This window comes from Allobosea sp. Leaf344 (assembly GCF_001426225.1).
GTDB lineage: Bacteria > Pseudomonadota > Alphaproteobacteria > Rhizobiales > Beijerinckiaceae > Allobosea.
The window spans coordinates 34,090-144,419 of record NZ_LMRT01000001.1 but is presented as its reverse complement, the minus strand read 5'-3'; the positions used below and the strand labels follow the sequence as shown (position 1 = coordinate 144,419).

At 69.2% G+C, this 110,330-nt stretch carries 108 protein-coding genes and 1 tRNA gene (1 of these 109 running past the window's edge); 66 read left to right on the top strand and 43 right to left on the bottom strand.

Features of this window, described 5'->3' with window-relative positions:
- Positions 1-249, bottom strand: partial view of a PA0069 family radical SAM protein gene (locus ASG72_RS00680; RefSeq protein WP_082539973.1) — the start only. The gene continues 942 nt to the left of window position 1, outside the view; only the first 249 of its 1,191 coding nucleotides appear in the window; its start codon is at positions 247-249; its stop codon lies off the left edge, out of view.
- A gap of 120 nt (positions 250-369) precedes the next feature.
- Here ASG72_RS00680 and ASG72_RS00675 point away from each other — a divergent pair, with 120 nt between their 5' ends.
- Positions 370-855 (top strand): glycosyltransferase family A protein, encoded by a 486-nt coding sequence (locus ASG72_RS00675; RefSeq protein ID WP_056707557.1) that lies wholly within the window; start codon positions 370-372, stop codon positions 853-855.
- A gap of 15 nt (positions 856-870) precedes the next feature.
- On the opposite strand, the gene ASG72_RS00670 is transcribed toward ASG72_RS00675, so the two are convergent.
- The 4 genes from ASG72_RS00670 to ASG72_RS00655 form a co-directional block, all read right to left on the bottom strand.
- Positions 871-1,758, bottom strand: coding sequence for a neutral zinc metallopeptidase (locus tag ASG72_RS00670; protein ID WP_056707554.1), 888 nt, complete (start codon positions 1,756-1,758; stop codon positions 871-873).
- Positions 1,759-1,902: 144 nt separating this feature from the next.
- Positions 1,903-2,907 (bottom strand): cytochrome d ubiquinol oxidase subunit II, encoded by a 1,005-nt coding sequence (cydB, locus tag ASG72_RS00665; protein WP_056707551.1) that lies wholly within the window; start codon positions 2,905-2,907, stop codon positions 1,903-1,905.
- 11 nt (positions 2,908-2,918) lie between these two features.
- Positions 2,919-4,349 carry a cytochrome ubiquinol oxidase subunit I gene (locus ASG72_RS00660; RefSeq protein WP_056707548.1) on the bottom strand — a complete coding sequence of 477 codons (1,431 nt, stop codon included), beginning with the start codon at positions 4,347-4,349 and terminating at the stop codon, positions 2,919-2,921.
- Between the two features lie 167 nt (positions 4,350-4,516).
- A complete protein-coding gene (locus ASG72_RS00655; protein WP_056707545.1) occupies positions 4,517-5,338 on the bottom strand; it encodes a uracil-DNA glycosylase in 822 nt (273 codons plus the stop codon).
- 257 nt (positions 5,339-5,595) lie between these two features.
- Here ASG72_RS00655 and ASG72_RS00650 point away from each other — a divergent pair, with 257 nt between their 5' ends.
- The 3 genes from ASG72_RS00650 (at position 5,596) to ASG72_RS20495 (ending at position 10,216) form a co-directional block, all read left to right on the top strand.
- A complete protein-coding gene (locus tag ASG72_RS00650) occupies positions 5,596-7,275 on the top strand; it encodes an electron transfer flavoprotein-ubiquinone oxidoreductase (RefSeq protein WP_056707543.1) in 1,680 nt (559 codons plus the stop codon).
- A gap of 258 nt (positions 7,276-7,533) precedes the next feature.
- Complete coding sequence (locus tag ASG72_RS20500; RefSeq protein ID WP_056709822.1) at positions 7,534-9,315, top strand: tetratricopeptide repeat protein; 1,782 nt, start codon at positions 7,534-7,536, stop codon at positions 9,313-9,315.
- The gene (locus ASG72_RS20495; RefSeq protein WP_056707540.1) at positions 9,305-10,216 is read left to right on the top strand and encodes a 4-(cytidine 5'-diphospho)-2-C-methyl-D-erythritol kinase; all 912 of its coding nucleotides are present in this window, start codon (positions 9,305-9,307) and stop codon (positions 10,214-10,216) included. Before ASG72_RS20500 ends, ASG72_RS20495 begins: the two co-directional genes overlap by 11 nt.
- Positions 10,217-10,222: 6 nt before the next feature.
- Here the strand turns inward: ASG72_RS20495 and ASG72_RS00635 are convergent, their stop codons facing one another.
- Positions 10,223-10,717, bottom strand: coding sequence for a VOC family protein (locus ASG72_RS00635; RefSeq protein WP_056707536.1), 495 nt, complete (start codon positions 10,715-10,717; stop codon positions 10,223-10,225).
- 153 nt (positions 10,718-10,870) lie between these two features.
- Positions 10,871-11,887 carry a polyprenyl synthetase family protein gene (locus ASG72_RS00630; RefSeq protein WP_056707533.1) on the bottom strand — a complete coding sequence of 339 codons (1,017 nt, stop codon included), beginning with the start codon at positions 11,885-11,887 and terminating at the stop codon, positions 10,871-10,873.
- Between the two features lie 180 nt (positions 11,888-12,067).
- Between ASG72_RS00630 and ASG72_RS00625 the strand changes: the two genes are divergently transcribed.
- Together ASG72_RS00625 and ASG72_RS00620 are read left to right on the top strand one after the other, a co-directional pair.
- Positions 12,068-12,292 carry a DUF2007 domain-containing protein gene (locus ASG72_RS00625; protein WP_056709820.1) on the top strand — a complete coding sequence of 75 codons (225 nt, stop codon included), beginning with the start codon at positions 12,068-12,070 and terminating at the stop codon, positions 12,290-12,292.
- The gene (locus tag ASG72_RS00620) at positions 12,285-13,064 is read left to right on the top strand and encodes a methyltransferase (RefSeq protein WP_056707529.1); all 780 of its coding nucleotides are present in this window, start codon (positions 12,285-12,287) and stop codon (positions 13,062-13,064) included. Before ASG72_RS00625 ends, ASG72_RS00620 begins: the two co-directional genes overlap by 8 nt.
- On the opposite strand, the gene ASG72_RS00615 is transcribed toward ASG72_RS00620, so the two are convergent.
- Both ASG72_RS00615 and ASG72_RS00610 read right to left on the bottom strand, forming a co-directional pair.
- Positions 13,055-13,354: a hypothetical protein gene (locus ASG72_RS00615; protein ID WP_056707524.1), complete on the bottom strand. Its 300-nt coding sequence runs from the start codon at positions 13,352-13,354 to the stop codon at positions 13,055-13,057. The two genes, ASG72_RS00620 and ASG72_RS00615, sit on opposite strands and share 10 nt — an antisense overlap.
- A 137-nt stretch (positions 13,355-13,491) precedes the next feature.
- Complete coding sequence (locus tag ASG72_RS00610; RefSeq protein WP_056707521.1) at positions 13,492-13,776, bottom strand: hypothetical protein; 285 nt, start codon at positions 13,774-13,776, stop codon at positions 13,492-13,494.
- A gap of 261 nt (positions 13,777-14,037) precedes the next feature.
- On the opposite strand from ASG72_RS00610, the gene ASG72_RS00605 reads away from it, so the two are divergent.
- The 6 genes from ASG72_RS00605 to upp all read left to right on the top strand — a co-directional run bounded on the left by ASG72_RS00605 (position 14,038) and on the right by upp (position 20,876).
- On the top strand, positions 14,038-14,955 hold the full coding sequence (locus ASG72_RS00605) for a glycine--tRNA ligase subunit alpha (RefSeq protein ID WP_056707518.1): 918 nt from the start codon (positions 14,038-14,040) through the stop codon (positions 14,953-14,955).
- Positions 14,955-17,198 carry a glycine--tRNA ligase subunit beta gene (glyS, locus tag ASG72_RS00600; protein ID WP_056707516.1) on the top strand — a complete coding sequence of 748 codons (2,244 nt, stop codon included), beginning with the start codon at positions 14,955-14,957 and terminating at the stop codon, positions 17,196-17,198. The genes ASG72_RS00605 and glyS overlap by 1 nt, the downstream gene beginning before the upstream one ends.
- 193 nt (positions 17,199-17,391) lie before the next feature.
- Positions 17,392-17,553 carry a Thivi_2564 family membrane protein gene (locus ASG72_RS21070; protein ID WP_200939869.1) on the top strand — a complete coding sequence of 54 codons (162 nt, stop codon included), beginning with the start codon at positions 17,392-17,394 and terminating at the stop codon, positions 17,551-17,553.
- 146 nt (positions 17,554-17,699) lie between these two features.
- Complete coding sequence (locus ASG72_RS00595) at positions 17,700-18,962, top strand: GTP cyclohydrolase II (protein ID WP_056707512.1); 1,263 nt, start codon at positions 17,700-17,702, stop codon at positions 18,960-18,962.
- Positions 18,963-18,972: 10 nt separating this feature from the next.
- Positions 18,973-20,190 (top strand): DUF1688 family protein, encoded by a 1,218-nt coding sequence (locus ASG72_RS00590; RefSeq protein ID WP_056707510.1) that lies wholly within the window; start codon positions 18,973-18,975, stop codon positions 20,188-20,190.
- Positions 20,191-20,234: 44 nt separating this feature from the next.
- Positions 20,235-20,876: a uracil phosphoribosyltransferase gene (upp, locus tag ASG72_RS00585; protein ID WP_056709819.1), complete on the top strand. Its 642-nt coding sequence runs from the start codon at positions 20,235-20,237 to the stop codon at positions 20,874-20,876.
- 85 nt (positions 20,877-20,961) lie between these two features.
- Here upp and ASG72_RS00580 read toward each other — a convergent pair whose 3' ends face one another.
- The 7 genes from ASG72_RS00580 to ASG72_RS00550 all read right to left on the bottom strand — a co-directional run bounded on the left by ASG72_RS00580 (position 20,962) and on the right by ASG72_RS00550 (position 27,522).
- Positions 20,962-21,378 (bottom strand): DUF1236 domain-containing protein, encoded by a 417-nt coding sequence (locus tag ASG72_RS00580; protein ID WP_056707507.1) that lies wholly within the window; start codon positions 21,376-21,378, stop codon positions 20,962-20,964.
- 236 nt (positions 21,379-21,614) lie between these two features.
- Positions 21,615-22,589, bottom strand: a complete 975-nt coding sequence (locus tag ASG72_RS00575; protein WP_082539972.1) for a tripartite tricarboxylate transporter substrate-binding protein — start codon at positions 22,587-22,589, stop codon at positions 21,615-21,617.
- A gap of 62 nt (positions 22,590-22,651) precedes the next feature.
- On the bottom strand, positions 22,652-24,151 hold the full coding sequence (locus ASG72_RS00570) for a tripartite tricarboxylate transporter permease (protein WP_056707501.1): 1,500 nt from the start codon (positions 24,149-24,151) through the stop codon (positions 22,652-22,654).
- 4 nt (positions 24,152-24,155) lie between these two features.
- The gene (locus ASG72_RS00565) at positions 24,156-24,674 is read right to left on the bottom strand and encodes a tripartite tricarboxylate transporter TctB family protein (protein ID WP_082539971.1); all 519 of its coding nucleotides are present in this window, start codon (positions 24,672-24,674) and stop codon (positions 24,156-24,158) included.
- Positions 24,671-25,660: a LysR substrate-binding domain-containing protein gene (locus tag ASG72_RS00560; protein WP_056707494.1), complete on the bottom strand. Its 990-nt coding sequence runs from the start codon at positions 25,658-25,660 to the stop codon at positions 24,671-24,673. The genes ASG72_RS00565 and ASG72_RS00560 overlap by 4 nt, the downstream gene beginning before the upstream one ends.
- A 189-nt stretch (positions 25,661-25,849) precedes the next feature.
- Positions 25,850-26,740: a DMT family transporter gene (locus ASG72_RS00555; protein ID WP_056709817.1), complete on the bottom strand. Its 891-nt coding sequence runs from the start codon at positions 26,738-26,740 to the stop codon at positions 25,850-25,852.
- Between the two features lie 119 nt (positions 26,741-26,859).
- Positions 26,860-27,522: a glutathione S-transferase family protein gene (locus ASG72_RS00550; RefSeq protein WP_056707491.1), complete on the bottom strand. Its 663-nt coding sequence runs from the start codon at positions 27,520-27,522 to the stop codon at positions 26,860-26,862.
- 245 nt (positions 27,523-27,767) lie between these two features.
- Between ASG72_RS00550 and ASG72_RS00545 the strand changes: the two genes are divergently transcribed.
- Positions 27,768-28,073, top strand: a complete 306-nt coding sequence (locus tag ASG72_RS00545; protein WP_056707489.1) for a hypothetical protein — start codon at positions 27,768-27,770, stop codon at positions 28,071-28,073.
- A 116-nt stretch (positions 28,074-28,189) separates the two neighbouring features.
- Positions 28,190-28,552 (top strand): tudor domain-containing protein, encoded by a 363-nt coding sequence (locus ASG72_RS00540; RefSeq protein ID WP_056707486.1) that lies wholly within the window; start codon positions 28,190-28,192, stop codon positions 28,550-28,552.
- Positions 28,553-28,601: 49 nt separating this feature from the next.
- On the opposite strand, the gene ASG72_RS00535 is transcribed toward ASG72_RS00540, so the two are convergent.
- The gene (locus ASG72_RS00535; RefSeq protein ID WP_056707483.1) at positions 28,602-31,577 is read right to left on the bottom strand and encodes an ATP-binding protein; all 2,976 of its coding nucleotides are present in this window, start codon (positions 31,575-31,577) and stop codon (positions 28,602-28,604) included.
- 230 nt (positions 31,578-31,807) lie between these two features.
- On the opposite strand from ASG72_RS00535, the gene ASG72_RS00530 reads away from it, so the two are divergent.
- From ASG72_RS00530 to ASG72_RS00510, 5 genes are all read left to right on the top strand, one after another.
- A complete protein-coding gene (locus ASG72_RS00530) occupies positions 31,808-32,203 on the top strand; it encodes a phasin (RefSeq protein WP_056707480.1) in 396 nt (131 codons plus the stop codon).
- 129 nt (positions 32,204-32,332) lie between these two features.
- The gene (locus tag ASG72_RS21380) at positions 32,333-33,454 is read left to right on the top strand and encodes a hypothetical protein (RefSeq protein WP_056707477.1); all 1,122 of its coding nucleotides are present in this window, start codon (positions 32,333-32,335) and stop codon (positions 33,452-33,454) included.
- Between the two features lie 136 nt (positions 33,455-33,590).
- Positions 33,591-33,667 (top strand) — tRNA-His (locus ASG72_RS00520).
- 200 nt (positions 33,668-33,867) lie between these two features.
- Positions 33,868-34,296 (top strand): Hsp20 family protein, encoded by a 429-nt coding sequence (locus ASG72_RS00515; RefSeq protein ID WP_056707473.1) that lies wholly within the window; start codon positions 33,868-33,870, stop codon positions 34,294-34,296.
- Between the two features lie 96 nt (positions 34,297-34,392).
- A complete protein-coding gene (locus tag ASG72_RS00510; RefSeq protein ID WP_056707469.1) occupies positions 34,393-34,656 on the top strand; it encodes a DUF1150 domain-containing protein in 264 nt (87 codons plus the stop codon).
- Positions 34,657-34,662: 6 nt separating this feature from the next.
- Here the strand turns inward: ASG72_RS00510 and ASG72_RS00505 are convergent, their stop codons facing one another.
- Complete coding sequence (locus ASG72_RS00505; protein WP_056707465.1) at positions 34,663-35,439, bottom strand: alpha/beta hydrolase; 777 nt, start codon at positions 35,437-35,439, stop codon at positions 34,663-34,665.
- A gap of 109 nt (positions 35,440-35,548) precedes the next feature.
- Here ASG72_RS00505 and ASG72_RS00500 point away from each other — a divergent pair, with 109 nt between their 5' ends.
- The 5 genes from ASG72_RS00500 (at position 35,549) to rplT (ending at position 39,189) form a co-directional block, all read left to right on the top strand.
- Complete coding sequence (locus ASG72_RS00500; RefSeq protein WP_056707461.1) at positions 35,549-36,766, top strand: glycosyltransferase family 4 protein; 1,218 nt, start codon at positions 35,549-35,551, stop codon at positions 36,764-36,766.
- A 152-nt stretch (positions 36,767-36,918) separates the two neighbouring features.
- Complete coding sequence (infC, locus tag ASG72_RS00495) at positions 36,919-37,488, top strand: translation initiation factor IF-3 (RefSeq protein WP_056707458.1); 570 nt, start codon at positions 36,919-36,921, stop codon at positions 37,486-37,488.
- 106 nt (positions 37,489-37,594) lie between these two features.
- The gene (locus ASG72_RS00490) at positions 37,595-38,362 is read left to right on the top strand and encodes an aldolase (protein ID WP_082539968.1); all 768 of its coding nucleotides are present in this window, start codon (positions 37,595-37,597) and stop codon (positions 38,360-38,362) included.
- Between the two features lie 220 nt (positions 38,363-38,582).
- On the top strand, positions 38,583-38,783 hold the full coding sequence (gene rpmI / locus ASG72_RS00485) for a 50S ribosomal protein L35 (protein ID WP_056707453.1): 201 nt from the start codon (positions 38,583-38,585) through the stop codon (positions 38,781-38,783).
- Between the two features lie 28 nt (positions 38,784-38,811).
- Positions 38,812-39,189, top strand: coding sequence for a 50S ribosomal protein L20 (gene rplT, locus ASG72_RS00480; protein ID WP_056707450.1), 378 nt, complete (start codon positions 38,812-38,814; stop codon positions 39,187-39,189).
- A 91-nt stretch (positions 39,190-39,280) separates the two neighbouring features.
- Here rplT and ASG72_RS00475 read toward each other — a convergent pair whose 3' ends face one another.
- The 4 genes from ASG72_RS00475 to ASG72_RS00460 are packed head-to-tail and all read right to left on the bottom strand — an operon-like array spanning position 39,281 to position 41,601.
- Positions 39,281-40,033, bottom strand: coding sequence for a TIGR00730 family Rossman fold protein (locus ASG72_RS00475; protein ID WP_056707448.1), 753 nt, complete (start codon positions 40,031-40,033; stop codon positions 39,281-39,283).
- Positions 40,030-40,650, bottom strand: a complete 621-nt coding sequence (locus ASG72_RS00470; protein WP_082539967.1) for an SCO family protein — start codon at positions 40,648-40,650, stop codon at positions 40,030-40,032. Before ASG72_RS00470 ends, ASG72_RS00475 begins: the two co-directional genes overlap by 4 nt.
- A complete protein-coding gene (locus tag ASG72_RS00465) occupies positions 40,647-41,165 on the bottom strand; it encodes a hypothetical protein (RefSeq protein ID WP_056707445.1) in 519 nt (172 codons plus the stop codon). The genes ASG72_RS00470 and ASG72_RS00465 overlap by 4 nt, the downstream gene beginning before the upstream one ends.
- A 4-nt stretch (positions 41,166-41,169) precedes the next feature.
- Positions 41,170-41,601, bottom strand: coding sequence for a hypothetical protein (locus tag ASG72_RS00460; protein ID WP_156395736.1), 432 nt, complete (start codon positions 41,599-41,601; stop codon positions 41,170-41,172).
- Positions 41,602-41,738: 137 nt separating this feature from the next.
- Between ASG72_RS00460 and pheS the strand changes: the two genes are divergently transcribed.
- From pheS to ASG72_RS00430, 6 genes are all read left to right on the top strand, one after another.
- Positions 41,739-42,821, top strand: a complete 1,083-nt coding sequence (gene pheS / locus ASG72_RS00455) for a phenylalanine--tRNA ligase subunit alpha (RefSeq protein ID WP_056707440.1) — start codon at positions 41,739-41,741, stop codon at positions 42,819-42,821.
- The gene (locus ASG72_RS00450; protein WP_056707438.1) at positions 42,818-43,999 is read left to right on the top strand and encodes a ceramide glucosyltransferase; all 1,182 of its coding nucleotides are present in this window, start codon (positions 42,818-42,820) and stop codon (positions 43,997-43,999) included. Before pheS ends, ASG72_RS00450 begins: the two co-directional genes overlap by 4 nt.
- A gap of 200 nt (positions 44,000-44,199) precedes the next feature.
- Positions 44,200-46,623 (top strand): phenylalanine--tRNA ligase subunit beta, encoded by a 2,424-nt coding sequence (gene pheT, locus ASG72_RS00445; RefSeq protein WP_056707435.1) that lies wholly within the window; start codon positions 44,200-44,202, stop codon positions 46,621-46,623.
- A 176-nt stretch (positions 46,624-46,799) separates the two neighbouring features.
- Complete coding sequence (locus ASG72_RS00440; RefSeq protein ID WP_244488646.1) at positions 46,800-47,711, top strand: alpha/beta hydrolase; 912 nt, start codon at positions 46,800-46,802, stop codon at positions 47,709-47,711.
- Positions 47,708-48,787 carry a tartrate dehydrogenase gene (locus ASG72_RS00435; protein WP_056707432.1) on the top strand — a complete coding sequence of 360 codons (1,080 nt, stop codon included), beginning with the start codon at positions 47,708-47,710 and terminating at the stop codon, positions 48,785-48,787. Before ASG72_RS00440 ends, ASG72_RS00435 begins: the two co-directional genes overlap by 4 nt.
- Before the next feature lie 122 nt (positions 48,788-48,909).
- The gene (locus tag ASG72_RS00430; protein WP_056707429.1) at positions 48,910-49,653 is read left to right on the top strand and encodes a TerC family protein; all 744 of its coding nucleotides are present in this window, start codon (positions 48,910-48,912) and stop codon (positions 49,651-49,653) included.
- A gap of 9 nt (positions 49,654-49,662) precedes the next feature.
- Here ASG72_RS00430 and ASG72_RS00425 read toward each other — a convergent pair whose 3' ends face one another.
- Complete coding sequence (locus tag ASG72_RS00425) at positions 49,663-50,253, bottom strand: 4'-phosphopantetheinyl transferase superfamily protein (RefSeq protein WP_056707426.1); 591 nt, start codon at positions 50,251-50,253, stop codon at positions 49,663-49,665.
- 194 nt (positions 50,254-50,447) lie between these two features.
- Here ASG72_RS00425 and ASG72_RS00420 point away from each other — a divergent pair, with 194 nt between their 5' ends.
- The 3 genes from ASG72_RS00420 to ASG72_RS00410 all read left to right on the top strand — a co-directional run bounded on the left by ASG72_RS00420 (position 50,448) and on the right by ASG72_RS00410 (position 52,403).
- Positions 50,448-51,107, top strand: coding sequence for an AzlC family ABC transporter permease (locus ASG72_RS00420; RefSeq protein ID WP_244488645.1), 660 nt, complete (start codon positions 50,448-50,450; stop codon positions 51,105-51,107).
- Entirely contained in the window at positions 51,094-51,411 is a 318-nt protein-coding gene (locus ASG72_RS00415) for an AzlD domain-containing protein (RefSeq protein WP_162246172.1), read from the top strand. The genes ASG72_RS00420 and ASG72_RS00415 overlap by 14 nt, the downstream gene beginning before the upstream one ends.
- Positions 51,412-51,536: 125 nt before the next feature.
- Complete coding sequence (locus ASG72_RS00410; RefSeq protein ID WP_056707421.1) at positions 51,537-52,403, top strand: branched-chain amino acid aminotransferase; 867 nt, start codon at positions 51,537-51,539, stop codon at positions 52,401-52,403.
- A gap of 3 nt (positions 52,404-52,406) precedes the next feature.
- Here the strand turns inward: ASG72_RS00410 and murJ are convergent, their stop codons facing one another.
- The 3 genes from murJ to ASG72_RS00395 form a co-directional block, all read right to left on the bottom strand.
- The gene (gene murJ, locus ASG72_RS00405; RefSeq protein WP_056707418.1) at positions 52,407-53,933 is read right to left on the bottom strand and encodes a murein biosynthesis integral membrane protein MurJ; all 1,527 of its coding nucleotides are present in this window, start codon (positions 53,931-53,933) and stop codon (positions 52,407-52,409) included.
- Positions 53,934-54,014: 81 nt separating this feature from the next.
- Entirely contained in the window at positions 54,015-55,142 is a 1,128-nt protein-coding gene (locus ASG72_RS00400) for a GNAT family N-acetyltransferase (protein WP_056707416.1), read from the bottom strand.
- A 136-nt stretch (positions 55,143-55,278) separates the two neighbouring features.
- Positions 55,279-56,325 carry a glycosyltransferase family 2 protein gene (locus ASG72_RS00395; protein ID WP_244488644.1) on the bottom strand — a complete coding sequence of 349 codons (1,047 nt, stop codon included), beginning with the start codon at positions 56,323-56,325 and terminating at the stop codon, positions 55,279-55,281.
- 210 nt (positions 56,326-56,535) lie between these two features.
- Here ASG72_RS00395 and ASG72_RS00390 point away from each other — a divergent pair, with 210 nt between their 5' ends.
- Both ASG72_RS00390 and ASG72_RS00385 read left to right on the top strand, forming a co-directional pair.
- Entirely contained in the window at positions 56,536-57,393 is an 858-nt protein-coding gene (locus ASG72_RS00390; RefSeq protein WP_056707410.1) for a ChbG/HpnK family deacetylase, read from the top strand.
- A 113-nt stretch (positions 57,394-57,506) separates the two neighbouring features.
- The gene (locus ASG72_RS00385) at positions 57,507-59,213 is read left to right on the top strand and encodes a HAMP domain-containing methyl-accepting chemotaxis protein (RefSeq protein WP_056707408.1); all 1,707 of its coding nucleotides are present in this window, start codon (positions 57,507-57,509) and stop codon (positions 59,211-59,213) included.
- A gap of 93 nt (positions 59,214-59,306) precedes the next feature.
- Here the strand turns inward: ASG72_RS00385 and ASG72_RS00380 are convergent, their stop codons facing one another.
- Positions 59,307-59,906 carry a superoxide dismutase gene (locus ASG72_RS00380; RefSeq protein WP_056707406.1) on the bottom strand — a complete coding sequence of 200 codons (600 nt, stop codon included), beginning with the start codon at positions 59,904-59,906 and terminating at the stop codon, positions 59,307-59,309.
- Positions 59,907-60,277: 371 nt separating this feature from the next.
- Between ASG72_RS00380 and ASG72_RS00375 the strand changes: the two genes are divergently transcribed.
- A complete protein-coding gene (locus ASG72_RS00375; protein WP_056707404.1) occupies positions 60,278-61,708 on the top strand; it encodes a hypothetical protein in 1,431 nt (476 codons plus the stop codon).
- On the opposite strand, the gene ASG72_RS00370 is transcribed toward ASG72_RS00375, so the two are convergent.
- Positions 61,709-63,883 carry a S9 family peptidase gene (locus ASG72_RS00370; protein ID WP_082539966.1) on the bottom strand — a complete coding sequence of 725 codons (2,175 nt, stop codon included), beginning with the start codon at positions 63,881-63,883 and terminating at the stop codon, positions 61,709-61,711. It abuts the gene before it with no gap.
- Positions 63,884-64,241: 358 nt separating this feature from the next.
- On the opposite strand from ASG72_RS00370, the gene ASG72_RS00365 reads away from it, so the two are divergent.
- From ASG72_RS00365 to ASG72_RS00355, 3 genes are all read left to right on the top strand, one after another.
- A complete protein-coding gene (locus tag ASG72_RS00365; RefSeq protein WP_056707398.1) occupies positions 64,242-64,658 on the top strand; it encodes a MucR family transcriptional regulator in 417 nt (138 codons plus the stop codon).
- 236 nt (positions 64,659-64,894) lie between these two features.
- Positions 64,895-65,254, top strand: a complete 360-nt coding sequence (locus ASG72_RS00360; RefSeq protein WP_056707394.1) for a helix-turn-helix domain-containing protein — start codon at positions 64,895-64,897, stop codon at positions 65,252-65,254.
- Entirely contained in the window at positions 65,251-66,051 is an 801-nt protein-coding gene (locus ASG72_RS00355; protein WP_056707391.1) for a DUF6456 domain-containing protein, read from the top strand. The genes ASG72_RS00360 and ASG72_RS00355 overlap by 4 nt, the downstream gene beginning before the upstream one ends.
- 45 nt (positions 66,052-66,096) lie before the next feature.
- Here ASG72_RS00355 and ASG72_RS00350 read toward each other — a convergent pair whose 3' ends face one another.
- Together ASG72_RS00350 and ASG72_RS00345 are read right to left on the bottom strand one after the other, a co-directional pair.
- On the bottom strand, positions 66,097-66,522 hold the full coding sequence (locus tag ASG72_RS00350) for a SufE family protein (RefSeq protein WP_056707389.1): 426 nt from the start codon (positions 66,520-66,522) through the stop codon (positions 66,097-66,099).
- A 91-nt stretch (positions 66,523-66,613) separates the two neighbouring features.
- Positions 66,614-66,913 carry a hypothetical protein gene (locus tag ASG72_RS00345; RefSeq protein ID WP_056707385.1) on the bottom strand — a complete coding sequence of 100 codons (300 nt, stop codon included), beginning with the start codon at positions 66,911-66,913 and terminating at the stop codon, positions 66,614-66,616.
- 380 nt (positions 66,914-67,293) lie between these two features.
- Between ASG72_RS00345 and ASG72_RS00340 the strand changes: the two genes are divergently transcribed.
- The 3 genes from ASG72_RS00340 to ASG72_RS00330 are packed head-to-tail and all read left to right on the top strand — an operon-like array spanning position 67,294 to position 70,019.
- Positions 67,294-69,072 carry a HAMP domain-containing sensor histidine kinase gene (locus ASG72_RS00340; protein ID WP_056707381.1) on the top strand — a complete coding sequence of 593 codons (1,779 nt, stop codon included), beginning with the start codon at positions 67,294-67,296 and terminating at the stop codon, positions 69,070-69,072.
- Positions 69,073-69,088: 16 nt separating this feature from the next.
- Positions 69,089-69,661, top strand: a complete 573-nt coding sequence (locus tag ASG72_RS00335; protein ID WP_056707379.1) for a hypothetical protein — start codon at positions 69,089-69,091, stop codon at positions 69,659-69,661.
- 25 nt (positions 69,662-69,686) lie between these two features.
- A complete protein-coding gene (locus tag ASG72_RS00330) occupies positions 69,687-70,019 on the top strand; it encodes a DUF1491 family protein (RefSeq protein WP_056707375.1) in 333 nt (110 codons plus the stop codon).
- Positions 70,020-70,040: 21 nt separating this feature from the next.
- Here the strand turns inward: ASG72_RS00330 and ASG72_RS00325 are convergent, their stop codons facing one another.
- Complete coding sequence (locus ASG72_RS00325; RefSeq protein ID WP_056707373.1) at positions 70,041-71,177, bottom strand: DUF2336 domain-containing protein; 1,137 nt, start codon at positions 71,175-71,177, stop codon at positions 70,041-70,043.
- 177 nt (positions 71,178-71,354) lie between these two features.
- Between ASG72_RS00325 and ASG72_RS00320 the strand changes: the two genes are divergently transcribed.
- Together ASG72_RS00320 and ASG72_RS00315 are read left to right on the top strand one after the other, a co-directional pair.
- Complete coding sequence (locus ASG72_RS00320; RefSeq protein WP_056707370.1) at positions 71,355-71,567, top strand: hypothetical protein; 213 nt, start codon at positions 71,355-71,357, stop codon at positions 71,565-71,567.
- Positions 71,564-72,313 (top strand): hypothetical protein, encoded by a 750-nt coding sequence (locus ASG72_RS00315; protein ID WP_056707367.1) that lies wholly within the window; start codon positions 71,564-71,566, stop codon positions 72,311-72,313. The genes ASG72_RS00320 and ASG72_RS00315 overlap by 4 nt, the downstream gene beginning before the upstream one ends.
- Before the next feature lie 21 nt (positions 72,314-72,334).
- On the opposite strand, the gene ASG72_RS00310 is transcribed toward ASG72_RS00315, so the two are convergent.
- The 3 genes from ASG72_RS00310 to ASG72_RS00300 all read right to left on the bottom strand — a co-directional run bounded on the left by ASG72_RS00310 (position 72,335) and on the right by ASG72_RS00300 (position 75,854).
- A complete protein-coding gene (locus ASG72_RS00310) occupies positions 72,335-72,997 on the bottom strand; it encodes a hypothetical protein (RefSeq protein WP_082539965.1) in 663 nt (220 codons plus the stop codon).
- Between the two features lie 11 nt (positions 72,998-73,008).
- Complete coding sequence (locus ASG72_RS00305) at positions 73,009-73,584, bottom strand: DUF1214 domain-containing protein (protein WP_056707363.1); 576 nt, start codon at positions 73,582-73,584, stop codon at positions 73,009-73,011.
- A gap of 71 nt (positions 73,585-73,655) precedes the next feature.
- Positions 73,656-75,854 carry a PBP1A family penicillin-binding protein gene (locus tag ASG72_RS00300; RefSeq protein WP_244488643.1) on the bottom strand — a complete coding sequence of 733 codons (2,199 nt, stop codon included), beginning with the start codon at positions 75,852-75,854 and terminating at the stop codon, positions 73,656-73,658.
- A 278-nt stretch (positions 75,855-76,132) separates the two neighbouring features.
- Here ASG72_RS00300 and ASG72_RS00295 point away from each other — a divergent pair, with 278 nt between their 5' ends.
- The 6 genes from ASG72_RS00295 to ASG72_RS00270 all read left to right on the top strand — a co-directional run bounded on the left by ASG72_RS00295 (position 76,133) and on the right by ASG72_RS00270 (position 82,485).
- Positions 76,133-76,624, top strand: coding sequence for a YcgN family cysteine cluster protein (locus ASG72_RS00295; RefSeq protein ID WP_056709805.1), 492 nt, complete (start codon positions 76,133-76,135; stop codon positions 76,622-76,624).
- Positions 76,625-76,846: 222 nt separating this feature from the next.
- The gene (ppdK, locus tag ASG72_RS00290) at positions 76,847-79,531 is read left to right on the top strand and encodes a pyruvate, phosphate dikinase (RefSeq protein WP_056707355.1); all 2,685 of its coding nucleotides are present in this window, start codon (positions 76,847-76,849) and stop codon (positions 79,529-79,531) included.
- Between the two features lie 501 nt (positions 79,532-80,032).
- Positions 80,033-80,242, top strand: a complete 210-nt coding sequence (locus ASG72_RS00285) for a cold-shock protein (RefSeq protein ID WP_056707352.1) — start codon at positions 80,033-80,035, stop codon at positions 80,240-80,242.
- Between the two features lie 176 nt (positions 80,243-80,418).
- A complete protein-coding gene (locus ASG72_RS00280; protein WP_056707349.1) occupies positions 80,419-81,855 on the top strand; it encodes a DEAD/DEAH box helicase in 1,437 nt (478 codons plus the stop codon).
- Between the two features lie 81 nt (positions 81,856-81,936).
- The gene (gene infA / locus ASG72_RS00275; protein WP_056707346.1) at positions 81,937-82,209 is read left to right on the top strand and encodes a translation initiation factor IF-1; all 273 of its coding nucleotides are present in this window, start codon (positions 81,937-81,939) and stop codon (positions 82,207-82,209) included.
- Positions 82,210-82,212: 3 nt separating this feature from the next.
- Positions 82,213-82,485, top strand: coding sequence for a hypothetical protein (locus tag ASG72_RS00270; protein ID WP_056707343.1), 273 nt, complete (start codon positions 82,213-82,215; stop codon positions 82,483-82,485).
- Positions 82,486-82,566: 81 nt separating this feature from the next.
- On the opposite strand, the gene ASG72_RS00265 is transcribed toward ASG72_RS00270, so the two are convergent.
- Positions 82,567-83,172 (bottom strand): hypothetical protein, encoded by a 606-nt coding sequence (locus tag ASG72_RS00265; RefSeq protein ID WP_056707340.1) that lies wholly within the window; start codon positions 83,170-83,172, stop codon positions 82,567-82,569.
- A gap of 418 nt (positions 83,173-83,590) precedes the next feature.
- Between ASG72_RS00265 and efeU the strand changes: the two genes are divergently transcribed.
- The 4 genes from efeU to efeO all read left to right on the top strand — a co-directional run bounded on the left by efeU (position 83,591) and on the right by efeO (position 87,520).
- The gene (gene efeU / locus ASG72_RS00260; RefSeq protein ID WP_056709804.1) at positions 83,591-84,430 is read left to right on the top strand and encodes an iron uptake transporter permease EfeU; all 840 of its coding nucleotides are present in this window, start codon (positions 83,591-83,593) and stop codon (positions 84,428-84,430) included.
- A 91-nt stretch (positions 84,431-84,521) separates the two neighbouring features.
- Positions 84,522-85,388, top strand: coding sequence for a cupredoxin domain-containing protein (locus ASG72_RS21375; protein WP_162246171.1), 867 nt, complete (start codon positions 84,522-84,524; stop codon positions 85,386-85,388).
- Between the two features lie 2 nt (positions 85,389-85,390).
- Positions 85,391-86,677, top strand: coding sequence for an iron uptake transporter deferrochelatase/peroxidase subunit (gene efeB / locus ASG72_RS00250; protein WP_056707334.1), 1,287 nt, complete (start codon positions 85,391-85,393; stop codon positions 86,675-86,677).
- 3 nt (positions 86,678-86,680) lie between these two features.
- Entirely contained in the window at positions 86,681-87,520 is an 840-nt protein-coding gene (gene efeO / locus ASG72_RS00245) for an iron uptake system protein EfeO (protein ID WP_056707330.1), read from the top strand.
- Positions 87,521-87,652: 132 nt separating this feature from the next.
- Here the strand turns inward: efeO and ASG72_RS00240 are convergent, their stop codons facing one another.
- The gene (locus tag ASG72_RS00240; protein WP_056707326.1) at positions 87,653-88,888 is read right to left on the bottom strand and encodes a cell wall hydrolase; all 1,236 of its coding nucleotides are present in this window, start codon (positions 88,886-88,888) and stop codon (positions 87,653-87,655) included.
- Positions 88,889-89,227: 339 nt separating this feature from the next.
- Between ASG72_RS00240 and ASG72_RS00235 the strand changes: the two genes are divergently transcribed.
- Together ASG72_RS00235 and ASG72_RS00230 are read left to right on the top strand one after the other, a co-directional pair.
- A complete protein-coding gene (locus ASG72_RS00235) occupies positions 89,228-90,463 on the top strand; it encodes an MFS transporter (RefSeq protein WP_056707323.1) in 1,236 nt (411 codons plus the stop codon).
- Between the two features lie 84 nt (positions 90,464-90,547).
- Positions 90,548-91,534, top strand: coding sequence for an MDR family oxidoreductase (locus tag ASG72_RS00230; protein ID WP_056707320.1), 987 nt, complete (start codon positions 90,548-90,550; stop codon positions 91,532-91,534).
- A 70-nt stretch (positions 91,535-91,604) separates the two neighbouring features.
- Here the strand turns inward: ASG72_RS00230 and ASG72_RS00225 are convergent, their stop codons facing one another.
- A complete protein-coding gene (locus ASG72_RS00225) occupies positions 91,605-92,510 on the bottom strand; it encodes a LysR family transcriptional regulator (RefSeq protein ID WP_056707317.1) in 906 nt (301 codons plus the stop codon).
- A 78-nt stretch (positions 92,511-92,588) separates the two neighbouring features.
- Positions 92,589-93,566 carry an L-threonylcarbamoyladenylate synthase gene (locus tag ASG72_RS00220; RefSeq protein WP_056707314.1) on the bottom strand — a complete coding sequence of 326 codons (978 nt, stop codon included), beginning with the start codon at positions 93,564-93,566 and terminating at the stop codon, positions 92,589-92,591.
- Positions 93,567-93,735: 169 nt separating this feature from the next.
- Between ASG72_RS00220 and ASG72_RS00215 the strand changes: the two genes are divergently transcribed.
- The 5 genes from ASG72_RS00215 (at position 93,736) to ASG72_RS00195 (ending at position 98,856) form a co-directional block, all read left to right on the top strand.
- Positions 93,736-95,511: an acyl-CoA dehydrogenase gene (locus tag ASG72_RS00215; protein WP_056707311.1), complete on the top strand. Its 1,776-nt coding sequence runs from the start codon at positions 93,736-93,738 to the stop codon at positions 95,509-95,511.
- On the top strand, positions 95,508-96,359 hold the full coding sequence (locus ASG72_RS00210) for an SDR family NAD(P)-dependent oxidoreductase (RefSeq protein WP_082539963.1): 852 nt from the start codon (positions 95,508-95,510) through the stop codon (positions 96,357-96,359). Before ASG72_RS00215 ends, ASG72_RS00210 begins: the two co-directional genes overlap by 4 nt.
- Positions 96,360-96,376: 17 nt before the next feature.
- The gene (locus ASG72_RS00205; RefSeq protein ID WP_056707308.1) at positions 96,377-97,237 is read left to right on the top strand and encodes an NAD(P)-dependent oxidoreductase; all 861 of its coding nucleotides are present in this window, start codon (positions 96,377-96,379) and stop codon (positions 97,235-97,237) included.
- The gene (locus ASG72_RS00200; protein WP_244488642.1) at positions 97,234-97,755 is read left to right on the top strand and encodes a GNAT family N-acetyltransferase; all 522 of its coding nucleotides are present in this window, start codon (positions 97,234-97,236) and stop codon (positions 97,753-97,755) included. Before ASG72_RS00205 ends, ASG72_RS00200 begins: the two co-directional genes overlap by 4 nt.
- A gap of 111 nt (positions 97,756-97,866) precedes the next feature.
- Entirely contained in the window at positions 97,867-98,856 is a 990-nt protein-coding gene (locus tag ASG72_RS00195) for a magnesium transporter CorA family protein (protein ID WP_056707304.1), read from the top strand.
- A 6-nt stretch (positions 98,857-98,862) separates the two neighbouring features.
- Here the strand turns inward: ASG72_RS00195 and ASG72_RS00190 are convergent, their stop codons facing one another.
- From ASG72_RS00190 to mscL, 3 genes are all read right to left on the bottom strand, one after another.
- A complete protein-coding gene (locus tag ASG72_RS00190; protein ID WP_056707301.1) occupies positions 98,863-99,921 on the bottom strand; it encodes an AbrB family transcriptional regulator in 1,059 nt (352 codons plus the stop codon).
- Between the two features lie 172 nt (positions 99,922-100,093).
- The gene (locus ASG72_RS00185) at positions 100,094-101,284 is read right to left on the bottom strand and encodes a pyridoxal phosphate-dependent aminotransferase (protein WP_082540099.1); all 1,191 of its coding nucleotides are present in this window, start codon (positions 101,282-101,284) and stop codon (positions 100,094-100,096) included.
- A 115-nt stretch (positions 101,285-101,399) separates the two neighbouring features.
- Entirely contained in the window at positions 101,400-101,819 is a 420-nt protein-coding gene (gene mscL / locus ASG72_RS00180) for a large conductance mechanosensitive channel protein MscL (protein ID WP_056707298.1), read from the bottom strand.
- Between the two features lie 182 nt (positions 101,820-102,001).
- On the opposite strand from mscL, the gene ASG72_RS00175 reads away from it, so the two are divergent.
- Positions 102,002-105,571 (top strand): NahK/ErcS family hybrid sensor histidine kinase/response regulator, encoded by a 3,570-nt coding sequence (locus tag ASG72_RS00175; RefSeq protein WP_056707296.1) that lies wholly within the window; start codon positions 102,002-102,004, stop codon positions 105,569-105,571.
- Positions 105,572-105,595: 24 nt separating this feature from the next.
- On the opposite strand, the gene ASG72_RS00170 is transcribed toward ASG72_RS00175, so the two are convergent.
- Entirely contained in the window at positions 105,596-106,156 is a 561-nt protein-coding gene (locus ASG72_RS00170; protein ID WP_056707293.1) for a thioesterase family protein, read from the bottom strand.
- Positions 106,157-106,257: 101 nt separating this feature from the next.
- Here ASG72_RS00170 and ASG72_RS00165 point away from each other — a divergent pair, with 101 nt between their 5' ends.
- The 4 genes from ASG72_RS00165 (at position 106,258) to ASG72_RS00150 (ending at position 108,732) form a co-directional block, all read left to right on the top strand.
- Positions 106,258-106,770 carry a tyrosine phosphatase family protein gene (locus tag ASG72_RS00165; protein ID WP_056707292.1) on the top strand — a complete coding sequence of 171 codons (513 nt, stop codon included), beginning with the start codon at positions 106,258-106,260 and terminating at the stop codon, positions 106,768-106,770.
- A gap of 137 nt (positions 106,771-106,907) precedes the next feature.
- Positions 106,908-107,372, top strand: a complete 465-nt coding sequence (locus ASG72_RS00160) for an Lrp/AsnC family transcriptional regulator (protein WP_200939868.1) — start codon at positions 106,908-106,910, stop codon at positions 107,370-107,372.
- Positions 107,373-107,434: 62 nt separating this feature from the next.
- The gene (locus ASG72_RS00155) at positions 107,435-107,692 is read left to right on the top strand and encodes an exodeoxyribonuclease VII small subunit (RefSeq protein ID WP_056707289.1); all 258 of its coding nucleotides are present in this window, start codon (positions 107,435-107,437) and stop codon (positions 107,690-107,692) included.
- Between the two features lie 116 nt (positions 107,693-107,808).
- Positions 107,809-108,732, top strand: coding sequence for a pirin family protein (locus ASG72_RS00150; protein ID WP_056707284.1), 924 nt, complete (start codon positions 107,809-107,811; stop codon positions 108,730-108,732).
- A 29-nt stretch (positions 108,733-108,761) separates the two neighbouring features.
- Here ASG72_RS00150 and ASG72_RS00145 read toward each other — a convergent pair whose 3' ends face one another.
- A complete protein-coding gene (locus ASG72_RS00145) occupies positions 108,762-109,982 on the bottom strand; it encodes an MFS transporter (RefSeq protein WP_056707282.1) in 1,221 nt (406 codons plus the stop codon).
- Between the last annotated feature and the right edge of the window lie 348 nt (positions 109,983-110,330).

Below are 110,330 nucleotides of genomic sequence, written 5' to 3'. Positions count from 1 at the left end.
CTTGAAGGCCGGCAGCTCGCCGAGCGATCCCCAGCCATCGTCTTCGCTGATCCGCTGCTCGCTCTCGTAGCGGCCGCCGGGATTGATCGTCGCCCCGCGCCCGCGCCGGCGCTCCGCATCGATCCGGTTGCCGGCATAGGCGAGCGGATCGGCCGGCGCGATGCGAGCGGAGACGGAAGCCGGCAGCGGGTCGCTCCGTCGCAGGGGCTGCGCCGGGACGGCGCGCGATGAGGGTCGGGCCTGGTGCATGACGTGGATCGTCCTGGAGGCGATGAATCGGCGCAGTCAGCGCAATCAATGTGAACATAAAGAGAACGGAACGCAAGAGCCGGCATTGCGGCATGTTGCGCTGCGGCATAGAAACCAGTGATGCTCGCCGCCATCATCCGCTCCAACCACTCGGCCAGCGCCCTGGCGGCGACGTTTTCCGTGCTGATTCCAGCGGTCGCCGAAGGTTTTCTCGGCCATGCCGTCGTGGTGGCGGCCAGCCCGGATCCCGAGAGCGAGCGGCTGGCCGACGCCACCGGCGCGGTCCATCTCGTCGCCGCGGGGCGGGAGGCCTGGCAGCTGGGCGCGGAGCAGGCGCGGGGCGACTGGCTCATCCTGCTCGATGCCGGCGACGTGCCTCAGGCGCATTGGGCCCAGGCTGTCGAGCGCCACCTCATGCTGGCGCCGGAGCGGCCGGCCCTGATCGCGCGGCGCGACCTGCTGGGGTCCCTGCGGGAGCGCGCCGCCCTGCTGCTGCAGGGCCGCCAGCTCGCGGCCGGGCTGGTGCTGCCGAGGCGCCAGGCGCGGGCCGGCACGCTCGAAACCGGCCCGCGGCGGCTCGACTGCCGCAGGGAGCGGGAGCTCTGAGCGCGCGCGCCAGACTCAGACCTGGCTCGGCTTGAAAGTGTCGCAGCTCTGCATCGAACCGGTGCGGAAGCCGGTGTTGAACCAGCGGGTGCGCTGGGCGGAGGAGCCATGGGTGAAGGAATCCGGCACCACCTGCCCGCGTGACGCCTTCTGCAGCATGTCGTCGCCGATGGCGGCGGCGGTCCGCATCGCCTCCTCGACATCGCCCGTCTCGATGCGTCCCATCGCCTGGATGTTGTGAGCCCAGACGCCGGCGAAGCAATCGGCCTGCAGCTCGACGCGGACCGAAATGGCGTTGGCCTCCCGCGGCGAGGAGCGCTCGCGCAGCTGGTTCGCCTTCGGCAGGATGCCGATCAGGTTCTGGATATGGTGCCCCACCTCGTGGCCGATGACATAGGCATAGGCGAAATCGCCGCCGCCGCCGAGCTTGCGCTGCATCTCCTGGAAGAAGGAGAGGTCGAGATAGACGCGCTTGTCGGGCGGGCAGTAGAACGGGCCCATCGCCGCCTGGGCGGTGCCGCAGCCGGAGCGGTCGACGCCGGAGAACAGCACGAGGCGCGGCGGCTCGTAGCGCCGGTTGGCCTGCTGCGGCAGAACCTTCGACCAGATATCCTCGTTTTGCGCCAGCACGGCCGAGACGAAGCGGCCCATCTCGTCCTGGGGCGGCCCGGAGGAGCGCCGTGTCTCCTGCGTCGGCGGGCTGCGCCCACCGATGCCGCCGATCAGCTCGGCCCCGCCGATCAGCAGGCGCGGATCGATGCCGAGCGCCCAGCCCACGAGGCCGAGCACCACCATCGTCCCGATCCCCAGCCCGCCGCGCCCGCCGGGCAGGCCGGCGAATTCGCCTCCGCCGCCGCGCCGGTCCTCCAGATATTCGGACTGGCGATAATCATCCCACTTCATGGCCGGCCTTCCTGAATCCGTAGCGTCGCAATCTCTGCGAGCCCAACGCGGAACTCAAGCCGAAGGGGGCAGGGCCCATTGCAAAAAATCGCGCGCCGGCCGGGGGCGGCCCGCATCGCGCCGGAGAGACGGCTGCACCTGCCCTCAGTGATAGCCGCTATCGGCCTTCACCTTGCCGCGGAAGGTCCAGTAGACGAAGGCGGTGTAGAACAGGATCATCGGCAGCAGGAAGATCACCCCCAGCGCCACGAAGATCTGCGAGGAGGGCGCCGCCGCGACGTCCCAGATCGTCAGGCTCGGCGGCACCAGATACGGAAAATTCGAGATCGCCAGCCCGAGGAAGCAGAGCACGAAGATCGCGATCGTGAAGGCGAATGGGGTGAATTCATGCCGGCCGTGCAGCCGCTTCCAGACCATGAAGCCGCAGAAGGCGGTCAGCAGCGGGAACGGCCAGAGGAAGGCGAGGTTGCGCAGCGTGAACCAGCGCGCGGCAATGCGCTCATGCTCGAACGGCGTCCATAGCGACACCACGGCGGCGAAGAACATCAGCCCGAGCAGCAGCGATTTCGCCTGGGTCCTCGCCCGCTCGGCCACCGGCCCCTCGGTCTTGTAGACCAGCCAGGTCGCGCCCAGCAGCGCATAGCCCAGCACCACGCCGAGCCCGCACATCAGCGTGAACGGCGTCAGCCAGTCGAACGGCCCGCCGGCGAATTGCCGGTCGACCACCGTGATGCCCTGGATCAACCCGCCCAGGATCAGCCCCTGCGAGAAGGCGGCCAGGGTCGAGCCGAGCCAGAAGGCGAGGTCCCAGACCGCGTGGCGTGGCTTGGCGACCCAGCGGAACTCGAAGGCGACGCCCCGGAAGATCAGCGCCAGCAGCATCAGCGTCACCGGCAGATAGAAGGCCGGCATGATGATCGCGTAGGCGGTGGGGAAGGCGACCCAGAGCCCGCCCCCGCCGAGCACCAGCCAGGTCTCGTTGCCGTCCCAGAAGGGGGCGACCGAGTTCATCATCTGGTCGCGCTCGCCCTCGTCCTTGGTGGTCGGGAAGAGGATGGCGATGCCGAGATCGAACCCGTCCAGCACGACATAGAGAATGACCGCGGTGCCGATCAGGCCGGCCCAGATCACCGGGAGGTACCATTCCATGGCGTATGTCCTCAGGTCGCGGGCTGGATCTTGTCGTCGCCGGGATGTCCGTCGCCGAACAGGTCGGAGGCCGGCGCCTGCGCCGCCTTGAGCGGCCGCTGCGACGGCTGCTCCGGCGGGTCCTGCGTCGTGATCGCATCCGGTCCCTTGTCGATCAGGCGGTTGATCAGCAGGATGCCGGCCGAGAACACCACGCAATAGACGCAGACGAACAGGGCCAGCGAGATCGCGACCTGGGCGGTGGTGATCGGCGAGATCGCATCCTTCGAGCGCAGTACGCCCGTGGCGATCCAGGGCTGGCGTCCGACCTCGGTGACGAACCATCCGGCGAGGATCGCCATGAAGCCCAGCGGCCAGGTGTATTGCGCGACGAAGAGCCAGCGCCGCTCCTCGAAGACGCGGCCCTTCCACCAGAGATAGGCGCCGAGCCAGCCGAAGGCGATCATGAAGAAGCCGATGCCGACCATGATCCTGAAGCCGAAGAACGGGATCTTGACCGGCGGCCGGTCGGCGACGGCGAAATCGTTCAGGCTGGGGAACAGCGCGTCCATGCTGCCATGGGTGACCAGGCTGGCGAGGCCGGGAATGGCGATTTCGAAGCGGTTGACGCCCTTCTCCTCGTCCGGCCAGGCGAACAGCACCAGCGGCGCGGGCTTCGACGAATCCCAATGCGCCTCGATCGCCGCGAGCTTGGCCGGCTGGTATTTCGCCGTGTCCTCGCCATGGCGGTGGCCGATCACGGCCTGGGCCGGGGCGGTGATCGCGATCATCAGGATCGCCATGCGCACCATGGTCCGCGCGGATTCGGTGCGGTGGCCGGCCAGCAGATGGCGCGCGCCCGTCGCCAGCACCACGAAGGCGGTGGTGAGATAGGCCGCCGTCATCATGTGCATGTAGCGCAGCGGGAAGGTCGGGTTGAAGATGATCTGCATCCAGTCGAGCGGGTAGGCGATGCCGTCGCGCACCTCGTGCCCGGCCGGGAACTGCATCCAGCTGTTGGCGGAGAGGATCCAGAAGCCGGAGAGCGCCGTGCCGCCGGCGACGATGACGGCGGAGAGGAAATGCAGCCAGGCGGGCACCCGCTTCCAGCCGAACAGCATCACGCCGAGGAAGGAGGCTTCCAGGAAGAAGGCGGTGAGCACCTCATAGCCGATCAGCGGCCCCAGCACATTGCCGACCGCGACGGAGAACCGGCTCCAATTCGTCCCGAACTGGTAGGAGAGCACGATGCCCGAGACCACGCCCATGGCGAAGGAGACGGCGAAGATCTTCGTCCAGAACCGCGCCAGCACATGGTATTTCGGGTTTTCCGTCTTCAGCCAGAGACCGAGCAGCGTCGCGATATAGGCCGAGAGCCCGATGGTGAAGGCCGGAAACACGATGTGGAAGGAGATCGTGAAGGCGAACTGGATCCGCGAGAGCAGGAAGGCGTCGATCGTCATCACAGGTCTCCGGCGGTCCGTGCGTGGCGAAGTCTCGGCGCTCGCCCGGGCCCCCTCCAACGACCCGGCGGGACCCGGCGAGCGGCGTAGGCCGCTTCGCCGGAGCATAGCGCCGAGCCAGCCTGCCTCACCGGTCCATGGTGTCGCAACGGGAAAATCCGCGCCGCCTAGCCCTGCTGCGCGTCGAGCGCGGCGCGCAGGGCCCGCAGATCGCGCCAGGCCAGGCGCTTCTGCACCGGCTGGCGCAGGAGATAGGCCGGGTGCAGCATCGCCAGAGCGCGGATGCGGCGCCGGCCCGTGTCGTAATCCACCCATTTCCCGCGCGAGGCGAGGATGCCGGTCAGGCCGAGCAGCCCCTGCGCCGAGGGCCCGCCGACGCAGACCAGCAGGTCGGGATCGGCGAGTTCGATCTGGCGCTGGATGAAGGGCAGGCAGATCGCCACCTCCTGCGGCGTCGGCGTCCGGTTGCCCGGCGGCCGCCACGGCAGGAGATTGGCGACATAGACATGCTCCTGCCGCGTCAGCCCGATCGAGGCCAGCATCCTGTCGAGCAGCTGGCCCGATCGGCCGACGAAGGGCAGGCCTTGCCGATCCTCGTCGGCACCCGGCGCTTCGCCGACCAGCATGACGCGGCCGGCCGGGTTCCCGTCCGAGAACACCAGCGATTTGGCGGTGACCTTGAGCGCGCAGCCTTCGAACTGCGCCAGCGCGGCGCGCAGCTCCTCGAGCGTCGAAGCCGCCTGGGCCAGGGCGCGGGCGCTGAGCGCAGCATCATCCGGCGCCGTCGCCGCCGCCGCGATCGGCCGGGCGGCCGGCGCGGGGCCGGCGCCCTGCTGCCTCGCCGGGGCTCGCGCGCGCTGCGCCTCCGGCTGCGCCGGTGCGGGAGTGGAGAAGTGATTGTGCGGCGTTTCGTCGAGCGCCTCGGTCACGCCCATTTCGGCGTACCAGGCGACAAGCTCGTGAGCGCTGGGCGCGGCCATGGAGATCATGCCGCGATCCCTATCACGCGCCGGGACGGTTCCGCGAGCCCGATGCGGTTGCAAAATGGAACGTCTGCTTCAATAGAGAGGTTCCAGATTGCAGGCCCAGCCATCCGGCAGCGGAGACCGGCCGGAAACCCGACCCGAGCGCGTCGAAACAGGGCGTGCGGGATGGGCCGGACCGCCCTTCGGCTTGGCAGGATCGAGATAGTTCATATATAAACTGATTGGCAAGGCTGGCGTCGCAGGCTGTTCGGAGGCAGGACATGAATCTCGAAGAAGCGCAGAGCGCCCCGCGCGAAAGCATGGATTACGACGTCGTCATCGTCGGCGCCGGTCCTGCGGGGCTCGCTGCGGCGATCCGGCTGAAGCAGCTCGACGAGACGCTCTCGGTGGTGGTGCTGGAGAAGGGCGCGGAGGTCGGCGCCCATATCCTCTCCGGCGCGGTCATCGATCCCGGCGGGCTCGACGCCCTGCTGCCGGGCTGGCGCGAGGACGAGGCGCGGCCGCTGACGACGGAGGTGTCGGAGGACGTCTTCTACTTCCTGACCGAGCCCAACGGCATCCGCCTGCCCAATTTCGGCATGCCGAAGCTGATGAACAATCACGGGAATTTCGTCGGCTCGCTGGGTCTGGTGACGCGCTACATGGCGGCGCAGGCCGAGGCGCTGGGCGTCGAGATCTATCCGGGCTTCGCCGCCGCCGAACTGCTCTTCGACGAGCAGGGCGCGGTTCTCGGCGTCGCCACCGGCGACATGGGCATCGCCAAAAACGGCGAGGTCAGCGAGCGCTATACCCGCGGAATGGAGCTGCGCGGGCGCTATACCCTGCTGGCCGAGGGCGTTCGCGGCTCGCTCGCCAAGATCGCGATCCGCCGTTTCGCGCTGGACGAGGGCCGCGAGCCGCAGAAATACGGCATCGGCCTGAAGGAAATCTGGCAGGTCAAGCCGGAGAAGTTCCGCAAGGGGCTGGTCCAGCACTCCTTCGGCTGGCCGCTCGACGGCAAGACCGGCGGTGGCTCCTTCCTCTATCATTTCGACGATCACCTGGTCTCGGTCGGCTTCGTCGTGCATCTCAACTACGAGAACCCGACGCTGTCGCCCTTCGACGAGTTCCAGCGCTTCAAGACGCATCCGATGATCCGCGACGTCTTCGAGGGCGGCAAGCGGCTCTCCTACGGCTCGCGCGCGATCACCGAGGGCGGCTGGCAATCCGTGCCGAAGCTGACCTTCCCAGGCGGCGCGCTGATCGGATGCGCGGCCGGCTTCGTCAACGTGCCGCGCATCAAGGGCAGCCACAACGCCATCCATTCCGGCATGCTGGCGGCGGAGAAGCTGGTGCCCGCGCTGGCCGCCGGCCGTGCCCATGACGAGGTCGTCGAGATCGAGACGAGCTGGCGCGACAGCGCCATCGGCGCCGATCTGAAGCCGGTGCGCAACGTCAAGCCGCTCTGGTCCAAATTCGGCACCATGCTGGGCATCACGCTAGGCGGAATGGATATGTGGCTGAACCAGCTCTTCGGCTGGTCGCCCTTCGGCACCATGGCGCATGGCAAGCCGGATTACGCCACGCTGAAGCCGCTCAGCGAGGTCACGCCGATCACCTATCCCAAGCCGGACGGCAAGCTGAGCTTCGACAAGCTCTCCTCGGTCTTCCTCTCCTCGACCAATCACGAGGAGGACCAGCCGGCGCATCTCAAGCTCACCGACCCGTCCATCCCGATCGAGCGCAATTTGCCGATCTGGGGCGAGCCGGCGCGGCTCTATTGCCCGGCGGGCGTCTATGAGGTGGTCTACAGGGATGCAGAGGCCAGGACCGAGCCGCGCTTCGTGATCAACGCGCAGAACTGCGTCCACTGCAAGACCTGCGACATCAAGGACCCCTCGCAGAACATCACCTGGACGGTGCCGGAGGGCGGCGGCGGCCCGGGCTATTCGAACATGTGATCCGAAGCCCGCGGCGGGCCCGATTCGGGCGCCGCCGCGGGCTTTTCCCCGCCGGGGCGCGAGACGAGCCGCGCCGCATCGCTGCCGGCGCGGCCGAAAAACGCCGCACTGCCCGCTCTTTGGACCGTCGCGGCCGGACAACGCCTTGCCCGTGCGCCCGGAAACCGCCATCTTGCCGGCCTAGTGAAAATCGGTTCCGGCTGCGTCGCGGAAGAGGGCCTCAGGGGCCCGGGCGATGTGCCGAAGGAGAATGGCAGCGTGACGTTTGCAACACAGGGCCGTGGTCGCAGCACGGCGATCGCCGTTGCGCTCCTGCTTTCGCTCCAGGCCGGCGCCGCCGCCCAGAGCGCGGCAGCGACGCGCGCTCAGGAGCAGATCGAGCCCGCCGACAGCCTCGAGGGCAATTATCTCGCGGCCATCGTCGCCGGCGCCTCGCGCGATCTCGGCGCGGCCTCCGTCTATCTGCGCGAGGCGATCAAGGGCGACCCGCAGAACAACGACCTGCTGGAGCGCGGCTTCGTCGCCTTCCTCGCCGATGGCGCGATGAACGATGCCTTCCGCGCCGCCGACAAGCTCGTGCAGCGCGACCCCAGCAACGGGCTGGCGCAGCTCGCGATCGGCATCCGCGCGATCAAGCAGAAGAGCTACCAGACCGCCCGCAACCATCTGCAGCGCGGCGGCCGCGGCCGGGCCGCCGACATCACCGCGACGCTGCTCTCCGCCTGGGCCTATGCCGGCGCGGGCCAGACCAACCGCGCCATGGAGATGCTCGACCGGCTGAAGGGCGAGCCCTCCTACAATCTCTTCCGCGACTATCATGCCGGGCTGATCCTCGATCTCGGCGGCCGCAAGGCCGATGCGCGGGCCAGGCTGAAGGGCGCCTATGAATCGGAGAAGACGACGCTGCGCCTCGTCGATCTCTGGGCGCGCTTCCAGGCGCGCAGCGGCGAATGGGAGGCCGCGGCCGAGACCTACAACGCCTTCGACCGGCTGTTGCCGAACCATCCGATCATTCGCGACGGGCTGAGCCGCGTCGCCGAAAAGGCGCCGATCCCGCGCCCCGTCGCCAATGCCCAGCAGGGCGCGGCCGAGGTGCTCTATGGCCTCGCCAGCGCCGGCAACCGCCAGGGCGACGAGGCCGCCGCGCTGCTTTATCTGCGCATGGCGCTCTATCTCGACCCGAGCCATGACCTCGCCGTCCTGACGCTCGGCGACATTCTGGAGCGGGCCAAGCAGCCCGAGGATGCGGTCGCGGTCTACGAGACCATGCCGGCCGGCTCGCCGCTGCGCGCCAATGCCGAGATCCAGGCCGGCCTCGCTCTGGAGACGCTGGGCCGCTCCGCCGAAGCCGTGAAGCATCTGGAGAAGGTCATCGCCGACCGGCCCGAGGATGTCGACGCGCTCTCGGCGCTCGGCAATGTCTACCGCTCGCGCAAGATGTTCGCGGAAGCGGCGGCGAGCTACGACAAGGCGATCGCCAAGCTCGCCTCGCCCGGCCGCGCCAATTGGGACCTGTTCTATTTCCGCGGCATCGCGCGGGAGCGCACCAAGCGCTGGACGGAGGCCGAGGCGGATCTGCGCAAGGCGCTGGAGCTGATGCCGGAGCCGCTCGGCCGCGAGCGCGCTTTGGTGCTGAACTATCTCGGCTACTCCCTGGTCGACCAGAATCTGAAGCTGGAAGAGGGGCTCGCAATGCTGCGCCGCGCGGTCGAGCTGCGCCCGCGCGACGGCTACATCACGGATTCGCTGGGCTGGGCCTATTACCGCCTCGGCCGCTATGACGACGCGCTGCGCGAGCTCGAGCGGGCGATGGAGCTGCGCCCCTCGGACCCCGTGATCAACGACCATCTCGGCGATGTCTATTGGCGGGTCGGGCGCAAGCTTGAGGCCGGGTTCCAGTGGAACTACGCCCGCGATCTCGGGCCTGAGCCCGAGGATCTCGAGAAGATCAAGCGCAAGATCGAGCGCGGCCTCGACGAGCCGCCCTCCGCCAACGCGATCGAGCCGAAGCCGCCCGAGCCCCATAAGGATGGCGGCTGATCCCGGCGCGGCGCTGGCGACCCGCGCCCGCGCCAAGGTCAATCTGACTCTCGACGTCCTGGGCCGGCGCGCCGACGGCTATCACGAGCTGCACAGCCTCGTCGCCTTCGCGGCGACGGGCGATCTGTTGACGCTGGTGCCGGAACAGCACCTATCCCTGACGATCGACGGCCCGGAGGCCGCGGGTCTCGCTCCCGGCCGCGACAATCTCGTGCTGCGCGCGGCGCTGGCGCTGGCGGCGGAGACGGGTCCGCTGCGCTGGGGCGCGTTCCACTTGGTCAAGCGGCTGCCGGTCGCATCCGGCATCGGCGGCGGGTCCGCCGACGCCGCAGCCGCGCTGCGCCTGCTGGCGCGGGCCAACGCCATCGCTTCGGACGATCCGGCCCTGCTGCGCGTCGCAGCCGCAATCGGCGCCGATGTCTCGGTCTGCCTCGCCTCCCGCGCACGGCTGATGGCCGGCATCGGCGAGCGGCTCGGACCGCCCTTGCGCCTCCCGCCGCTCTTCGCGCTTCTGGTCAATCCGCACGTCCCGGTCGAGACCGCCGCCGTGTTCCGCGCGCTGGGTCTGCAACCCGGCCAAGCCGTGGAGGCTGGACCGGCTGGCCTGGGCCACGCCGCCGCGGCATCGGCTGCGGCCGAGGCGCCGACAGCTGCGGAGCTGCTGCGGCGGCTGGCCGACAGCGGCAACGCGCTCGAAGCGCCGGCGATGCGGGTCGCGCCGGTCATCGCCAGCGTGCTGTCGCAGCTGCGCGCGCTGCCGGAATGCCGGCTCGCCCGCATGTCGGGGTCGGGCGCCACCTGTTTCGCGCTCTTCGACGATTGCCGGGCCAGCGCCGCGGCCGGGCGCGCCCTGAAGAGCCTCCGGCCGGATTGGTGGATCAAGCCGACGCTGCTGCGCTGAGGGTCCTCAGCCGCGGCGGGCGGCCTCGATGGCCGCCACGTCGATCTTCGTCATCGTCATCATCGCCAGGAAGGCGCGCTTGGCCTCGTCACCGCCGGCGGCCAGCGCCTCGGTGAGCGTGCGCGGCGTGATCTGCCATGACAGGCCCCAGCGGTCCCGGCACCAGCCGCAGGCGCTGGCGGCGCCGCCATTGCCGATGATCGCGTCCCAATAGCGGTCGGTCTCCGCCTGATCATCGGTGGCGATCTGGAAGGAGAAGGCCTCGCTGTGCTTGAACATCGGCCCGCCGTTCAGCCCGAGGCAGGGGATGCCGAGAACGGTGAATTCGACGGTCAGCACATCGCCGGCCTTGCCGGATGGAAAATCCGCGGGCGCGCGATGGACGGCGCGGACGGCGCTGTCGGGAAAGGTCGCGGCATAGAACTGCGCCGCGGCTTCGGCCTCGCCGTCATACCAGAGGCAGATCGTGTTCTTGGGGGTGGCGTTCGCAGATGGCGTCATGGCTTCGTCCCTCGCATGGCCGGCCGGTCCAGTCTCCCCCGGCCGCTCCCTGAAGACGCGCGGCAGCCGCGGCGCCCGACATGGCGGCGGGAATTTTTCCGGCCGGAACGAGGATCGCGCTCGGCCCGCTGCGCGAAGCTGGCCGCTTCCGGCTCAGTGCGCCCGCGCCACGCAGAAATCGACCGCTTCGTTCAGCGCGTCCTTCATCGCCGAGGCGGGGAACAGTCCCAGCGCATCCTTGGCCATCTTGGCGTAATGCTCCGCCCGCTCGATCGTGTCGTCCAGCGCCTTGTGCCGGCGCATGATGACGCGTGCCTCCTCGAAATCCCCGTCCTCGATCTCGCCATCCTGCAGCGTCCGGCGCCAGAAAGCGCGCTCCGCCTCGCTGCCGCGGCGGAAGGACAGCACCACCGGCAAAGTGATCTTGCCCTCGCGGAAATCATCGCCGGTATTCTTGCCGAGCTTCGAATCGACCCCGCCATAATCCAGCGCATCGTCGATCAGCTGGAAGGCGATGCCGAGATTGAGGCCATAGCTGCGGCAGGCCGCGGCATGGGCTTTCGAGGAATTGGCGATCACCGGCCCGACCTCGCAGGCGGCTGCGAAGAGCTCGGCCGTCTTGCCGCGGATCACGGAGAGATACTCGTCCTCCGTGGTTTCGGTATTCTTAGCGAAGGCGAGCTGCATCACCTCGCCCTCGGCGATCACGGTGGCCGCCGTGGACAGGATGTCGAGCGCGCGCAGCGAACCGACCTCGACCATCATGCGAAAGGCCTGGCCGAGCAGGAAATCCCCGACCAGCACGCTGGCCTCGTTGCCCCAGAGCATGCGGGCCGCCAGCTTGCCGCGGCGCATGTCGCTCTCGTCCACGACATCGTCATGCAGCAGCGTCGCCGTGTGCATGAACTCGACCGAGGCCGCCAGTTTGACATGGCCGTCGCCGTGATAGTCGCAGAGGGTCGCCGTCGCCAGGGTCAGCATCGGCCGCAGCCGCTTGCCGCCCGAGGAGATCAGATGGTTGGCGACCTCCGGGATCATCGCCACTTCGGAGCCGGTCCGGGACAGGATCATGGCGTTGACCCGCTCCATATCGGCGCCGGTCAGCCCGACCAGCGGCTCGATCCGCGCCTGACCGGTTTCCTTCTCCTCGAAAGGCACGACGACGCCCATTCCATCACTCCAGCGGCCTGTGACGTTTTGCGGCCGCATGCCGGCCATGTCACGGCGAACAGCCTTGCCACAATCGTCGCATGGGTGGCCAGCCCCCGCAAACGTCACCTGACGCCGCATGGGCGGGGAAATCGGGACTGTCCGCTTGCGTCGGATGCGCTCTTGCCGCTCCATGGCGCCATGCATGAACTCGTCCGCACCAACGACATCGTCCTGCTCGGCGCCATCGAGGCACTGCTGGCCTCGGCCAATGTCGGTTGTCTCATCGCCGACCAGCATATCAGCGCGCTGGAGGGCATGATCGGGGCGTTTCCGCGCCGCCTGCTGGTGCGCGAGGCGGACCGCATGCGCGCCCGAGCTCTGCTGAGGGAAGCCGGATTCGGCGCCGAATTGCGCGATGAGTGAGTATCCGGCCGGTAGCGCCTTGGGCGAGATCGGCAAGGATCGCCTGCTCGACGGCAGGCTCGTCCTGTCCCAGCCCAAGAAGGGCCATCGGGCCGGAACCGACGCGATTCTGCTCGCGGCCAGCCTGCCGGAGCTGGGGGAGGGGCCGCTGCTGGATCTCGGCGCCGGCGTCGGCACCGTCGGGCTCGCTGCCGCCCTGCTGCAGCCGAGGCTGCGCGTGACCCTGCTGGAGCGCGATCCCGATCTCGCGGCGCTGGCGCATCGCAATGCCGCGGCCAATGGCTGGGCCGATCGGGTGAGCGTGATCGCCGCCGATCTCCATGCCCGGCCGGCGCAGCTCGCCGCCTCCGGCCTCACCGGCGGCGGCTTCGCCTGCGTCGCGATGAACCCGCCCTTCTATGCGCCTGGCGAGACCCGCGCCTCGCCCGTGCCGAACCGGCGCGCGGCCCATGTCGCGGAGCCTGATCTGGCCGGCTGGTTCCGCGTCGCCCGCCGCGCGCTGCGGCCCGGCGGCAGCCTGGCGCTGATCCACCGGGCCGATGCGCTGCCCATGGTGCTGGCGGGGCTGGCGACCGGGTTCGGCGGCGTCACGCTGCGGCCGGTGCACGCCCATCCCGGCGAGCCGGCGATCCGCATCCTCGTCGGCGCCGTCCTGAACAGCAGAAGGCCGGCAGCGATCCTGCCGGCCTTCATGCTCCATGATGCGGCGGGCGGGCGCTCGGAGGAGAACGAAGCCCTGCATCGCGGCTATCTGCGCCTGGCTCACCAGTAATAGGGGCGCGGCCCGTAATAGGGACGCGGGCGATAATAGCGCGGCGGCCCGTAGAAGCGCGGCGGCCCGTAATAGCGACGCGGGCCGTAATAGGGGCGCGGCCCGTAGAAGCGGGGCGGCGGCCCATAGAAGCGCGGCGGCGGGCCGTAATAGAACTGCGCCTGCTCGACGAGCCCGGCGGGGGCCTCGACGGCGGGAGCGCCGGCACCGACCGGTGCGGCCGTGGCGGGGGCGGCGGCCAGCGCCAGGCCGGCAGCCGTCGACAGGCTCAGAACGATGTTGCGGAACATGAACCGGGTCCTCCTTGTGGCGTCGACCGCGTCGCGGTCATGCGTCAGAATTCGAACGGGAGTATGGCGGATTAAAGCTGAACGGAGCTGGTCCGCGCCGTTCAGCCATCTTTCATCCTGGCCGGCCGCGCTGCCGCTCAGCGGCAGACGCGCACCGGGCGGATCACCCAGCGATAGCCGTTCCAGACGCGGCGATCGACGAAATAGCAGCGCGGGCGATAGACCGGGCGGCCATAATAGCGGCGCGGGCCGTAATAGCGGCGGGGGCCGTAATATTGCACCTGCTCGACCAGGCCGCCGCTCTGCTCCATCTGCAGCGGCATGGGCGCGACCGGCGCGGCGCTGGCAGGGGCGCTGCCGAGAGCGGCTCCGGCGAGCGTGAACGCGCCGAAGAGCGTGGCGACGATACGGGATGACGGCATGTCGGGGTCTCCTGATGAACGGACCGCCTCTCCGCGTCGAGCGCTCGCCCCCGAACGCCGCGGATCGCGCGGTTGGCTGAAAACTACGCCTGCACAAATGAACGAAACCTGTCTGGCGGCGGTTCCGGGGCGGCTCCGGGCGCGCGTCGCGCTTGACCGGGCCGCATGGCACCCCCTAATCACGCCCGATCTCCGAAGCGCAAAGGCCCGACACCAGTGGCAAATCCTGCTCCCCATCCCGCGACCGGCCTGACCGCGGCGATGGATCCGACCCGGTCATTCCAGGGGCTGCTCCTCACCTTGCAGCGCTTCTGGGCCGAGCGCGGCTGCGTCGTGCTGCAGCCCTACGACATGGAGGTCGGCGCCGGCACCTTCCACCCCGCCACCACGCTGCGGGCGCTGGGTCCGCGGCCCTGGAAGGCGGCCTATGTCCAGCCCTCGCGCCGGCCCAAGGACGGGCGCTACGGCGAGAACCCGAACCGGCTGCAGCATTACTACCAGTTCCAGGTCATCCTGAAGCCGTCCCCGCCGGATCTGCAGCAGCTCTATCTGGATTCGCTGCAGGCGATCGGCGTCGATCTGGCGCTGCACGACGTGCGCTTCGTCGAGGATGATTGGGAAAGCCCGACGCTCGGCGCCTGGGGGCTCGGCTGGGAATGCTGGTGCGACGGCATGGAGGTCAGCCAGTTCACCTATTTCCAGCAGGTGGCCGGCGTCGAATGCGCCCCGGTCGCGGGCGAGCTGACCTATGGGCTCGAGCGGCTGGCGATGTATGTCCAGGGCGTCGAGAACGTCTACGACCTCAATTTCAACGGGGGTGAGGGCGAAGACCGCATCTCCTATGGCGACGTCTTCCTGCAGGCCGAGCAGGAGTTCTCGCGCCATAATTTCGAACATGCCGATACCGAGATGCTGTTCCGCCATTTCACCGATGCGGAGCGCGAATGCCAGGCGCTGCTGGCGGCGGGCGAGGCGGAAGCGGGGTCGAACGATCCGCGTCACAGGCTGGCTCTGCCCGCCTATGACCAGTGCATCAAGGCCAGCCACATGTTCAACCTGCTCGATGCGCGCGGGGTGATCTCCGTCACCGAGCGCCAGAGCTACATCCTGCGCGTCAGGGATCTCGCCAAGGCCTGCGGCGCCGCCTGGCTCAGGACGGCGGGCGGGGGATTCAACTGATGCCCGATCTGCTTCTCGAACTCTTCTCCGAAGAGATTCCCGCCCGCATGCAGCGCAAGGCGGCCGATGATCTGAAAAAGCTCGTCACCGACGCGCTGGTCGAGCGTGGCCTGCTCTATGAGGGCGCCAAGGCCTTCGCCACGCCGCGGCGGCTCGCCCTGCATGTCGCGGGGCTCCCGGTGCGCGGCCGCGATATCCGCGAGGAGCGCAAGGGCCCCCGGGTCGGCGCGCCCGACGCCGCGATCCAGGGCTTCCTGAAGGCGGCCGGGCTTTCATCGCTGGACCAGGCGACCATCGTCAGCGACCCCAAGAAGGGCGATACCTACGTCGCCATCGTCGAGAAGCCGGGGCAGGAGACGGTCGCGGCGATCGCCGAGATCGTGCCCGCGGTGATCCGCAGCTTCCCCTGGCCGAAATCGATGCGCTGGGGCAGGGCCTCGGCCGCCGGCGCCAGCCTGCGCTGGGTCCGCCCGCTGCATGCGATCCTCTGCACCTTCGGCGCCGAGACCGAGGAGCCCGAGGTGGTGCCGTTCGAGGTCGACGGCATCGTCTCCGGCAACGTCACCTATGGCCATCGCTTCCACGCGCCGGGCGCGATCACCGTGCGGCGCTTCGACGATTATGTCGCGTCGCTGGAACGGGCCAGGGTGGTGCTGGATGCCGACCGCCGCAAGGAGATCATCCTGGCCGATGCACGCAATCTCGCCTTCGCCCAGGGTCTCGAACTGGTCGAGGACGAGGCGCTGCTGGAGGAGGTGGCGGGGCTGGTCGAATGGCCGGTGGTGCTGATGGGCGCCTTCGAGGAGCGTTTCCTCGCCATCCCCGGCGAGGCGATCCGCGCCACGATCCGGGCGAACCAGAAATGCTTCGTCCTGAGGCAGTCGGCCATGGGCGATCGGCAGTCGGGTGAGGCGTCGACTGCCGACTCCCCGCTGCCGACTGCCCCTCTGTCCAACCGCTTCCTGCTGACCTCGAACCTGATGGCGAGCGATGGCGGGGCGGCGATCATCGCCGGCAATGAGCGCGTGGTGCGCGCCCGCCTCTCCGACGCGGCCTATTTCTTCGCGACCGACAAGGGCAGCCTGCCGGATCTGGAGACTCTCCAGCCGAGCGCGGACCGGCTCGGGCTCGATCTCAAGAAGCCGCTCGACCAGCGCATGGCCAAGCTGGACCGGCTCGGCGTGGTCTTCCACGCGAAACTGGGAACGCAGGGCGAGCGGGTGCGGCGCATCGCGGCGCTGGCGCGCGATCTCGCTCCGGTCGTCGGGGCCGATCCGGAGCTGGCCGAACGCGCGGCGAAGCTCGCCAAGGCCGATCTGCCGACCGAGATGGTCGGCGAATTCCCCGAGCTCCAGGGCCTGATGGGCCGCAACTATGCCGAGCTGCAGGGCGAACATCCCAGCGTCTGCGCCGCGATCGAGGAGCATTACAAGCCGCTCGGCCCCTCCGACCGGGTGCCGAGCGATCCGGTCGCGGTGGCGGTGGCGCTGGCCGACAAAATCGACACGCTGGTCGGTTTCTGGGCGATCGACGAGAAGCCGACGGGCAGCAAGGACCCCTATGCGCTGCGGCGGGCGGCCCTCGGCGTGATCCGGCTGGTGGTGGAGAACCGGGTGCGGCTGGCCTTGTCCGGCACGCTCGCTGCGGCTCTCTCCGCGAATGGCGTGGCGACCGGCACCGGGGAAGCGGCGCCGCTGACGGGCGACCTCCTCTCCTTCTTCCACGACCGGCTGAAGGTGATGCTGCGCGATCAGGGCGCCCGGCATGATCTGGTCGATGCGGTGCTGGGCGAGGGGATGCAGGCCTCCGACGATCTGCTGCTGATCACGCGCCGCGTCGCCGCGCTCGGCCGCTTCCTCGAGACCGAAGACGGCAAGAGCCTGCTCGCCGGCTACAAGCGCGCCGCCAACATCCTGCGGGCCGAGGAGAAGAAGGATGGCGAAGGCGCCTTTTCCGGCGCCGCCGATCTCCAGCTCATCGCCGCCGCCGGGCTGATCGAGGAAAAGGGCCTGGCGGTGGCGCTGGCCCAGGCGACGCCGAAGGCGCAGGCCTGTGTGGCCGGCGAGGATTTCGAAGGCGCCATGGCGGCGCTGGCCGAGCTGCGCCCGGCGGTGGACGCCTTCTTCGAGGCGGTCATGGTCAATGACCCCGATCCGGCGCTGCGGGTCAACCGGCTGAAGCTGCTGAACCAGCTGCGCGAGGCGACCCGCGCCGTCGCCGATTTCGGCCGCATCGCCGGCTGAACCCTCGGCGAGGAGCGGCGCGGACAGGCGCGAGGGCAGGCGCCGGCGGGCGGGAGGCGCGCGCCGCCCGCCCCGCCCCAAGGGAACCTATTTCGCAGCTGCGACGTTCTGTCAGCGGCGCCGAGGTGCAGCGAATACGTCGCGGCTCCCGCGCCGGGGGGCCGGCTTTCGGCCGAAGATCGAAGGTTATTTCATGTCCATTCTCATTTCGCTTCTGATCACCGTCCTGGTCATCGGCCTCGTGCTCTATCTCGTGCGCATGCTGCCGCTCGACAGCCAGATCAAGAACATCGTCCAGATCATCGTCATCGTCATCGGCATCATTTCCCTGCTGCGCTATCTCGCCGTGTTCTGAGCAGGACGCCCGCTCGGGCGCTCATTCTGAAGCCGCGCTGAGCCACGATTGACGCTGCGGCTTCGCTGATGCACAATTCATGTGGTCCAGAGGGCCCCGGACGCAACGCGTCGGGGGCCCTTTCCTGTTTTCAGGGCGAAACCGCTATGAACGCGCCGAACCGCACGACTCATATCCGCCTCACCTCGCATCCCGAGCCGGGCAGCGCCGCCACGCGCTTTCCGATCCGCTGGGGCGCGGCGACACCGCATGAGCGCGGGCCGATCATCGCCTCCACCACCAACCCCGCCGATCGCAACGTCATCGGCGCGCATGGCGGCTCCTATTCGATCTATCGGGCGCTCGCGATCTCGGCCCGAGCGATGAACCCCTCGCAGCGTCCCGACCTGCACAACACTCATCCGACGGCGGAGATCCTGCCGCAGCCGCAATGGTTTCAACCCGGCCGGATCGTCTCGCTCGACCCGTTCGGCCACCGCGTCGCCCAGGATTTCGGCGGGCTGATCGGCGAGGGCATCGATATCCGCCCGAGCATCGCGATCACCAAGGCGCGGCTGAACCTGCCGGAGATCCTGGCCGCCATGGCCGGCCACCGGCTGGCATCGGATGGCGGCATCCTGCACCCCTCCGGCGATATCAGCGTCACCAAGATCGCGATCGACCCTGTCTGGCATCTGCCGGGGATCGCCGAGCGTTTCGGGACCAGCGAGCAGGAGTTGCGGCGGACCTTGTTCGAGCAGACCGGTGGCATGTATCCGGAGCTGGTGACGCGGCCCGATCTCGGCGTCTTCCTGCCGCCGATCGGCTCGATCACCTGCTACATCATCGGCGAGATCGAGGCGATCACCGATCCCAGGCGCCGCGTCGCCTGCCGCGTCCATGACGAATGCAATGGTTCGGACGTCTTCGGCTCCGACATATGCACCTGCCGGCCCTATCTCGTGCACGGCATCGAGGAGGCGGTGAAGGAGGCGCAGAGCGGCGGCGTCGGCATCATCGTCTACAATCGCAAGGAGGGGCGGGCGCTCGGCGAGGTGACGAAGTTCCTCGTCTACAACGCGCGCAAGCGCCAGGAGGGCGGCGATTCCGCGGCGACCTATTTCGAGCGCACGGAATGCGTGGCCGGCGTGCAGGATGCCCGCTTCCAGCAGCTCATGCCCGATGTGCTGCATTGGCTCGGCGTCACCCGGATCGACCGGCTGATGTCGATGTCGAACATGAAATACGATGCGATGGTCGATAGCGGCATCGAGATCGGCGAAAGGGTCGCGATTCCGCCGGAGCTGATCCCGCCGGACGCCTCGGTCGAGATCGAGGCGAAGAAGGCCGCCGGCTATTACTCGCCGGACGGGGCGCCCGGCGACAATGCGCTGAAGGCGACCATCGGTCGCGATCTCGACAGGTTCTGAGGGCCGGTCGATGCCTCACCGCAATCCGGAGGATTTCCGCCCGCTGCTGAAGCCGTCCGCCGTGCGCGAACGGGCCCAGGAGATGCTGCGCCTGGCCCTGGCGGGCCAGCTCCTGCATTTCACGGTCGATCTCGACCGGCTCGAACCTTGCGCCGATTACGTGCTGGAGACGATCCGCCAGAACTATCCCGATCTCGACATTCCCTTTCACGCCCGCTGGCGCCATTTCGTCGTCGATGGCCAGGATCGCTGGCAGGCGCTCGCGGCGAAGGCCGGCTTCGCCGATGCCGATGCGCGCGGCCGCGCCGCCTATGACCTCGCGATCGTCAGCGTGCTGCTCGACGCCGGCGCCGGCTCGGAATGGCGCTATCAAGACAAGGTCAGCGGCCGCACGATCGGCCGTTCGGAGGGACTGGCGTTGGCCTCGCTCGACATGTTCGCGGCGGGGCTGTTCTCCTCCGACTCGTCCGACCCCTACCGGGTCGACGCCAAGGCGCTGCGACGGCTCGACACCCAGACGCTGGCGCTCGGCTTCCAGGCGCATGCCGGCAACCCGCTTTTGGCACTGGACGGGCGGGCCGCCCTGCTGAACCGCCTCGGCGAGGAGCTCGAAAGGCAGGGAATGACCCGCCCGGGCGATCTCTTCGACCGCTTCCGTCAGGTGGCGGAGACCGGCACCATCCGCGCCAGCCACCTTCTGGGCGAGGTGCTGGCGACGCTGGGCGGCATCTGGCCATCACGGATGATGCCGGGCGGGGTCCATCTCGGCGATACCTGGCGCCACCATCTGATCGCGCCCGGCACCCCGGCCGCCGGGCTCGTGCCCTTCCACAAGCTCTCGCAATGGCTGACCTATTCGCTGATCGAGCCGCTGCAATGGGCCGGTGTCTCGGTGGTCGAGATCGACGAGCTCACCGGCCTGCCGGAATATCGCAATGGCGGGCTGCTGCTGGATTGCGGCGTGCTGCTTCTGAAGGACCCGGCCGATGCCCAGCGCGCGCATGAGGCGGGCTCCACCATCGTGGTCGAATGGCGCGCTCTGACCGTCGCCCTGCTCGACGAGATCGGCCGGATCGTCCGCGAGCGGCTCGGCCGCAGCCGCGAGGAGCTGCCCCTCGCCAAGGTGCTGGAGGGCGGCACCTGGGCCGCCGGCCGCCGCATCGCGGCGCAGATGCGGGCGGGCGGCGGGCCGCCGCTGACGATCATCAGCGATGGTACGGTATTCTGAGCCGGCACGCCGGCCGGTGAAGGCGAGGGGATGAGAGGAACATGATGACCACCCAGCAGGACGGCGTCACCGTCGTCGACCATCCCCTGGTCCGCCACAAGCTGACGCTGATGCGCCAGAAGGACCGGTCCACCAAGGGTTTCCGGGAGCTGCTCAACGAGATCGGCACCCTGCTCTGCTATGAGGTGACGCGCGACCTGCCGATCGAGATGATCGAGGTCGAGACGCCGCTGATGCTGACGCAGCAGCCGATCATCTCCGGGAAGAAACTGGTGTTCGCGCCGATCCTGCGCGCCGGCGTCGGATTTCTCGACGGCATGCTGCAATTGGTCCCGGCCGCCCGCGTCGCCCATATCGGCCTCTACCGCGACCCGCAGACGCTGCAGGCGGTCGAATACTACTTCAAGGCACCGTCCGACATCGCCGAGCGCATGGTGGTGGTGATGGACCCGATGCTGGCGACGGCCAATTCCGCGGTCGCGGCGGTGGACCGGCTGAAGGAGCGCGGCGCCAAGGATCTGCGCTTCGTCTGCCTGCTGGCGGCGCCGGAGGGTATCGCGAGGCTGCGCGGCGCCCATCCCGACGTGCGGATCTGGACCGCGGCCATCGACGAATGCCTGAATGACCACGGCTATATCGTGCCGGGCCTCGGCGATGCCGGCGACCGGATGTTCGGCACCCGCTGAGCGCCCAATAAAAAGGCCCGCTCCGTTTCGGGAGCGGGCCTTCTGATCCTGGCCGTCGACGTCGCCGGCGCGGATCGCCTTCAGATCACTCGATGACCTGGACCACGCGGCGGGTGCCGGGATCGACCAGGACCGTGCGGTTGTTCACGACGGTGTAGCGATACTGGGTCGCGCCGTATTCGGCGGGAACCTGACGATAGACGACGCCATCCGACGGCAGCACCGTGCCGACAGCCACCGGCTCGGCATAGGTGTAGGACGGGACGTTCTGCTGCACGACGTACTGCTGGAAGCGCGGGGTGTTGTCGCCGATGATCGCGCCGACGACCGCTCCGCCGACACCGCCGACCACAGCACCGACCGGGCCGCCGACGACTGCGCCGCCGATGGCGCCGGTGGCGAGGCCGCTGGCCGCGCCGCCCTGGGCGCCCTGCGGGTTCTGAGCGAACGCCGTGGCCGGAATGGCGGCGATGACGGCGGCGAGAGCGAGTTTCTTGAACATGGTGGTCTCCTTCCTGAGGAACTGTCGCGGAGACAACGGGGCCGACCGATTCATGTTCCGCGGCCCTGATCACAATCTGTTTCGAACGTACAATGGTCTGCGGAAGCGCCAGTCTTTTCAGGGAGTTGGTCGGTGAGCGAAGCGGCCGGAGCGAGTTGTCCGCCGGCCACATGTCCCCGCAACGAAAAACGGCGGGTCCGGGGACCCGCCGCTGCAGCTGTTTCTGCCGGGCCGGCTCAGCGCGGCGCGGCCGCGAGGATCGGGCTCAGCTTGTCGGCATCGCGCTTGATCACCGCGGCGAAACCGGCCGGCGTGCGCTCCTCGACCGTGGGGATCACGGCGCCGAGATCGAGCAGGCGCTTTTTCGTGCCCTCGTCGTTCAGCGCCTTGTTCAGCGCGTCGACCAGCTTGTCGACCGCCTCCTTCGGCGTGCCCTTCGGCGCGGCGATGCCGTTCCAGGCCTCGATCTGGTATTCCGGCAGCCCGGCTTCCTTGGTGGTCGGGACATCGGGCAGCGCCGGCGAGCGCTCGGCCGAGGCGATCGCATAGGCGCGGATCGTGCCGGCCTTGATCTGCTCGGCGACGGAGACGATCTGGTCGCACATGAAGTCGACCTGGCCGGAGACCAGATCGTTCAGCGCCGGACCGGTGCCGCGATAGGCGACGGCGTTGAGCTTCGGCACGCCGAGCTGGCCCTTGAGCAGGGTGCAGGTCGTCCAGGACACCGAGCCGAGGCCGGCATGCGCCTCGTTGAACTTGTCGGGGTTGGCCTTCACCGCCGCGACGAAGGACTTCAGATCGGCCTGCTCGAGCGTCTTGCGGGCGACGACCAGGATCGGCGTCCCGCCGGCGAGGCCGATCGGCTGCATGCCGTTGAGCGGATCGTATTTCAGGTTGGGATAGGTCGCGGGTGCGGCCGAGAAGGTGCCGAGATGGCCCATGGCGATGGTGTAGCCATCGGGGGTGGCCGTCAGGGCCCGGGTGATGCCGGTGGTGCCGCCCGCTCCGGCGACGTTCTCGATCACCACCTGCTTGCCCAGCGTCTTCGACATATGGTCGCCGACGATGCGCGCGATGATGTCGGTGGGGCCGCCGGCCGCGAAGGGCACGATCATCGTGATCGGCCGGTCCGGATAGGCCTGGGCCTGGGCTGCGCCGGACAGGGCCAGCGCGGCCGCGGCGACAAGGCCGATTTTCGCGAAACTCTTCATCAAAATACCTCCCTTTTCGTGTTCGCTCTCAGAACTGGTGTCGCTTGCCCGAGAAGCAAGCGTCACTCGGTAAACACTTCGTCGCGCTTCTTCGACATCGACGGCAACAGCGCGATGACCAGCACAATCACGGCGACCAGCAGCAGCCCCGCCGAGATCGGCCGCTCGAGGAAGGTCATGAACGAGCCGCGCGAGATGATCAGCGCCTGACGCAGCTTCTCCTCCATCAGCCGCCCGAGGACGAAGCCGAGCAGCATCGGCGCCGGCTCGAAACCGAGCTTGATCAGGAGATAGCCGAACAGGCCGAACATCGCCGTGAAGGCCACGTCCATCGGCTGGTTGTTCACGGAATAGATGCCGATGCAGCAGAAGATCAGGATCGCCGGGAACATCAGGCGATAGGGCACCTGCAGCAGCTTCACCCAGAGCCCGACCAGCGGCAGGTTGATGATCAGCAGCATCAGATTGCCGATCCACATCGAGGCGATCATGCCCCAGAACAGATCGGGGTTCTTGGTCATGACCTGCGGGCCGGGGATGATGCCGTGGATCGTCATCGCGCCCACCATCAGCGCCATCACCGCATTCGGCGGAATGCCCAGCGTGAGAAGCGGGATGAAGGCCGTCTGAGCGCCGGCGTTATTGGCCGATTCCGGCCCCGCCACGCCCTCGATCGCGCCCTTGCCGAAGCGCGAGGGATCCTTGGCGATCTTCTTCTCCACGGTGTAGCTGGCGAAGGGGCCGAGCACCGCGCCATTGCCGGGCAGGATGCCCAGCGTCCCGCCGATCATCGTTCCGCGCAGCACCGGCATGGCCGATTGCTTGATGTCGTCCCAGTTCGGCAGCAGGCGGCCGATCTTGGAGCGCACCACGTCGCGCGCCTCCTTGTTTTCCAGGTTGCGCAGCACCTCGGCGAAGCCGAACACGCCCATCGCCAGCACGGCGAAGTCGATGCCGTCGGCCAGCGGCGGGAAGCCGAAGGTCATGCGCTCCTGCCCGGTCTCGAGATCGGTGCCGACGGTCGAGAGCAGCAGGCCCAGCATGATCATGCAGAAGGCCTTGAGGATCGAGCCGCGCGCCAGCACCACGGCGAAGCAGAGCCCCATCACCATCAGCGAGAAATATTCGGCCGGGCCGAACAGCAGCGCCATCTTGGTGAGCGGCGCGCCGAGCGCGGCGATGATCAGCGTGGCGACGCAGCCGGCGAAGAAGGAGCCGAGCGCCGCCGTGCCGAGCGCGATGCCGGCGCGGCCCTGCTTGGCCATCTCATGCCCGTCCAGCGCGGTGACGACCGCCGTCGCCTCTCCCGGGATGTTGACCAGGATGGCGGTGGTGGAGCCGCCATATTGCGCGCCGTAATAGATGCCGGCGAGCATGATCAGCGCGCCCACCGGATCGAGCCCGAAGGTGATCGGCAGCAGCATCGCGATGGTGGCGATCGGCCCGACGCCGGGCAGCACGCCGATCAGCGTGCCGACGAGGCAGCCGACGAAGCACAGCGCGATGTTCTGCAGGGAGAAGGCGACGCTGAAACCGAGCGCCAGATTGGAGAACATATCCATGAGCTCAGATTCCCAGCAGCCAGGGCGCCAGCGGGATCGGCAGACCCAGCGCGTATTTGAACAGGAGGGCGCAGAACAGCGTCATCGCGGCCGCGAAGATCACCAGCTGCTTGACGTTGCGGTCATCCGCGGCGAGCCCGGCGACGATCACCACGATCGGCCCCGATACGGCCATGCCGAGCGGCGGCACGCGCAGCGGGCCGATCTCGAAGCCGCGAATGGTCAGGGCGAAGAGCACCGCCCCGCCCAGGACGAACAGCACACCGCGCCACGACCAGCCCGCCAGGCGCTCGCCCTCGTAGCGCAGCGAGGACAGGCAGAGCAGGAGCCCGAGCCCGCCGCAGATCGCGGCGAAGGATTTCGGCAGCATGCCGGGGCCGATCTGGCGCAGCGTCCCGGCCGACAGGTCGCGGGCCAGATAGAAGGCGAGCCCGGCGAGCGCGATCATGAAAAGGCCGGCTGCGAAATCCTGGGTCGATTTTATGCGCATGCCACGCGACCGCTCGGCTGGGTTCAAACTCATAGGGCTCCTCCGGCGTGCGCACGCATCGCGCGCATTGGTCGTTGAATGGTGGGCGCAGGGACGTAAGGCAGGGTCTGGCTTTCGTCGAGCAGGGTCACGCTGTCGCGCAGGATTTCGAGGAAGGTGTCGCGCGCGGCCAGCTTCTGCTGCGGCCGCCAGGCGACGCCGAGCAGCGCGCCCGCCGGCGGCGGATCGAGCAGGGCGCCGCGCAGGCGCCGCATGGTGACGCCGGGAAAGCTCAGCCGCGACACCCAATCCGGCGCCAGCGCCATGCCGAGCCCCGCCGCCACGGCGGACATCATGGCCGGCTTCTCGGTGGCTTCGATCGTGACCTTCGGCACGGCGCCGACGCTCTCGAAATAGGCCATGACCAGATCATAGGCGAAGGGACGGATGCGCTTGGAGGGCACGACGAAGGGCTCGCCCACCAGATCGAGCATGGTCAGCGCCTCCTTGCGGGCGAGCCGGTGCGTCTCGTTGAGCACGACGATCGGCCGCTCCACCCGCAGGATCTCGAAGGCGCAATCGGTCGGCTTGCGCGGCGGGCGGGTCAGCGCGAGGTCGAGCTTGCCGGCCTCCAGCATCTGGACCAGCGGCGCGGTCATCGCCTCGACGAATTTGATCTCGATATCGGGATGGCGCTCGCGGAAGGTCGCCAGCGCTTCCGGCACGAAACTGGAGGAGGCGGCGTCGATCGCGCCGATGCGCAGCACCCGCCCCGACGACAAGGACGCTTCCCGCACCAGCCGCGCGGCATGGTCGATCTTGACCAGGATGCCCTTGGCCTCTTCCAGCATGATCAGCCCGGCCCGGGTCAGCGAGACCTGGCGCGTCGTGCGGGTCAGGAGCGCGACGCCCAGCTCGCCCTCCAGCGCGCCGATCTGGCGTGACAATGCAGGCGGCGCGAGGCCGAGACGTTCGGCGGCGCGGCCGAAGTGCAGCTCCTCGGCCACCGCGATGAAACATCGCAGGTGCCTGATGTACATCTGGTACGTCTCTCCCCTCTGGCGTATCGTTTTATTCGATATCTTCCAGGCGCATCGAGGATGCCTCTAGCGGTTCTGGCCCCAAAATCGACCCTAGAGCAATTCATAATCTTTTGACAATAAAGCTCTGCCGCCGAGATCGCGGCGAAGGCCGGCCATGGCGGCCGCGCGCTGAGCGGCTGCGGGGGCTCAGCGGCGCGTCAGCCGCGCCAGCAGCCGCCCGTCGATCAGCGCCAGCCCGAGCAGGATGACGAGCAGCCCCGCGAGATGGCGCGGCGCCAGCGCTTCGCCGAGCACCAGAATGCCGAGCAGCACCGCGCTCACCGGCACCAGAAACGTCACCAGGATCGCGTTGCCCCCGCCCGCCTTCCGCATGATCTCGAAGAAGATGACATAGGCGACGGCGGTCGACACGGTCGCCAGCGCCAGCATCGCCGCCAGCGCGCCGGTCGAGGGCAGCGGCAGGGTCCAGGGCGGCGCCAGCAGCAGCAGCAGGGGGAGCGCCATGAGGCTCGTGGCCGATAGCTGGCCGGTCGCGGTCACCAGTGGCGGCAGCCCGCTGAAGCGCCGGCCATACAGGCTGGAGAAGCCATAGGAGAGGGCGGCGCCCAGGCAGGCGAGCTCCGGCCACAGCTGAAGGCCGAGCCCCGCCAGCGCCTCCGGCCCGATCAGGATGGCGACCCCGGCCAGGCCGGCTGCGACACCGGCGAGCTTGGCCGGCGTCGCCCGCTCGTCGCGCCCGAAGACATGGGCGACGAGCACGCCGAAGACCGGCGTGGTCGCGTTGAGGATCGCGGCGAGCCCGGCCCCGATCTGGGTCTGCCCCCAGAAGATCAGCCCGAACGGGATGAGATTGTTCAGCAATCCCATCACGAAGAAGGCGCGCCATAGCGGCAGGCCGGCCGCCAGCGAGACGCCGCTCAGCCAGGTCGCGGCCGCGAGCAGCGCGGCGGCGAGGCTGGTGCGGGCCAGCACCACGGCGATCGGCGGCCATTCCATCACCGCGACCTTGGCGAACAGGAACGACCCGCCCCAGAGCAGCGACAGCAGCAAAAGCAGCAGCCATTCGCGCCGCCCCATCCGCGGCTGCTCCTGCCGCGCCGCCGCCTCGTCTCCAGCCGCTGTCGCCACGCCGATCCGCTCCCTGTCGCTGGAGAGCGTCTGCGGCCCGCAGGCGCGCAGGCCCACCCGCTTCCTGCTCAGGCGGGCTCCGCCTCGCGCGCCTGCCACATGGCCTGGAAGGCCGGGCGCTGGTGGCAGGCATCGAGCCAGGCCTTCACATGCGGCGCGCCCTCGAACAGGGAGGAGGCGGGCTTGGCGTAGCGGATGATCTCCGCGACATTGATGTCGACGACGGTGAAGCGCCCGCCCATGACGTAGCCGCCACCCTGCGCCAGCGCCTGGTCCAGCACCGCGAAGGGCTTCGGCAGCGCCGCCATCGCGGCCTCGACCAGCGCCGGATCGCGCTTCTCCGGCGGGTAGGCGGCGAGGTGGTAGAGCAGGTTCAGCGCATGGCTCTCGACCGCGGTGGCGGCCCAGAGCGACCACTGAATAGCCAGGCCCTCTTCCTTCACGTCGCGCGGCGCCAGCGGGCCGCCCTGCTTGCGGGCGAGATAGAGGTTGATCGCCAGCGATTCGTTCAGGACGAATCCATCATCGTCGAGGCTCGGGATCTGCCCGTTCGGGTTCACCGCCAGGAACTCCGGACTCTGCGTGTGCATCGGCGCGTCGGCGGCGTTGGGGTCGGGCAGGCGATAGACCTGGATGACCGGCACATGGGTGAAGGCGAGCCCGAGCTCGTTGGCGAGCCAGATATTGCGCGAGGCGCGCGAGCGATAGCAGCCATAGATCGTCAGGGACATGAGCACGAGGCCTTCAGGAATGAACGGGGAGTTGACTCTTATAGGAGAGTCGGTGCCGGTGCAGGAGAATTTTCGTCTCCTGAACAGCAGGAGGGAGGCGCTTTTAGCGGGGGCGGAGACCCGGCCGGGCGGCCGCCCCGCCGGAGCGTGAACCAGGGATGGTGAGCCGGCTCCGAGACGCTCCTTTTTTCACCGATTGGCAATAACTGCTCGCCAAGGTTGCCGTGCTTGCGGAGCCTTTTGCGATGAAGATCGTGCTGCTGTCGTTCCTCGGCTGCTTTCTCCTGCTCACCGCTGCTCTGGCTCTCTCCGCGGAGACGCCGCCGAAATTCGCCCAGGCGGTGCAATGGTGCATGGAGCGGCAGGGCGAGCTGGATCCGCTGACGCGCTCGGAAACCTGCCTCTGTGTGGCGGACACCAAGAGCACCTTCCTGTGGTCGATCCGGCGCATGGTTTCGCTGCGCATCATCGATGCCGACGCGGCCCTGGTGCATACCTGCCGCGCCCGCGCCTTCAGCCTGAACCCGCGCGAGAGCCGCGACCTCTCCTGAAGACGGCAAAGCGACCGCTGCGGATCCCAGGCCCACCGCTCTGGCGGGCGGCCCCGATCCGTGCCATTGGCGATCCCGCCCGAGCGTTCATGCGGAGGCAGCAACGGGGACGGCATATGAAGACGCTTTGGATCATCGGATTTCTCGCGGCCGGCATCGGCGGCGCGCAGGCGCAGACCGCCGGCGATTGGGTTCTCGCGAAATGGAAGAACGGCGCCCATTGGTTTCCTGGCGTGATCCAGAGCGTCTCCGGGGACAAGCTCGTCATCGCCTATGATGACGGCGACCGCGAGACACTCTACGTCAGCAGCGTGCGCCCCTATGACTGGAAGATCGGCAGCAAGGTCGAGTGCAACTTCAAGAACGCCGGCAAATGGTATCCGGGCCGGATCACCGCGCTGAGCGGCGCCTCGGTCTCGATCGCCTATGATGATGGCGACAAGGAAAACACCAAGACCGGCCGCTGCCGCTCGACCTGACGACGCCGCCCGGTCCCGCCAGCCTAGGGGGCCGGGCGCATCGGCAGGCTCAGCCCGCCAGCACCCTTTGCGGCGGGAAGGTGATCTCGACCAGCGTGCCTTCCTTCTTGACGCTGGTGATCGACATCGCGGCGCGGTTGGCCTCGACCAGCGCCTTGGTCAGCGGCAGGCCGAGCCCCGTGCCCCCGGCGCGGCGTGTCGTCGGCACCTGGCGGAACGGTTCCAGCGCCAGCTTCAGCTCGTTGTCATCCATGCCGATGCCGGTATCGCGCACCCGCAGGATCGCCTCGCCCTGGTCGCCGAGCGCGGTGGAGACGATGACCTGCCCGCCCGCATCGGTGAATTTCACGGCGTTGGAGAGCAGGTTGATCACGATCTGCCTGATGGAGCGCTGATCGGCGACCACCGGCGGCAACTTCGGCGAAAGGCCGGAGCGCAGCACGACCCGGCCGCGATTCGCCTCCGGCTGCAGCAGCGCCACGGTCGAGAGCGCGATCTCGTTGAGATTGACGCTGACGAAGTCGAGATCCAGCTTGCCGGCCTCGATCTTGGCGAGGTCGAGCAGGTCGTTGACCAGGCTGATGACATAGCCGCCGGATTGGTGGATGTCGCGCAGATACTCCTTGTAGCGCTCATTGGCGATCGGCCCGAAACGCTCCTCCGCCATCACCTCGGCGAAGCCGATGATGGCGTTGAGCGGCGTGCGGATCTCGTGGCTGATCTTGGCCAGCACGTCTGATTTCTGGGCGCTCGCTTTCTCGGCGGCGCGCCTCGCCTCGACGAGCTCGCCCTCGGTCTTCTTCCAGGCGGTGATGTCGCGCAGCACGGCGCAATAGCGCCGCTCCGGCGCTTCCGCGATCCGGCCCATCGTCATGAACAGCGGGATCTTGCCGCCCTGCCGCACCCGGCCGATCACCTCGCGGCCGTCATTCATCACCGAGGCGACGCCGCCGCCCTTCAGCCCTTCGAGATAATCCAGCGCCGGCGCATGGCTTTCGGCGGCGAACAGCAGCGTGAACAGCTCCCCGGTCACTTCGCGCTGGTCATAGCCGAACAGCGCTTCCGCCGTCTTGTTGAGCGAGAGCATGCGGCCGCGCTCGTCGACGGTGACGACGCCGTCGGTGGCGGTGTCGAGCATGGCGACCAGCTCGTCGATCCGCGAATCCCGCGAATCGACGTCGAGCCGCAGGGCCGCGACCCGGGCCGCGGATTCCGCCTCCTCGGCTTCGAACTCCGCCGCCAGCTCCTCGGCCTCGACCTCCTCGGCGCTGCGGATCGTCACCTCTCCGCCGCCATCGGGATGGCGGAAGGCCATCATCGTCGCCGGCTCGCCCAGCCAGGACACGCTGGACAGGACGGCGTCGACGCTGACGAGATGCCCCAGCCGGTCGATCAGGATCATCGGGCCGCCATCGGTGCGCTGCGCGCCCTTGATCAGCCGGCTGACGCCGCCGCCGGCCGCGAGATCGTCGAGATCGGCATAATCCAGCAGGTCGAGCAGGGTCCGGTTGGCGTAGAGCGCCTCCTCGTTGCGGTTCACCAGCACCGCGATCGGCAGCCGGTCGAGCAGTTCGGCATGGGAATTGGGAAGGCGTTGCCGGGTCGGGGCGCTCGCGCTGGTCTCCTGCGCCGGCGCAGACGCCTCCTCCTTCATCTGCAGCGGGGCGACGGGCGGCAGGCGCGGGCCGGGCTCGTCCTCGCCCGCGATCCGGGCGCCGAGCGCCTTGGCGATCTCGCGGAAGGCATTGCGTTCGGCGGTGCTGAGATGGGCCTTCGACGGCTCGAGCACCGGGCGCACAGTAGTCAGATGGCCGTTGCGCAGCGGAAAGATATTGCCGGGCGCCGCAGCCTCGGCCGGCGGGGCGGGCGGCGCATCGCCCGCCGGAGCCGCTGCCTCCTCCATCTCGGCCGTGCCGATCTCGGTGGCTTCCTCGGGATCCGGTCCGGCACTCTCGCCCGCCGGTTCGGCCGGGGCATCGACATGGTCGGCCTCAGTGGAACGCGGCTCCTCCGTCTCGGCCGGGGCCGGTTCAAGCTCCTCGGTCACGGCGGCTGCCGCCTCGGCCGTAGCGGCCTCCTGCTCGACCGGCTCCGCCTCGTCCGGCTGAGGTTCGGCGGCGGGGCTTTCTGCGGCCGTCTCTGCAGCGTCCAAGAGCTCCGTCGGCTGCGAATCGGCCGGCGCCTCCGCCACGGGGAAGGGCTCGCGCTCGTTCAGGCGGGCGAGGCCGAAGCCGCGGAAGCCGTTGAAGGCGCGGCCGGCGTCGAGCACCGGCACGGCGGAGAGATCGACCCTCACGCCTTCGGCGGGGCTTTCGCTGCGCCAGAGGACCTGATGGCCGCTCCAGGTCGCGGGCGTCGCGAGCCGCTCGGCGAGCCCGCCATCGCGGTCGATCACCATCGTTCCGAGCAGGGACGACCAGTTGCTGCCGACGAGCGTCGCGGCCGCCTCGGCGCCGACGAGGGTGGCCATATTGGGCGACAGGCTGGAAATCTCTCCGGCCGGACCGCTGGTCCAGAGAAAGCGCAGCGTCGCCGCCCGGGCGAGCGGGGGCGCGGGTTCCGCCGCGGCGGGTGAGGATCCCTCCGCCGGCGCCTCCTGCGTGACGGGCGCGGCGGCGGGGCCGGGCGCCGGCTCTTCCGGCACCGCGACGCCGGCGCGGGCCAGCTCCGCCGCGGGAATGCCGAGCGCGAGTATCGGGCGCGGATCCTGCGAGAGCAGCTTGCAGCCGCATGTCATCAGGCTCGCGGCGAAGCCGGCGGTCAGCCGCAGCCGCTCGAGACGCAGCCCGTCGCGCGGGGCGAGCCCCTGCGCCAGGGCCGATAGCCGCCGGCGCGTGGCGAGGGGCATCCGCTCCGCATCGAGCTGCGGGCCGAGCAGGGCCCTGGCGCCGGCATTGCCATAGGCGACGCGATCGCCCTCGGCATCCCACACCAGCAGGGCGCCATCCGACGCGAACGCCGCCAGCGCGGCGTCCTGCGCCACCGCCTCGCGCCATTGCGTCCCGTGCTGTCCGGCCTCGTTCATGCCTGCCCTGTCCATCCCGGCGATTATGCCTAACAAATACTTAATAGACCCGGACGACGCGCAAATCCATGGAACACAACCGGCCTGTCCAACGTCTCGTCGAAACAGCGTTAACGCGCGGGCGGCGATGCGTCGGCAGGGGCTGGCGAAATCTTGCAAGTGCGGCGCAGCAATGATATTGCAGCGCACAATGACCGTGGGTTCGGCGTCACCAACCGGAGGATTGTTCGATGAATGGCAAGCTGCCTTATGAAGTTCCGACCGAAATGCGGGAATTCGCGGAGAAGAGCGTCGAGCAGGCGCGCAAGGCTTTCGACGGATTCATCGGCGCGGCCCAGAAGGCCGTCGACACCGCCCAGGGCTCGGCCGAAACGGCGCGCGTGAGCGCCCAGGACGTGACCCGCAAGGCGATGGGTTATGCCGAGAGCAACATCGCGGCGGCCTTCGACCTCGCGCAGAAGCTGGTGCGCGCGAAGGACCTGACCGAGGTGATGCGGTATCAGGCGGATTATCTCAGGGCGCAGATGGCGGCCCTGCAGACGCAGCTCAAGGATATGGGCTCCGCCGCCCAGGAGACGGCCACAAAGGCCGCCGAGGACACCGTCAAGGCGACCCGCGTCAAGTAACGCCCGTCCGCCGCCGATTCGAACGGCGGCCGTTCAGGATCCTGCGCCGGGCCCATGCCCGGCGCTCGCCTCGAGACCATGCACAGAGTTCCACCGCAGCAAGCTGTTCCACCGATCAAGGAGACTTGGATGGCCAAGCCAGCCCCGACCCGGACCAGCGCCAAGGCGCCGGTCAGCCTCTCGCCCGTCAAGGCCCTGTCCGGCAGCACCGCGACCGCCAGGCCGGCGGAGGCGCAAGCGGCGGCCGCGGCCGCACCCGCCAAGCCCGATCCGGCCAAGGCGGACGAGCTCGACACCCCGGTCGCCAGGGTCGAAGCGGCCAAGGTCGAAGCGGCGACGGCCAAGGTCGAAGCGGCCAAGCCCGAGGCGGCCAAGGTCGATCCCGGCAAGTCCAATGCGGGCAAGCCCGATGCGGCCAAGACCGATGCGGGCAAGACCGAGGCGGCCAAGACCGAGGGCGTGAAAGCCGAGGCCAAGCCGGCCGAGTCTGCCGCTGCGGCCAGAAGCCCGCAACCTGCGGCCAAGCCGGCGCCCGCTCAGCCGGCCGCTCAGCCCGCAGCCAAGCCCGCTGCGGCCAAGTCTGAAGCGTCCAAGTCTGAACCGACGAAGCCCGCTGCCGCCAAGCCGGCCGCGTCCAAGCCCGCTGCCGCCAAGCCCGTTGCCGCGAAGCCCGCCGCCGCCAAGCCGGTCGCATCCAAGCCCGTCGCGTCCAAGCCGCTGGCGTCCAAGCCCGTCGCGTCGAAGCCCGTCGCCTCGAAGCCGCTCGCTGCGAAGCCGCTGGCGTCGAAACCCGTCGCCGCCACCGCCGCCATCACCAAGCCGGCGGCGTCGCCCGAGCGCGTCGTGCTCATGACCCCCGTGGCGGCCCCGGCGCCTCTCGCGCCGGCCGTTTCCGCGATCGCCGCCGCCGCGCCGACTCCGCTGCGGCCCGCCTCCGCGCCGGTGACCCTGGCCGCCATGGCCAGCGCGCTGCCCAGGCCGCCCGCCTTCGCCGACATCACGGCCAATGCCCTGATGACGCAGACGCTCGCTCTGGCAAAGACCTTCGGCGCGCTGCAGACCCGGATGCTCGACCATGCCTGCGAGGAGCTGAAGGCGACGTTGAGCGATGCCGAGGCGCTGGCGCGCACCAGCAGCGCCGCCGACGCCGTGGCCCTCCAGGCCAAGGCCGTTCGCCGCGGCTATGACGCCAACGCCGCCTATCTCAAGGAGATCGCCAGCATCGCAGCCGGCTCCTTCCGCCAGGGCTGAGCTCCGGCCTGCCGCCTGCGCGCCACCGCTCGGCGCGCGGGCGAAATTCGACGGTTGCATTCGTGAGGAGACGGCACTAGGTTCCGCGCCGCCGCCGATCACGCGAAAGCGACCGATCGCCAAGCGCCGGGTGCGGGCAGCCATAGCTCAGTTGGTTAGAGCGCTAGATTGTGGATCTAGAGGTCCCCCGTTCAAGCCGGGGTGGCTGTACCACCGGATCATCCGGACAAACCCCGCCCGTTCCCTGCCGCGGCGGCGCATTCGGACATGATGCCGCGTCGCGCCGCCCGCTCTTGAACCAGGCTGCCGACTTCGCCATATCTCGTTCAGGCACAGGGGTTCGCCCTGTACCGGCGGAGCGCTGCGAGCGCGGGCTCCGGACGAGTTGGAGGCGCCTTTCGGGGGCTTTCTGGATGACGCGTACCTCGAGCCTGTCGCACCCGTTCCTGCTCGGTTTCGATGATATCGAGCGGGCGCTGGACCGGGTCACCAAAGGCGGCAGCGAAGGCTACCCGCCCTATAATATCGAGCGCTTGCCACGCTGCGAGGAAGAGCCGGACCGGTTGCGGATCACCCTCGCGGTCGCCGGCTTCTCCCGTGACCAGCTGGAAATCACGCTGGAGGAGAACCAGCTCACCATCCGCGGGCGCCAGCTCGAGGATAAGAGCCGGCAGTTCCTGCACCGCGGCATCGCGGCGCGCCAGTTCCAGCGCAGCTTCCTGCTGGCCGACGGCATGCAGGTGATGGGCGCCGATCTGTCCAACGGCCTGCTGGCGATCGATCTGGTCAGGCCGGAACCGGAACGTCTCGTCCGGCGTATCGATATCGTGAGCCGCGATTGATCAACGGCTCGGTGAGCATGCGGCGCGGTTTTCGCATCTGTTCATCTCTGGTCCTGTAATCTCAGCCGCTATTCGCACTGCTCAAAGGAGGGCGCGATGAACGAAGACACCACCGTACAGACCACCCCGCTGACCCAGGCCGAATTCGCGGCACTCGGGACGGGCGAGGTCGCCTATCTCAAGCCGATGACCTCGGAGGAGCTGGTGCGGATCTTCCCGCAGGCGCCCCAGATCCAGCCCGGCCTGCAGCTCTTCGCGCTGCTCTCGGCCGATGGCGCGCCGATCCTGGTCACCGATTCGCGCGACGCCGCGACGGCCAATGCCTGGGAGCACGATCTGCGGATGGTCAGCGTCCACTGATCCGGGTCAACGGGCGGTCGCGATCTCCGCGACTGCCGTCGTCAGCCTGGCGCGATCGTCGGGGCCGGACAGCCGGTGATCGCCATCCTTCACCAGCGTCAGGACCACGGGGTCGGCGCTGAGATGCTCGACCAGCTTGACCGCCTGCGGCCAGGGCACGTCCGGATCGGCCATCCCCTGCAGGATATGCACGGGGCAGCCGGTCCTGATCTCGCCGCCGAACAGGAGATGGCTGCGCCCGTCCTCGATCAGGGCCCTGGTGATCGGTGTCGGTTCCGGCGCATAGGCGGAGGGCCGCTGCCAGACGCCGTCACGCAGGATGATCTCGCGCACCGCCTCCGGCATCTGCGCCCACATCAGCTCCTCAGAGAAATCGACCGCCGGTGCGATGAGCACCATCCCGACCGGCGCCTGAGCCGTGCCGAGCAGCCGGCGCGCCGCCAATAGCGCGATCCAGCCGCCCATCGACGAGCCGACCAGCACCGGCGGCCCTTTGCACTGCGATGCGATCACCGCCAGCGCATCCTCGAGCCAGTCCGACAGGGTGAAATCGGCGAAACTCCCTTCGGATTCGCCATGGCCGGCATAGTCGAAGCGCAGGAAGGCGCGGCCGTCGCGCTGCGCCCAGGCCGCGATCGCCTCCGCCTTGGTGGCGCGCATGTCGGAGCGGAAACCGCCGAGCCAGACCACGGGCGGCGGAGTGCCGGGCTGGCTGATGAAGGCCAGGCGGCGCCTCCTCGGGCCGTGGCCGACTTCGAGCCATTCGGGAATCGGGCGGTCCAAATCGAAATCTCCTGTGACGAATCCCCGGGAATGGGCGATTATAGGCTGCGGCTGGGGAGCGCGTGTGGTCATATCGCGCCACGCCCGGAGCTGTCTTGAAACGGTGAGCATGTCCTTACAACCAGGCGCGCATCTGTCGCTGCCCTCCACCGAGACCCATCCGCTGAGCGGCCGCACCATCCTGCAGATCATCCCGGAGCTGGAGGCGGGGGGCGCGGAGCGGACGACGGTCGACATCGCCAAGGGGCTGACCGATGCCGGGGCGCGCGCCGTGGTCGCCTCTGAAGGCGGCCGGCTGGTCGCGGAGCTCCAGGCCAAGGGTGGGCTGTGGCTGCCCTTTCCGGCCGCCTCCAAGAACCCGCTCGCCATGGCGCTGAACATCCGCAAGCTGGTGCTGCTCTGCCGGCATGAGGGGGTGGACTTGATCCATGCCCGCTCCCGCGCCCCCGCCTGGGTGGCGCTGGCCGCGGCGCGGCTCCTGAAGATCCCCTTCGTCACCACCTATCACGGCTCCTATTCCAGCCGGCTGGGGATGAAGACCCTGTATAATTCGGTGATGGCGCGCGGCGACATCGTCATCGCCAATTCGCATTACACGGCCGATCTGATCCGGGCCAAGCACGGCTTCGCCGCGGACCGCATCCGCGTCGTCCATCGCGGCACCAATTTCGCCTCCTTCGCGCCCGGCGCGGTGGCGACCGAGCGAATCCAGGCCTTGCGCACCGGCTGGGGGGTCGAGCCGCATCAGCGCATCGTGCTGCTGCCGGGGCGCCTGACGGGCTGGAAGGGGCAGCGCGTCCTGATCGAGGCCGCAAGGCTGATGGCGGAGGCAGGCGACGGCGACACGGCCTTCATCCTGGCCGGCGACCATCAGGGCCGCGACGCCTATGTCCGCGAGCTCGACCAGCAGATCGCCAAGGCCGGGCTCGAAGGCCGCGTGCGCCGCGTCGGCCATTGCACCGACATGCCCGCGGCCCTGCTGGCGGCCTCCGTCGTCGTGGTGCCCTCGACCGAGCCCGAAGCCTTCGGCCGGGTCGCCGTCGAGGCCCAGGCGATGGGCGCGCCGGTGATCGTGTCGGATCTCGGGGCCGTGCCTGAAACCGTGCTGGCGCCGCCGCAGGTGCTGCCGGGGGAGCGGACCGGCTGGCACGTCCCGCCCGGCGATGCGGCCGCGCTCGCCGCCTGCCTGAGCGAGGCGCTCTCGATGCGCCCTTCGGCGCGCGACACGCTTGCCCGACGCGCCCGCCTGCATGTCGAGCAGCATTTCTCGCTGGACCGGATGGTCGCCGACACGCTCGACGTCTATTGCGCGCTGCTGGAACGCTGAGCCGCGCCCGACGCCGGAAGCGAAGCCGGTCACGGAGCTTTACGGCCTGTCCCTGAGGAAACCGGCCGATCGGCGCCTCTTGCACCAAGTTCTGCCGCTGCACACATTGACATCCCCGGTCGTTATGCAATGTGTCTGCGCATCGGCGCGAGATGCGCCTGAAACAGGAGAATACTGCCATTCGTCGCCCGTTCCGTGCTGCCCCAACCCCGACCAAAGACGGCCCCCGCGCCAACCGTGACATTCGCGGCGTCCGTGACGTCCAGCTCATCGACGACCAGGGCGCCAATCGCGGCGTCGTGTCGTTCTTCGAGGCCCTGAAGATTGCCGAGGATGCCGGTCTCGATCTGGTCGAGATCGCCCCCAATTCTGTGCCTCCCGTCTGCAAGATCCTCGATTACGGCCGTTTCCGCTTCCTGGAGCAGAAGAAGGCGGCCGAGGCGCGCAAGAAGCAGCGCACCATCGAGATCAAGGAGATCAAGCTGCGCCCGGGCATCGACAAGCACGATTACGAAGTGAAGATGAAGGCGATGCACGGCTTCTTCGAGGAAGGCGACAAGGTGAAGGTCACCCTGCGCTTCCGCGGCCGTGAAATGGCCCACCAGGATCTCGGCGTGAAGGTGCTGGAGCGGGTCAAGGCCGATCTGGTCGATATCGCCAAGGTCGAGAGCGACTGGCAGCTCGAAGGCCGCCAGATGGTGATGGTGCTCGCACCGAAATAGGACGCCCGGCTCGTCTCGGCCTCCTCGACGCGCGGCCGGCAATGCGAGAGCGGTCTGGGCCCGGCCTCGTGCCGGGCCTTGTCATGTCGGCGCTGCCAATGCTTCGATGTCGCTCGCACTTCAGATCAGGACATCGCCGGCCATGGCCCAGAGCAGCGTCACCAACCAGCGTCGCGATCTCGCGGCCGCCTTGCGCCTCGCCGCGAAATTCGAGCTGAACGAGGGCATCTGCAACCATTTTTCCGTGGCGCTTCCGGATGGCGCCGATGGCCGCCCGCGTTTCCTGATCAACCCCTATGGCGTGCACTGGGCGGAGATGAAACCATCCGACCTGCTGCTGATCGACGAGGCGGGGCAGGTGCTGGAGGGCGAGGGCGAGGTCGAAGCCACCGCCCGCAACATCCATATCGCCGCCCACAAGGCCAATCCCCGCCATGTCGCCGTGCTGCATGTCCACATGCCCTATGCCACGGCGCTGACCATGGTCGAGGGCGGGCGGCTGGAGATGGCCCATCAGACCGCTTGCCGCTTCCATGGCCGGACGCTCTATGTCGAGCATTTCGGCGGGCTCGCGCTCGATGAAAGCGAGGGCGAGGCGATCGTCGCCGCCAATCGCAGCGATGCCGGAGCCGACATCACCTTTCTCGCCCATCACGGCGTCACCATCGGCGGGCCCTCGGTGGCGGTGGCCTTCGACGATCTGTATTTCCTCGAGCGCGCCTGCCGCCAGCAGGTGCTGGCGATGTCGACGGGGCGGCCGCTCAAGCTGATCCCGGCGGCCGAGATCGAGGCCACGGCGCGCGAATGGCGGCAGGTGCTGGTCTACCAGTCGGAGAAGCATTTCGAGGCGCTGCGCCGCATGGCCGGGATCTGAGCCGGCGGACGCGGCGACCGGCCGCCGGGCAGGGCGGCTCGCCGGCGAACACGCCGACCCTTGCCAGCGCCGCACAATTCTGTCATACGCGCGGCCTTCGATCGCCCGGCTGATAAGGGCTGCCGTGGCGATCGATCTTTGCTTCCCCAAGAGCCATTCTTGAAAAAGCAAATTTGAAAGCGGCGCAATTTCGCGCGTCCGCGACCAATGAGGAGCTGAAATGCCCAAGATCAAGACCAAGTCGAGCGCCAAGAAGCGCTTCAAGATCACCGGAACCGGCAAGGTGCTCTACGCCCAGGCCGGCAAGCGTCACGGGATGATCAAGCGGACCAACAAGCAGATCCGCAATCTTCGCGGCACCGCGACCCTGTTCGAGGGCGACGCTGCCAACGTGAAGAAGTATTTCCTCCCCAACGGCTGACGCCCCCTAACCTTCCGGAGATCATCACATGGCTCGCGTGAAACGGGGCGTAACGTCCCACGCCAAGCACAAGAAGACACTCAAGGCCGCCAAGGGCTTCTATGGCCGCCGCAAGAATACGATCCGCGCCGCCAAGGCGGCCGTCGATCGCTCGATGCAATATGCCTATCGCGACCGCAAGAACCGGAAGCGCTCGTTCCGCGCGCTCTGGATCCAGCGCCTGAACGCGGCGGTGCGCGAGCACGGCCTGGTCTACTCGATGTTCATCAACGGCCTGCACAAGGCCGGCCTCGAGCTCGACCGCAAGACCCTGTCGGCCATGGCGATCGACGATGCCGCCGCCTTCGCGGCCGTGGTCGAGACCGTCAAGGCCGCTCTGGCCCAGAGCGAAGCCAAGGCCGCCTGAGCGCAGCCTCGAGGCTCGAGATCATCAAGGCCGGCAGCGATGCCGGCCTTTTTGTCGTCTTGGCGCCTTGCGGGTGCGCGGGCGAGGCCGCTCAGCTCTGCGGCGCGCCGGGCGCGGGCTCCGGCGGCGCCCGGTCGAGCGCCAGCGCCAGCGCCTGTTCCGGCGTATCAGCATAATGGAAGAGGTCGAGATCGGAGCGGGCGATGGTGCCCGCCTCGAGCAGGGTCTCCAGGTTCAACAGCCCCTGCCAGAAGGCGCTGTCATAGAGCACGATCGGCACCGGCGGCATCTTGCGCGTCTGGGTCAGGGTCAGGATCTCGAAAAGCTCGTCCAGCGTGCCGAAGCCGCCGGGGAAGATGACGAGCGCCGCCGCCCGCATCGCCAGATGCATCTTGCGCATCGCGAAATAATGGAAGCGGAAGGTCAGGTCCGGCGTCGACCAGGCATTCGGCTCCTGCTCCCGCGGCAAGGTGATGTTGAAGCCGATCGACAGCGCTCCCGCTTCCGTCGCGCCGCGATTGGCCGCCTCCATGATGCCCGGCCCGCCGCCCGTGGCGATGACATGGTGCTTCAGCGCGCCCTCGCCATTGCGCACCCTGCTGCGCTCCGAGGCGAGGGCGGCGAAGCGGCGCGCCGCCTCGTACCAGCGATGCCCCTCCTGAACGCGGGCCGAGCCGAAGACGATGATCGTCGAGACGATGCCGCGCGCCCGCAGATGGTCCTCGGCCTTCTGGTATTCCAGCATGAAGCGGGCGCCGCGGGTGGAATCGCCGAGGATGAAATCGGGGTCGAGCGCCGCGAGCCGGTAGGAGGCCGAATTCTTCTGGTCGTGATTGTCGATCATCGTCCGATGTCCTGAGCGAGATGGCGCCGCAGCACCTGCTCCATCCGGCCCGCGCCGGAATTATGCGGGAGCAGGGTCACGAAGAGCCCGTCCCTGCCCATGAGATAGGTGAGCGAGCCGTGGTCGACCGCATAATGCCCGGCGCCGTGATGCGGCAGGGTCAGCTTGCGGCGATGGACCTTATAGGCCCGCGCCACGGCCGCGATCTCGGCCTCGCTGCCGGTCAGCCCGATCAGGCGCGGATGGAAGGCGGCGACATAGGGCGCCAGCACCGCCGGCGTGTCATGGGCGGGATCGACCGTGACGAACAGCGGCACCACGCTCTCCGCCAGCGGGCCGAGCCGGTCCAGCGCCTGTGCGATGATCGGCAGATCGACGGGGCAGGTGTCGGTGCAGCGGGTGAAGCCGAAATAGACCAGCATGAACCGGCCGCGAAAGCCGCTGTCGGCGACGGGCCGGCCGTGATGATCGATCAGCGAGAAGGGACCGCCGAACCGCGTCGCCAGCGGATCGGGCGCGGCCAGGCGGGGCTCGTGCCGGTGCTGGCTTAAGGCCGGTGCGCAGCAGAGCGCGGCGAGGCCGGCCAGCACGCGGCGCCGGTGGAGGAGGGCCCTCATGGCTTCGGCTTCGGCGCCAGGCCCCTGATCCCGTAGGGCCCGTCCTCGGCGAGGATGCGGTTGGCCTCGGGATCGGCGCGCCACCATTCCTCGGCCCTGCCATGCCGCGCCTCCCACTCCGCCTTGAAGCGGTCCGCGGGAGCGAAGGGCCCGCTGGCGTCGCTCCGCACGCCCTGGACGAAGAACAGCACGATCTCCGGCGTCTCGATCAGCAGCCCGTCGGCCTCGATCTCGCGGCCGCAATAGCCGATCAGATCCGGCACGGCGCCGGCGAAATCGACCGCACCCTTGGCGACGAGGCGGAACGGCCCGCCCGCCACGGCGATGCCGAGCTGGCGCCGGCCGGCCCCGCAATCGCGCGGGCACTGCCCGGTAAGATGGCAGATCGCATCGACCACGCGGCCCTTCAGCACCATCGGCTTTTCGCCGGGAATGCCCCAAGGCTCGGCCGCGGGCGCCGGCCCGGCCGCGAGCAGGGCGGTGGACAGGGCTGCGGCGGAAACTGCGAGGCGCATCGCTTCAGTTCCCGAACGGCTGGATGCCGTATTCTTCATGGGTCATGGTGATGACGCCCTTGTCGTCCGCGATCTGGTCGACGAGCAGATAGGTGACGCCGTCGCGCTCCAGCACCTCGCCATCCACCGTCACCTCATGGCTGGCCAGGCGGGCCACCCGCGGATTGGCGACGCTGCGGTCGTCGTCGCCGATCCGCAGGATGAGGTAGAGCTTGCCCTGCGCGTCGCGGATGCTGACGGGAATGCCGCCGAGCGCGCACCAGACCGCGCATTGATGATGGGCGGTGCCCTTCGCGAACATCAGCCCGCTGACCAGGCACCAGCTGTCGCTGATCTCGCCCGTCACCGTGACGCGCTGCCCGCTCTGCGCCTGCGCCGTTGCCGGGGAGACCAGCAGCATCGCGAAAAGCGCGAGGATGATGCGCCACTGTGACATGCCCGTCATATCCCGATGGCAGACGCGCCCGATCATCCCGCTCGCAGCCCCGCCCCCGTGATGTGCCGCCATGATTGCCTCTAGCGTCGCTCCTATGGACACCCTAGAAGATGCGCCAAACCTGGACCAGAGTGGCTATGAGCGAGATCGATAACCTTGGCGTGAGCCTTCTCGACGATATTGCGAGCGCGGCGGACGAGGCGGCGCTGGAACAGATTCGCATCGCCGCCTTGGGCAAGGCGGGTTCGATCTCGGCGCTGCTCAAGACGCTCGGCGCGATGACGCCGGACGAGCGCAAAGAGAAGGGCCCGCTGATCAACGGGCTGCGCGACCGGGTCCAGGCGGCTCTGCTCGCCCGGAAGGAGGCGCTGGGCGAGGCGGCGCTCGAGGCGCGCCTGGCGTCCGAGCGCATCGACGTGACGCTGCCCGTGCGCGAGGGACCGGAGGCGCGCGGCCGCATCCACCCGATCAGCCAGGTCATCGACGAGATCACCGCGATCTTCGGCGATATGGGCTTCGCCGTGGCGGAAGGCCCGGATGTCGAGACCGACGATCTCAACTTCACCAGGCTGAACTTCCCCGTCGGCCACCCGGCGCGGGAGATGCACGACACCTTCTTCTTCGCGCCCGACAGCCAGGGCGAGCGCAAGCTCCTGCGCACCCACACCTCGCCGGTGCAGGTCCGCACCATGCTGGCGCAGCAGCCGCCGATCCGCGTGATCTGCCCGGGACGGACCTATCGCAACGATTCCGACCAGACCCACACGCCGATGTTCCACCAAGTCGAGGGGCTGGTCATCGACAAGAGCGCCCATATGGGTCACCTCAAATGGATCCTGGAGGAGTTCTGCAAATCCTTCTTCGAGATCGACGATGTGAAGATGCGCTTCCGCCCCTCCTTCTTCCCCTTCACCGAGCCGTCGATGGAGGTCGACATCCAATGCTCGCGCAAGGGCGGCGAGATCCGGTTCGGCGAGGGTGACGACTGGCTGGAGATCCTGGGCTGCGGCATGGTCCACCCCAATGTGCTGCGCAATTGCGGGCTGGATCCGGACGTCTATCAGGGCTTCGCCTGGGGCATGGGCATCGACCGCATCGCCATGCTGAAATACGGCATGCCGGATCTGCGCCCCTTCTTCGAGGCGGATGTGCGCTGGCTGCAGCATTACGGCTTCCGCCCGCTCGACCTGCCGACCCTGACGGGCGGCCTGTCCTCATGAGCGGGGCCGGCTGGGCTGCGCTGCTCGCGACGCTGATCGTCGCGGTCAACCTGCTCTGCCTGGCCATCGCCTTCCGGCGCCTGCGCCGCCCGGACCGGCGCGACGCGCTGCCGGACCCGCTGCCTCCGGTGACGATCATCCGGCCGCTGCGCGGCATCGAGGCCTTCAGCCGCGAGACCGCCCTGTCGGGGCTGGAGCTCGACTATCCCCGCTACACCACGATCTTCTGCGTCGCCGACGCCGCCGATCCGATCGTCCCGCTGGTGGAGGAGCTGATCGCCCGTTTCGGGGCGGAGCGCGTCCGGCTGATCACCGGCGACGTCGCGGTCAGCGCCAATCCGAAGCTGAACAATTGCGTCAAGGGCTGGGACGCCGCGCAGACGGAATGGGTGATCCTGGCCGATTCGAACGTGCTGATGCCGCGGGATTACATCCAGCGCATGCTGGCGGCGCTGCGTCCCGATACCGGCCTCGTCTGCTCGACTCCCGCCGGCTCGCGGCCGCAGGGCTTCTGGGCGGAGCTGGAATGCGCCTTCCTCAACAGCTTCCAGGCGCGCTGGCAATATGCCGGGGAGGCGCTGGGCTTCGGCTTCGCGCAGGGCAAGTCGATGCTCTGGCACAAGCCCTTCCTCGACGCCCAGGGCGGAATCGCGGCTCTCGGCGAGGAGATCGCGGAGGATGCGGCCGCGACCAAGCTGGTGCGGCGGGCCGGCCGGCATGTCCATCTCGTCGGCCAGCCCTTCGAGCAGCCGCTCGGCCCGCGCAGCCTGCAGGAGGTGGTGCAGCGCCAGTTCCGCTGGGCGCGGCTGCGGCGCGTGACCTTCCTGCCGTTCTTCGCGCCCGAAATTTTGGCGGGGCCGCTGCCGGCGCTGCTGCTCGGCGCCCTCGCGCTGCCGGCTTTCGGCCTGTCGCCCTGGCTCGCCCCGCTGCTGGTGCTGCTGCCCTGGTATGCGGCGGAAGCGATGCTGGCGCGCGGCGTCGGCTGGCACTGGTCCTGGCGCATGCCGCTGGCGCTGCTCGTCCGCGACATCGTCTTCCCCGGCATCTGGGCCTATGCCTTCGTGGCGGGCGAGGTGAGCTGGCGCGGCAATGCGATGAAGATCAGGGCGGATGGAACGGATGAGCTGATCGGCGCTCCTGCAGGCGCGGCCGGTCTGCCGCGGGACGGCCGTAGCTAGCGCGCTTTCCGTCGCCGCCGCCGCAGCCCGGTCGCGGCAGGGCCCGCTCCACCGGCTCCCCGGCTTTGACGCGGGCTCGCCTCTTGCCATAAGGAGCTTCGGCGCGAGCCGTCCTGGATGGTTTTGCCGAGACGTCCCCTGAGGTTGCCGCGCGCCACTGCGCGTTCGCCTCTTCAAGCTCCGGTTTTAGTCAGCTCATCATGAAATTCACGCTTTCCTGGCTCAAAGAGCATCTCGACACCACCGCTACCGTCGACGCCATCGCCGAGGCGCTGACGCGCGTCGGGCTCGAGGTCGAGGCGGTCGAGAACAAGGCCAAGGCGTTGCAGGCCTTCACCATCGCTTCCGTGATCGAGGCCAGGCAGCACCCGAACGCCGACCGGCTGCGCGTCTGCCTGGTCGATACCGGCGCCGGCGAGCCGGTCCAGGTCGTCTGCGGCGCGCCCAATGCCCGCACCGGGATGAAGAGCGTGTTCTCGCCGCCGGGCACCTATATCCCCGGCAAGGACATCACTTTGGGCAAGGGCGTCATCCGCGGCGTCGAATCGAACGGCATGCTCTGCTCGGCCGCCGAGCTGCAGATTTCCGAGGATCATGACGGCATCATCGACCTGCCGGAGGATGCGCCGGTCGGGCAGCCCTATGCCGCCTATGCCGGGCTCGACGACGCGGTCATCGAGATCGCCGTGACGCCCAACCGCGCGGATGCGCTGGGCGTGGCCGGCGTGGCGCGCGATCTCGCCGCGGCGGGGCTCGGCCGGCTGAAGACCCCGGCCGTGGCGCCGGTCGCCGGCAGCTTCCCGTGCCCGGTCGGCGTCAGCCTCGATTTCGCCGAGCAGGACCGCCATCTCTGCCCGGCCTTCGCGCTGCGGCTGGTGCGCGGCGTCCGCAACGGCCCGTCCCCGGACTGGCTGCAGGCGCGGCTGCGCGCCATCGGCCTGCGCCCGATCAACGCGCTGGTCGACATCACCAATCTCATGACCTTCGACCGCAACCGGCCGCTGCATGTCTTCGATGCCGCCAAGGTCAGGGGCGATCTCGTGGTGCGCCGCGCGCAGCCGGGCGAGGAGATCCTGGCGCTGGACGGCAAGACCTACCGGCTCGGCGAGGAGCAGGTCGTCATCGCCGATGCGCATGGCGTCGAATCCCTGGCCGGCATCATGGGCGGCGAGGCCTCGGGCTGCGACGAGGGCACGGTCGACGTGCTGGTCGAGAGCGCGCTCTGGGACCCGCTGAACATTGCTCGGTCGGGCCGCATGCTGGGCATCAATTCCGATGCGCGCTACCGCTTCGAACGCGGCGTCGATCCCGCTTTCTGCCAGCCGGGGCTCGATCTCGCCACGGCGATGATCCTCGAGCTCTGCGGCGGCGAGGCGTCCGAGATGGTCTTCGCCGGCGCGCTGCCGGCCGCCGCCGAGCCGATCGACTTCCCCTGGTCCGAGGTGAAGCGCCTGACGGGGCTGGAGCTCTCGCAGGCCGAGATGGAGCAGGCGCTGACGGCGCTCGGTTTCACGGTCGCGGGGCAGGGCGAGCGGGTGCGCGTCACCCCTCCCTCCTGGCGCGCCGATGTCGGCGGCAAGGCCGATCTCGTCGAGGAGATCCTGCGGATCGCCGGTCTCGATCGCGTCGCCTCGACCCCGCTGCCGCGCATCAAGGGCGAAGTCATCAAGCCGGTGCTGACCGTGCTGCAGAAGCGTACGCGCCTGGCCAAGCGCCTGCTCGCCAGCCGCGGCATGGTCGAGGCGGTGACCTGGTCCTTCATCGCCCATGAGGCGGCAAAGCTCTTCGGCGGCGGATCCGACGCGCTCGCTCTGGCCAATCCGATCGCCGCCGATCTCTCGGATATGCGCCCCTCGCTGCTGCCCGGGCTGATCGCCGCCGCGCAATCCAACGCCGATCGGGGCCATGGCGACGTCGCCCTGTTCGAGGTCGGCCAGATCTTCACCAGCGACCAGCCGGCAGGCCAGTTGATGGCCGCTACCGGGCTGCGCCGTGGCAGCGCGCGGATCGAAGGCGTCGGCCGCCATTGGGACGGCGCCGCCAAACCGGTCGATGCGCTGGACGCCAAGGCCGATGTGATGGGGCTCCTGGCCGGGCTCGGCGTGCCGGTCGGCGGGCTGCAGATCGTGGCGGGTGGCCCGGCCTGGGCGCATCCCGGCCGCTCGGCCACCCTGCAGTTCGGTCCCAAGGGCGTGGTCGGCGCCTTCGGCGAGGTGCATCCCAAGGTGTTGAAGGCGCTGGATGCGAAGGGGCCGCTGGTCGCCTTCGAGATCCATCTCGATGCGCTGCCGCTGCCAAAAGCGCGGCCGACCAAGGTCAAGCCCAAGCTCGCCCTCTCCGGCTTCCAGCCGGTCACGCGCGATTTCGCCTTCATCGTCGATCGGGCCGTGGCCGCCGGAGAGATGCAGAAGACGGCGCAGAACGCCGATCGCGCCTTGATCTCCGACGTCGCGGTCTTCGACCTCTATGAGGGCCAGGGCGTCGAGCCCGGCCGCAAATCTGTGGCGCTCGCGGTGACGCTGCAGCCGGTGGAGCGGACGCTGACCGAGGCCGAGATCGAGGCCGTGGGCGCAAAAATCATCGTCGAGATGGCCAGGCGCTACGGCGCGGCGCTGCGCGGCTAGCCCGCCCGCGGGCGAATGATCGCGCCCGGCCGGTCCTGACAGGCCGGCCGGGGCGGATCCCACTCCTGGTCGAGGCGTCCCGCTATTGATCAACAATTGTGTAATAATCCGATCGCGCATTCCGGCCGGAGACGGGCTATCGCCAGCTCTTGTAGAAGACTGAAGACACGCGGCTCATGATGCTGACCGACCTGCCCGTCACCGACACGCTGTTTCCCGGCTTTCGCCTGCTCGATGTCGCGACGTCGGGAGCGCGCATCCGGGTGCGGACGGGCGGGCAGGGCCCGGCGCTGCTGCTGCTCCACGGCTACCCGCAGACGCATGCGCTCTGGCACAAGCTCGCCGACCGGCTGAGCCGGCGCTTCACCCTGGTCTGCGCCGATCTGCGCGGCTATGGCGACAGCGAGAAGCCGCCGACCGATGCCGAGCACGCGCCCTATTCCAAGCGCGCCATGGCCCAGGACATGGCCGAAGTGATGACGGCGCTGGGCCATCAGCGCTTCTTCGTCGGCGCCCATGATCGCGGCGCCCGCGTCGGCCATCGCCTGGCGCTCGACCATCCCGGCCGCGTCGCCAGGCTGGCGACGCTCGACATCGCGCCGACCCGCGAAATGTATGCCGGCACCGGCGATGCCTTCGCCCGGGCCTATTGGCACTGGTTCTTCCTGATCCAGCCCGCGCCCTTCCCCGAGCGGATGATCGGCGCCGATCCCGAGGCCTATTGGCGCAAGAAATGCGGCTCCGGCTCGGCCGGCCTCAGCCCCTTCTCGAAGGAGGCGCTGGCCGACTATCTCCGCTGCTTCGCCGATCACGCGACGATCCACGCCAGCTGCGAGGATTATCGCGCCGCCGCCACCATCGACATCCGCCATGACGACGAGGATGGCGGCCGCAAGCTGGAGCAGCCGCTGCTGGCGCTCTGGGGCGAGCATGGCGTGATCGGCCGCTGCTTCGATCCGCTGGCGCTGTGGCGCCTGCGCGCCGACGATGTCAGGGGCCACAGCCTGCCCGGCGGGCATTATCTCGCCGAGGAACTGCCGGATGCCGTCGCCGCCGAATTCCTCGCCTTCTTTGGAAAAGCATCATGACCGGGACCAATCGCGTCTATCGCATCGCCGTCATCGCCGGGGACGGCATCGGCAAGGAGGTGATGCCGGAGGGGCTGCGCGTGCTGGAGGCCGCCGCGAAGCGCTATGGCTTCGAGCTGCGGCTCGACAGCTTCGATTTCTCGTCCTGCGACTATTATGCCAGGCACGGCAAGATGCTGCCCGACGATTGGAAAGCGCAGATCGGCGGGCATGACGCGATCTTCTTCGGCGCCGTCGGCATGCCCGATCAGGTGCCCGACCATATCTCGCTCTGGGGCTCGCTGCTGTTGTTCCGGCGCGAATTCGACCAATACGTCAATCTGCGCCCGGTCCGGCTGATGCCCGGCGTGCCCGGGCCGCTGGTCGGCCGCAAGCCCGGCGATATCGACTTCTTCGTGGTGCGCGAGAATACCGAGGGCGAGTATTCCTCCGTCGGCGGGCGCATGTATGCCGGCACCGAGCGCGAGATCGTGCTGCAGGAGACGGTGATGAGCCGCGTCGGGGTCGATCGCGTGCTGAAATACGCCTTCGAACTCGCCATGCGGCGGCCGCGCCGCAAGCTCACCTCGGCCACCAAGTCGAACGGCATCTCGATCACCATGCCCTATTGGGACGAGCGGGTGACGAAGATGGCCAAGGCCTATCCCGAGGTGACGGTCGACCAGTACCATATCGATATTCTGACGGCGCATTTCGTCCTGAATCCCGATCGTTTCGACGTGGTCGTGGCCTCCAATCTGTTCGGCGACATCCTCTCGGATCTCGGCCCGGCCTGCACCGGCACCATCGGCATCGCGCCCTCCGGGAACATCAATCCGACCCGTGAATTTCCGTCCCTGTTCGAGCCGGTCCATGGCTCGGCGCCGGACATCGCCGGGCAGGGGATCGCCAATCCGATCGGCCAGATCTGGTCCGGCGCGATGATGCTCGATCATCTCGGAGAGCACGAGGCGGCGAAGGGCATCGAGGCCGCGATCGAGCGGGCGCTGGGCGATGCCCGCACCCGCACCCGCGATCTCGGAGGCACGCTGGATACGCAAGCGGCCGGCAAGGCCGTCGAGCAGGCGCTGGGCTGACCCGCGCAGCCCGCCAAAGCCTGCCGGAATCACGTTGTCGGAGCGGTTCAGGGGTTGCCTGGACCGCGCGATAGAGGCACAGGGGGCATCACTTCCCCCCGAACTGAGGGATCGCTGACGAGATGGACTTTTCCTCCTCGCAATTTTGGGTGTCGCTGCTCCAGATCATCTGGATCGACCTCCTGCTGTCGGGCGACAATGCGGTCGTCATCGCGCTCGCCTGCCGCTCGCTGCCGGAGAAGCAGCGCAAGATCGGCATCTGGCTCGGCGCCTCCGCGGCGATCGGCCTGCGCATCATCTTCGCGCTGGTCGTCTCCTATCTGCTGAACGTGCCTTTCCTGAAGGTCGCGGGCGGCATCCTGCTGTTCTGGATCGCCATCAAGCTCGCCATGGGCGAGGAGGAGGCGCATAACGAGATCGAGGCCAGCGACTCCCTGTGGAAGGCGGTCCGCACCATCGCCATCGCCGATGCGGTGATGAGCCTGGACAACGTCATCGCCATCGCCGCCGCCTCGCGCGGACATCCCGAGCTCTTCATCTTCGGCCTGCTGCTGTCGATCCCGCTGATCATCATGGGCGCGCAGTTCCTGACCTCGATCATCGAGCGCTATCCGCTCCTGGTCTGGCTCGGTGCCGCCCTGCTGGGCTGGATCGCGGCCGAGATGATCCTGGGCGACGCCTTCGTCGTGCGCTGGCTGCAGGTCAACATGCCGAGCTGGGTGGTGCCGGTCTCGCCGGATGTGAACCCGCTCGGCCTCACCCCCGCGGCCCTGCCGCATTACGTGACGTCGATCCTCGGCGCGGCCCTGGTCTGCATCATCGCCTATGTGCTGAAGCGCCGGCGCCCCGTCGAGACCGGGCTCTGACGGAGCGGATCATTCCGCGAGACTGATTGCGGCGGCGGCCAGGGTGACCTGGCCGCCGTTGTGCATTGTGCGCAGCCAGCCCCGCGCCGGCGCCGGCCGCGAGGGATCGTCGACGCCGAAACGGGCACCGTCGAGCGTGACGGCGAAACTGTCCGGCGCGCGCCGGAAACCGGTGCCGAGGGCCTTCACATAGGCTTCCTTGGCGGCCCAGAGCCGGGCGAAGGCCAAAGGTCTCGCGGCTTCGGGCAGGGATTCGAGCGAGCGCCGCTCCGCCTCATGCAGCATCGCGAGAGGGAAGGGCGCCTCCGACAGCGCCTCGACATCGACGCCGACCGGACCCCGCGCCAGGGCGACGGCGACGATCCCCGCCCGGGTCGCCAGCGAAACGTGCAATCCGGGGCGGCCCGCGATGAATGGCCGGCCGCCTGGCTCATGCGCGATGGTCACCGGCTCGCCGAGCTGGCGCCCCAGCACCCTCCCGCCCACCATCCGGCGCAGGCGGGAGCGCTCGTCGAGATTGCGCGGCGCCTCCGAGGTCGCCACGAGCCAGGCGGCGGGAAGCGTCTCGGCCAGATCATCGGCGGAAGCGAGCCAGTTCATGAGGGAAGCATAGGCGCGCCGGCCCCGCCGGCCAATCGGGCAGGCGCGACCCGCGTCGGCTTCATGAGCCGGCGTCGCGGGCGAGCGTTGACGCGGCAACAATCAACCGCTTTGACAGGCTGATGTCCGCGCCCCAGACCCCTCCGCAAGCCCCACGCAGCCTTTCCTTGTCCGCCGCCGGGATCTGGCTCGGCATGCGTCGCGTCACCGTGCTGATGCCGGGCGTGGTCGTCTTCGCCGTGGCCTTCGGCGCCGCCGCCTCGGCCAAGGGGCTGTCGCTGCTCGAGGCGCTGCTGATGAGCGGGCTGGTCTATGCCGGCGTGGCGCAGCTCGTCGCGATGGAGGTCTGGCGCCCGGAATGGAGCTGGGGCGCTATTGCCGGGCTCGCGGTGCTGACGGCCACGGTGAATTCGCGGATGGTGCTGCAGGGCGCCTCGCTCCAGCACTGGTTCGGCGCCTATCCCAAGCGCCTCAACGCGCTGCAGCTCTTCTTTTTCACCGATGCCAACTGGATGATCGGCACGCGTTATCACGCCGAGGGCGGGCGCGATCTCGGCGTGCTGATCGGGGCCGGCGTGTTGCTTTGGCTGGTCTGGGTCGCGGCGACGATCCCCGGCTATCTGCTCGGCGCGCTGGTGGCCGATCCCCGCACCTATGGCATCGATCTCGTCATGCCGATCTTTTTCGCGGCGATGATCGTGCCGCTCTGGCGCGGCCGCCGCGCCGCCATACCCTGGGTGGTCGCGGGGCTGACCGCGCTGGTGACCACGAAGCTGGTCGAGGGCTACGCCTTCATCCTGGTCGGGTCGCTGACCGGCGCGATGCTCGGAGCCTTCCTCGATGACCCTGCCTGAGCTCGGGGCCTGGGGCCCCTATATCGCCATCCTCGCCATGGCGCTGGCGACCTATGCCTGCCGCATCTCCGGCGTCGTGCTGATGGGCTTCATCCCGCTGACACCGCGCGTCCGGCGTGGCCTCGCGGCGCTGCCGGGTTCGATCGTCTTCGCCACCGTCATCCCGCTGATCGAGCGGCTGGGCCTGGCCGCGGCCCTCGCGCTGCTGGCCGCGATCGGCAGCATGGTCCTGCGGCGCAGCGAATTGCTGGCGCTGATCGTCGGGATGAGCGTCGTCTCGGCGGCGCGCGCGCTGGGCCTCTGATCCATCACCACGGCCGATTGCATCCATCACATCCCGTCATCGCCTGCCGATGCTCCCGCGGTTGACGCGGGCCATGCCACGGCAGACGGTGGCCGCAGACGATCATTCTCAATCGGAGCGCCGCAATGGCTTGGTATTCGCAGACCTGGACCTGGTTCAATGGCGAGTGGCACGAGGGCAATCCCGGCATCATGGGACCCCGCACCCATGCGAGCTGGCTGTCCTCCTGCGTGTTCGACGGCGCCCGCTATTTCGAGGGCAGGATGCCGGACATGGATAAGCACGCCGCCCGCGTGAACCGTTCCGCCACCGCGCTGGGCCTCAAGCCGACGATGTCGGCGGAGGAGATCGTCGCCAAGGCGCAAGAGGGCGTCGGTAAATTCAGCCCCGGCACCGCGCTCTATGTGAAGCCGATGTACTGGGCCGAGGCCGACGGCCTCTCGACGATCATGGGCGATCCCGAATCGACCCAGTTCTGCCTGTGCCTGTTCGAGGCGCCGATGCCGCAGCCGACTTCGGGCTTCTCGGTGACCAAGGGCGAATTCCGCCGCCCGACCATGGAGACGATGCCGACGGATTCGAAGGCCGGCTGCCTCTACCCCAACAATGCCCGCATCCTGCGCGCCGCCAAGGCGGCCGGTTTCGACAACGCGCTGGTGCTGGACATGCTCGGCAATGTCGCGGAGACGGCGACCTCCAACATCTTCATGGCCAAGGACGGCGTGGTGAAGACGCCGGTGCCGAACGGCACCTTCCTGAACGGGATCACGCGCCAGCGGGTCATCGGGCTGATGCGCGACAGCGGCATCACCGTCGAGGAGACCAGCCTGCGCTACAGCGATTTCGAGCAGGCCGACGAGATCTTCATCTCCGGCAATTACTCGAAGGTCATGCCGGTCTCGCGGATCGACAACATCACGCTGCAGCCCGGCCCGCTCTTCCGCAAGGCGCGGGAGCTCTACATGGATTTCGCCGGCACCAAGGCGGCCTGAGCCTCAGCGCAGCAGCCGCATCAGGCCGCTCGCTTTCAGCAACACGAAGCTCGCCGCGACATAGCTCGTCGCGGCGATCGCACCGACGCCGATCAGCGCCACGAGATTGGGCTCGATCGGCGCCGCCTGCGCCAGGCGCAGCACGGGCTGCGCAGAGAAGCGAGCGGCCAGCCCGGCGAGCAGGGTCGCCAGGCACAGCCATGCCATCAGCGCCACCAGCCCCTTTTCCGGGCGGGCCCAGCTGCGCCTGATGCCCAGCACCGTCAGCGCGACGACGTTCACCCAGGCCCCGGCGGCGGTCGCGAAAGCGAGCCCCGGCGCACCCCAATCGCGCCAGAGCACGAGCTTCAGCGCGATATTGGCGGCGATGGCACAGAGCGAGACCACCATCGGCGTCGTCGTGTCGCCCCGCGCCTGGAAGGTCGAGATCTGGGTGCGGATCAGCACGATGGCCGGCAGGCCGACGGCATAGGCGAAGAGCACCGCACCGGCCGCCTGGCTCGCCGCGGCGTCGAAGCGGCCACGCTCGAACAATCCGGCGACGATCAGCTCCGGGATCGCCAGGAAGATCGAGACGAAGGGGGCCGAGGCGAGCAGGGTCAGCGCCACGGCGCGGTTCTGCGCACGATCCGACGCCGCGACGTCGCCGGCCGCGAGCAGCCGGCTCATCGTCGGCAGCAGCACGGTGCCGACGCCGATCGCGATCACCCCGATCGGCAATTGATAGAGGCGCTCGGCGTAATACAGCGCCGCATAGGCGCCGGCCGGCAGCAGCGAGGCGATGATGGTATCCGCGAACAGCGCGATCTGGACACCGGCCGAGCCGATCACCGCCGGGCCGAAGGCCTTGAGGAAGGTCTTCATCTGCGGATCGAGCCTAGGGCGGGCGAGCGCCGTCGCCACCCCCGCCTGGCGCGCGGCCACGGCCAGCAGCAGCCATTCCAGGAGCCCGGCGATCGCGACGCCCCAGGCCGCCGCATAGGCCGCGTTGGGAAACAGGAAGGCGACGCCGAGCGCCGCGATCAGCGCGATGTTCAGCAGGATCGGCGCGGCGGCGGCGGCCGCGAACCGGTCGACCGCGTTCAGATTGGCGGAAAGCAGCGTCACCTGCGTGACGAACAGCAGATAGGGGAAGGTGATGCGGGTCAGCGAGACCGCGAGCTCGAAGCGCAGCGGATCGTTGCGGAAGCCCGGCGCCAGCAGGCTGACGATCTCGGGCATCAGCGGCAGCGCCAGGCCGAGCAGCACCAGCTGGATCAGGAGGTTCAGCGTGAAGACGCGGTTGGAGAGCAGCGCCGCCGCCTCCTGCCCCGCCCGCTCGCGCGTCTGCAGATAGGTCGGGATATAGGCCTGGTTGAAAGCGCCCTCGCCGAAGATGGCGCGGAAATGATTGGGCAGCCGCAGCGCCACCGAAAACGCGTCCATCAGCGCGCCGGCGCCCAGCACGGCGGCGAGCGCGATGTCGCGCGCGAAGCCGGAGATGCGCGACAGCAGCGTGAAGCCGCTGACGGAGAGGATTTTTCTGAGCATGCGCGCGTCGCTTCGGTCCACCTGTCGCTCAGCCGCATAGCCGCGGCAGCGGCCCGGGTCCAGCGGGCAGCGTGCCGGCGGTCACAGCCCCCGCCAGGCGCGGATCTGGCGGGCGAGCGCGGGATGGGCCCGCATCCAATGGCGCCCGGCATCGTGCAGCTTCGCGCGCGCGACGGCGAGGGCGCCGAGCGACGTGCGCGCCCTCGCCACCATGATGTGCTGGCGGAACCGCCCGCGGAAATGCCGCTTGTACTCGCTGTTGCCGGCGCCGAGATCGACCCCGCCCGTCTCCCGGGCCAGATGCTCGCCGATCGCGGCCAGCACGCCGACCATCCCGGGCGAATAGAGCCTTGCTTCCGGCGCGGTCCGGTCCACCGCCATCAGGCTGCCATGGTAGCGCCCGGCATGGACGAAGCCATGGACCAGCCCGATCGGCCCCTGGGCCGTCGCCACCTGGTGCAGCACGGAATGGCCGCTCGCCACGCCCTGGCCGATCACCTCGCGGTAGAAGTCGCGGGCGGCGGGGTGGGCGAGGGGCGAGGCCGCCCAATCATATCTGTCGCCGGAGCCGGAGCGCCAGGCGAACGCCAGCTCCAGCGCCGCCAGCGCCTCGGCGGGGTCGGTGATCCTGCGGACGGTACCGCCATCGCGGATCAGCCTGCGCGCCTTCCGCTCGCTGTTGCGGATGGTGGCGGAGGAGCCGCTGATCCGGGAACCCGGCGGCAGCTCGAACGTGCCGCACCCCATGGGCCGCGCGCCGGGCAGCAGGGCGAAGGGATTGGCCTCCCCGGCGATCTCGGCCGGCATCCGCTTCAGGATCAGCGCGTCATGCCGCGGCAGCCCCGCCTGCAGCGCCGCGTCGAGCCGCCCGATCGCCTCCGGATCGGCTTCCAGCCCCCGCCTGACCAGCGGGCCGCAGCAATCGACATAGCCGAAATCGGCGAATTCGATGATGCGCGCGCCATACCAGCGCCGCATCACCAGCGCGGCGGCGAGCACCGGCCCGGCCTCGTCGTGAATCTGGATCAGGAAGGCGCTGCGCCCCAGCGCCGGAGCCAGCCTCCGCGCCAGCGGCTCGACGAAGGCCCGCGCCTGATAGGCCGTGCCGGCAGCCTCCGCCTCCAGCGCCGACCAGCCGGACCAGGCACCGGGCCGGTCGAGATCGGCGATCACCTCGAGGTCGAGGCGGCCGCCCAGGCGGTCAGGCACCTTCGGTCCGGTCCTCTCGCGAACGGTGGTGCCAGGGCTCAAGGCTCAGCTCTCCAGAGGCGACAGGGTCCGCGCCGGCGATGCGATGCCCTGCAACCTAAAGGACGAGTGTTGCGGAGAGGATAACGAGACGACGCTACGTCAGATTTGAACCGATGGGCGGCGGCAGCGCCTCGCCGCGCTGCACTTCGACCGCGCCCGCGGGAAGGCCGACGCGCTCGCCGATCAGGTAGAGCGGCCGGCGCTTCACCTCGGCGAAGATCCGCCCGACATATTCGCCGATCAGCCCGAGCGAGATCAGCTGGATGCCCGAGAAGAACATGATCGAGACGATCAGCGAGGGGAAGCCGGGGAGGTCGGTGCCGAAGAACAGGGTGCGCAGCAGGAAGAACACCGCCGTCAGCGTCGCGATGCAGGCGATCACCGCGCCCGTCCAGGTCGCGATCTTCAAGGGCACGGTCGAGAAGGACGACAGCCCGTCGAAGGCGAAGCTGAACAATTTGCCGAAGCGGAACTTGGTCTCGCCGAACTGCCGGTCGGCGACCTCGAAGGTCACGCCGGTCGAGCGGAAGCCGACCCAGGCATAGAGGCCCTTGGAGAAGCGCGCGCGTTCGGGCAGGGCCCGCAGCGCATCCACCACCTTGCGGTCGAGCAGGCGAAAATCGCCGGCGCCTTCCGGCAGCTCCGTCTCGCCGAAGCGCGCGAAGAGCCGGTAGAACGCCTTGGCGAAATTGCGCTTCAGCTTGCCTTCGCCGGCCCGGTCGGAGCGCTGGCCATAGACGTTGAGAAAGCCTTCGCGCCATTTCTCGAGAAACAGCGGGATCGTCTCGGGCGGATGCTGGAGATCGGCGTCCATGATCACGACCGCATCGCCGGCGGCATGATCGAGCCCGGCGGCGATCGCCACCTCCTTGCCGAAATTGCGGCTGAAGGAGATGGCGCTGACGCGGTGATCCGCCGCGTGCAGCAGTTTCAGCACGGCGAGCGAGCCGTCGCGGCTGCCATCGTCGATGGCGATCACCTCCCAGGACCTGACGGCGGGGGTGAGCACGGCGGCCAGCCGCTCGATCAGCAGCGGCAGATTGTCGGCCTCGTTATGGACCGGCACCACGATGGAGAGCTCCGGCCGCTCGCGGCGCGGCGCGGATGGAGGATGAACGATCTGGGCCACCGTCTCGGACACGTCTTCGACCTCTCAAGCGACCGCCGCTCGACCGGTCGCGCCGAGGCAGACCGGAGCTCGGGGCGGCTCGCACACCCATTGGCCGGCACGGGGCCGCGGCCCTTCTTGTCGCAGCCTTGCCGACGCGATGCCAGCCCCCTACAGCCATCAGGGCGGAGCGCCGGCCGGCGGCTCGCTTCGACGCTCTAGGGCCAACGGGATGAACATGGGATGACAGACGCCAAGCCCACCGGCTTTATCCTCTGCGCCGATGATTTCGCGCTGACGGACGGCGTCAGCCGCTCGATCCTCGCGCTGCTGGAGGAGGGCCGGCTGAGCGCCGCCGGCGCCATGACCAACCGCCCGCATTGGCCCCGCCTCGCGCAGTCTTTCGCCGCGCAGGGCGGGAGGGCCGATCTCGGCCTCCACCTCAATCTCACCTGCGCCGCCCCGCTTTCTTCGATGCCGCGCGTCGCGCCGCGCGGCGTCCTGCCCTCTCTGCCGCTTCTGGCCCGCGCCGCGGCCGCGTCGCGCGCCGCGCGCCGCGAGATCGCCGCCGAGATCGCGAGGCAGCTCGATGCGTTCGAGGACGCGGCCGGCCGCGCGCCGGATTTCCTCGACGGGCACCAGCACGCCCATGTCCTGCCGGGCGTCCGCCGCGCAGTGCTCGACGCGCTGCAGCGCCGCTATCCCGCGGGCTCGGTCTATCTTCGCGATCCGGCCGACAGGCTGAGCGCCATAAGGGCCCGCGGCGTCGCCACCGGGAAGGCGATGGTCATCGCCACCCTTTCGCGCGGCCTCGCCCAAGCGGCGCGGCGGCGCGGCATCCCGGTCAATCACGGGTTTTCCGGGGTGGCCTCCTTCGATCCGGCGGCGGATTTCGCTCAGGACCTCGCCCGGTTCCTGATCCGCCCCGGCCCGCTGCACCTGGTCATGTGTCATCCCGGCTTCGTCGATGACGAGTTGCGCGGACTGGACCCGGTGGTCGAAACGCGGCCGCTGGAACATCGGGCGCTCCTGGCCTTCGAGCCGCCGCCCGGCCTGAAGATGCTGCGTTTCGGCGCGCTCGCCGCTGCGAATCGGGCCTAGTCCGAAAGAGATAAAGCGGCGGGGCGAAAGCCATTCTTTACCTTGTCCGTTCAGGGTGACCCGGCGCGCGGCTCCGGCTGTCGGCGGCTGCGCAGTCTTGGGATACCCAACGCATGTACGGCTTCAAGCGTGGTGCAAATGCTGCGTCGACTGCCTCCGATCCGGCGGAGTTTGCCGCGCCTCGGGAGAAGCGCACGCGGTCGCTGAGCAGCCAGATCGTCGCGGCGGCCGTCACCATCGTCGCCGTCGCGGTGGTTTTGGTCGTGATCGGCGTATCCCGCTACAATGACGGCAAGACCCGTGGCGATCTCGAGGAGAAGATCCTCGCTTTGTCGATGATGGTGGTGAACGCCGCGCCGGCGCTGATTCTCTCCCGCGACAACACCACGCTGAGCTACATCCTGGAATCGCTGCGGCGGGACCCGGATTTCGAGGCCGGCGTCGTCGGCGACGACCTCACCATCATCGCCAGCGCCGGGCGCTCCGAGACCGCGCGGCTCTCGATGACCCAGCGCAGCCTCACCGAAGCTTTCGGCCGCGAGCCCTGGCTGATCCTGGCGAGCCAGCCCTCGGCCCGCGTCGAGACGGACACCTCCATCACGGTGCTGCATTCGGTCGGCATCGGCACCAGCCAGAAGCGCATCGGCTTCGTCGCCATCCGCTTCGACAAATCCCGCCTGATCGAGCGCAGCAATTGGGAGAAGCTGGTCACCGGCGGCCTCGGCCTGGCGCTGCTCGTCGTGCTCGGGCCGCTGCTCTGGATCACGCTGTCGCGCACCATGCGCCCGCTCAAGAACATGACCACGGCGATCGTCGGGATCTCCGATGGGCGGCTCGACACCCCCATCGACGTCGTCGGTCGCGGTGACGAGATCGGCGCCATCGCTCACGCGCTCGGCATCCTGAAGGTGCGGCTGGCCGAACGGGCGACGCTGCAGGACAAGCAGCAGGTCTCCGAGGAGGAGCGCCGGCTGAAGCAGCAGCGCGTCGACGAGGCGATCAGCGTCTTCCGGGCCGAGGTCGGCGCCGCGCTGGAGACCTTCAAGACGAATGCCGACAGCATGAGCGAGGCCTCGGACGGGCTCGCCCGGGTCGCCGCTGAATCCTCCGGCCGGGCCGCCCGCGCCGCCCAGAACGCACATGGCGCCTCCGGCAACGTCGAGAACGCCGCCCAGGCCGCGGAGGAGATGGGAGCCGCGATCCGCGAGGTCGAGTTCCAGGTCCGCCGCGTCCGCTCGGAGATCGTCGAGGCCGCGTCGGTCTCCCGCGACACGGCCAATTCGGTGAAGGCGCTGGACGAGACGGCCCGCGCCATCGGCGAGGTCGTGAACCTGATCCGCGACATCGCCGCCCAGACCAATCTGCTGGCGCTGAACGCCACCATCGAGGCGGCCCGCGCCGGCGAGGCCGGCCGCGGCTTCGCCGTCGTCGCCTCGGAGGTGAAGAGCCTGGCCTCGCAGACCGCCGACGCCACGGACCGCATCGTCGCGCAGGTCGGCGCCATCCAGGGCGCGACCGGCCAGGTCGTCGGCGCCATCCAGAACATCGCCGAGCGCATGGGCGCGATCGAGAGCTTCGCCAATTCCGTCGCCACCTCGATCGAGCAGCAGGCGATCGCCACCGGCGAGATCGCCAGCGGCGTCGCCATGGCGAGCTCCTCCTCGCTCTCGGTGTCGAGCGACCTCAGCGTCCTCGCCGACAGCGTCGAGGAGACCGGCCGCTCCGCCGAGCAGGTGCGGGGCGCCGCCGGCGAAGTCGCCGCCCAGGCGCTGCGCCTGCGCAAGACGGTGGACCAGTTCCTGCGCAACGTCGCGGCCTGAGGTCGGGCCGGGGCGCCCGGATCCGAGCATCGACCCGAAACGAAAAAAGCGGAGCCGCGAGGCTCCGCTTTCGCATGTCGGACGGCTGCCGGCTCAGGCCTTGGCGCCCTCATACAGCTCCGCCACATAGTCCCAGTTCACCAGGCTATCGAGGAAGGCCTTGAGATAGTCCGGGCGACGGTTGCGATAGTCGATATAGTAGGAATGCTCCCAGACGTCGCAGCCGAGCAGCGGCGTCGCGCCATTGACCAGCGGGCTCTCGCCATTCGGGGTCTTGCTGACGGCGAGCTTGCCGCCCTTCATCTCGAGCCAGCACCAGCCCGAGCCGAACTGCCCGACGCCGGCGGCGACGAAGTCTTCCTTGAACTTGTCGACCGAGCCGAAGGAGTCGACGATCGCCTTTTCCAGCGAGCCGGGGATGCTGCCGCCGCCATTCGGCTTCATCCACTTCCAGAAATGCAGATGGTTGTAGTGTTGGCCGGCATTGTTGAAGACGGCGGGGTTCTTGCCATGCGAGGCCTTGACGATCTCCTCGAGCGACTTGCCCTCGAATTCCGTGCCCTTGATCGCGTTGTTGCCATTGTTGACATAGGCGAGATGATGCTTGTCGTGATGGTACTCCAGCGTCTCCTTCGACATGAAGGGCTGCAGGGCATCATGGGCATAAGGAAGATCGGGAAGCGTGAAGGTCATCGGGGCCTCTCCTATGGCAAAAATATAAGGGCTCGGGAATGGTCAGCCGAAGGACGGCCCGGGTCGGGCCGGGCGAGCCCGGCCCTCCATTCGCCCTGCTAGTTAAGCCTCCGCCCGGCCAGCGGCAACCGCCCTGCGTGCGATTGCGGCGCGCGTCGGCCGCCTGCCGGGGCATGGCCGACCTTGGCGTGATGCGGCATGGCGGGTGGCTTCGCCGCATGGCGGCCGCTTTTCCCGCGCAGGAGGCGCTCCAAGGGAAACAGAAAAAATGAAACTGTCTCTTATTCAATACGTTACAGGATAACGTCCGGTAAGGCTTCGACCTTTGCGAATTTTCCTTCGCTCGACCGGTGGCTGGGATAGGACAAACATTGATTACGCTCTTCATCATTATTGGGCTCGCGCTGCTCGGCGGCGGTTTGGCGACGATCGTCGACGGGCTTCCCTATCTCGTCCTGGAGCGCGGCTTCACGCAGGTGCTGGGCGGGGTCACGGCCGCGACGGGAGGGCTCGTCATTCTCGGTCTCGCCTGGGTGCTGATCGAGATCAGGCGGCTCAAGACGGCGCTGCGGACGGGCGCTCCCGTGCCTGCCGAGGCGACCCGGCCGCTGCCGGAGCCGGTCTTGACCGAGGTCGCGCCGGAATCGGCTCCGCTCGGCGAGCGGGCCGAGCCCGATTTCGGCCGGCCGGGTTCGGGTGCGGCGGGGCTGTTTCCTCTGGGTCCGCTCGGCGCGGGCGCAGGGGCAGGGGCCGCCCTCGGTGCCGGTGTCGCAGCCATGGCCGGGACGGCGAGCCCGCCGCCCGACGCCACGAAGCATGACAGCGAGCCGGCCCGTCCGGAGCCCGAAGTCAGCCTGCCGCCCGAGCCGGAGAGCCTGGTGAGCGCGCCGATGGAGCCGCTCCCGCTCCAGCATGACGAGAACCGGGACGCGCCGGATCTGACGCCGGAGCCCGAGCCGAGCCCCCAGCCCGAGCCGAGCCTGGACGAGCCCGAGCCGAGCCCCGAGCGCGAAGCGGAAACCGAGCGCGAACCGGAAACCGAACGCGAGCCGGAGATGGAGCCGGACCACTTCGCGCCGGCGGATGGCTGGGCCCCCGCCTCCTGGCCCGAGGCGGCGGCGCCGTCGCGTGCGTCGGATCCTTTCGCCGAGGCGATCGCGGCCGCAATGCGCCCGCATGAGGACGAGCTGCCGCAACCGTCGGAAGAGGCCGTGGACAGGGCTGAAGGTAGCGAAGACCGGCCGCCGGACCCGCAAGATTTCGACGGGCTCGATCTGCTGCGGAAGAGCTTTGCCGATCCGATGCCCGCCGCGGCGACCACAGGCCACGATGCCGGGCCGGAGCCGGAGCCTGGCGAGGAGGCCGAGCCGGAGCCGGAGCCCGCGGATGCCTGGATGCTGGCCGTCAGGCGCGACGAGAGCTGGCTGACCTCGCTGCCATCGGTGCGGGAGGAGCCCGCGCCGCCGGCCTCCGAGCAGGTCACCATCGCCCCGAGCCGCGATCACGCGCCCCCCGTTGCGCCGGAGCCCGCTCCGGAGCCGGAGCCGGAGCCGGTGGCGGAGGAGGCGCCGGAACCCGTGGCGGAGCCCGCGGCGACGGCGGACGAGCAGCCGGGTCGCGACGACGCGCCGGCCAGCTCCGATGAGGGCGTGATCGGCGCCTATCAGGTCGGCGACGCCCATTTCACCATCTATTCCGACGGCTCGATCCGGGCCCGCACCCCCGATGGCGACTATGATTTCGCCTCGATGGACGAGCTCAAGGCCTATCTGGCGAGCGAGAAGAGCCGGCTCGGCCTGTGATCAGGCCGATCGGCCCGGTGGGTGTAGTGTGGCCTCGGGCCAGGCTTCGCCCACCGCGCGGATCGCGAAGGCATAGGACAGCGCGGTCTCCTTCAGCGAATCGAAGCGCCCGGCAGAGCCGCCATGGCCCGCCTCCATATTGGTGTGGAGCATGATCGGCCCGCCGCCCGTCATGGTCGCCCGCAGCCGCGCGACCCATTTCGCCGGCTCCCAATAGGTCACGCGCGGATCGGTGAGCCCGGCCAGCGCCAGGATCGGCGGATAGGCCTGCGGGCTGACATTGTCATAGGGCGAATAGCTGCGGATCGTCGCGAAGGCGCCGGGATCGCGGATCGGATCGCCCCATTCCGGCCATTCCGGCGGGGTCAGCGGCAGGGTGTCGTCGAGGATCGTGTTCAGCACGTCGACGAAGGGCACATCGGCGACGATGCCCGCGAATAGCTGCGGCGCCATGTTGGCGACAGCGCCCATCAGCATGCCGCCGGCACTGCCGCCATGCGCCACGATCCGCCCGGCCGCGCAGAAGCGCCGCGCCACCAGCTCCCCCGCCGCGGCGATGAAATCCGTGAAGCTGTTGGTCTTCTTGTCCTTCTTGCCGTCGAGATACCAGCGCCAGCCCTTGTCCGTGCCGCCCCTGACATGGGCGATGGCATAGACGAAGCCGCGATCGACCAGGCTCAGCGGCCTTATGCGGAAGGAGGCCGACATCGCCGAGCCATAGGCGCCATAGCCGTAGAGCAGGCAGGGCGCGCTGCCGTCGAGCGGCGTATCGGCCCTGTGCAGCAGCGAAACCGGCACCTGCTGGCCATCCGGCGCGGTCGCGAAGATGCGGCGCACGCGATAGGCCGCGGTATCATGGCCGGACGGCACCTCCTGGCGCTTGAGCAGCACGCGCTCGCCCGTCGCCATGTCGTAATCAAATGTCTCGGCCGGGCGGGCCATCGAGGCGTAGATGAAGCGCAGCGTCTGCGTCTCGAATTCATAGCCCGCGTCCAGCCCCAGCCCATAGGCCTCCTCGTCGAAGGCGATGCTGCGCTCCTCGCCGCTCGCGAGGTCGTGGATGACGATGCGCGGCAGCCCATCCTCGCGTTCGAGCCGGATCAGCCGCCCCTGCAGGCAGAGATGGCTCAGGATCAACCGGCCGCCGCGATGCGGCACGAGATCGATCCATTGCGCCGGGGCGGGGTTGTCGAGGGGCGCGCGGACGATCTTGAAGTCCTCGGCCTCGTCGGCATTGGTCAGGATGATGAGCTCGTCGCCGTGATGCTCAACCCGGTATTGCCGCCCGACCTGCCGCGGTGCGACGAGGCGTGGCTCGGTCTCCGCCGCGGCGAGATCGAGCAGGCGGATCTCGGAGGTCTCGTGATCGCCGATCGAGATCAGCAGGAACCGCCCGGACTGGGTCTGGTCGATATCGACGAACATCCCTGCATCGGCCTCCTCATGCAGCAGCACATCCTCCGTCTGGCTGGTGCCGAGCCTGTGCAGATAGACGCAGGACGGCCGATGGTCGGCATCGAGCCTGACATAGGCGAAGGCGCGGCTGTCGCGGGCCCAGACGATCTCGCCCGTGCTGTCCTCGACCCGGTCGTCGAGATCCTGGCCCGTCGCCAGGTTGCGCACCCGGATGCCGTGTAGCTCCGAGCCCGCCTCGTCGCTGCTCCAGGCGAGCAGCGTATGGTCGGGGCTGTGCTCGGCATCGCCGAGGTCGAAATAATCCTTGCCCTTCGACAGGGCATCGGCGTCCAGCAGCACCTGTTCGCCGGCCCGACCGCTGCGGCCGGGCTGCGCGTCGCGCGGCCTCCGGCAGACCAGCGGATGCTCGCCGCCCTTGCGGTAGCGCGTATAGTAGAGGAACGGCCCGTCCGGCTCGGGGACGCTGCTGTCGTCCTCCTTGATCCTGCCGCGCATCTCCTTGATCAGATCGCGTTGCAGCTCGCGCGTCGGCTCCATCAACTTGCGGCAATAGCTGTTCTCGGCGCGCAGATGCCGGGCGATCGCCGGCGGCAGCGTATCGGGATCGCGGAGAACCTCCTTCCAGTTCTCCGCCCGCAGCCAGGCATAATCATCTCTCAGCACAGCGCCGTGCACGATACGCTCAACCGGTCGCGCCGGCGGTTTTGGAGCCTTGGGGCGCACGTTTTCGGATGAAACTGCAGCGGACTCGGTTGTCATAGTGTTGGATCGCACTTCAGGTTGAGCGGCAGAGAAGGAGATTGGTCGGCGGATGATCGAGGGGTAATACAACCAATGCGCGTTAGGTTTACCGCATGGACAGGATAATGGGCAGTGAGAACTTACGGTGATGAATTAACGTGCCTGCAAAATGGCTGCGAGCTGTGGATATTCTCTTGCGGCTCTCATAAGCTTCGCCTACATCCAATAATGATCAGCCTGTTAAAGATGATTCTCCTGCGTATCGGCTCTCGACCGGCCCCTGCTCATGGAAATCCTCGTTGTCATCGCCACGAATGACACGGCGGGTCGTTAATCGGACGCTGGTCCAACAACAAGAGAATGGAGTATATACGAGATGGTTGACAATGAGGGCGCCGACTTCATCGAGCTGACGGCTGATATCGTCTCGGCCTATGTATCCAACAATTCCGTGCCCGCCGGCGAGCTGCCGGCGCTGATCAGCGAAGTTCATTCCGCCTTGAGCCGGGTTCTCGGGGGCGTCGCGCCCGCAGCGCCGGCGGAGGCACCCAAGCCCGCCATTCCGGTGAAGAAGTCGATCACGGCCGATTTCCTGGTCTGCCTCGAGGACGGCAAGAAGTTCAAGTCGCTGAAGCGCCATCTGCGCACGCAGTACAACATGTCTCCCGAGCAGTATCGCGAGAAATGGGGCCTGCCGCCGGATTATCCGATGGTCGCGCCGAATTATGCCGAGGCCCGCTCGCAGCTGGCCAAGAAAATGGGTCTGGGCCAGCAGCGCCGCAAGCGCCGCTGAGCCGTCGATCCCGAAGAGCGCGAAGCCGCCGGCCCCGCCGGCGGCTTTTTGCATTCTGGCCGCGCGCCCGCCGCGGCTGCCCCGGCCCCGGCCCCGGCCGGTGAGGGGAGCCTTACGCTCCTGACTCCTTTGGGGCGGGGATAGCCCACCCTCGTCTTGCCAGATCGACTATAGGAATTTATTCATAACAGCACCGGGCGGCGCCGTGCCGCCCGCAGTCGCTGAGAGAACAAACAATGAACGACATCGAGACTGATCCGCTGGTCGATCTGGGTTTTTCGGCCTGCGCCCGCCTCGTCGAGGTCGCCACGGCCGCTGCCGCTGCGACGCCCTGCGAGGGTCTGAGGCAGCGGCGGCGCGGCCCCCGGCCGGTCGCCCTCGCCCGCCAGACCGCGATGTATCTGGCGCATATCGTCTTCGGCCTGTCCTATACCCGGGTCGGCATCTGCTTCGGCCGCGACCGCACCACGGTGCGCCATGCCTGTGCGCTGATCGAGGATCGGCGGGACGATCCCGCCTGCGATATCGGCCTGTCGGCCCTCGAAACCGCCCTGATCGCCCTCGACGGCACGCTGTCCCGCGCGGTGCTGTCATGACGGGCACGCCGGACAGGGAGCGCGAGACCGCGCGGCTTCTCACGCTGCTGGGCGAGGCCGGCGCCTTCGGCCGGGAGTCGCCGCTGGGCTGCGGCCGCATCGCGCTGTACCGCGCCAGAGGCGCGACGAGCCTCGGGGCCGGGCATGTCTCGGCGGAGCTGGTGGAGGCGCTGGTGCGCGACGGGCTGCTGCTCTGGACCGGGGAGGGCAGGGGCCGCCGGCTGGAACTCGCCGCGGGGCAGGGGCAGGGACGGGCGCTGGCCGCGCGCAGCCTGGTGATCGCCGGAGAGACCCGCCAGGTGCTGGTCGACGAGCGCGAAAGCCCTCTGCTCTGGCTGTATCGGCGCAAGGGCAAGGACGGCCAGCCGCAATTGACGCCGGGCGAATTCGCCGCCGGCGAGCGGTTCCGGGCCGATCTGACCACGGCCCGCATGCTGCCGCGCACCACGATGAACTGGGACGCCGCCCTCTCGCCCGATGACCGGGCGCCGGGAACGCGCGATCCCGCTGCGGCGACGGATGCGGCCTTGGCGGCGCGCCAGCGGGTGCGGCTCGCCTGCGAGCGCCTCGGCACGGACCTCGCCGGCATCGCGATCGATGTCTGCGGCTTTCTGAAAGGGCTCGATCAGATCGAGCGCGAGCGGCAATGGCCGGCGCGCTCGGCCAAGATCGTGCTGCGCCTGGCCCTCTCGGCGCTGGAGCGGCATTACGGGCTGTCACAGGCCAGGCGCGGGCCCGGCGCCCATGCGCATCACTGGCTGGCCGAGGGCGCGCGGCCCGGTATCCCCGCCGCCTGAGCCGATCGCCCCGTGGCGGGGTGTGGCCCGACGCCGCTTTTCGCTTCAGCCGGCCGAAGCGGCGCGCGCATCGGCCTTGATGCGGTCGATCATCGCGCGGACGCCGTTGGAGCGCTGCGGCGTCAGATGGGCCGCGAGGCCCAGCGTCTCGTAGATGGCGAAGGCGTCCGTCTCCAGGATCTCGTGGGCGGTCCGGCCGGAATAGATCGCCAGCGCCAGCGCCACCAGGCCGCGCACGATATGGGCGTCGCTGTCTCCGGCGAAATCGAGCCGCGCATCGGCGCCGGCGCCCTCGGTCGAGGAGACGAGCCAGACCTGGCTGGCGCAGCCGCGGACCTTGTTGGCGTCGTTATGCGCCTCCTCGGGCAAGGGCTGCAGCCCTTTGCCGAGCTCGATCAGATAGCGGTAGCGGTCATCCCAATCGTCGAGCAGCTCGAAATTGGCGATGATCTCGTCGAGTGTGGGGTTCATGGCCTGTCTGTCTGGGAGCCGCGGTCGCGCGGCGCGAGCCAGCGTCTTCGGCGCGTCCGGCGCGGCCGTCAAGCGCCGTCCGGTCGCAGGCTCAGCGCAGGGCGGCGGTCTTTCCCGCTTCGGCCTGCGCCTTCAAGCCGGAAGCGGCCAGGCCGAGCAGCCGGTCGCGGATCTCCGGATCGAGGCCGGCCATGATCTGCGCCGCCTCGCGCGCCGCGGTCACCCCGTGGACGGCGGTGCCGATCGCCTCCTTCGCCGCGATCAGCCCGGGCTTGCGCGCCAGCTCCCGTGTCTGGGCGGGGGGCTCGGCCGTCTCGCTTTTGCCGCCGTGAACGGGCGAATTCAACGCGATGGCGCCGATGATGGCGATGCTGCGAAGGATATAGGCCATGTCCGGTCCCTGTCTCGGCGCGGGCGCGATCCGCTGCGCCGGGCCGCTGATCTCTCCAACGCCCGCACCATAGCCTGCAACCCGAAAGATCGGGTTTGGCGGTTTGCTCGGATTTGAGGCAAATGCGCCGGCCGATCTTCAGCATCCATTCACCCTGCCGGAACAATCCGCCGGACTCGTACCGTCGACGGGAGATCAGTCAAGACGTTGAAATATCTATAGAATTGACCGAGCCGCCCGCCCGCCGCAGGCCGCCGGACGCCGCCGGCTTAAATCCCGCTTAAACCGGCCCGCGCATGGTCGTTTCCGACACGGGCGGCTCGGCCCGCAGAGGTTTTGCGTTGCGTTTTCCCATGACGATAGCGGCGATCAGGACACAGGTGGCGGAGCTAATCCACGCCAGCGTCCTGCCCTCGAGCCCCGAATGGTCCCGCCATGAACGGTTCATCCTGTCGCGTCTGGCCATAGGGGCGCTCGGCCTCGGGCTGGCGCCGGCCTATCTGGCCTGGCGCGGCACGCTCGGCGCCGTCGAGACCGGGCTGCTCGTCGCCGTCTCGCTGCCGCTCCTGGCCGTGGTCCTGCTCTCCCGCACCGCCCGCTTCGGCCTCGCCCATGGCGTCTCCGCCGCCGCCATGAGCCTCGCCATCTGCATCCTCGCAGGCGTGACGGGCGGTGTCGCCTCGCCACTGCTATTCGCGCTCGCTCTGGTTCCGGCGGAGGCGATGCTGCTCGGATCCTGCGCAGCCATCGGCCGCGCCATGGCGATCGCCCTGGCCGGACTCGTAGCGGTGGTCGCGCTCGACGGCGTCGGCCCCGGCAACGGGGAGGCGTCCTGGTCGGCCGGCACGGGTCTGGTCCTCGCCGCGCTCGCCATCGCCTATACCGGCGGTCTCGGCTTCTGGATCCTGCGCGGCCGCGACAGCCAGGCGCGTGCCCATCAGGCGACCGCGGCCCGGGCCCGGCTGCTGCTGGACACGGTCGGCGACCTCGTCACCTGGCACGACGCCGGCGGCTCGGTCGTCAACGCCAATGCCGCGGCGCTGAACCTGGCGGGGGCGGAGCCGAACGAACTGCTCGGACGCGGTCTGCTCGAGCGCGTTCACATCGCCGATCGGCCGCTATTCCTGACCGCGCTCAGCGAGGCGGCCCATGGCAAGGGCCAGGCCAGTGCGACCTTCCGCACGCTGTTCCTGCCCAGAGCCGGAGCCGATGCGCCGCGCGCGCCGGTCTCGCTCTGGCTGGAGATGCAGGCCCATCGCATCGAGAACGGTGCCGCCGGCGACGGCGTGGTGGTGGTCAGCGTGATGCGCGACGTCACGGCCAGGCTCGCTCTGGAAGCGGAGCAGGCGCGCACCCATGCCGAGGCGGTGAAGGCCAGCGACATCAAGGGGCAGTTCCTGGCCACGGTGAGTCACGAGCTGCGCACGCCGCTGAACGCGATCATCGGCTTCTCGGAAATCCTGACCGGGCCGCAGGACTTCCTGACCGCCGAGAAGCGGCTGGACTATGCCCGGATCATCCATGAATCCGGGCATCACCTGCTCGATGTCGTCAACACCCTGCTCGACATCTCGAAGATCGAGAGCGGCGCCATGACGATCGAGCGGGAGCCGCTGGACATGGCGGCGATGGCCAGGGAGTGCTGCTCGCTGATCGCGCTGCGCGCCGAAACCGGTTCGGTCGCGCTGGAGCAGGTGCTGGGGCCGGAGCTGCCCGCCGTCATGGGTGATCGCCGGGCCCTGAAGCAGGTGCTGATCAACCTGCTTTCCAACGCCGTCAAATTCACCCCCGCCGGCGGCCGCGTCGTGCTGGCCGTGGTGCGGGACGGCGATGTGATCGACCTGTCGATCGCCGATACCGGCATCGGCATCGCGGCCTCGGACCTGCCCCGGCTGGGCGAGCCGTTCTTCCAGGCGCGCAGCTCGTATAACCGCACCCATGAGGGCACCGGGCTCGGCCTCTCCGTGGTGCGCGGCCTGGTCGGGCTGCATGGCGGCAAGCTGACGATCGAGAGCGCGCCCGGGACCGGCACCAGGGTGTGCGTGCGCCTGCCCGTGGCCGGCGCCGCCAGCAACGCCCAGCCCGTGCCGATCACCACCTATGCGAGGGCGCCGCGCCGCGCCTTCGAAGCCAAAGAACCCATCCGCCTGACCGCCTGATCGAGAGTGCCGCTTCATGTCCGCGACCATCGCCGCCCGCTCCCATGGCCATGCCACGCTGTCCGCTCCGGCGCGGCGCCCGCAGAAGCCGCGCCGCAAGCCGGCGCTGTTCACGCGGCTGGGACGGCTCGCGGCCAAGCGCCCGGGCCGGACGCTGACCCTCGTCGCCTTCTCGGCGATCGCCGGGGCGATCCTGGCGAATGCGCTGCTGTTCCAGTCGGTGCGCCACCCCGCCCCGATCGTCTCGGCGCCGGCGGTCACCCCGCCGCCGCGCGCGGTCGAGCGGCGGGCGGAGCCGCCTCAGGCGGCGGCCGTGCAGCCGGAAGGGACATCGGCTCCGTTTCCCCCGGCGCGGCCCCAGGATTTCGCCCCCGCTGGCCGCGAGGCTCCGCTCCGGCCGCCTGCGCCCGTGGCTCCGGTGCAGCGCGCCGCCGCGCCGGCACCGGCACCGGCGCCGGCCGTGACGCCCGCCCGCGCAGTTGCGCGTGATCCGATCGCCGATCTGATCAACGGCATCGACATGCGCCCGCCGGCCGAGATCCGCGGCGCCGGCCGCCCGGCTCCGGCCCGCAAGCCGGTGGAGAACTGAGCGCGGCCGGCGAGGCTGGGCCGCCATGGCCAGGCTGACCAGTGATTTCTGGGTCTCCGCCTTTCTGCGCCAGGCGGCGCTGGACGGGCTCGTCGCGGTGCTGCGCCGTCGCGGTGCGAAGGAGGCGGGTGCGATCTTCGTCAAGCTGGACCGGCTCGACGGCACGGCGGCTCTGTACGGCCCCGCCCCGCAGGCTCTGGCGGACGAGACGGGCCGGCGCCGCTTCCAGCTGATTCTGCAATCCGATCCGGCCTCGGTGGAGGAGCGGGTCGAGAAGGAGCGCCGCTTCGACCCCGATCTCTGGCTGGTGGAGATCGAGAACCGGGCCGGGGATCCGCGCCTGGACCTGGTCGACTAGCCTTCCCCGCCGAAGCTTCGGTCAGGCCCGGTCGCGCCGCAGGCCGAGCGTGCGCATGATCCCCGTGATCGCCGCGTGGCTCTCGGGCTGGCTGGCGCCCGGCCGAACCGGCGTGCCGGACGGGTCCATCGCCGGCTGATGCCGGCCCCGCCGCGTGGTCTGCTGCGGCTGGGCCCCGGCGACCTGCATCACGACCCGCTCCGCGACCCCCGGCCGGACGAGCCGCATCAGCGCCACGAGCGCGAAGATCCGGTCGACGGAATGGGCCGCCTCGTCGCCCAGCCTGATCAGGAAGCGCGTCGCATCCTCGACACGCGCGCCGGCGGCCACCAGCGCGAGCGCCACGAGATCGCGCGAGCGATCGGCCTCCATGGCTTCGGCGAGCCCGGCCCCGAAGCCGAGATGGTCCGCGACGGCGCCGAAGGCGCTCGGCGGATCGGCCGCCGCCATGTCGAGCCAGCCCGCCAGACGGTCCGGCTCGAGCGTCCTGCGCCGGCGGTCGCCATCGTTGATCGCCTCGATCGCGGCGAGCGAATCGATGATCGCGGCGCGCCGGTCCGGCCCCGCCTGCAGGAAGAGCGGCGCGATCTCGGCGGGGCCGAGATCCCGGCGCGCCAGCAGGGCCGCGCCATAGGCGGCATCGGCGCGGGCGCGCTCGATAAGCCGGTCGACCGCCGCGCGCGGCAGAACGACCTTCTGATTGGCGATCAAGGCGAGATCGACGGCGCGCTCGTCCCGCTCCACCAGCAGCAGCATGGTCGCGGAGGTGAGATCGGGCCGCTCGGCCAGAGCGGCGGCCGTATCGGGCGCGCCATGTTCGGCGAGCGTCTCCATCTCGGCCTGCGTCACCGGCGCGCCGTGGCGCAGCAGCGCCGCCAGCACGGGGCCGCCGCGCGCCTGCAGGGCGGCCAGCACCGAAGCCGGCAGATGGCGCCAGCCGGCCAGTTTGGTCGCGAGAATGACGGCCGTCGCCTCGTCGATCACGGGGATCGACGCCGACGCCATCGCCTCGAAGGCGGCGATGTCGTCCGGCGCCGGCTGCGGCGTCGACAGCAGCAGATCCGCCTTCACCCGCAGCGAAACCTGGCTGAGATCCAGCCCGCCATCGCGGGCGAGGCGGGCGAGATGGGCGAGTTCTGAGGAGATGCGACCGGGCATGAACGCTGCTCTGCGGGGAAATCGGGACGAGTCAGCAATAATCCCCGAGGCTTTAATTTGGCGTTAACCATGTCGGCTCTTGATGCAGGTCTAGGAGGGCCTGGGCGTCGGCGGCGAGGTGCTCGCACAGCTCCGGGCCAGCTCCGACCCGAAACCGGCGCAACCAGGAGGCGCGTCATGTCCGTCGTCATTCCCTTCGCGCCGCGCCCTCGCTCCGCAGCCGCCGAGCCGGCGACGACCCTCGCCGATACTCCTGCGACCATTCTGTTCTTCACCGGCATCCGCTATGAACGCCATGCCGAGCCCGCAGCGGCCGAACGCAAGGAGCAGCCCAAGCGCCGCGCCGCGCGGCCGACCGGGCGCGCCCAGAGAGCCAGGACACCCGCTTGATTCGCGGGTCGGCAGGCAGGGTCGCGGCGGCGACGCTCGGGCTCGCCCTGGCCGCCTGCACCGGCGATCTCGGCCGGCCGCGGCCGACGATCTGGAACCAGATCGTGGCGCCGGAGATCGGCTTCTGGTCCGCGACCGCCCGGGGCGAGGCCGCCTCCTATTTCCGCCTGACCGATGACGAGCAGCAGCTGCGCGACCGCGCCTGGCGGCTGATCATGCCCGCGCATGAGAAGAGCTATTTCGCCGCCGAGCTGTCGGCGCTCGCCCATGCGCGCATCGTGCCGACATCCGCCCAGTCCAGCGACGTCGCCGCCTATTACAACGCGCTGACCTCCGGCTCCTACGCCTCGCAGGCCTCGCGCTATGCGCGTCTGGCGGAGGACGCCAATGCCGACCGGCTGCTGATCACGCCGTTCCGCGGCAATGCCCAGCGCGTCGTCGCCGCCGACAAGGTCAGGCTGCGCACGCTCGAAACCTCGCCGATGGTACCGCCGGAGAAGCAGGACCCGGCGCTCGCCCGCGTGCTCGAGAACGAGGGGCTGGTACTCTGGGTCTGCGAGCGGGTCGGTTTCCGCCTCGAGAGCTACCGCTACGCGCTGGCCAATCTCGTGGTGGAGATGCCCTCCCGCGAGGCTCTGCAGAGCGAGCGCACGATCATGGCGCTGGAGGCCGAGATCGGCCCCCTGTGCAAGATGTCGCTGCACGGCATCGTCAAGCCGCCGGTGCCCATCGTCGCCAAGGGTTGAGGCGGCGGGGACGCCGCTTCGTCACTCCGCCAGGCCGCACTCGACGCTCGCCGCCGAGGCTTCGGCATCGGCGCGGTCGGAGGGGCGCTGCGCCAGCGCCCGCGCCACCACGAGCCCTTCCAGCGTGTCGGAGACGATCCGCAATTCGCGCACCGCCTGGCCGTCGCCGTCGCGCGTCAGCCGCTCGGCCAGCTGCTCCTCGGTCAGCAGGATGAACTCGATCACCCCGCGGATCGCCGCGCGATCGGTGACGGCGTAGAGCACGCCGCCGCCGCGCCGGTGCAGCGTCAGCCCCAGCGGCACCGGCCCGGTGCGGGCGACGATCCGCATCGGGCCGCCCGACAGATCATAGCTGCAGGCCGCGGTCGCCACGGCCGGGTCGGCATCGCGCAGCTCCGCCAGCCCTCGCCCGGGTCCGGTGACCAGCTCCGTCCGGCCAGTGGCGCCGAGCAGCAGATAGGCGCTGGCCGCGTCGCTCTCGGAGAGCCGCGGGATCAGCAGGATGGTGACGATGTGCACGATCCCCGCCAGCACCAGCCCGGCCAGCGTCGCCAGCAGCCAGCCGCGCAGGGCTCCGCCCAGCCGGGTGAGGGGGCCGAGGCGGGAGAGCGGCCCGCCTCGGCGGCCCGTGGCGCCTGCCTTGGGCGGGGGAGGGGGCGCATCCTGTGCCGGATCCGCTGTCATGGGCGTCGCAATCATCCGCAATCGACCCGGCTGATGCGGGGCAGCATGTCGGGGCGCAGCTCCCCGGCCTGCCCCGAAAGCGGCGTGTCGTAGAGCCGCAGCCGCAGGGCGAAGCGCCGGTTGCCGGGCAGGGGCAACCAATTGCCCGGCTGCACGGCGGAGGCCGCGACGATCGCGATCATGCCGCTCTCGTCCCGGACGATTTCCTGGTCGGTAAAGCCGGTCCGCGAGACCGGCGGGCCGAAGACGCGCCCTTCCAGATCATTGACCGTCAGCGTCCAGGCCCTGGTCGGCGGCGTGGTGCCGGCGATGCGGTAGCGGCAGCGCCCATCGAGCTCCTGGCCCGTATCATCGGCCTCGGCCACCAGCTCGACGCCTTCGCCCGCGCCGAGCGGCAGGTGGACGCCGCGCGCGAGATAGGCGCGCATATAGGGGTCGATGTCGCGCCCGCCGCTGCTCGGCCAGGTCTGCCAGGCGCCGATCTTCACCAGCCCGACCACGGGGCGATGCGCGACGGCGTAATGCGCCGAGGCCAGGCCGATTCCGGCGCCGAGCGCGATCACGTAAGCGAGGCTGAGGACGCGCACGGGCCTGGTCGATCCGGTGGGGGGCGAAGCCCTGAGTTGAACCAGCGCGGCCGGTGGCGTCAACCGGGCGGTCAGCGCAGCGCCGTGACCCGCCCGGTCGGCGGGACCTCGCGCAGCCCCGCCTCGACCGAGAGCCGCGCCGCGCGCGGCGGCTCGACCGCCTTGAACATGCTCCCCACCGAGGTCAGCACCTCGAAGGATTGCCGCGGCATGTGCCCGGCGCCGGGACCGGGAGCGGGTGCGGCCGCAGCCGTGGCGGGGGATTGGCTCCTGGCCACCGGCACGCCCTTCTGATCGGGCGGCGTCACGCCGGGCAGCGGCTTCGTCTCCAGGCCCTGATGGGCGAACTGCATGATCTCCTTCCACGTCATCGCCGGCAGCGAGCCGCCGGTCATGTTCGCGGTCTCGGAGGAATCATCGTTGCCGTACCAGACGGCGCCGACGAGATTGCCGGAATAGCCGACATACCAGGCGTCCTTGTAGCCGTTGGTGGTGCCGGTCTTGCCCGCGGTGACCACGCCGTCGAGCGCGGCCCGGCGGCCCGTGCCTTCCGTCGGCACCTTGACCAGCATGGCGTTCATGTCCTGCGCCACCTGGGTGCTCAGCACCTGCGCGGCCGGCGGCTCGTCGCGCTCATGGCTGTAGATCGTCTCGCCCTGTGAGTTGCGGATCTCGAGCGCCGCATAGGGGCGGGCCCGGCGCCCGCCATTGGCGAAGACCGCATAGCCCGCCGCCATGTCGATCACCGTCACCTCGGCCGCGCCGATCGGCAGCGAGACCGTGTCGGTCAAAGGCGTGGTCAGGCCCATGGCGCGGGCGGTCTCGACGATCCTGTTGCGGCCGATCCGGGCGGCGCGCGCCTCATGCGTCTCGCCGGCGGAGCGCCCGATCGCGATCGACATCTGCACCGGGATCGTATTGATCGATTTCGCCAGCGCCACGGTCAGCGGCATCGAGCCGGCGAAGGACCGTCCGTAATTATTCGGGCACCAATTGCCGATGCAGACCGGCCGATCGGTCACGATCGTGTTCGGCCTGTACAATCCCGCCGCCATCGCCGCCGCATAGACGAAGGGTTTGAAGGAGGAGCCCGGCTGGCGCAGGCTCGAGGTCGCGCGGTTGAACTGGCTGATGCCATAATCGCGGCCGCCGACGATGGCGCGCACCGCTCCGTCCGGATCGAGGATCGTCACCGCCGCCTGCTTCGCCCGGTAGCCGGCGCCATGCTGCCGCAGGATGCTCTCGACGGCCTCGTCCGAGCGCGCCTGGATCGCCGGATCATGTGGGGTCTTGACCGTCAGCACGCGCTCGGGCCCGAGTTTGCCCTCTCCGGCCAGGCGGGTGACCTCGTCGAAGGCCCAGTCGAGATAGAAGTCAGGGCTCGCCCCGCGCTTGCGGTCGACGGGGGTGGCGGGGTTGCGCTTGGCGCTGTCGACCTGGCCGGCGGTCATGAAGCCGGCATCGACCATGGCGTTGAGCACGTCGTTGGCGCGGGCCCGGGCCGCCGGCAGATTGACGTGGGGCGCGTATTTGGTCGGTGCCTTGAACAGGCCGGCCAGCATGGCGGCCTCGGCCAGCGAGACGTCCTTCACCGATTTCCCGAAATAATAATCGGCTGCCGCGGCGACGCCGAACGTGCCGCCGCCCATGTAGGCCCGGTCGAGATAGAGCTTCAGAATGTCGTTCTTGGTCAGGCGATATTCCAGCCAGAGCGCCAGGAAGGCTTCCTTGATCTTGCGGTCGAGCGAGCGCTCATTGGTCAGGAACAGGTTCTTGGCGAGTTGCTGCGTCAGCGAGGAGCCGCCCTGCACCACGCCCGAGGCCCGGGCGTTGACCGTCACCGCCCGCAGCGTGCCGATCACGTCGATGCCGAAATGATCGTAGAAGCGCCGGTCCTCGGTCGCCAGCACCGCCTTGATCAGATGGTCCGGCATCTCCTCGAGCTTCAGGGAATCGTCGTGGCGGGCGCCGCGATGCCCGATCTCGGAGCCGTAGCGGTCCAGGAAGGTCACGGCGAAGACCTGGTTCTTCAGCGCGTCCTCGCGCCCCTCCTGGAATGACGGGATCGCCAGCATCAGCATCACCAGCGCGCCGGCGATGCCGATATTCAGCCCTTCGCTCGCGAATTCCGCGGCCAGCCGCTTGCCGCCGGTGACGGTGAAGCGGTCGGCGAAGCTGCGCAGGCGCTCATGCAGGTCGGATGCGCGGCGAGCGGCGTTCCAGAGGCCAGCATCGACCCAGGAATCGACGGCGAGGGCGTAGCGCCTCATCCGTGTGCCCCAGCCTGCCTTGCGGAATTCCATTGCCGACCCGGCCCCTCATTTCAGCTGCGACAGAAGTCCTGCCGTGTGAGGGCAGAGTTGGCAATATCGAGCTAATCACGTTTTGCCGCGGTTGAAGTTCCGCGCGCCGAACAATTTTTCGCCACGCTTCGGCCGCGAAAGAATCCGGGAGCAGGAACCATGCCTGCCAGGCCTGGCCGATTATGGCGCAAAGCCTCCGGGCGCGCGGCTTCCTTCCGCCCCATATCCCGGGCATAAGCGCCGGCATGACCGCAGATGACGCAGCCCTTGCCCCGTTCTGGCGCAGGATTCCGCTCGAGGAAATGAGCCGCGAGCAATGGGAATCGCTCTGCGACGGCTGCGGCCGCTGCTGCCTGCTGAAGCTCGAGGACGAGGATACCGGCGCGATCCTGGCCACCGATGTCGGCTGCCGCCTCTTCGATGCCGGCTCCTGCCGCTGCCGCGACTATGCCAACCGCTCGCAGACCGTGCCGGACTGCGTCACCCTGACGCCGGAGACCGCTCGCAGCCTGGCCTGGCTGCCGCCGACCTGCGCCTATCGGCTGGTGGCGGAGGGGCGCGACCTGCCCTGGTGGCATCCGCTCGTCTCGGGCGATCCCGACACGGTCGTCGCGGCGGGCGTCTCCGTGCGCGGCCGCGTCCATGCCAGCGAGAGCGAGATCGACGAGGAGGATCTGCCGGACCGCATCGTCAAATGGCCGCTGCGCTGGCCGAAAGCGGCGCGCGGTACGCGCTAGTCGGGCCCGCGGCGCCGGTCTCTAATAGTTCTGCGCCGCCGCGCCGCACCGGCCCGGGAGAGGGCGCGCGGCGGCGCCGCAGATTGATTGTTCTCCCGGTTTTGGGCATGACCGCGCGACATCGCCGCCCCTCGCGGAGGCGGTCGATGAATGCACCGCACAGGAAACTTCTGCAGTGCAATAGCGTTGCTGCGCTGGCTCGAACCGGAAAAGGCTTGAACGATGGCTGGTGGGAAATGGGTTTACACCTTCGGCGATGGCAAGGCCGAAGGTGAGGCGGGCATGAAGAACCTGCTCGGCGGCAAGGGCGCGAACCTCGCCGAAATGAGCAATCTCGGCCTGCCCGTGCCCCCCGGCTTCACCATCACCACCGAAGTCTGCACCTGGTATTACGACAACGACAAGCGCTTCCCGCCCGAGCTCGACGCCCAGGCCAAGGCGGCGCTGGACGAGATGGCGCGGCTGACCGGAAAGGTCTTCGGCGACCCGGCCAACCCGCTCCTGGTCTCGGTGCGCTCGGGCGCGCGCGCCTCGATGCCGGGCATGATGGATACGGTGCTCAACCTCGGGCTCAACGACGTCACGGTCGAGGCCGTCGCCAAGGCCTCGGGCGATGATCGCTTCGCCTGGGACAGCTATCGCCGCTTCATCACCATGTATTCCAACGTCGTGCTCGACGTCGATCACGGCCATTTCGAGGAGGCGCTCGAGGATTACAAGGAGCGCAAGGGCCTGCATCTCGACACCGATCTCGGCGCCGAGGACTGGCGCATGCTGGTCGGCAAATACAAGGAGATCGTCCGCAAGGCGCTCGGCAGCGACTTTCCGCAGGATCCGGAGGCCCAGCTCTGGGGGGCGGTCGGCGCCGTCTTCTCCTCCTGGATGAATGCCCGCGCGATCAAATATCGCGAGCTGAACAATATTCCGGCCGCCTGGGGCACCGCCGTCAACGTCCAGTCGATGGTGTTCGGCAATATGGGCGACACCTCCGCCACCGGCGTCGCCTTCACCCGCAACCCCTCGACCGGCGAGAGCGCGCTCTATGGCGAGTTCCTGATCAACGCGCAGGGCGAGGACGTCGTCGCCGGCATCCGCACCCCGCAGGACATCACCGAGAAGGCGCGCAAGGAGGCGGGCTCCGACAAGCCCTCCATGGAAGTGGCGATGCCCGAGGCCTATGCCGAGCTCTGCCGCATCTACGGCATTCTGGAGCGGCATTACCGCGACATGCAGGATATGGAATTCACCATCCAGGAGGGCAAGCTCTGGATGCTGCAGACCCGCTCCGGCAAGCGCACAGCCAAGGCCGCGCTGCGCATCGCGGTCGAGCTGGCGCAGGAAGGGCTGATCACCCAGGAAGAGGCCGTCGGCCGCATCGAGCCGGGCGCGCTCGACCAGCTGCTGCACCCGATGATCGATCCCAAGGCCGAGCGCCGCATCCTGACCACCGGGCTGCCGGCCTCGCCCGGCGCCGCGGCCGGCGAGATCGTCTTCAATTCCGACGATGCCGAGAACGCCCGCAAGGCCGGGCGCAAGGTCATCCTCGTCCGCGTCGAGACCTCCCCGGAGGATATTCACGGCATGCATGCGGCCGAGGGCATCCTCACCACCCGCGGCGGCATGACCTCGCATGCGGCGGTGGTGGCGCGCGGCATGGGCAAGCCCTGCGTCTCGGGCGCCGGGCAGATCCGCGTCGATTACGCCAAGGGCACGATGAGCGTCGGCCAGACCGTGCTCAAGGCCGGCCACTTCATCACCATCGACGGCGCGGCCGGCCAGGTCATGCTGGGCGAGATCAAGATGCAGCAGCCGGAACTCTCGGGCGAGTTCGGCACGCTGATGGGCTGGGCCGACAAGGTCCGCCGCCTCGCGGTGCGCGCCAATGCCGAGACGCCGGAGGATGCGCGCACGGCACGCGAGTTCGGCGCGGAGGGCATCGGCCTGTGCCGCACAGAGCACATGTTCTTCGACGAGGACCGCATCCAGCCGATGCGCGAGATGATCCTCGCCCATGACGATGCCGGGCGCCGCGCGGCGCTGGCCAAGCTGCTGCCGATGCAGCGCCGCGACTTCGTCCAGCTCTTCACCATCATGCAGGGGCTGCCCGTCACCATCCGCCTGCTCGATCCGCCGCTGCACGAATTCCTGCCGCATGGCGAGGCCGAGATCGCCGCCGTCGCCGCCGCGCTCGGCGTGACGCCGGACGCGCTGAAGCACCGCGCCACCGAGCTGCACGAGTTCAACCCGATGCTCGGCTTCCGGGGCGTGCGCCTCGCCATCGCCTATCCCGAGATCGCCGAGATGCAGGCCCGCGCGATTTTCGAGGCCGCGGTGATCGCCGCGCGCGAGACCGGCAAGCCGGTGATCCCGGAGGTGATGGTGCCGCTCGTCATGGGCGTGGCCGAACTCGACCTGGTCAAGGCGCGCATCGACGCCATGGCCAAGGCGGTGATCGGCGAGAGCGGGGTGGAGCTGACCTACCAGGTCGGCACCATGATCGAGCTGCCGCGCGCGGCGCTGATGGCGGAGGAGATCGCCAGGAGCGCCGAATTCTTCTCCTTCGGCACCAATGACCTGACCCAGACGACGCTCGGCATCAGCCGCGACGATGCCGGCTCCTTCCTGGGCTCCTATACCGCCAAGGGCATTCTCGCCAACGACCCCTTCGTCACCATCGACCAGGAGGGTGTCGGCGAATTGGTGAAGCTCGCCGCCGAGCGCGGCCGCCGCGCGCGGCCGGACATCAAGCTCGGCATCTGCGGCGAGCATGGCGGCGACCCAGCCTCGATCGGCTTCTGCGAGAGCGTCGGGCTGGACTACGTCTCCTGCTCCCCCTTCCGCGTCCCGATCGCCAGGCTCGCGGCCGCCCAGGCGGCGCTGGGCGCGGTGAAGCAGAAGGAAGGCTGAGAGCGGGTTCCGCTGTCATTGCGAGCGTGAGCGAAGCAACCCAGCGCGTCGAGCTCTGCCGCCCCCTGGGTTGCTTCGTCGCTGACGCTCCTCGCAATGACGGCCCTGTCATTGCGAGCGCAGCGAAGCAACCCAGCGCGTCGAGCTCTACGGGCCCTAGGTTGCTTCGTCGCTGCGCTCCTCGCAATGACGTACACCCGTCATTGCGAGCGTTAGCGAAGCAACCCAGATCGTAGCGCTCTACGCCCCCCTGGCTTGCTTCGTCGCCAACGCTCCTCGCAATGACGAACCAGCGCTTCCGCTGGACCCGCGTTGCAAATTGTGCTAGCCCATCCCATGTAAGACGAGATGCGGCCGGGTTCTGGCCATTTATCCTGCGGCTCTATCCGCCGGTACGATTCAGATCCACCACACATCGCTACAAGACCAGGGCTGGGCGTCCGCGCGTCGGGCCTTGGGTCACAACCCATACGCGGATCTGAAACGTAAGGACTAGCTTCCATGGATAAGGGCACCGTCAAGTGGTTCAACGCCACCAAGGGCTATGGCTTCATCACCCCGTCTAACGGCGGCCAGGACATCTTCGTCCATATCAGCGCCGTCGAGCGCGCCGGCCTGCGCGAGCTGGTCGAGGGCCAGGTCGTCTCGTACGAGCTGGTCGCCGATCGCAAGACCGGCAAGTCCTCGGCCGGCAACCTCGCCATCGCCTGAGACTGCAGAGTGCCGGGCGGGTCCGCCCGCCCGGCTCCATCGACGACACCTCCCGGCGCTGTGGCTTAGCGGTTCGCCGGCAGGGAAGAGCAAATGATCATTGGCCGGGCGCAAACCGGCGGCACAGCCGATACCCACATGTGCCCCTTGCGTCACGGCGTCCGGAAAGACCTGTTTTGACACAATTTACCGACCTCGGCCTGGCCGAGCAGCTCCTCAAGGCGCTCGCTGCCGAAGGTTACACCACGCCCACGCCGATCCAGGCCCAGGCGATTCCCCCGATCCTCCAGGGCCGCGACCTGCTCGGCGCCGCCCAGACCGGAACCGGCAAGACCGCAGCCTTCGCGCTGCCGCTCTTGCACCGGCTCCTGACCAATCCGCGCCGGATGGAGACCAGGCAGGTCCGCGCGCTGATCCTCTCGCCGACGCGCGAGCTGGCAGCCCAGATCGAGACCAGCATCCGCGCCTATGCCAGCTTCTCGACGGTCAAATCGACCGTGGTCTTCGGTGGCGTGCCGGTCGGCAAGCAGATCCGCGCGCTCGGCCAGCATGTCGACATCCTGGTCGCGACGCCGGGCCGCCTGCTCGACCTCGTCGACCAGCGCGCCGTCTCGCTGCGCGAGATCGAATATCTCGTGCTCGACGAAGCCGACCAGATGCTCGATCTCGGCTTCATCCACGCGCTGCGCCGGATTGCCACGCTGATCCCGGCCAAGCGCCAGACGCTGCTGTTCTCGGCGACCATGCCGAAGCCGATCCGCGACATCGCCTCGGCCTATCTCAAGGACCCGGTCGAGGTTTCGGTCGCGCCGGTCGCGACCACGGCCGAGAAGATCGACCAGCGCGTGATCTTCACCGAGGCGAGCCAGAAGCCGGCTTTGCTGGCGAAGACGCTGAGCGTTCCCGAGATGGAACGCGCCATCGTCTTCACCCGCACCAAGCACGGCGCCGACAAGGTCGTCCGCCAGCTCGAGATCGCCGGCATCAAATCGGCCGCGATCCATGGCAACAAGAGCCAGGGCCAGCGCGAGCGGGCGCTCGGGGCCTTCCGTGACGGCGAGCTGCGCATCCTGGTCGCCACCGACATCGCCGCCCGCGGCATCGATGTCGACGGCATCAGCCATGTCGTGAATTTCGACCTGCCCAACGTCTCCGAGACCTATGTCCACCGCATCGGCCGCACCGCGCGCGCCGGCGCCTCGGGCGTGGCCATCGCCTTCTGCACGCCGGAAGAGCGCGGCGATCTCGCGGCGATCGAGAAGTTGACCCGCGTCGCCATCACGCCGATCGGCGAGGTGCCCTATTGGGACGGGCGCACCCCGAAGAAGCCCCCGCAGAACCAGGGCCGTGGCGGCCGTGGCCAGCAGGGCGGCGGACGCGAGGGAGGCTCCGGGCGCGACCATGGCCGGCCCTCCGGCCAGCGCCAGGGCGCCAAGCCCGCCGGCTCCGGCCAGCGCAACGAGGCGCCGCGCGGCGAACGCGCGGCCCGCAGCGAGCAGCCCGTCCAGCGAAAAGACTCCGCTCCCGCCAAGGAAGGGCTTGGCGGCGTTGCTTTCTTGCAGCAAAGAACAGATCAACGACGCACCAACGGCGCCCGGCGGCGCGCGAACTGACGCGCTTTCCGTCAAGCCGGACCGGATCGGCCCTCGTGCCCGTCCGGTCCAAGCGCCTCTGGGCACACGAAGGACGAACGCATGGCTAAAGAAGAACTGCTCGAATTCGACGGCACCGTGGTCGAGGTGCTGCCCGACGGCAATTACCGGGTGAAGCTCGACAATGAGCACATCATCCTGGCCTATGCCGCCGGCAAGATGAAGAAGAACCGCATCCGGACCATCGCCGGCGACCGCGTCGTCGTCGAGATGTCGCCCTATGATCTCGACCGCGGCCGCATCAATTTCCGTCAGAAGACCGCGGGCCCGGGCCCTGGCGTCCCGCCGCGCAACCAGAACTTCCGCCGCCGCTGAGCGATGGGCCGGCTGACCCGCCACGAATTGCTCCTCGTCGCGGTCGGCGCAGCCCTCGGCGCCTGTGTCGGCTTCGCCGCCCAGGCGGGGCTGCTCGGGGCCGCGGACACCGTGCCTCCCTTCATCTTCCTGCTGTTCGGGCTGGGCCTCGCCGAAATCGCGGCCGGTTACGTCACGCAGACGCCGCCCGGTGCGCTGATCCGCATGGGAGCGCGCATTCTCGCCTTCGCCATGGGCCTCGGCGTGCTCATCCTCGTCACCGGCCGTCTGGCCTGATCGGCACCCGACCAAAAAAAGCCCCGGCCGAAGCCGGGGTGATAGGTGTCTATCCGTGACGATAGGGTCTGGCAGTCGAATTCAGTAGCCCGCACGCGCCCAGTGACTGGCGCCGGGCTGCAGCAGCACCGTGCGGTGCCGCGTCTCGTAGACCGGGGGGATGCTGTGGCGCACGACCTGGGTCGGCGTCGTCATCACCCGGCGGTGCCGCTGGGTATAGACCGGCGGCACGATCTCATAGGCGACGCTGGCGGGAGCGATCTCCACCCTGCGCTGCTGATAGCCATATTGCGCGGGCGTCTCGACCCAGCAGCCGACCATGCGGCCATGGGCGTCGCGGCGGACCTCCCAGCGCTTGCCGCCGGGGGACAGCAAAACCTTCTCCGAGACCATTTCATATTGCGCCGGGCGATGATGGGCGACCTTGCGCGCCGGATGGATCATCACCGTCTCGGTCAGGGTCTCGTATTGCGCCGGGACCACCTCGGACTGGATCTGCTCGGGCCGCGCCAGATAGGTTTCGGCGACGGAGCCATAGACCGGCGGCGTCTGCACGAGGGTGTAGCAGGCCTTGCCCTGGCAGGGGGCGGGGCGGCAGGAGGCGCCATAGCACCCGGCCTGGGCAGCGGCGGTGCCGAGCGTGAACACGGCGCTGAGAGCCGAGGCTGTGATGGCGATGCGCTTCATGTCCTGTCGACCTCACCTCGCGATGTCCATGCATCGCCTGCCAGGCCAGAAAGCCGCAGCCACGTGATGAACGCAAGGTAAACAGCGAAACAAGGTAAAATTAACCATTTCGCATCCGAGCGCACTGTTCATGCAGATTGAAAATGCGTGCAGGGCTTCGCTCGCATTTGAGCGATCCGCCCGCTTTCGAGGGCGCTTTCTGCAGCCGGGCCGTGGCCGGCCCCGGGGCGGCTGAGATCGGCGCGCTCCACGTATCGCTCGGGCCGCGCCATCGCGAACGGCCGAGACGGGCGCCGACCATGAATACTTTCATTATAAAAGCTATAAACTAAATGATTTGAGTTGTCGATCGAGCGATACTATAAGAACGCCGAATCTGCCCAAACGGCAGTCCTGCACGCGCAGGAGGATGGCGCCGATGTTCGTTCCCTTCCTGATCATGTTGCGCGAAGGCGTCGAGGCGGCGCTGATCGTCGGCATCATCGCGAGCTACCTCGTGCAGACGGGGCGTGGCCGGGCCCTGAACGCCGTGTGGCTGGGCGTCGGCGCCGCCTGCCTGCTCTGCCTCGCCACCGGGCTGAAGCTGCACCGGGCCGCGGCCGAGTTCCCGCAGAAGGCGCAGGAGCTGTTCGAGGCGGCGGTCGGCCTGCTGGCCGCGATCATCCTCACCTTGATGGTGTTCTGGATGCGCGAGGCCGCGCAGTCGATCAAGGCGCGGCTGCATGGCCGGGTCGACGAGGCGCTGTCGCGCGCCGAGGGCGGCGGCCTCGCTCTGGCCGGGATGGCCTTCCTCGCCGTGGCGCGGGAGGGGCTGGAATCCGTGGTTTTCCTGATGGCCGCCTTCTCGCAGGAGGATCTCGGCTGGCAGCCTGCGATCGGCGCCTGCCTCGGCCTGCTCGCGGCGGTGGCGATCGGCGTCGCGGTGTTTCGCTTCGGCCGCCGGCTCGATCTGCGGCGCTTCTTCCGCTGGACCGGGGTGCTGATCCTGTTCGTGGCGGCGGGGCTTTTGGCCGGCGCGCTGCGGTCCGCCCATGAGGCCGGGCTGTGGAACGGGCTCCAGGCCACCGCCTATGATCTCAGCGAGATCCTGCCGCTCGACAGCCTCGCCGGGACGCTGCTGGCCGGGCTGTTCGGCTATCGCGACGCGCCGAGCCTCGGCGAACTTCTCCTCTATCTCGCTTTTCTCCTTCCCGCACTGGCGCTGTTCCTGCGCCCCGCCGCGGCCGGCCGCAGGGCCGAAAAGGTGCAGAATGCCTGATCTCGGTTTGCATGCCGCGCGCGCCCGAAGCTCGCGCTCCCGAAGCTCGCGCACATCCGTCCTGGCCTCGCTCGTCGCGACCCTGGCCCTCATGGCAGCCTCCGGCATCGCCCCGGCCCTCGCGGCCGACCCTCCGCTCGTGCCCGTCACGGTCACCGCCAAGGGTTGCGAGCCCAATGAGCTGACCGTGCCGGCCGGCCGGGTCACCTTCCTGATCACCAATCGCAGCAGCCGCGCTCTGGAATGGGAGATCCTGAAGGGGGTGATGATCGTCGACGAGCGCGAGAACATCGCGCCGGGCTTCAAGCAGCGGCTGACGACGAACCTCGCACCCGGCGCCTATGAGGTCACCTGCGGACTGCTGAGCAATCCGCGCGGCAAGCTCACCGTGCTGAACCCGGCCGGCGGGACCATGCCCGCGGCGGCGCGACCCGGCGCCGCCGAGCTGATCGGGCTCTCGGCCGAATACCGGATCTGGACGCTGCAGGCGCTGGACGATCTCACCCGGGCGGTGGCGGCGAAGGACCGCGCGTCATCCCGCGCGGCGCTGCTGCATCTCGCCCCTCTCGAACGGCTGGCGGCGCCACAGGCGCAGGCGCTGCAGGCGGCGCTGGCCCGCCCCGATGGCGATCCGGGCGCGGCGGCCGCGGCCTATGCCGTGGCGATCCGGGGGCTCTCACCCGCGCCTCAGGAGCTTTTGCGCGGGCTGGCGGATACGGCGCGGCGCCTCGCTGCGGCCGATGCGGCCGAGGCCGCCGCCCTGCTGGTGGCGATCACCGCCCCGGCCGGGCATCTCCTGCCGCTGGTGAAGCGGGCGGATCCGGCGCTCGGCGAACAGCTCGATCGGCAGCTCGCGGCGCTGGCCCTCGCGGTCCAGGCGCAGGCGCCGCTGGAACAGGCCTCCCTGGCTCTGGCGGGCGATCTCGCCCGGCTGCCGGGCGTGCTGGGGCTCGGCTGAGCATGGACCGCGACCAGCCCCGCTCCCCCGCGCGCCGCCACCTGCTGGCCGGTGCCGCCGGCCTGGCCGCCGCCGCGGCCCTGCCGTCGGGCGGGCAGGCGCAGGCGCAGGCGCAGGCCCAGCCACCGGCACCGGCGGAAGCGCCGCTCCTGATCCCGTTCGAAGGGGTGCATCAGGCCGGGATCGCCACGCCGCAGCCCTATGCCGGCCTCGTCGCGGCCTTCGATCTCCTGGTCGAGAGCCGCGGCGAATTGCGGGAGCTCTTCGCCTTGCTGACGGATCGGGCGCGGTTCCTCACCCAGGGCGGGCGCCCGCCCGAGCTCGACCCGCGCTTCCCGCCGGCGGATTCCGGGATTCTCGGTCCCGAGATCAAGCCGGAGCGGCTGACGGTCACCGTCTCGGTCGGCGCCTCGTTCTTCGACGAGCGCTTCGGCTTGGGCAGGCTGTGTCCGCCCGAACTCGTCGCCATGCCGGATTTTCCCAATGATGCGCTGGAGGCGGAGCGCTGCCATGGCGATCTCCTGCTGCAGCTCTGCGCCGAGACGCCGGAGGAGACGCTGCACGCGCTGCGCGACATCATCAAGCACACGCCGGATACGCTCTCGCTGCGCTGGAAGCAGGAAGGCTTCGCCTCGACCCATGGCCAGCGCCGCAGCAAGCCGATCGGCGCCGGGCGCAATCTGCTCGGCTTCAAGGACGGCACCGCCAATCCCGACATCGCCGATGCGGCGGAGATGGCGCGGATCGTCTGGTGCGATGGGCCGGGCTGGATGGCGGGCGGCTCCTATCAGGTCGTGCGGCTGATCCGCAATTATGTCGAGCGCTGGGACCGCACCCCGCTCGGCGAGCAGCAGGCGATCTTCGGCCGCCAGCGCGACAGCGGCGCCCCGCTCGGCCGCAGCGACGAATTCGACGATCCCGCCTATGCCGACGATCCCGGCGGCGCCCGCATCCCGCTCGATGCGCATATCCGCCTGGCCAATCCCGATGGCCGCCGCGGCCTGGCCTCGCCGCTGATCCGCCGCGCCTTCAACTACTCCAACGGCGCGACGCTCTCGGGCCAGCTCGATATGGGGCTGCTCTTCATCTGCTACCAGAACAGCCTGCGCGACGGCTTCGTCGCCGTGCAGCAGCGCCTGAACGGCGAGCCGCTCGAGGAATACATCAAGCCCTTCGGCGGCGGGTATTTCTTCGCCCTGCCGGGCGTCCAAGGCCCCGATGCCATCCTCGGCGACACTTTGCTGCGCGAGGCCGGCATCAGCGCACTCCCCACCCAGAAGGAAGGCTAAGCCATGTCCGATTTCCGTTTCCTGAGCCGGGCCCTGCCGGCGGCGCTGCTCATCGCCGGCGCGCTGCTGGCCGGGCCGCTCGCCGCCAAGGTCGCGCCGGGCGATCTCGTCGCCCCGATCGCCGATTACAAGATCTGGGTGACGCAGGAGACGCAGGCGCTGCGCGACAAGACGCAAGGCTTCGTCGACGCGATCAAGGCGGGCGATCTCGCCAGGGCCAAGGCGCTCTACGCGCCGGCGCGCGTGCATTACGAGCGCATCGAGCCGATCGCGGAGCTCTTCTCCGATCTCGACAAGAGCATCGACGTGCGCGCCGATGATTTCGAGAAGAAGGAGGCCGATCCCGCCTTCAGCGGGTTCCACCGGCTGGAATACGGGCTATTTGCCAAGAATTCGACGGAGGGCCTCGGCCCGATCGCCGACAGGCTGATCGCCGATATCCGGGAGCTCGAGGGCCGCATCAAGACGCTGACCGTGCCGCCGGAAAAGGTGGTGGGCGGTGCCGCCGCCTTGATCGAGGAGGTCGCCAAGACCAAGATCTCGGGTGAGGAGGACCGCTACAGCCGCACCGATCTCTGGGATTTCCACGCCAATGTCGAAGGCGCCCGCAAGATCCACGAGCTGCTGCGCCCGCTGACGACGCGGGAAGCGCCGAAGCTGGTCAAGCGCATCGACGCCAATTTCGCCAAGGTCGACAAGTTGCTGGAGAGCTATGCGGCGCCGGGCGGCGGCTTCGTCAGCTATGAGAAGGTCACCCAGAAGCACCGCAACGCGATGCGCGGCCCTGTGAATGCGCTGGCCGAGGATCTGTCGAAGCTGCGCGGGACGCTGGGGCTGGACTGAGGCGAGGCGGGTGTCGCCAGGACGGCGAGGATGCGCGACCGGCTCCGGGCGCGCATCCCGCGGCCCGGGCGGGCGGGGGTGTCGCCTCATGCGCCGGGCGCGCCCCGTCCTATGCGGTCGGGACCCGCCGTCTTATGTCTGCCCCGGCTTCAGCTTGTAGAAGATGTGCTGGCCGATCGTGTCCATCTTCTTGAGCTTCTTGGCCCAATACGGCCTGACGTAATTGGCGTGGTAATGGGTCGAGGCGCCGACTTCGCTGAGATAGGTCGTGCCTTCATAGACCTCGCGGGCGATGCGGACCGCGTCGCGCCAGGGGCCGGGCTCGGTGATGCGCAGGGATTTGCCTTCGCAGGTGAAGGTGAACTGGCAGGCGAGGTGCCGGTTGCTGTTCTGGTAGACGACGCCGCAGACGGTGTTGGGGTAGAGCGGGCTCTTGACGCGGTTCAGCACCACCTGCGCCACCGCGGCGCGGCCCTCATCCGATTCCGAGCGGGCTTCGAAATACACCGCTTCCGCCAGGCAGCGCTGCTCGCGCGCCATCTGCTCGGGCTGGATCAGGCCGGTATAGATCTCGCGGCCCGTGTCGCCCTGCTTGCGGATGGCGCTGCTGCCCGTATTCGGCGTCTTGGCGAGCCCTTCCGGCCGCACCAGCGACACCTGCAGCGGCGCGCTGACGGGCGCCAGGGTCGCGACATTATAGGTCACCGAAGGCGTGCTGGAGGTCGAGGCGGAGCGCAGCGAGACCGACGGCGTCGAGCCGTCGACGCTTTCGAGATAGAGCTCGGCCTGGCGCGGCGAGGTGATCAGCGGGCGCAGCGCATGCGGCGAGGCGTCGGAGGCGGCCGGATCGGTCAGGCCCTGGTCATTGGCATAGGGCACGAAGCCGATCTGCAGCTCCTGTCCCGGCTCGGCGTCGGGGGCGGGGCGGGTGAAGCCCGCCGAGATCAGCTTCGGCTGCGTGTCGCCGAACACGACCTGCTCCAACTCGCCCGGGAAACGCCCGGTCAGGCTCGGCCGCAGCCCGGGCAGCGGGTCGCTCTTGGCGCTGCGATTGACCTCCGGAAAGCTCTTGGCGGCGCGCTTCAGATCCTCGCGCGGCTGGCGCGGATCGATGGCGATCACCCGTTCCGGGTCGGAAAAGGAGAGATGCGCCTGGCGGAAGGAGGATTGCAGCGCGAGGCCCGGCAGGCGGAAGGAGCTGGCGGCGATGAGCAGCGAGGGACCTTCCGGCAGAGCCGAGGCGAAGGCCGGCGGCGTGCGGTGGACCAGCGAATAGGGCAGGCCGGGGCCGTCGTAATTCTGGCCGGCGGAGGCGGTGAAGGAGACGAGCAGCCCCATCGACAGCGCCCAGGGCGCGACCGTGGCCACGGCCCATTTCAGCCCGACCGACCCGATCCGCCTTGTCCGTTTGCGAAGACGCACCTGACTGACACCCACTCGACCATCGACAGCCACGCAGCGCGACCGGATCGAGGATCGCAAGCGCAGAATTCCGTTATGGCTTCGGTAGGGTTGAGCCGGGGTTAATGAGCCGTCGCGCGGGCTGGCGGAAACTGGCACAGCCGCAGCGAAGGACTGAAAGGGCGGCTTGCGTCCATGCAGGTTTGTGATGCGCGATCTCACCAATTGGCATTAGAGATCGTGATGAGTCTGTCGCTATTTTGCGGCCGCTTCCCAATCCGGCGCGAGCGCCGCGGAGACCGATCCATGACCATTGCCGCCAAGCGGGGCTATGCTCCGGAGATCATCGTCGCCGGCGGCTGCCTGATCGCCCTGATCACCTTCGGGCCGCGCGCCAGCGCCGGGCTGTTCCAGATCCCGATGACGCTGGAATTCGGCTGGGGCCGCGACACCTTCAGCCTCGCCATCGCCATCCAGAACCTGCTCTGGGGCCTGGGCGCACCCTTCGCCGGCGCGGTCGCCGACCGTTTCGGCACCATCCGCGTGCTCTGCTTCGGCGCCGTGCTCTATGCGCTCGGCCTCGTCACCATGGGCGTCGCCACCACCCCGCTCGCCATGCATATGGGCGCCGGCGTGCTGATCGGCTTCGGGCTCTCCGCCTGCTCCTTCAACCTCGTCCTCGCCGCCTTCGGCAAGCTGCTGCCGGAATCCTGGCGCCCCATGGCCTTCGGCGCCGGCACCGCCGCCGGCTCCTTCGGCCAGTTCCTGTTCCCGCCGATCGGCAATATCCTGATCGAGCAGATCGGCTGGCATCAGGCGCTTTACGTCTTCGCCCTGTCGGTGCTGCTGGTGATGCCGCTGACCGTGGTGCTGGGGACCCGCAAGGGCCAGGCCCAGCCGGTCTCGGCGGCCAATCTGCCGAACCAGTCGGTGGCGCAGGCGCTGAGCGAGGCCTTCAAGCACCGCTCCTATGTGCTGCTGGTGCTCGGCTTCTTCACCTGCGGCTTCCAGCTCGCCTTCATCACCGCCCATATGCCGGCCTATCTCAAGGATGTCGGCATGCCCGCCTGGGTCGGCGGCTGGACGCTCGCCGTCATCGGCCTGTCCAATGCCGTCGGCTCGCTCTCCTCGGGCTGGCTGTCCTCGCGCATGCCCAAGCGCCATCTGCTGGCCTGGATCTATTTCGGCCGCTCCGTCGCCATCCTGGCCTTCATCATGCTGCCGCCCAGCCCGGCGACGGCGATGCTGTTCGGCGTGGTCATTGGCCTGTTCTGGCTCTCCACCGTGCCGCCGACCTCCTCGCTGGTGATGCTGATGTTCGGCACGAAATACATGGCGATGCTCTATGGCTTCGCCTTCTTCTCGCATCAGGTTGGCGGATTCCTCGGCGTGCTGCTCGGCGGCGTGCTCTATGAGGCGTTCGGCTCCTACACCATCGTCTGGTGGCTCTCGATCGGACTCGGCATTCTCTCCGCGCTGATCAACCTGCCGATCGTCGAGCGCCCGGTCGACCGGCCGCTGCCGGCCCCGCAGCCTGCCTGACCGCGCGACGGTCGGTTCCCCCTGCGATAGACGTTGCGTGAGCCGGGCCGGATTTGCGACAGTCCGGTCCAGGAGGAACCGATCATGTCGACATTCAAGGCGCTGGTCGCCAGCAAGGGCGAGACGGGCACCGAACTCGCCTTCCGCGACTTCGCCGAAGCCGATCTGATGGAGGGCGACGTCACGGTCCGCGTCACCCATTCCACCGTCAACTACAAGGATGGGCTCGCGCTGACCGGGCGGGCGCCGGTGGTCCGCCGCTGGCCGATGATCCCGGGCATCGATTTCGCCGGCCGGGTGGAAAGCTCCGAGCATCCCGATTTCAAGCCGGGCGATCTCGTGATCCTGAACGGCTGGGGGACGGGCGAGACGCATCTCGGCGCCTATGCGCAGAAGAGCCGCGTCAAAGGCGATTGGCTGGTGCCGCTGCCGGAAGGCATGAATCCCGACGAGGCCATGGCCATCGGCACCGCCGGCTACACCGCCATGCTCTGCGTGCTGGCGCTGGAGAGATATGGGCTGCGCCCCACCGACGGCCCTGTCGTGGTCACGGGTGCGGCCGGTGGCGTCGGCTCGATCGCCATCGCGCTGCTCGCCAAGGCGGGCTGGCATGTCATCGCCTCGACCGGGCGCGCGGAGGAGGCCGATTACCTCAAGGAACTCGGCGCCGCCGAGATCATCGACCGCGCCGAACTCTCCGCGCCGGGCCGCCCGCTCGGCAAGGAGCGCTGGATCGCCGGCGTCGACGCGGTGGGCTCGCACACCTTGGCCAATCTCCTGTCGATGACCCGCTATGGCGGCGCCATCGCGGCTTGCGGCCTGGCGCAGGGGCTGGATCTGCCGGCCTCGGTCGCGCCCTTCATCCTGCGGGGCGTGGCGCTGCTCGGCATCGATTCCGTGATGTGCCCGAAGCCGCGACGGCTGGAGGCCTGGCAGCGCCTGGCGAGCGGCCTGGACCGCGACAAACTCGCGCTGATGACCACGCTGATTCCGTTAGCCGATGTCCCCGAGACAGGACGCGCGATCCTGGACGGCAAGGTCAGGGGCCGCGTCGTGGTCGAGATCGGGTGAGGGAGAGGCCCACGCGGCCGGCCTGAGCGCCGGCTGCGCGGCGAAGACGCGCTCTCGCTCCGGCCCGCGGCTAGCCCTCGCCTTCGATCAGCCCGCGGCGCTTGGCCAGCTCGTTGCCGCAGAAATCCATGAAGGCGCGCACGCGCGGGGCGTTGCGGATGTCGGGATGGGTGAGGATCCACAGCCCGGTCGAGAAATCCGGATCGGGCGGCATCAGCCGGATCAGGCCAGGGCGCTGATCGGCGATGAAACAGGGCAGGGGGCCGATGCCCAGCCCCTGCTCGACCGCCTCGGTCAGCCCGAGCACGGCCGAACTGCGCAGCGCGATCCGCTGCGGATCGACATGGTCGCGGACATAGCGCGCCGCTTTGACATGGCTGAGCTGATCGCCGAGGGCGACCCAGTCGCGCTGGAACAGCGCCTTCGGATCCGCCTGCTCGTCCGGGCTCAGCCCCTGCTCGGCCCGGCCGTAGATGGCCCAGGTCAGCGTCGCGATGCGGCGCCCGACCAGCGTCTCGCCGGGGGTGTCGCTGGCGCGAATCGCGATGTCGGCGTCGCGTTTCGACAGGTTGAGCGTCTGGTTGCCGATCACGACGTCGAGCCGGATCAGCGGATGCGCGGCGCGGAAGGCGGCGAAGATCGGCAGCAGCACGTTGAGATACAAAGTATCGGTGGTGGTGACGCGCAATTCGCCGGAGGGTGCCACGTCGCGGCCGGCGAGCTTGCGCCCGAAGGCCGTGACGTCCTCCTCCATCCGCGCCGCCAGCGCCGCCATCTCGGTGCCGGCCACGGTGGCGACATAGCCGGTCTTCCGGCGTTCGAAGAGCGGCAGGCCGAGCTGCTCCTCGATCTGCCCCAGCCGCCTGAACACGGTGGAATGATTGACGTTGAGCGCATGGGCCGCCCCGGTCAGACCATCATGATCGGCAATGGCCTTGATCAGGCGGAAATCGTCCCAAGCCAGGTTATTGTGCATCGTCACCTCTCGACCTGGCCGTGACCATGCCGAAATCTTGCGAGGTTGCAAGCGAGTCTTTGCCGTCGGCCGTCGCGTTCAGCGCGGGGCGGCGGCGCGGGCCAGACGGTCGTTGATCGCCTCGCCCAGCCCCTCCTGCGGGATGGCGGCTACGGCGATGATCGCAGGCCCCATCGCGTCGAGCCGGCGGAGATGGCCGAAGAGCCGGGAAGCCGCCTCCCTGAGATCGCCCGCCGGGCTGAGGTTCAGCGATTCCTCGGGCAGCGCGGCATCGGGTTCGGGGCCGAAGCCGAGCCAGGCTTCCCCGGCCCGCGGCGCCTCGGCCTCCAGCCTGACCCTGGCCGCCGGCGCATAATGCGACGCCAGGAGACCCGGCGAGATCGGCGCCATCCCGGCCTCCCCAGCCAGCACCAAGGGACGGCCGATCACCGCCTCGATCGCGGCGCGCGGGATGCCGCCCGGGCGCAGCAGCCGCGGCGCTCCGTCGAGGCAGGAGACGATCGTCGATTCGACCCCGACCTCACAGGGCCCGGCATCGAGCACGGCATCGATCCGCCCCGCGAGATCGGCCAGCACATGGGCGGCGCTGGTGGCGCTGATCCGGCCGGAGCGATTGGCGGACGGGGCGGCGATCGGCCGGCCCGCCGCCTGCAGCACGGCCTGCGCGACCGGATGCGCCGGCACGCGCAGCGCCACGCTCGGCAAACCCGCCCGCGCGAGATCGCAGACCGTGCAGTCGGGGCCGGCCGGCACGACCAGCGTCAGCGGGCCCGGCCAGAAGGCCCGGGCGAGGGCCAGTGCATGCGCATCGAACACGCCCTGCCGGCGCGCCGCCGCGAGATCGGGCAGATGCGCGATCAGCGGGTTGAAGCTGGGGCGCTCCTTGGCGGCGTAGATCCCCGCCACCGCCTCGCCCGATGTCGCATCGGCGGCGAGGCCGTAGACGGTCTCGGTCGGGATCGCCACCAGGCCCCCGCCGCGCAGCAGCGCCGCGGCCTGTGCGATGCCGTCCGCATCCGCCTGCAGTCTCGGCGTTTCGCGCTCTCGCAACGGCATTGACCCCTGATGGTTTACATATAAACTAAATCGGCTGCGACATGCCGCCGGGGGCTGGATACCCAGCCTCTCCGTGGCGTGGGGGATAGTTCCTCGCTACCATCCCGGCAACGTCAAAAGCGAGAGCCCCGCCCGGGATGCGGCGACGGGGGCGTCGGAGGAGAAGATCATGCAGTATCGCGCGCCGGTCGAAGACATCATCGCCACATTGCGCCATGTCGCCGGGCTCGACCGGCTGGTCGCGGATGGGCTGGCGCCGGAGCTGGAGGGCGGCGTCACCGAGGCCGTGCTCGACGAGGCGGCGAAATTCGCGCAGGACGTGATCGCCCCGCTCAACCGGATCGGCGACAAGCACGGCTCCGTGCTGAAGGATGGGGCGGTCACCACCCCGCCCGGCTGGAAGGAGGCCTATCACGCCTGGGCCCAGGCCGGCTGGAACGCGCTGCCGGCGCCCGAGGCGCATGGTGGGCAGGGCCTGCCGCTCATGCTGCAATCCGCCTGCACCGAGATGTGGAACTCGGCCGCGCTCGCCTTCGCGCTCGGCCCGCTGCTGACCGTCGGCGCCATCGAGGCGCTGGAGGCGCATGGCTCCGAGCAACTGAAGCGGACCTATCTCGCCAAGCTCGTCTCGGGCGAATGGATGGGCACGATGAACCTGACCGAGCCGCAGGCGGGCTCCGATCTCAACGCGCTGCGCACCAAGGCCGAGCGCGCCGGGGACGGCACCTATCGCATCACCGGCCAGAAGATCTACATCACCTATGGCGAGCACGACATGACCGAGAACATCGTGCATCTCGTTCTCGCGCGCCTGCCCGACGCCCCGGCCGGCACCCGCGGCATCTCGCTGTTCCTGGTGCCGAAATTCCTGGTCAACGAGGATGGGTCGCTCGGCGCGCATAACGACCTGCGCTGCTCCGGCATCGAGCACAAGCTCGGCATCCACGCCTCGCCGACCTGCTCCATGGCCTATGGCGATCGGGGCGGGGCCATCGGCTGGCTGATCGGCGAGGAGAATCGCGGCCTCGCCTGCATGTTCACGATGATGAACAATGCCAGGCTGAACGTGGCGCTGCAGGGCGTCGCCATCGCCGAGCGCGCCTATCAGCAGGCTCTGGCCTTCGCGCAGGACCGCCGCCAGGGCACGGCGCTCGACGCCCCCAAGGGCGCGCCGATGAGCCCGATCATCGTCCATCCCGACGTGCGCCGCATGCTGATGGAGATGCGCGCCAAGACCCAGAGCGCCCGCGCTTTGTGCTTCGTGCTGGCCGAGGCGATCGACCGCTCGCGCCGCGCGCCCGACGAGGCGGCGCGCAAGCAGGCCTCCGAACGCGCCGCCATCCTCACCCCCGTCGCAAAGGCCTACGCCACCGATATCGGCATCGAGGTCGCCTCCACCGGCGTGCAGGTCCATGGCGGCATGGGCTTCGTCGAGGAGACCGGCGCGGCCCAGCATCTGCGCGACGCGCGCATCTGCACGATCTACGAGGGCACCAACGGCATCCAGGCGATCGACCTCGTGCTTCGCAAGCTGCCGCTCTCCGGCGGCGCGGCGGTCAGGGCGCTGATCGCGGAGATGCGCGGCGTCGTCGCCCAGGTCGAGCAGGCGAATACGCCGGGCTTCGGCCACAGCGCCGCCAGGCTGAAGGCCGCGGTCGACGCGCTGGAACGCGCCACCGACTGGATGCTCGAGACGATGGGTGCCGATCAGGGTGCCGCGCTCGCCGGCGCGACGCCCTATCTCAAGCTCTTCGCCCTCGCCCAGGGCGGCACCGGGCTCGCCCGCAAGGCGCTCGCGCTGAAGGGGGAGGAGGGCGGCCTCGCCCATCTCGCCACCGCGCGCTTCTATGCCGAGCAGATCGTCACGGAGGCCCCGGCGCTGGAGCTGGCGGTGACCGAGGGGGCAGGCGCCGTGGCCGATGCCGACGTGGTCTTCGCGGCGTGAGCGAGGCCCCGCGCCCGCTGGCCGGCCGCATCTGCCTGGTCGCAGGCGCGTCGCGCGGACTCGGCCGCGGCATCGCCCAGGCTCTGGGCGAGGCGGGGGCGACCGTCATCGTCACCGGCCGCTCCAGCGAAGCCGGGCCGCATACCGATCAGCGCCCCGAGACCTTCGAGGACACCGCCCGTGCGGTCGAGGCGGCCGGCGGCAAGGGTCATCCCTATCGCTGCGACCATACCAGCGAGCGCGACGTCGACATGCTGGTCGCCTGGGCGCTGCGCCGCTTCGGCCGGCTCGATTGCGTGGTCGATGCGGTCTGGGGCGGCAATGAGGGCTATGATGGCCGCCTCTACAGCGACGGCTCCGCATTCGGAGCCCCGTTCTGGCGCCGGCCGGTCGCACGTCTCGGTCAGGGCTTCGAGAGCGGCGTCTATGCGCAATTGCTGCTGGCGCGGGCGGTCGCGCCGGCAATGGTCCAGGCCCGCCGCGGCCTCTTCGTCACGATCAGCTTCGACACCGGCGCGGGCTATCTCGGCGACGTCTTCTACGATCTCGCCAAGGCCGCGATGAACCGGCTGACCCTGGCCATGGGCCATGAGCTCGCGCCCTTCGGCGTCACCGCGCTCGGGCTCTCGCCGGGCCATGTCCTGACCGAACGCGTGGCCGAGGCCGGGCTGGCGGAGCAGACCACGGAGACCCCCGCCTATGCCGGGCGCTGCGTCGCGGCGCTGCTCGGCGACGAGGCCGTCGGCCGCTATGGCGGCCAGACCCTGGCTGTCGCCGATCTCGCCAGGATCTACGGCTTCACCGATCGCGACGGCCGCCAGCCCGGCCGTTTCACCATTCCGCAGTAACAGGGGAGGCGCGACCGATGTCGCTCAGGAACAAGACGCTCTTCATCACCGGCGGCTCGCGCGGCATCGGCCTCGCCATCGCGCTGCGAGCCGCCCGCGACGGCGCCAATGTCACCATCGCGGCCAAGACGGCGGAGCCCCACCCCAAGCTCCAGGGCACGATCTACACGGCCGCGGCCGAGATCGAGGCGGCGGGCGGCAAATGCTTGCCGCTGATGGTCGATGTGCGCGAGGAGGCGCAGGTCGCAGCGGCGATCGCCCGGACGGCCGAGACCTTCGGCGGCATCGACATCGTCGTGAACAACGCCAGCGCGATCTCGCTGACCAATACTGCGATGACCGATATGAAGCGCTTCGACCTGATGCACCAGATCAATACGCGCGGTACCTTCATGGTCTCGAAATATGCCATTCCCTATCTGGAAAAGGCCGAAAACCCGCATATCCTGATGCTCTCGCCGCCGCTCGACATGAGCATGCGCTGGTTCGCGCCGCATCTCGCATATTCCATCGCCAAATACGGGATGAGCCTCTGCGTGCTCGGGCTGGCGGGGGAGCTGGCGCCGAAGGGCATCGCCGTCAACGCGCTCTGGCCGCGCACCACCATCGCCACCGCCGCGGTGCAGAACCTGCTCGGCGGCGACAAAATGGTACAGGCGAGCCGCACCCCCGAGATCCTGGCCGATGCCGCCCATCTGATCTTCGGCAAGCCGGCGCGGGAATTTTCCGGCCAGTTCCTGATCGACGACAGCTTCCTGGCCGGCGAGGGCATCAACGATTTCACGCCCTACCGTGTCGATCCCTCGGTCCCGCTGATGCCGGATTTCTTCGTGCCGGCCGATCATCTGCCGCCGCAGGGCGTGAAGGGCGGGATGTGAGCGGCGACCCGGTCGCGGCCGCGCAATGGCGGCCGATGGCGGAGGATGATCTGCCGGCGGTGCTGGCCGTGGCGGAGCGCGTGCATCCGGATTTCCCGGAGGATGAAGCCGTCTTCGCCGAGCGCCTCGCCCTCTACCCCGCCGGCTGTCACGTGCTCGCTAACGGGGCGGGGATCGGCGGTTATCTGATCTTCCATCCCTGGCAGGGCGAGGCGCCGCCGGCGCTGAACACCTGCCTCGGCGCCCTGCCCAGGCCGGCGAGCGCCTATTACCTGCACGACCTCGCCATCCTGCCCGGGCTGCGCAAGGCGGGCGCCGGCGGCGCGGCCCTGTCGATGCTGATGGCGCATGCCGCCCGCATGGGCCTCGGCACGGTCCGGCTCGTCGCCGTCGGCGGCTCGGCTCCGTTCTGGCGCCGCCACGGCTTCCTCCCGGTCGGCACGCCGGAGCTCGCCGGCAAGCTCGCCTCCTATGGCGCCGACGCGCAGCTGATGGCGCTGTCGCTGGAGCGACGCTAGCGGCCCGCGCCGAGACCGGGCCGCCGGGCCCGGCACGCCGTCTTGGCCCTCGAGCCGGACTCGGCCTATACCGCCGGACCGATACGGCACCATTCGCAGCGAAAGTCCGCCATGCTCCTCATCCACGGCATCTGCCCCGATCATGGCGATCGGCTGATCCATCGCCAGCTCGCGGCCGGAGAGCCGTTTCCGGCAGGCGCCGTCTGGATCGATCTGGTCAATCCCGTCGCCGCGGAGGACAAGCAGGTCGAGGCGCATCTCGGCATCTCGATCCCGACCCGCGAGGAAATGCACGATCTCGAACCCTCCGAGATCATCTACACCGAGAATGGCGCGCATTACATGACCGCGCGCGTGATCTGCCACTCCGATTCCGACGTTCCGGTGCTGGCCGACGTGACCTTCATCCTGACCGAGCGCGCGCTGGTGACGGTGCGCTATGACGAGCCCGGCGCTTTCAACATCTTCCTCAACCGCGTGACCAAGCCCGGCGGCTGCGGGATGGAGCCGGAGGCGGTGATGGAAGGGCTCTTCGAGGCGGTGGTGGATCGGGCGGCGGAGGTGCTGCGCGGCGTCGGCGACAAGGTCGACTTCGCCTCGCGCCGGATCTTCGCGGGCCGATCCTCCGATGTCGAGCGGGGCGGCGCCTATAAGGGAGTGCTGCAGAAGATCGGCCAATACGAGCACATCATCTCCAATGTGCGCGAGAGCATGGTCTCGGTCGAGCGCGTGCTCCTGTTCCTCTCGGCCAATTACAAGCGTCCCAAGAAGGCCGTCAGCGGCTTCTCGCCGGAATGGCGCACCTCGATCCGGGACGTGCAGGCGATCGAGGAACACGCGACCTTCCTCTCCAGCAAGCTGCAATTCATGCTGGACGCGACGCTGGGCCTGGTCAGCCTCGAGCAGAACAAGATCATCAAGCTGTTCTCGGTCGTCTCGGTGGTGATGATGCCGCCGACGCTGATCGCCTCGATCTACGGCATGAACTTCAAGCTGATGCCCGAGCTGGAGTGGCCCTATGGCTATCCCATGGCGCTGGGCCTGATGTTCCTCTTCGCCGTGCTGCCCTATCTGTTCTTCCGCTGGAAGAAATGGCTGTAGCCTGGATCAGGCGCGGCGGTCGGGATCGCGCCGGCCGACGAGGAACGGCATCGCCAGCCCCAGCCCGAGAAAGCGCGCGAGATGATGCGCGCCGACATAGAGCGGATCGAGCCCCAGCGTGAAGGCGAGCATCGCCATGGCCTCCAGACCGCCCGGCGCGAAGGCCAGCATCGCCGTGGAATAGGGCACGCCGGCGACCAGCGCCGCCGGCCAGGCGAAGGCGAAGGCCACGCCGATCGAGACCACGAAGCCGCCCAGCGCCAGCGGGAACAGCATCAGCAATTCGCTGCGCTTCACCGTGGAGATGCGCCCGCCCATCACGGCGCCCAGCATCACCAGCACGGCATTCTGGGCGAGCACCGGCAGATTGCCCTCGACCAGCCCGGTGCCGTGCAGGATGGCGCTGGCGATGGTGGCGCCGAGGATGGTCGGCGCGGTGATGCGCAGCAGCGCGAAGATTTTGGCCCCGATCACGCCGCAGCCGAGCACGAGCAGCGTTTCGGGCAGGCTCGAGACGATGGCGGCCGGCCGGATCGCGAGGATCTCAGACGTCCCGCCATATTGCATCAGCCCCGGCAGGAAGGCGACGAGGACCAGGATGCGGAACAGCTGGATCACCGAGATCCGCCCGATATCGGCGCCCTTGGCATGGGCGACCGCGATCACCGCGGTCAGCGCGCCGGGCGCGGAGGCGAGGATCGCGTCCGTCCAGCTCCAGCGCCCGACATAGCGGAGATAGGCGCCGGTCGCGACGATGATCGCGGTGAGGCCGAGGAACAGCACGGCGAGCGAGGCCGGATAGCGCGCCACGGCACCGACGGCCTCCGGCGTCGCGGCCGAGCCGATCAGCGCGCCCGAGAGCAGCATCGTCGCCTCGAACCAGCCCTTGCGCAGGCCTGGCAGGGGCCGGACCAGGCCGAAAGCGGCGACGGCGAGCATCGAGCCCGACAGCCAGGCCGCCTCCGCCCCGGTCAGTGCGAAGAGTGCGCCGCCCATGGCGGCGAGCGACAGGACCGCCAGCTCTCCCTTGAGCGGCGCGTAAAATCTTGGGGGCAACAGCGGCAAGGCGGGGACAGATCCGGGACGCGTCGAGGGCAGGGGGCGGGACGCGATCGGGCGGATGGCGCCGCGCCTAATGTCGCCAGAGCCGACGTCGGCGTCAATTTGCCTGGACGCAGACCCGGCCTGCGCCGGGGCTCCCGTCTTAGGCCCGGCAGCTTTCCGCCGGGCGCGCCGCTCAGGCCTCGCCCAGCGCCTTCTGCAGCCGCGCCACCGTCTCCGTCAGATCGGAGGATTTGCGCGCGAAACACAGCCGCAGGCCGGTCTCGCCACCGGGGCCGAAGGCGGTCCCCGGCGCCAGGCCGACATTGGCGCGGTCGACGAGCTCGATCGCCAGGGCGCGGGAATCGCTGCGGCCATCGACGCTGAAGAACTGGTAGAAGGCCCCGGCCGGCGCGGCGAGCGAGACCTTGTTCGTCGCCTTCAGCCCCTCCGCGATGATGCGCCGCCCCTCGGTCGCCCGCGCGATCTGCTCGGCGACGAAGGGCTCCCCCTCGACCATGGCCGCGGTCGCGGCGCGCTGGACGAAGACGGGGCTGCCCGAGGTGGAATACTGGATCAGATTCTCGATCACCTGGCCGAGTTCGGCCGGCGCCTCCAGCCAGCCGATGCGCCAGCCGGTCATCGCCCAGTTCTTCGAGAAGGTCTGCACGAAGAGCACGCGGTCCTGCGCGTCCATGACGTCGTGGAAGGATGCGGCCCGCTTCTGCCCGTCATAGACGAAGCGGCCATAGATCTCGTCGGCGATGATCCAGATGCCGTGTTTGCGGGCGAGCGCCAGCAGGGCCGAGAGCTCCTCGCGCGTCGCCGTCCAGCCTGTCGGATTGGCGGGGGAGTTGATCACCAGCGCGCGGGTGCGGGGCGTGATCGCGGCGGCGAGCTTGTCGAGATCGAGGCTGAAGCGCCCCTCCGACAGATCCATCGCGACGCAGACCGCTTTGGCGCCGGCGATGCCGATGGCGGCGGCGAAATTCGGCCAGGCCGGGGTCGGGATCACCAGCTCGTCACCGGGCCCGGCGACGAGGCGCACGGCGATCTGGACCGATTGCATGCCCGAGCCGGTGACGAAGAAGCGGTCCGGCGAGAAATCCTGCCCGTACAGCGCTGTATGATATTGCGCGATCGCCTCGCGCAATTCCGGCACGCCGCGCTGCCAGGTGTAGAAGGTCTCGCCATCCGCCAGCGATTTCTCGGCGGCGCGGATGATGAAGTCCGGCGTCGGGAGGTCGCCTTCGCCGACCCAGAGCGGGATCAGCCCCTGCTTCAGCCGGCCGTGATTGACCACTTCGACGATGCCGCTCTCCGGGGCGCTGCGCGCCTCGGGGCGGATGGCGGACAGAAAATCGCCGCCCCCGATCATGCTGTTCATGGCAATGGCCTCGCGAAAACGCTTTCCGCCCTGCTTTAGCTCATCGGCGGGCCGGCGCGCATGAATTCGCGAGATCGGGTCCATCGCCCGCGCTGATGGATGGCGCCGCCGCGTGCTAGGGCTGGCGCTGTTTCAGCAGGTCGCGGATCTCCGCCAGCAGCACCACATCGGCCGGCGGGACCGCGGGCGCGGGCGGCGCGGCCGCCTCCTGCCGCTTCAGCCGGTTGATCAGCTTCACCACCACGAACAGCACGGCCGCGATGATCGTGAAATTGATCGCCGCCGTGACGAAGGAGCCATAGGCGAAGACGGCGCCCTGCTTGCGGGCCTCCTCCAGCACCGGCGAGGTGACGGCGCTGTTCAGCCCGATGAAGTAATTCGAGAAATCCACCCCGCCCAGCGCGCCGAAGAACGGCATGATCACGTCGCCGACCAGCGATTCCACGATCTTGCCGAACGCCGCGCCGATGACCACGCCGATGGCGAGGTCGATGACATTGCCCTTCAGGGCGAATTCGCGAAATTCCTTCAGCATCCCCAGCCCTCCAACCGGTGCGTCCGCGCACGCCGACAGCATAGGGCGAAGTTGCGGGGAGGGAATAGCTCCGCCGGCTGACGCCGCCCGGCCGTCCGGTCCCGGCCCCGCCGAAAGCGCTATGGCGGTGGCTGGCGGCGGCCGCTACGATCCATCCGCACGAGAGCGGCCATGGAGGCGAGATGATCCCGGCCTGGACGGTCATATTGGGGGCGCTCGCCTATCTCTGCGGGCTCTTCGCCGTCGCGCATATGGCCGACACCTCGGGCCGCCGCCTGATGAGCGGGCGGGCGCGGACCACGATCTACGCGCTCGCCCTCGGCGTCTATTGCACCTCCTGGACCTTCTACGGATCGGTCGGCTTCGCCAGCCGCGCCGGGCTCGACTTCCTCGGCATCTATGTCGGGCCGATCCTCGTCATCGGCTTCGGCCATCGCTTCGTCGCGCGCATCGTCGAGATCGCGAAATCGCAGAACATCACCTCGATCGCCGATTTCGTCGGCGCCCGTTACGGCAAGAGCGAACGCGTCGCGGCGCTGGTCTGCCTCGTCGCGGTGATCGGCGCGCTGCCCTATATCGCGCTGCAGCTCAAGGCGGTCTCGAGTTCGCTCTCGGTCTTCCTGGCGGCGACCGGCAGCCAGCCGACGACGCCGGATCTCCCCGTGCTGAGCGATCTCGCCTTTCTCGTCGCGCTTGTGCTGGCCGGCTTCGCCTGCGCCTTCGGCACGCGCCATATCGACGCCACCGAGCATCAGGACGGGCTCGTCCTCGCGATCGCGGTGGAATCGCTGATCAAGCTCGTCGCCTTCCTGGTGATCGGGGTCTTCGTCGTCTACGGGCTGTTCGACGGCGCGACCGATCTCTTCGCGCAGGCGGCCGAGCGGGCGGGCTCGGCCGGCCCGGTCTGGGAGCGGACGTCGAACTGGCCGACCTTCCTGACGCTGACGCTGCTCTCGTCCTGCGCCTCGCTGCTGCTGGCCCGGCAGTTCCACATGACGATCGTCGAGAACCGCGATGTCCGCGACGTCAGGCGCGCCGCCTGGATGTTCCCGGTCTATCTGATCGCGATCAACCTCTTCGTGCTGCCGCTCGCCGTGGCCGGCGAGGTGCTGCTGCCGGGCAGCGGCGTCGACCGAGACATGACCGTGCTGCTGCTGCCGCTGCAGAGCGAGGCCGGCCTGCTGGCGCTGCTGGTGTTCCTCGGCGGCCTGTCGGCCGGCACGGCGATGGTGATCGTCGCCTCGGTGGCGCTGGCGATCATGATCTCGAACCACCTCGTCATGCCGCTGCTGCTGCGCGGGCGCCGCGGCCTGAGCGCGCCGGCCTCCGCGGCGCTGGTGCGCTCGCAGGCCCAGAGCGAGGGCGCGACCGGCGGCGATCTCGGCTCGAAGGTCGTCGTCATCCGCCGCATCGCCATCCTCGTCGTCATCCTGCTCGGCTACGCCTATTACCGCGCGGCCGGCGAGGCGGCGCTGGTCTCGATCGGCCTGCTCTCTTTCGCCGCGACGGCGCAGATCGCGCCGGCCTTCTTCGGCGGGCTGGTCTGGCGGCGCGGAACGGCGCCGGGCGCCGCGGCGGGGCTGGTCACCGGCATCGCCGTCTGGGCCTACACGCTGCTGATGCCCAGCATCGCCACGCCGACCGGGGCCTGGGCGGAGATCGTCGCGCATGGCCCGCTCGGGCTCTCCGCTTTGCGTCCGCAGGCGCTGTTCGGCCTCGATCTCGATCCGCTGCCGCATGGCGTTGTCTGGAGCCTCGGCCTCAATCTCCTCGCCTATCTCGGCTTCTCGCTGATGCGGCCCGCCAATGCGATGGAGAGGCTGCAGGCCAACGCCTTCGTCGCCTCCGACCGGGCCACCATGGCGCAATCCTTCTCGCTCTGGCGCTCCAGCGTCACCGAGATGGAGCTGCAATCCACCATCGGCCGCTATCTCGGCCATGAGCGGACGCAGCGCGCCTTCGAGGGCTTCGCCGCCGGGCGCGGCGAGGAGCTCGCGCCCAATCGCGAGGCCGACATCCACATGCTGCGCTTCGGCGAGCATCTGCTGTCCTCGGCGATCGGCGCCGCCTCGTCGCGGCTGGTGCTGTCGCTGCTGCTGCGGCGGCGCAATCTCAGCACCGAGGCGGCCTTCAAGCTGCTCGACGACGCCTCCGCCGCGTTGCAGTACAATCGCGACATCCTCCAGCACGGGCTCGACCATGCCGGGCAGGGCATCACGGTGCTGGACCGCGACCTGCGCCTGCTGGCCTGGAACCAGGCCTTCATCCAGCTCTACGACCTGCCGCCCTCGCTGGTCCGCTTCGGCACCGGCCTCGACGAAATCGTGCGCTACAACGCCGCCCGCGGCGCCTATGGCGTCGGCGAGGAGGACGAGCTGATGGCGGCGCGGCTGGAGAGCTTCGTCAATGATCGCGAGCCGGTGCGCCTGAAGCTCTACCCGGCCAAGAAGGTCATCGAGATCCGCTCCAACCCGCTGCCCGATGGCGGCCTCGTCACCACCTATACCGACATCACCGAGGCGGTGGAGGCCCAGGAGGCGCTCGAACGCACCAATGAGAGCCTGGAGCGCCGCGTCGTCGAGCGCACCGAGGAGATCCTGCGCGTCAATGCCGAGCTGCAGCGGGCCAAGGCCGAGGCCGAGGAGGCCAACGCCTCCAAGACCCGCTTCCTCGCCGCGGCCAGCCACGACATCCTGCAGCCGCTCAATGCGGCCAGGCTCTACGCGACCTCGCTGGTCGAGCGCGATCGCGGCGCCGGCAGGCCGGAGCTCGCCGAGAACATCGACGCCTCGCTCGACGCGGTCGAGGAGATCCTGACCGCGCTGCTCGAGATCTCGCGGCTGGACGGCGGCGCGCTGCGGCCGGAGATCACCTCCTTCCGCCTCGACGAGCTGATGCGCCAGCTGCAGCGCGAATTCGAGCCGAGCGCCCAGGAAAAGGGGCTGAAGCTGGTCTTCACGCAGACGCAGCTGACCCTGCGCTCCGACCGGAGGCTGCTGCGGCGGCTGTTGCAGAACCTGGTCTCGAACGCGATCAAATACACGCCGAGCGGCAAGGTGCTGGTCGGCTGCCGCCGGCGCGACGGCCAGGTCTCGGTCGAGGTGCTGGATACCGGGCTCGGCATCCCGCAGAGCAAGCAGAAGACCGTGTTCCGGGAGTTCCAGCGGCTCGACCAGGGTGCCAGGGTGGCGCGCGGGCTGGGGCTCGGCCTCTCCATCGTGCAGCGCATCGCCCGCGCGCTGGACCACCGGCTGACGCTGACCTCGGTGCCCGGCCGCGGCACGCGTTTCAGCGTGCTCGTGCCCCGCGCCGCGCCCCTGCCGGCCATGGCCGTGTCCTCCACCGCGAGGCCGGGTCCGGCGGGGCAGCTCGGCGGCCTGCGGCTGCTCGTCATCGACAATGAACCGGCGATCCTCGACGGCATGAAGGGCCTGCTGGAGGGCTGGGGCTGCGTCGTCGCCACGGCCTCGGGGGTCGACGAGGCGCTGCGGCAGATGCGCGGCGGCGGCCAGCCGGACGTGGTCATCGCCGATTATCATCTCGACCAGGGCAATGGGCTCACCGCCATCAGCACGCTGCGCGAGCGGGCCAGCGGCCGGCTGCCCGCGATCCTGCTCACCGCGGACCGGACGCCGCAGGTGCGGGAGGCGGCCCTGGCGCTGGAGGTCCATCTGCTGAACAAGCCGCTGAAGCCCGGCGCCCTGCGCGCTCTGCTGGCGCAATGGCGTGCGACGAGGCTGGCGGCGGAGTGAGGCTCCCTCTTCCGGGCCGGCCGCTCAGGCGGCAGCGGCTCCGGCCAGGCGCATCGCATCCTCCGCCGCGAGAAAGGCCGCGACCTCCGCCGTCGGCGCCGGGCTCTCGGCGGTGATGCCGATCTCGGCCATCAGCCGCGCCACCGGCACGAAGCTCTTTTCCTGCCTGTCATAGAGCGCCGCCCTGACCAGCGCGCTCGCGGCGACGATGGTCCCGCCATCGCGCGATTTGCGCAGGATCCGGTGCTGCATCACCAGCCAGCCCTCGCCCCAGCACAGGATACGGGTTTCCAGCGTGATCGGCTGGAACAGCCGCAATTCGCGCCGGAAGCGGATCGCGCCGGCATTGACCACCGGCACCCAGCGATGGCGCAGCACCGCCCGCCACAGCCCGGTGCGCAGCATCAGATCGGTGCGGCCGAGATCCATCAGCGACCAGTAGCGGCCGTTATTCATGTGCAGGCTGGTGTCGAGATCATGCGGCCAGACCCGGAAGGCCAGCTGCGAGGCCTGTCCCAGCGGATGCAGGCGTGGGCGGAACGGCGTCGTCAGGAGGAGCCAGAGCAGGCGCAGCCAGAGATTCATGATCGGATGTCGCGGCAGGCGGGCAGGGAGCAGCAGCTTCTAGCCGCGGCACGGCAAAAGTCGATAGGCTTCGCCCAGCCCGAATCCAGCCAGGACCCGCGATGCCCACCCTGCACGTCTCCTCCCTGTCGAAGCTTCACGACACCGTCGCCAGCGTGGGCGCCACCCATGTCGTCACGCTGATCAACGCCAGCACGCTGGTCGAGCGGCCGGCCGGCATCGCCCCGGAGCGCCATCTCTTCCTCGGCCTCTCCGACATCGTCTCGCCGATGGACGGGCACATCGTCCCGGCGGAGGCGCATGTCTCGCGCTTCCTCGATTTCATCCGGGAGTGGCGGCGCAGCGGGCCGCTCGTCATCCATTGCTGGGCCGGCATCAGCCGCTCCACCGCCGGCGCCTATATCGCCGCCTGCGCTCTGGCTCCGGAGCGCGACGAGGAGGTCATCGCCGCCGCCTTGCGGGCCGCGTCTCCCTCGGCCACCCCCAATGCGCGGCTGGTCGCGCTGGCCGATGCGATGCTCGGCCGCGACGGGCGGATGATCGCCGCGATCGACCGCATCGGACGCGGCGCCGATGCGTTCGAGGGCACGCCCTTCGAGCTCGCTCTGGCCTGAACGGCCGCGGTATCTCCTGCCGCCGCCGCCACCAGAATGAGCGGTTTGCGCCGCGCATTTCGGCAGGCTAAGCAGAATATTGCTTGCATCACCGGGATTTTGCGACAATGCATCGCGGAACCAGGGGCGTTTCCACCATGACCATCGAACTCGATTCCCGCGACCGCTCGATCCTCAGGATCCTGCAGACGGATGGCCGCATTACCAATTCGGATCTGGCGGAGAAGGTGCATCTCTCGCCCTCGGCCTGCCTGCGCCGCGTCCGCCAGCTCGAGGAGAGCGGGCTGATCAAGGGCTATGCCATGGTCCTCGACGACAGGACCGCGGGCTTTCCCGGCACGGCCTTCGTCTTCGTGACGCTCGACCAGCAGGGGCGCGCCTCGCTGGAGGGCTTCGAGCAGGCGGTGCAGAACCTGCCCGAGATCCTGGAATGCCACCTGCTCGCCGGGGCGCATGACTACATGATGCGCGTGATCTACCGCGACAGCGCCGATTTCGAGCGCATCCACACCGATATCATCACCCAGCTCCCCGGCGTCACGCGGGTGCAGTCGACGCTGACGCTGCGCACCATCAAGAAGACCTCGGTGCTGCCGGTCTGATGGCCGGGCTTGCGGCGTCTTGCGCGACAGCCGATAAGAGCGCCGCAACAGGAATCGCCGCCTTGACCGAGACCATCGCCAATGCCGACGTCGCCAGCCTTGCCTTCGAGGAGGCGCTGAAGCAGCTCGAGGCCATCGTCGCCCGTCTCGAGCGCGGCGACGTGCCGCTCGAGGAATCGATCGACATCTACACCCGCGGCGAGGCGCTGAAGGCCCGCTGCGACGCGCTGTTGAAGCAGGCCGAGGCGCGGATCGAGCGGATCACCCTCGGGGCCGACGGCAGGCCGACCGGGACCGCGCCGCTCGACGTCGACAAATAGGCGGCCGCACCGGCGCGATGCCGCAGCGGTGATCGCGCCGGGTCCCGCTCTGTGGGGGGCGGGTCTTGCCCTGCGGGCGCGCGGCTGGCAGCGTTCCGTTTTGCCAAGGAGCCGCCATGTCCCAACTCCCGGCCGATGATCCGATCCTCGGCGATGCCCGTTCCTGCCAGGCGATCGAGCAGGTCATCGTCCCGCGCGCCCGGGATCTCGGCGGATTCTCGGTGCGCCGCGCGCTGCCCTCGATCGGGCGCAAGATGGTCGGCCCCTTCATCTTCTTCGACCAGATGGGCCCGGCCGAATTCCTGCTCGGCGAGGGGATCGACGTCAGGCCGCACCCGCATATCGGCCTGTCGACGGTCACCTATCTCTTCGATGGCGAGATCATGCACCGCGATTCGCTCGGCACGGAGCAGGCCATCCGCCCCGGCGCCGTGAACCTGATGACGGCCGGCAGCGGCATCGTCCATTCCGAGCGGACGGGGGCGGAGGAGCGGCTGAAGGCGCCCAAGCTCTACGGCATCCAAGCCTGGCTCGCTTTGCCGAAGACGCATGAGGAAGCCCCGCCCGCCTTCGTCCATCACGCCGCGCCGGAGCTGCCGCGCATCGTCGGCGAGGGCAAGCGCATCAGCCTGATCATGGGCCAGGCCTATGGCGAGACCTCCCCTGTGCGCTTCCCCTGGGAGGTTCTCTATGCCGAGGCCGTGCTGGCGCCGGGCGCCATCCTGCCGCTGGATGCCGATCATGAGGAGCGGGCCGTCTATATCGTGGCCGGGCGGATCGACATCGCCGGAGACGCGTTCGGCGCCGGGCAATTGCTGATCTTCAAGCCGGGCGACCGCATCTCGATTCTCGCCCTCGACCAGAGCCGGCTGATGCTGGTCGGCGGCGAGCCGATGGACGGTCCCCGCCACATCTGGTGGAATTTCGTCTCCTCCTCGAAGGAGCGCATCGACCAGGCCAAGGCGGAGTGGAAGGCCGGCCGTTTCGACACCGTCCCCGGGGACGAGGCCGAGTTCATTCCCCTGCCGGACGGTCCCTGAGGCTGGCACGCCCGGGGTCGCGGCACGGCTCATGCCGGAAGGCCGATCTCCGCCTCCGGCAGCGTCTTCAGCGACGGCATGCGCGACGCCAGGATGGCCAGGGTCGACAGGGCGAACAGGATCACCGGCAGCCAGATCGCCCAGGACAGTCCGAGCCATTCGGCGGCCAATCCCCCGGCCAGCGCTCCGACCGGGCGCATCCCGTACATCGCGGTGGTGAGCGTTGCGCTGACGCGGCCGAGCAGCGCCTGCGGCGTCACCGCCTGACGCAGGCTGGTCTGGACGATGAACCAGAGGATCGGGCCGAAGCCGAAGAGGAAGAAGGCCAGCCCCAGCACGGCGCCGCCCGATGTCGCGGGCGTCAGCGCGAGCAGCAGCGCGCCGGCCAGCGACGAGGCCGGGCCGAACACCAGCAGCACGCCGGTGGGTGAGCGCGCGATCAGCCATGGACCGGCGAGCGCGCCGAGGACGAGCCCCGCCCCATAGACCGAGGAGGCCAGTCCGATCGTCTCCGGCGACAGCGCCAGCACCCGCGACGCATAGGGCGCCATCACGCCGAGAAAGGCGAAGAAGGCGCAGTTCCAGGCGATGGCGCAGAGCGCGATCGGCCGGAGATAGCGATGCGAGGCGACGAAGCGCGCCCCTTCCGCGATCGCCCGATGCAGCGGCTGGCGTGGCCCTGGCGGCGGGCGATCGGCCGGCAGGCGCGACGATGCGGCCAGGATGAGCAGGCCGCAGGCGGCGCAGATGCCGAGCCCGATCTCGCCCGCCGCCCGCGCCACGGCCCAGCCGGCGATCAGCGGCGAGAGGATGGTGAAGACGGCCCGGCCGAGTTCGAGCCGGCCATTGGCACGCGGCAACAGCGCCACCGGCACCATGGTCGGCATCAGAACGAAGATCGACAGCGCGATGACGACCGGTCCCGCCGCCGCCAGGAAGGTCGAGGCCGCGAGCCAGACACCGATATGCCCGCCCGCCAGCAGGGCCGCGCCCATGAGCGAGCCGCCCGTCATCAGCGCCCCGCCGAGCCGGATCAGGGCGCGCGGCGCGATGCGATCGGCATAGACCCCGGCCGGAAGCGAGACGAGCAACCATGCGGCGGATTGCGCCGCCACCAGCATTCCGACCAGACGGGTGCTCGCCCCGGCCTGCGTCGCGCTGAGCGAGAGGGTGTCGAGCGCGAGCTTGTCGGCGAATTGCGCGAGGATGCCGGCGACGAGCAGGGCGGGCAGATGGGGAGACAAGATCATGGCGTCCTCGGCCGGTTGCGTCGGCTTTCGTGACACGGCCGAGGCCGGCGGACCCACCCGATTTCTGGGATTTACCTCTTAATGATGAACCCGCGCGAGGAACCCCTCTCCTGGAAGGAGAGGGGTAGGGGAGAGGTGTCGGCCGTTCGACGGGGAGGCGTTTTGGCGACGAAAAACAGGGTTCTGCCCGGAAACGCCGGTTCGCCTGCAGCTCCCGCGCCGGCTGGTGACGTTTGCGCCTCGCTGGTCGAGGGGCCGACACCTCACCCCTGCCCCTCTCCTTACAGGAGAGGGGTTCGCGCGCGCTTGCGGCGGCCGCACGGCGAGATAAGCGAGGGGGATTTCCTC

Bases quoted from the DNA above. Each gene is read 5' to 3' on its own strand.
- ASG72_RS00675 (WP_056707557.1), top strand. From the start codon at position 370: ATGCTCGCCGCCATCATCCGCTCCAACCACTCGGCCAGCGCCCTGGCG.
- ASG72_RS00670 (WP_056707554.1), bottom strand. From the start codon at position 1,758: ATGAAGTGGGATGATTATCGCCAGTCCGAATATCTGGAGGACCGGCGC.
- cydB (WP_056707551.1), bottom strand. From the start codon at position 2,907: ATGGAATGGTACCTCCCGGTGATCTGGGCCGGCCTGATCGGCACCGCG.
- ASG72_RS00660 (WP_056707548.1), bottom strand. From the start codon at position 4,349: ATGACGATCGACGCCTTCCTGCTCTCGCGGATCCAGTTCGCCTTCACG.
- ASG72_RS00655 (WP_056707545.1), bottom strand. From the start codon at position 5,338: ATGATCTCCATGGCCGCGCCCAGCGCTCACGAGCTTGTCGCCTGGTAC.
- ASG72_RS00650 (WP_056707543.1), top strand. From the start codon at position 5,596: ATGAATCTCGAAGAAGCGCAGAGCGCCCCGCGCGAAAGCATGGATTAC.
- ASG72_RS20495 (WP_056707540.1), top strand. From the start codon at position 9,305: ATGGCGGCTGATCCCGGCGCGGCGCTGGCGACCCGCGCCCGCGCCAAG.
- ASG72_RS00635 (WP_056707536.1), bottom strand. From the start codon at position 10,717: ATGACGCCATCTGCGAACGCCACCCCCAAGAACACGATCTGCCTCTGG.
- ASG72_RS00630 (WP_056707533.1), bottom strand. From the start codon at position 11,887: ATGGGCGTCGTCGTGCCTTTCGAGGAGAAGGAAACCGGTCAGGCGCGG.
- ASG72_RS00625 (WP_056709820.1), top strand. From the start codon at position 12,068: ATGCATGAACTCGTCCGCACCAACGACATCGTCCTGCTCGGCGCCATC.
- ASG72_RS00620 (WP_056707529.1), top strand. From the start codon at position 12,285: ATGAGTGAGTATCCGGCCGGTAGCGCCTTGGGCGAGATCGGCAAGGAT.
- ASG72_RS00615 (WP_056707524.1), bottom strand. From the start codon at position 13,354: ATGTTCCGCAACATCGTTCTGAGCCTGTCGACGGCTGCCGGCCTGGCG.
- ASG72_RS00610 (WP_056707521.1), bottom strand. From the start codon at position 13,776: ATGCCGTCATCCCGTATCGTCGCCACGCTCTTCGGCGCGTTCACGCTC.
- ASG72_RS00605 (WP_056707518.1), top strand. From the start codon at position 14,038: ATGGATCCGACCCGGTCATTCCAGGGGCTGCTCCTCACCTTGCAGCGC.
- glyS (WP_056707516.1), top strand. From the start codon at position 14,955: ATGCCCGATCTGCTTCTCGAACTCTTCTCCGAAGAGATTCCCGCCCGC.
- ASG72_RS21070 (WP_200939869.1), top strand. From the start codon at position 17,392: ATGTCCATTCTCATTTCGCTTCTGATCACCGTCCTGGTCATCGGCCTC.
- ASG72_RS00595 (WP_056707512.1), top strand. From the start codon at position 17,700: ATGAACGCGCCGAACCGCACGACTCATATCCGCCTCACCTCGCATCCC.
- ASG72_RS00590 (WP_056707510.1), top strand. From the start codon at position 18,973: ATGCCTCACCGCAATCCGGAGGATTTCCGCCCGCTGCTGAAGCCGTCC.
- upp (WP_056709819.1), top strand. From the start codon at position 20,235: ATGACCACCCAGCAGGACGGCGTCACCGTCGTCGACCATCCCCTGGTC.
- ASG72_RS00580 (WP_056707507.1), bottom strand. From the start codon at position 21,378: ATGTTCAAGAAACTCGCTCTCGCCGCCGTCATCGCCGCCATTCCGGCC.
- ASG72_RS00575 (WP_082539972.1), bottom strand. From the start codon at position 22,589: ATGAAGAGTTTCGCGAAAATCGGCCTTGTCGCCGCGGCCGCGCTGGCC.
- ASG72_RS00570 (WP_056707501.1), bottom strand. From the start codon at position 24,151: ATGGATATGTTCTCCAATCTGGCGCTCGGTTTCAGCGTCGCCTTCTCC.
- ASG72_RS00565 (WP_082539971.1), bottom strand. From the start codon at position 24,674: ATGAGTTTGAACCCAGCCGAGCGGTCGCGTGGCATGCGCATAAAATCG.
- ASG72_RS00560 (WP_056707494.1), bottom strand. From the start codon at position 25,660: ATGTACATCAGGCACCTGCGATGTTTCATCGCGGTGGCCGAGGAGCTG.
- ASG72_RS00555 (WP_056709817.1), bottom strand. From the start codon at position 26,740: ATGGGGCGGCGCGAATGGCTGCTGCTTTTGCTGCTGTCGCTGCTCTGG.
- ASG72_RS00550 (WP_056707491.1), bottom strand. From the start codon at position 27,522: ATGTCCCTGACGATCTATGGCTGCTATCGCTCGCGCGCCTCGCGCAAT.
- ASG72_RS00545 (WP_056707489.1), top strand. From the start codon at position 27,768: ATGAAGATCGTGCTGCTGTCGTTCCTCGGCTGCTTTCTCCTGCTCACC.
- ASG72_RS00540 (WP_056707486.1), top strand. From the start codon at position 28,190: ATGAAGACGCTTTGGATCATCGGATTTCTCGCGGCCGGCATCGGCGGC.
- ASG72_RS00535 (WP_056707483.1), bottom strand. From the start codon at position 31,577: ATGAACGAGGCCGGACAGCACGGGACGCAATGGCGCGAGGCGGTGGCG.
- ASG72_RS00530 (WP_056707480.1), top strand. From the start codon at position 31,808: ATGAATGGCAAGCTGCCTTATGAAGTTCCGACCGAAATGCGGGAATTC.
- ASG72_RS21380 (WP_056707477.1), top strand. From the start codon at position 32,333: ATGGCCAAGCCAGCCCCGACCCGGACCAGCGCCAAGGCGCCGGTCAGC.
- ASG72_RS00515 (WP_056707473.1), top strand. From the start codon at position 33,868: ATGACGCGTACCTCGAGCCTGTCGCACCCGTTCCTGCTCGGTTTCGAT.
- ASG72_RS00510 (WP_056707469.1), top strand. From the start codon at position 34,393: ATGAACGAAGACACCACCGTACAGACCACCCCGCTGACCCAGGCCGAA.
- ASG72_RS00500 (WP_056707461.1), top strand. From the start codon at position 35,549: ATGTCCTTACAACCAGGCGCGCATCTGTCGCTGCCCTCCACCGAGACC.
- infC (WP_056707458.1), top strand. From the start codon at position 36,919: ATGCGCCTGAAACAGGAGAATACTGCCATTCGTCGCCCGTTCCGTGCT.
- ASG72_RS00490 (WP_082539968.1), top strand. From the start codon at position 37,595: ATGTCGCTCGCACTTCAGATCAGGACATCGCCGGCCATGGCCCAGAGC.
- rpmI (WP_056707453.1), top strand. From the start codon at position 38,583: ATGCCCAAGATCAAGACCAAGTCGAGCGCCAAGAAGCGCTTCAAGATC.
- rplT (WP_056707450.1), top strand. From the start codon at position 38,812: ATGGCTCGCGTGAAACGGGGCGTAACGTCCCACGCCAAGCACAAGAAG.
- ASG72_RS00475 (WP_056707448.1), bottom strand. From the start codon at position 40,033: ATGATCGACAATCACGACCAGAAGAATTCGGCCTCCTACCGGCTCGCG.
- ASG72_RS00470 (WP_082539967.1), bottom strand. From the start codon at position 40,650: ATGAGGGCCCTCCTCCACCGGCGCCGCGTGCTGGCCGGCCTCGCCGCG.
- ASG72_RS00465 (WP_056707445.1), bottom strand. From the start codon at position 41,165: ATGCGCCTCGCAGTTTCCGCCGCAGCCCTGTCCACCGCCCTGCTCGCG.
- ASG72_RS00460 (WP_156395736.1), bottom strand. From the start codon at position 41,601: ATGTCACAGTGGCGCATCATCCTCGCGCTTTTCGCGATGCTGCTGGTC.
- pheS (WP_056707440.1), top strand. From the start codon at position 41,739: ATGAGCGAGATCGATAACCTTGGCGTGAGCCTTCTCGACGATATTGCG.
- ASG72_RS00450 (WP_056707438.1), top strand. From the start codon at position 42,818: ATGAGCGGGGCCGGCTGGGCTGCGCTGCTCGCGACGCTGATCGTCGCG.
- pheT (WP_056707435.1), top strand. From the start codon at position 44,200: ATGAAATTCACGCTTTCCTGGCTCAAAGAGCATCTCGACACCACCGCT.
- ASG72_RS00440 (WP_244488646.1), top strand. From the start codon at position 46,800: ATGATGCTGACCGACCTGCCCGTCACCGACACGCTGTTTCCCGGCTTT.
- ASG72_RS00435 (WP_056707432.1), top strand. From the start codon at position 47,708: ATGACCGGGACCAATCGCGTCTATCGCATCGCCGTCATCGCCGGGGAC.
- ASG72_RS00430 (WP_056707429.1), top strand. From the start codon at position 48,910: ATGGACTTTTCCTCCTCGCAATTTTGGGTGTCGCTGCTCCAGATCATC.
- ASG72_RS00425 (WP_056707426.1), bottom strand. From the start codon at position 50,253: ATGAACTGGCTCGCTTCCGCCGATGATCTGGCCGAGACGCTTCCCGCC.
- ASG72_RS00420 (WP_244488645.1), top strand. From the start codon at position 50,448: ATGCGTCGCGTCACCGTGCTGATGCCGGGCGTGGTCGTCTTCGCCGTG.
- ASG72_RS00415 (WP_162246172.1), top strand. From the start codon at position 51,094: ATGACCCTGCCTGAGCTCGGGGCCTGGGGCCCCTATATCGCCATCCTC.
- ASG72_RS00410 (WP_056707421.1), top strand. From the start codon at position 51,537: ATGGCTTGGTATTCGCAGACCTGGACCTGGTTCAATGGCGAGTGGCAC.
- murJ (WP_056707418.1), bottom strand. From the start codon at position 53,933: ATGCTCAGAAAAATCCTCTCCGTCAGCGGCTTCACGCTGCTGTCGCGC.
- ASG72_RS00390 (WP_056707410.1), top strand. From the start codon at position 56,536: ATGACAGACGCCAAGCCCACCGGCTTTATCCTCTGCGCCGATGATTTC.
- ASG72_RS00385 (WP_056707408.1), top strand. From the start codon at position 57,507: ATGTACGGCTTCAAGCGTGGTGCAAATGCTGCGTCGACTGCCTCCGAT.
- ASG72_RS00380 (WP_056707406.1), bottom strand. From the start codon at position 59,906: ATGACCTTCACGCTTCCCGATCTTCCTTATGCCCATGATGCCCTGCAG.
- ASG72_RS00370 (WP_082539966.1), bottom strand. From the start codon at position 63,883: ATGACAACCGAGTCCGCTGCAGTTTCATCCGAAAACGTGCGCCCCAAG.
- ASG72_RS00365 (WP_056707398.1), top strand. From the start codon at position 64,242: ATGGTTGACAATGAGGGCGCCGACTTCATCGAGCTGACGGCTGATATC.
- ASG72_RS00360 (WP_056707394.1), top strand. From the start codon at position 64,895: ATGAACGACATCGAGACTGATCCGCTGGTCGATCTGGGTTTTTCGGCC.
- ASG72_RS00355 (WP_056707391.1), top strand. From the start codon at position 65,251: ATGACGGGCACGCCGGACAGGGAGCGCGAGACCGCGCGGCTTCTCACG.
- ASG72_RS00350 (WP_056707389.1), bottom strand. From the start codon at position 66,522: ATGAACCCCACACTCGACGAGATCATCGCCAATTTCGAGCTGCTCGAC.
- ASG72_RS00345 (WP_056707385.1), bottom strand. From the start codon at position 66,913: ATGGCCTATATCCTTCGCAGCATCGCCATCATCGGCGCCATCGCGTTG.
- ASG72_RS00335 (WP_056707379.1), top strand. From the start codon at position 69,089: ATGTCCGCGACCATCGCCGCCCGCTCCCATGGCCATGCCACGCTGTCC.
- ASG72_RS00330 (WP_056707375.1), top strand. From the start codon at position 69,687: ATGGCCAGGCTGACCAGTGATTTCTGGGTCTCCGCCTTTCTGCGCCAG.
- ASG72_RS00325 (WP_056707373.1), bottom strand. From the start codon at position 71,177: ATGCCCGGTCGCATCTCCTCAGAACTCGCCCATCTCGCCCGCCTCGCC.
- ASG72_RS00320 (WP_056707370.1), top strand. From the start codon at position 71,355: ATGTCCGTCGTCATTCCCTTCGCGCCGCGCCCTCGCTCCGCAGCCGCC.
- ASG72_RS00310 (WP_082539965.1), bottom strand. From the start codon at position 72,997: ATGACAGCGGATCCGGCACAGGATGCGCCCCCTCCCCCGCCCAAGGCA.
- ASG72_RS00300 (WP_244488643.1), bottom strand. From the start codon at position 75,854: ATGAGGCGCTACGCCCTCGCCGTCGATTCCTGGGTCGATGCTGGCCTC.
- ASG72_RS00295 (WP_056709805.1), top strand. From the start codon at position 76,133: ATGACCGCAGATGACGCAGCCCTTGCCCCGTTCTGGCGCAGGATTCCG.
- ppdK (WP_056707355.1), top strand. From the start codon at position 76,847: ATGGCTGGTGGGAAATGGGTTTACACCTTCGGCGATGGCAAGGCCGAA.
- ASG72_RS00285 (WP_056707352.1), top strand. From the start codon at position 80,033: ATGGATAAGGGCACCGTCAAGTGGTTCAACGCCACCAAGGGCTATGGC.
- infA (WP_056707346.1), top strand. From the start codon at position 81,937: ATGGCTAAAGAAGAACTGCTCGAATTCGACGGCACCGTGGTCGAGGTG.
- ASG72_RS00270 (WP_056707343.1), top strand. From the start codon at position 82,213: ATGGGCCGGCTGACCCGCCACGAATTGCTCCTCGTCGCGGTCGGCGCA.
- ASG72_RS00265 (WP_056707340.1), bottom strand. From the start codon at position 83,172: ATGAAGCGCATCGCCATCACAGCCTCGGCTCTCAGCGCCGTGTTCACG.
- efeU (WP_056709804.1), top strand. From the start codon at position 83,591: ATGTTCGTTCCCTTCCTGATCATGTTGCGCGAAGGCGTCGAGGCGGCG.
- ASG72_RS21375 (WP_162246171.1), top strand. From the start codon at position 84,522: ATGGCAGCCTCCGGCATCGCCCCGGCCCTCGCGGCCGACCCTCCGCTC.
- efeB (WP_056707334.1), top strand. From the start codon at position 85,391: ATGGACCGCGACCAGCCCCGCTCCCCCGCGCGCCGCCACCTGCTGGCC.
- efeO (WP_056707330.1), top strand. From the start codon at position 86,681: ATGTCCGATTTCCGTTTCCTGAGCCGGGCCCTGCCGGCGGCGCTGCTC.
- ASG72_RS00235 (WP_056707323.1), top strand. From the start codon at position 89,228: ATGACCATTGCCGCCAAGCGGGGCTATGCTCCGGAGATCATCGTCGCC.
- ASG72_RS00230 (WP_056707320.1), top strand. From the start codon at position 90,548: ATGTCGACATTCAAGGCGCTGGTCGCCAGCAAGGGCGAGACGGGCACC.
- ASG72_RS00225 (WP_056707317.1), bottom strand. From the start codon at position 92,510: ATGCACAATAACCTGGCTTGGGACGATTTCCGCCTGATCAAGGCCATT.
- ASG72_RS00220 (WP_056707314.1), bottom strand. From the start codon at position 93,566: ATGCCGTTGCGAGAGCGCGAAACGCCGAGACTGCAGGCGGATGCGGAC.
- ASG72_RS00215 (WP_056707311.1), top strand. From the start codon at position 93,736: ATGCAGTATCGCGCGCCGGTCGAAGACATCATCGCCACATTGCGCCAT.
- ASG72_RS00205 (WP_056707308.1), top strand. From the start codon at position 96,377: ATGTCGCTCAGGAACAAGACGCTCTTCATCACCGGCGGCTCGCGCGGC.
- ASG72_RS00195 (WP_056707304.1), top strand. From the start codon at position 97,867: ATGCTCCTCATCCACGGCATCTGCCCCGATCATGGCGATCGGCTGATC.
- ASG72_RS00185 (WP_082540099.1), bottom strand. From the start codon at position 101,284: ATGAACAGCATGATCGGGGGCGGCGATTTTCTGTCCGCCATCCGCCCC.
- mscL (WP_056707298.1), bottom strand. From the start codon at position 101,819: ATGCTGAAGGAATTTCGCGAATTCGCCCTGAAGGGCAATGTCATCGAC.
- ASG72_RS00175 (WP_056707296.1), top strand. From the start codon at position 102,002: ATGATCCCGGCCTGGACGGTCATATTGGGGGCGCTCGCCTATCTCTGC.
- ASG72_RS00170 (WP_056707293.1), bottom strand. From the start codon at position 106,156: ATGAATCTCTGGCTGCGCCTGCTCTGGCTCCTCCTGACGACGCCGTTC.
- ASG72_RS00165 (WP_056707292.1), top strand. From the start codon at position 106,258: ATGCCCACCCTGCACGTCTCCTCCCTGTCGAAGCTTCACGACACCGTC.
- ASG72_RS00160 (WP_200939868.1), top strand. From the start codon at position 106,908: ATGACCATCGAACTCGATTCCCGCGACCGCTCGATCCTCAGGATCCTG.
- ASG72_RS00150 (WP_056707284.1), top strand. From the start codon at position 107,809: ATGTCCCAACTCCCGGCCGATGATCCGATCCTCGGCGATGCCCGTTCC.
- ASG72_RS00145 (WP_056707282.1), bottom strand. From the start codon at position 109,982: ATGATCTTGTCTCCCCATCTGCCCGCCCTGCTCGTCGCCGGCATCCTC.